Annotated in this window: 104 protein-coding genes and 1 riboswitch (2 of these 105 running past the window's edge); of the genes, 51 read left to right on the forward strand and 53 right to left on the reverse strand. The window is 52.1% G+C overall.

Features of this window, described 5'->3' with window-relative positions; translation table 11 throughout:
* From HV037_RS08920 to HV037_RS08950, 7 genes are all read right to left on the reverse strand, one after another.
* On the reverse strand, positions 1-957 hold the 5' portion of the coding sequence (locus HV037_RS08920; RefSeq protein ID WP_016153751.1) for a microcin C ABC transporter permease YejB. It extends 138 nt beyond the left edge of the window; the window shows 957 of its 1,095 coding nt (coding positions 1-957); its start codon is at positions 955-957; its stop codon lies off the left edge, out of view.
* Entirely contained in the window at positions 958-2,772 is a 1,815-nt protein-coding gene (locus HV037_RS08925) for an extracellular solute-binding protein (protein WP_019077245.1), read from the reverse strand.
* A gap of 99 nt (positions 2,773-2,871) precedes the next feature.
* Complete coding sequence (locus HV037_RS08930; protein WP_103284026.1) at positions 2,872-4,431, reverse strand: cyclic di-GMP phosphodiesterase; 1,560 nt, start codon at positions 4,429-4,431, stop codon at positions 2,872-2,874.
* Between the two features lie 173 nt (positions 4,432-4,604).
* Complete coding sequence (mepS, locus tag HV037_RS08935; RefSeq protein WP_003027474.1) at positions 4,605-5,174, reverse strand: bifunctional murein DD-endopeptidase/murein LD-carboxypeptidase; 570 nt, start codon at positions 5,172-5,174, stop codon at positions 4,605-4,607.
* Between the two features lie 413 nt (positions 5,175-5,587).
* Positions 5,588-6,301 carry a phosphatase PAP2 family protein gene (locus tag HV037_RS08940; RefSeq protein ID WP_019077242.1) on the reverse strand — a complete coding sequence of 238 codons (714 nt, stop codon included), beginning with the start codon at positions 6,299-6,301 and terminating at the stop codon, positions 5,588-5,590.
* Between the two features lie 35 nt (positions 6,302-6,336).
* Positions 6,337-7,323 (reverse strand): GTP-binding protein, encoded by a 987-nt coding sequence (locus HV037_RS08945; RefSeq protein WP_103284025.1) that lies wholly within the window; start codon positions 7,321-7,323, stop codon positions 6,337-6,339.
* Positions 7,324-7,442: 119 nt separating this feature from the next.
* On the reverse strand, positions 7,443-8,909 hold the full coding sequence (locus tag HV037_RS08950; RefSeq protein ID WP_103284024.1) for a fructuronate reductase: 1,467 nt from the start codon (positions 8,907-8,909) through the stop codon (positions 7,443-7,445).
* Positions 8,910-9,111: 202 nt separating this feature from the next.
* Between HV037_RS08950 and uxuA the strand changes: the two genes are divergently transcribed.
* Positions 9,112-10,302, forward strand: coding sequence for a mannonate dehydratase (gene uxuA / locus HV037_RS08955; RefSeq protein ID WP_016156994.1), 1,191 nt, complete (start codon positions 9,112-9,114; stop codon positions 10,300-10,302).
* A gap of 45 nt (positions 10,303-10,347) precedes the next feature.
* Here uxuA and HV037_RS08960 read toward each other — a convergent pair whose 3' ends face one another.
* Positions 10,348-11,820 carry a PLP-dependent aminotransferase family protein gene (locus HV037_RS08960; protein WP_016156993.1) on the reverse strand — a complete coding sequence of 491 codons (1,473 nt, stop codon included), beginning with the start codon at positions 11,818-11,820 and terminating at the stop codon, positions 10,348-10,350.
* A gap of 165 nt (positions 11,821-11,985) precedes the next feature.
* Here HV037_RS08960 and torC point away from each other — a divergent pair, with 165 nt between their 5' ends.
* The 3 genes from torC to torD are packed head-to-tail and all read left to right on the forward strand — an operon-like array spanning position 11,986 to position 16,249.
* Positions 11,986-13,125, forward strand: a complete 1,140-nt coding sequence (gene torC / locus HV037_RS08965) for a pentaheme c-type cytochrome TorC (RefSeq protein WP_049042001.1) — start codon at positions 11,986-11,988, stop codon at positions 13,123-13,125.
* A 3-nt stretch (positions 13,126-13,128) separates the two neighbouring features.
* A complete protein-coding gene (gene torA, locus HV037_RS08970) occupies positions 13,129-15,627 on the forward strand; it encodes a trimethylamine-N-oxide reductase TorA (protein ID WP_019077237.1) in 2,499 nt (832 codons plus the stop codon).
* Positions 15,617-16,249, forward strand: coding sequence for a molecular chaperone TorD (gene torD / locus HV037_RS08975; protein ID WP_103284023.1), 633 nt, complete (start codon positions 15,617-15,619; stop codon positions 16,247-16,249). Before torA ends, torD begins: the two co-directional genes overlap by 11 nt.
* 56 nt (positions 16,250-16,305) lie before the next feature.
* Here torD and yeiP read toward each other — a convergent pair whose 3' ends face one another.
* On the reverse strand, positions 16,306-16,878 hold the full coding sequence (gene yeiP, locus HV037_RS08980) for an elongation factor P-like protein YeiP (protein ID WP_016153740.1): 573 nt from the start codon (positions 16,876-16,878) through the stop codon (positions 16,306-16,308).
* Between the two features lie 157 nt (positions 16,879-17,035).
* On the opposite strand from yeiP, the gene HV037_RS08985 reads away from it, so the two are divergent.
* A complete protein-coding gene (locus tag HV037_RS08985; protein WP_016153739.1) occupies positions 17,036-17,290 on the forward strand; it encodes a YkgJ family cysteine cluster protein in 255 nt (84 codons plus the stop codon).
* Here the strand turns inward: HV037_RS08985 and setB are convergent.
* Complete coding sequence (gene setB, locus HV037_RS08990) at positions 17,287-18,468, reverse strand: sugar efflux transporter SetB (RefSeq protein WP_103284022.1); 1,182 nt, start codon at positions 18,466-18,468, stop codon at positions 17,287-17,289. The two genes, HV037_RS08985 and setB, sit on opposite strands and share 4 nt — an antisense overlap.
* A 368-nt stretch (positions 18,469-18,836) precedes the next feature.
* Here setB and fruB point away from each other — a divergent pair, with 368 nt between their 5' ends.
* From fruB to fruA, 3 genes are read left to right on the forward strand one after another with little or no spacing between them, the layout of a single operon-like run.
* Positions 18,837-19,967, forward strand: coding sequence for a fused PTS fructose transporter subunit IIA/HPr protein (fruB, locus tag HV037_RS08995; protein WP_016156988.1), 1,131 nt, complete (start codon positions 18,837-18,839; stop codon positions 19,965-19,967).
* Entirely contained in the window at positions 19,967-20,905 is a 939-nt protein-coding gene (gene fruK / locus HV037_RS09000; RefSeq protein ID WP_003834544.1) for a 1-phosphofructokinase, read from the forward strand. Before fruB ends, fruK begins: the two co-directional genes overlap by 1 nt.
* 16 nt (positions 20,906-20,921) lie before the next feature.
* Positions 20,922-22,610, forward strand: a complete 1,689-nt coding sequence (gene fruA, locus HV037_RS09005) for a PTS fructose transporter subunit IIBC (protein ID WP_016153736.1) — start codon at positions 20,922-20,924, stop codon at positions 22,608-22,610.
* 79 nt (positions 22,611-22,689) lie between these two features.
* Here the strand turns inward: fruA and HV037_RS09010 are convergent, their stop codons facing one another.
* Together HV037_RS09010 and HV037_RS09015 are read right to left on the reverse strand one after the other, a co-directional pair.
* Positions 22,690-23,988 carry an anaerobic C4-dicarboxylate transporter gene (locus tag HV037_RS09010; protein WP_016153735.1) on the reverse strand — a complete coding sequence of 433 codons (1,299 nt, stop codon included), beginning with the start codon at positions 23,986-23,988 and terminating at the stop codon, positions 22,690-22,692.
* Positions 23,989-24,064: 76 nt separating this feature from the next.
* Positions 24,065-24,784, reverse strand: a complete 720-nt coding sequence (locus HV037_RS09015; protein WP_016153734.1) for an amino acid racemase — start codon at positions 24,782-24,784, stop codon at positions 24,065-24,067.
* A gap of 353 nt (positions 24,785-25,137) precedes the next feature.
* Here HV037_RS09015 and hypT point away from each other — a divergent pair, with 353 nt between their 5' ends.
* From hypT to HV037_RS09035, 4 genes are all read left to right on the forward strand, one after another.
* The gene (hypT, locus tag HV037_RS09020; RefSeq protein ID WP_019077233.1) at positions 25,138-26,049 is read left to right on the forward strand and encodes a hypochlorite stress DNA-binding transcriptional regulator HypT; all 912 of its coding nucleotides are present in this window, start codon (positions 25,138-25,140) and stop codon (positions 26,047-26,049) included.
* Positions 26,050-26,352: 303 nt separating this feature from the next.
* Positions 26,353-27,294, forward strand: coding sequence for a pseudouridine kinase (locus HV037_RS09025; RefSeq protein WP_016153731.1), 942 nt, complete (start codon positions 26,353-26,355; stop codon positions 27,292-27,294).
* Positions 27,282-28,217 carry a pseudouridine-5'-phosphate glycosidase gene (locus HV037_RS09030; protein WP_016156984.1) on the forward strand — a complete coding sequence of 312 codons (936 nt, stop codon included), beginning with the start codon at positions 27,282-27,284 and terminating at the stop codon, positions 28,215-28,217. The genes HV037_RS09025 and HV037_RS09030 overlap by 13 nt, the downstream gene beginning before the upstream one ends.
* A gap of 96 nt (positions 28,218-28,313) precedes the next feature.
* Positions 28,314-29,564, forward strand: a complete 1,251-nt coding sequence (locus HV037_RS09035; RefSeq protein ID WP_103284021.1) for a NupC/NupG family nucleoside CNT transporter — start codon at positions 28,314-28,316, stop codon at positions 29,562-29,564.
* 43 nt (positions 29,565-29,607) lie between these two features.
* Here HV037_RS09035 and HV037_RS09040 read toward each other — a convergent pair whose 3' ends face one another.
* The 3 genes from HV037_RS09040 to HV037_RS09050 form a co-directional block, all read right to left on the reverse strand.
* Positions 29,608-30,696: a sugar kinase gene (locus HV037_RS09040; RefSeq protein WP_047416236.1), complete on the reverse strand. Its 1,089-nt coding sequence runs from the start codon at positions 30,694-30,696 to the stop codon at positions 29,608-29,610.
* A 2-nt stretch (positions 30,697-30,698) separates the two neighbouring features.
* Positions 30,699-31,556 (reverse strand): deoxyribonuclease IV, encoded by an 858-nt coding sequence (gene nfo, locus HV037_RS09045; protein WP_046275457.1) that lies wholly within the window; start codon positions 31,554-31,556, stop codon positions 30,699-30,701.
* A 71-nt stretch (positions 31,557-31,627) separates the two neighbouring features.
* Positions 31,628-32,677, reverse strand: coding sequence for a YeiH family protein (locus HV037_RS09050; RefSeq protein ID WP_016153726.1), 1,050 nt, complete (start codon positions 32,675-32,677; stop codon positions 31,628-31,630).
* A gap of 244 nt (positions 32,678-32,921) precedes the next feature.
* Here HV037_RS09050 and yieE point away from each other — a divergent pair, with 244 nt between their 5' ends.
* Positions 32,922-33,794 carry a DNA-binding transcriptional regulator YeiE gene (yieE, locus tag HV037_RS09055; RefSeq protein WP_016153725.1) on the forward strand — a complete coding sequence of 291 codons (873 nt, stop codon included), beginning with the start codon at positions 32,922-32,924 and terminating at the stop codon, positions 33,792-33,794.
* A gap of 203 nt (positions 33,795-33,997) precedes the next feature.
* The gene (gene lysP / locus HV037_RS09060) at positions 33,998-35,467 is read left to right on the forward strand and encodes a lysine-specific permease (protein WP_016153724.1); all 1,470 of its coding nucleotides are present in this window, start codon (positions 33,998-34,000) and stop codon (positions 35,465-35,467) included.
* Positions 35,468-35,532: 65 nt separating this feature from the next.
* On the opposite strand, the gene HV037_RS09065 is transcribed toward lysP, so the two are convergent.
* A complete protein-coding gene (locus HV037_RS09065; protein WP_016156980.1) occupies positions 35,533-37,518 on the reverse strand; it encodes a ligand-gated channel protein in 1,986 nt (661 codons plus the stop codon).
* A 347-nt stretch (positions 37,519-37,865) separates the two neighbouring features.
* Positions 37,866-38,702: an S-formylglutathione hydrolase gene (gene fghA, locus HV037_RS09070; RefSeq protein WP_181500248.1), complete on the reverse strand. Its 837-nt coding sequence runs from the start codon at positions 38,700-38,702 to the stop codon at positions 37,866-37,868.
* A 321-nt stretch (positions 38,703-39,023) separates the two neighbouring features.
* On the opposite strand from fghA, the gene folE reads away from it, so the two are divergent.
* The 6 genes from folE to mglC all read left to right on the forward strand — a co-directional run bounded on the left by folE (position 39,024) and on the right by mglC (position 45,944).
* Positions 39,024-39,692 carry a GTP cyclohydrolase I FolE gene (gene folE, locus HV037_RS09075; protein WP_003027410.1) on the forward strand — a complete coding sequence of 223 codons (669 nt, stop codon included), beginning with the start codon at positions 39,024-39,026 and terminating at the stop codon, positions 39,690-39,692.
* Between the two features lie 14 nt (positions 39,693-39,706).
* Positions 39,707-40,864 carry a DUF418 domain-containing protein YeiB gene (gene yeiB, locus HV037_RS09080; RefSeq protein ID WP_047500983.1) on the forward strand — a complete coding sequence of 386 codons (1,158 nt, stop codon included), beginning with the start codon at positions 39,707-39,709 and terminating at the stop codon, positions 40,862-40,864.
* 144 nt (positions 40,865-41,008) lie between these two features.
* Complete coding sequence (galS, locus tag HV037_RS09085) at positions 41,009-42,034, forward strand: HTH-type transcriptional regulator GalS (RefSeq protein ID WP_047359172.1); 1,026 nt, start codon at positions 41,009-41,011, stop codon at positions 42,032-42,034.
* A 293-nt stretch (positions 42,035-42,327) separates the two neighbouring features.
* Positions 42,328-43,326: a galactose/glucose ABC transporter substrate-binding protein MglB gene (gene mglB, locus HV037_RS09090; protein ID WP_016153719.1), complete on the forward strand. Its 999-nt coding sequence runs from the start codon at positions 42,328-42,330 to the stop codon at positions 43,324-43,326.
* 71 nt (positions 43,327-43,397) lie between these two features.
* Positions 43,398-44,918 (forward strand): galactose/methyl galactoside ABC transporter ATP-binding protein MglA, encoded by a 1,521-nt coding sequence (gene mglA / locus HV037_RS09095; protein WP_016153718.1) that lies wholly within the window; start codon positions 43,398-43,400, stop codon positions 44,916-44,918.
* 15 nt (positions 44,919-44,933) lie between these two features.
* On the forward strand, positions 44,934-45,944 hold the full coding sequence (mglC, locus tag HV037_RS09100) for a galactose/methyl galactoside ABC transporter permease MglC (protein ID WP_003027393.1): 1,011 nt from the start codon (positions 44,934-44,936) through the stop codon (positions 45,942-45,944).
* A gap of 57 nt (positions 45,945-46,001) precedes the next feature.
* On the opposite strand, the gene preA is transcribed toward mglC, so the two are convergent.
* The 8 genes from preA to HV037_RS09140 form a co-directional block, all read right to left on the reverse strand.
* Positions 46,002-47,237: an NAD-dependent dihydropyrimidine dehydrogenase subunit PreA gene (gene preA / locus HV037_RS09105; RefSeq protein ID WP_016156976.1), complete on the reverse strand. Its 1,236-nt coding sequence runs from the start codon at positions 47,235-47,237 to the stop codon at positions 46,002-46,004.
* Positions 47,231-48,472, reverse strand: coding sequence for an NAD(P)-dependent oxidoreductase (locus HV037_RS09110; protein WP_016156975.1), 1,242 nt, complete (start codon positions 48,470-48,472; stop codon positions 47,231-47,233). The genes preA and HV037_RS09110 overlap by 7 nt, the downstream gene beginning before the upstream one ends.
* A 232-nt stretch (positions 48,473-48,704) precedes the next feature.
* Entirely contained in the window at positions 48,705-48,944 is a 240-nt protein-coding gene (locus HV037_RS09115; RefSeq protein ID WP_016153715.1) for a DUF2542 family protein, read from the reverse strand.
* Between the two features lie 2 nt (positions 48,945-48,946).
* Positions 48,947-49,666, reverse strand: coding sequence for an outer membrane permeability protein SanA (gene sanA, locus HV037_RS09120; RefSeq protein WP_016153714.1), 720 nt, complete (start codon positions 49,664-49,666; stop codon positions 48,947-48,949).
* A gap of 181 nt (positions 49,667-49,847) precedes the next feature.
* The gene (gene cdd / locus HV037_RS09125; protein WP_016153713.1) at positions 49,848-50,732 is read right to left on the reverse strand and encodes a cytidine deaminase; all 885 of its coding nucleotides are present in this window, start codon (positions 50,730-50,732) and stop codon (positions 49,848-49,850) included.
* A 148-nt stretch (positions 50,733-50,880) separates the two neighbouring features.
* On the reverse strand, positions 50,881-51,576 hold the full coding sequence (locus HV037_RS09130) for a CidB/LrgB family autolysis modulator (protein ID WP_016156974.1): 696 nt from the start codon (positions 51,574-51,576) through the stop codon (positions 50,881-50,883).
* The gene (locus HV037_RS09135; RefSeq protein ID WP_016153711.1) at positions 51,573-51,971 is read right to left on the reverse strand and encodes a CidA/LrgA family protein; all 399 of its coding nucleotides are present in this window, start codon (positions 51,969-51,971) and stop codon (positions 51,573-51,575) included. Before HV037_RS09135 ends, HV037_RS09130 begins: the two co-directional genes overlap by 4 nt.
* 131 nt (positions 51,972-52,102) lie before the next feature.
* A complete protein-coding gene (locus HV037_RS09140; RefSeq protein ID WP_103284020.1) occupies positions 52,103-53,011 on the reverse strand; it encodes a LysR substrate-binding domain-containing protein in 909 nt (302 codons plus the stop codon).
* 126 nt (positions 53,012-53,137) lie between these two features.
* On the opposite strand from HV037_RS09140, the gene HV037_RS09145 reads away from it, so the two are divergent.
* The 6 genes from HV037_RS09145 to dusC all read left to right on the forward strand — a co-directional run bounded on the left by HV037_RS09145 (position 53,138) and on the right by dusC (position 59,135).
* A complete protein-coding gene (locus HV037_RS09145) occupies positions 53,138-54,496 on the forward strand; it encodes an aromatic acid/H+ symport family MFS transporter (protein WP_103284019.1) in 1,359 nt (452 codons plus the stop codon).
* Positions 54,497-54,507: 11 nt separating this feature from the next.
* Positions 54,508-55,545: a gentisate 1,2-dioxygenase gene (gtdA, locus tag HV037_RS09150; protein WP_016156973.1), complete on the forward strand. Its 1,038-nt coding sequence runs from the start codon at positions 54,508-54,510 to the stop codon at positions 55,543-55,545.
* A gap of 15 nt (positions 55,546-55,560) precedes the next feature.
* Positions 55,561-56,262 carry a fumarylacetoacetate hydrolase family protein gene (locus tag HV037_RS09155; protein WP_016153707.1) on the forward strand — a complete coding sequence of 234 codons (702 nt, stop codon included), beginning with the start codon at positions 55,561-55,563 and terminating at the stop codon, positions 56,260-56,262.
* 8 nt (positions 56,263-56,270) lie between these two features.
* Positions 56,271-56,915, forward strand: a complete 645-nt coding sequence (gene maiA, locus HV037_RS09160) for a maleylacetoacetate isomerase (RefSeq protein ID WP_016156972.1) — start codon at positions 56,271-56,273, stop codon at positions 56,913-56,915.
* 14 nt (positions 56,916-56,929) lie between these two features.
* On the forward strand, positions 56,930-58,123 hold the full coding sequence (locus tag HV037_RS09165) for a 3-hydroxybenzoate 6-monooxygenase (protein ID WP_016153705.1): 1,194 nt from the start codon (positions 56,930-56,932) through the stop codon (positions 58,121-58,123).
* Positions 58,124-58,184: 61 nt separating this feature from the next.
* Complete coding sequence (gene dusC, locus HV037_RS09170; RefSeq protein WP_016156971.1) at positions 58,185-59,135, forward strand: tRNA dihydrouridine(16) synthase DusC; 951 nt, start codon at positions 58,185-58,187, stop codon at positions 59,133-59,135.
* 184 nt (positions 59,136-59,319) lie between these two features.
* Here the strand turns inward: dusC and HV037_RS09175 are convergent, their stop codons facing one another.
* Complete coding sequence (locus tag HV037_RS09175) at positions 59,320-60,054, reverse strand: class I SAM-dependent methyltransferase (RefSeq protein WP_103284018.1); 735 nt, start codon at positions 60,052-60,054, stop codon at positions 59,320-59,322.
* Between the two features lie 169 nt (positions 60,055-60,223).
* Between HV037_RS09175 and mdtQ the strand changes: the two genes are divergently transcribed.
* Positions 60,224-61,663 (forward strand): multidrug resistance outer membrane protein MdtQ, encoded by a 1,440-nt coding sequence (mdtQ, locus tag HV037_RS09180; RefSeq protein WP_032931687.1) that lies wholly within the window; start codon positions 60,224-60,226, stop codon positions 61,661-61,663.
* A gap of 24 nt (positions 61,664-61,687) precedes the next feature.
* Here mdtQ and HV037_RS09185 read toward each other — a convergent pair whose 3' ends face one another.
* Positions 61,688-62,260, reverse strand: a complete 573-nt coding sequence (locus HV037_RS09185; RefSeq protein ID WP_016153701.1) for a DedA family protein — start codon at positions 62,258-62,260, stop codon at positions 61,688-61,690.
* 164 nt (positions 62,261-62,424) lie between these two features.
* Here HV037_RS09185 and HV037_RS09190 point away from each other — a divergent pair, with 164 nt between their 5' ends.
* Positions 62,425-63,012 (forward strand): Yip1 family protein, encoded by a 588-nt coding sequence (locus HV037_RS09190; protein ID WP_016153700.1) that lies wholly within the window; start codon positions 62,425-62,427, stop codon positions 63,010-63,012.
* Between the two features lie 180 nt (positions 63,013-63,192).
* Positions 63,193-64,140 (forward strand): D-alanyl-D-alanine endopeptidase, encoded by a 948-nt coding sequence (gene pbpG / locus HV037_RS09195; RefSeq protein ID WP_016153699.1) that lies wholly within the window; start codon positions 63,193-63,195, stop codon positions 64,138-64,140.
* Between the two features lie 100 nt (positions 64,141-64,240).
* On the opposite strand, the gene dld is transcribed toward pbpG, so the two are convergent.
* Complete coding sequence (dld, locus tag HV037_RS09200) at positions 64,241-65,950, reverse strand: D-lactate dehydrogenase (protein WP_016153698.1); 1,710 nt, start codon at positions 65,948-65,950, stop codon at positions 64,241-64,243.
* A 232-nt stretch (positions 65,951-66,182) separates the two neighbouring features.
* On the opposite strand from dld, the gene bglX reads away from it, so the two are divergent.
* The 5 genes from bglX to HV037_RS09225 all read left to right on the forward strand — a co-directional run bounded on the left by bglX (position 66,183) and on the right by HV037_RS09225 (position 72,453).
* Entirely contained in the window at positions 66,183-68,480 is a 2,298-nt protein-coding gene (bglX, locus tag HV037_RS09205; RefSeq protein WP_016153697.1) for a beta-glucosidase BglX, read from the forward strand.
* A gap of 218 nt (positions 68,481-68,698) precedes the next feature.
* On the forward strand, positions 68,699-69,616 hold the full coding sequence (locus HV037_RS09210) for an ABC transporter substrate-binding protein (protein WP_016156968.1): 918 nt from the start codon (positions 68,699-68,701) through the stop codon (positions 69,614-69,616).
* Positions 69,617-69,631: 15 nt separating this feature from the next.
* A complete protein-coding gene (locus HV037_RS09215) occupies positions 69,632-70,798 on the forward strand; it encodes an ABC transporter permease (RefSeq protein WP_047418345.1) in 1,167 nt (388 codons plus the stop codon).
* Positions 70,791-71,738: an ABC transporter ATP-binding protein gene (locus tag HV037_RS09220; protein ID WP_103284017.1), complete on the forward strand. Its 948-nt coding sequence runs from the start codon at positions 70,791-70,793 to the stop codon at positions 71,736-71,738. The genes HV037_RS09215 and HV037_RS09220 overlap by 8 nt, the downstream gene beginning before the upstream one ends.
* Positions 71,722-72,453, forward strand: coding sequence for an ABC transporter permease (locus tag HV037_RS09225; RefSeq protein ID WP_049269039.1), 732 nt, complete (start codon positions 71,722-71,724; stop codon positions 72,451-72,453). The genes HV037_RS09220 and HV037_RS09225 overlap by 17 nt, the downstream gene beginning before the upstream one ends.
* Here the strand turns inward: HV037_RS09225 and HV037_RS09230 are convergent.
* Positions 72,434-72,541, reverse strand: coding sequence for a protein YohO (locus tag HV037_RS09230; protein ID WP_003027354.1), 108 nt, complete (start codon positions 72,539-72,541; stop codon positions 72,434-72,436). The genes HV037_RS09225 and HV037_RS09230 overlap by 20 nt on opposite strands.
* Positions 72,542-72,615: 74 nt before the next feature.
* A complete protein-coding gene (gene mlrA, locus HV037_RS09235) occupies positions 72,616-73,347 on the reverse strand; it encodes an HTH-type transcriptional regulator MlrA (protein ID WP_016153692.1) in 732 nt (243 codons plus the stop codon).
* A gap of 225 nt (positions 73,348-73,572) precedes the next feature.
* On the opposite strand from mlrA, the gene HV037_RS09240 reads away from it, so the two are divergent.
* The 3 genes from HV037_RS09240 to HV037_RS09250 are packed head-to-tail and all read left to right on the forward strand — an operon-like array spanning position 73,573 to position 76,491.
* On the forward strand, positions 73,573-75,258 hold the full coding sequence (locus tag HV037_RS09240; RefSeq protein WP_016153691.1) for a sensor histidine kinase: 1,686 nt from the start codon (positions 73,573-73,575) through the stop codon (positions 75,256-75,258).
* Positions 75,255-75,974 (forward strand): two-component system response regulator BtsR, encoded by a 720-nt coding sequence (gene btsR, locus HV037_RS09245; RefSeq protein ID WP_016153690.1) that lies wholly within the window; start codon positions 75,255-75,257, stop codon positions 75,972-75,974. Before HV037_RS09240 ends, btsR begins: the two co-directional genes overlap by 4 nt.
* A 46-nt stretch (positions 75,975-76,020) precedes the next feature.
* The gene (locus HV037_RS09250; RefSeq protein ID WP_016156965.1) at positions 76,021-76,491 is read left to right on the forward strand and encodes a DUF1456 family protein; all 471 of its coding nucleotides are present in this window, start codon (positions 76,021-76,023) and stop codon (positions 76,489-76,491) included.
* A gap of 42 nt (positions 76,492-76,533) precedes the next feature.
* Here the strand turns inward: HV037_RS09250 and HV037_RS09255 are convergent, their stop codons facing one another.
* Positions 76,534-76,992: a YehR family lipoprotein gene (locus HV037_RS09255; RefSeq protein ID WP_016156964.1), complete on the reverse strand. Its 459-nt coding sequence runs from the start codon at positions 76,990-76,992 to the stop codon at positions 76,534-76,536.
* Positions 76,993-77,199: 207 nt separating this feature from the next.
* Positions 77,200-79,233, reverse strand: a complete 2,034-nt coding sequence (metG, locus tag HV037_RS09260; RefSeq protein ID WP_016156963.1) for a methionine--tRNA ligase — start codon at positions 79,231-79,233, stop codon at positions 77,200-77,202.
* A gap of 164 nt (positions 79,234-79,397) precedes the next feature.
* On the opposite strand from metG, the gene apbC reads away from it, so the two are divergent.
* The 6 genes from apbC (at position 79,398) to HV037_RS09290 (ending at position 86,104) form a co-directional block, all read left to right on the forward strand.
* Positions 79,398-80,507 (forward strand): iron-sulfur cluster carrier protein ApbC, encoded by a 1,110-nt coding sequence (gene apbC, locus HV037_RS09265; protein ID WP_016153686.1) that lies wholly within the window; start codon positions 79,398-79,400, stop codon positions 80,505-80,507.
* 264 nt (positions 80,508-80,771) lie between these two features.
* Positions 80,772-81,053 carry a DUF2574 family protein gene (locus tag HV037_RS09270; RefSeq protein ID WP_016153685.1) on the forward strand — a complete coding sequence of 94 codons (282 nt, stop codon included), beginning with the start codon at positions 80,772-80,774 and terminating at the stop codon, positions 81,051-81,053.
* A 272-nt stretch (positions 81,054-81,325) separates the two neighbouring features.
* The gene (yehD, locus tag HV037_RS09275) at positions 81,326-81,865 is read left to right on the forward strand and encodes a fimbrial protein YehD (protein WP_016156961.1); all 540 of its coding nucleotides are present in this window, start codon (positions 81,326-81,328) and stop codon (positions 81,863-81,865) included.
* 63 nt (positions 81,866-81,928) lie between these two features.
* Entirely contained in the window at positions 81,929-82,609 is a 681-nt protein-coding gene (locus HV037_RS09280) for a fimbrial assembly chaperone (RefSeq protein WP_075849060.1), read from the forward strand.
* 13 nt (positions 82,610-82,622) lie between these two features.
* On the forward strand, positions 82,623-85,109 hold the full coding sequence (locus tag HV037_RS09285; protein ID WP_137367507.1) for a fimbrial biogenesis outer membrane usher protein: 2,487 nt from the start codon (positions 82,623-82,625) through the stop codon (positions 85,107-85,109).
* Positions 85,110-85,120: 11 nt separating this feature from the next.
* Complete coding sequence (locus tag HV037_RS09290) at positions 85,121-86,104, forward strand: fimbrial protein (protein WP_047359144.1); 984 nt, start codon at positions 85,121-85,123, stop codon at positions 86,102-86,104.
* 53 nt (positions 86,105-86,157) lie between these two features.
* Here HV037_RS09290 and HV037_RS09295 read toward each other — a convergent pair whose 3' ends face one another.
* Positions 86,158-86,490 carry an RcnB family protein gene (locus HV037_RS09295; RefSeq protein ID WP_103284015.1) on the reverse strand — a complete coding sequence of 111 codons (333 nt, stop codon included), beginning with the start codon at positions 86,488-86,490 and terminating at the stop codon, positions 86,158-86,160.
* Between the two features lie 221 nt (positions 86,491-86,711).
* A riboswitch (TPP riboswitch) is annotated at positions 86,712-86,808 on the forward strand.
* A gap of 31 nt (positions 86,809-86,839) precedes the next feature.
* Here HV037_RS09295 and thiM point away from each other — a divergent pair.
* From thiM to HV037_RS09310, 3 genes are read left to right on the forward strand one after another with little or no spacing between them, the layout of a single operon-like run.
* A complete protein-coding gene (thiM, locus tag HV037_RS09300) occupies positions 86,840-87,628 on the forward strand; it encodes a hydroxyethylthiazole kinase (protein ID WP_103284014.1) in 789 nt (262 codons plus the stop codon).
* Positions 87,625-88,425 (forward strand): bifunctional hydroxymethylpyrimidine kinase/phosphomethylpyrimidine kinase, encoded by an 801-nt coding sequence (thiD, locus tag HV037_RS09305; RefSeq protein ID WP_103284013.1) that lies wholly within the window; start codon positions 87,625-87,627, stop codon positions 88,423-88,425. Before thiM ends, thiD begins: the two co-directional genes overlap by 4 nt.
* Before the next feature lie 41 nt (positions 88,426-88,466).
* Positions 88,467-89,213: a GntR family transcriptional regulator gene (locus tag HV037_RS09310; RefSeq protein WP_101700055.1), complete on the forward strand. Its 747-nt coding sequence runs from the start codon at positions 88,467-88,469 to the stop codon at positions 89,211-89,213.
* Here HV037_RS09310 and HV037_RS09315 read toward each other — a convergent pair.
* From HV037_RS09315 to HV037_RS09325, 3 genes are read right to left on the reverse strand one after another with little or no spacing between them, the layout of a single operon-like run.
* Complete coding sequence (locus HV037_RS09315; protein WP_080858893.1) at positions 89,187-90,152, reverse strand: PfkB family carbohydrate kinase; 966 nt, start codon at positions 90,150-90,152, stop codon at positions 89,187-89,189. The genes HV037_RS09310 and HV037_RS09315 overlap by 27 nt on opposite strands.
* Complete coding sequence (locus tag HV037_RS09320; protein WP_016156954.1) at positions 90,149-91,153, reverse strand: ADP-ribosylglycohydrolase family protein; 1,005 nt, start codon at positions 91,151-91,153, stop codon at positions 90,149-90,151. The genes HV037_RS09315 and HV037_RS09320 overlap by 4 nt, the downstream gene beginning before the upstream one ends.
* A complete protein-coding gene (locus HV037_RS09325) occupies positions 91,150-92,427 on the reverse strand; it encodes a nucleoside permease (RefSeq protein ID WP_016153674.1) in 1,278 nt (425 codons plus the stop codon). Before HV037_RS09325 ends, HV037_RS09320 begins: the two co-directional genes overlap by 4 nt.
* A gap of 252 nt (positions 92,428-92,679) precedes the next feature.
* Here HV037_RS09325 and fbaB point away from each other — a divergent pair, with 252 nt between their 5' ends.
* On the forward strand, positions 92,680-93,732 hold the full coding sequence (fbaB, locus tag HV037_RS09330; protein WP_016153672.1) for a class I fructose-bisphosphate aldolase: 1,053 nt from the start codon (positions 92,680-92,682) through the stop codon (positions 93,730-93,732).
* Positions 93,733-93,754: 22 nt separating this feature from the next.
* Here the strand turns inward: fbaB and yegS are convergent, their stop codons facing one another.
* The 7 genes from yegS to HV037_RS09365 all read right to left on the reverse strand — a co-directional run bounded on the left by yegS (position 93,755) and on the right by HV037_RS09365 (position 99,372).
* On the reverse strand, positions 93,755-94,654 hold the full coding sequence (yegS, locus tag HV037_RS09335; protein ID WP_046275436.1) for a lipid kinase YegS: 900 nt from the start codon (positions 94,652-94,654) through the stop codon (positions 93,755-93,757).
* Between the two features lie 131 nt (positions 94,655-94,785).
* Positions 94,786-95,517, reverse strand: coding sequence for an arginine ABC transporter substrate-binding protein ArtJ (gene artJ / locus HV037_RS09340; RefSeq protein WP_016153670.1), 732 nt, complete (start codon positions 95,515-95,517; stop codon positions 94,786-94,788).
* A gap of 246 nt (positions 95,518-95,763) precedes the next feature.
* Positions 95,764-96,432: an arginine ABC transporter permease ArtM gene (gene artM / locus HV037_RS09345; RefSeq protein WP_016153669.1), complete on the reverse strand. Its 669-nt coding sequence runs from the start codon at positions 96,430-96,432 to the stop codon at positions 95,764-95,766.
* Positions 96,432-97,148 (reverse strand): arginine ABC transporter permease ArtQ, encoded by a 717-nt coding sequence (gene artQ / locus HV037_RS09350; RefSeq protein ID WP_046275435.1) that lies wholly within the window; start codon positions 97,146-97,148, stop codon positions 96,432-96,434. Before artQ ends, artM begins: the two co-directional genes overlap by 1 nt.
* 6 nt (positions 97,149-97,154) lie before the next feature.
* On the reverse strand, positions 97,155-97,886 hold the full coding sequence (gene artI, locus HV037_RS09355; RefSeq protein ID WP_003027298.1) for an arginine ABC transporter substrate-binding protein ArtI: 732 nt from the start codon (positions 97,884-97,886) through the stop codon (positions 97,155-97,157).
* A 16-nt stretch (positions 97,887-97,902) separates the two neighbouring features.
* Positions 97,903-98,631, reverse strand: coding sequence for an arginine ABC transporter ATP-binding protein ArtP (gene artP, locus HV037_RS09360; RefSeq protein ID WP_016156950.1), 729 nt, complete (start codon positions 98,629-98,631; stop codon positions 97,903-97,905).
* A 225-nt stretch (positions 98,632-98,856) separates the two neighbouring features.
* Positions 98,857-99,372: a lipoprotein gene (locus tag HV037_RS09365; RefSeq protein WP_019077200.1), complete on the reverse strand. Its 516-nt coding sequence runs from the start codon at positions 99,370-99,372 to the stop codon at positions 98,857-98,859.
* 251 nt (positions 99,373-99,623) lie between these two features.
* Between HV037_RS09365 and HV037_RS09370 the strand changes: the two genes are divergently transcribed.
* Positions 99,624-99,947 carry a heavy metal-binding domain-containing protein gene (locus tag HV037_RS09370; RefSeq protein WP_001160725.1) on the forward strand — a complete coding sequence of 108 codons (324 nt, stop codon included), beginning with the start codon at positions 99,624-99,626 and terminating at the stop codon, positions 99,945-99,947.
* Positions 99,944-100,774 carry an N-acetylmuramoyl-L-alanine amidase gene (locus HV037_RS09375; protein ID WP_103284012.1) on the forward strand — a complete coding sequence of 277 codons (831 nt, stop codon included), beginning with the start codon at positions 99,944-99,946 and terminating at the stop codon, positions 100,772-100,774. The genes HV037_RS09370 and HV037_RS09375 overlap by 4 nt, the downstream gene beginning before the upstream one ends.
* Here the strand turns inward: HV037_RS09375 and HV037_RS09380 are convergent.
* From HV037_RS09380 to poxB, 4 genes are all read right to left on the reverse strand, one after another.
* Positions 100,771-101,784, reverse strand: coding sequence for an NAD(P)-dependent oxidoreductase (locus tag HV037_RS09380; protein WP_016153664.1), 1,014 nt, complete (start codon positions 101,782-101,784; stop codon positions 100,771-100,773). The two genes, HV037_RS09375 and HV037_RS09380, sit on opposite strands and share 4 nt — an antisense overlap.
* A gap of 94 nt (positions 101,785-101,878) precedes the next feature.
* A complete protein-coding gene (locus tag HV037_RS09385; RefSeq protein ID WP_016153663.1) occupies positions 101,879-103,312 on the reverse strand; it encodes an SDR family oxidoreductase in 1,434 nt (477 codons plus the stop codon).
* A 10-nt stretch (positions 103,313-103,322) separates the two neighbouring features.
* Positions 103,323-104,324, reverse strand: coding sequence for a low-specificity L-threonine aldolase (ltaE, locus tag HV037_RS09390; RefSeq protein WP_016153662.1), 1,002 nt, complete (start codon positions 104,322-104,324; stop codon positions 103,323-103,325).
* 36 nt (positions 104,325-104,360) lie between these two features.
* Entirely contained in the window at positions 104,361-106,079 is a 1,719-nt protein-coding gene (poxB, locus tag HV037_RS09395) for a ubiquinone-dependent pyruvate dehydrogenase (protein ID WP_103284011.1), read from the reverse strand.
* Between the two features lie 152 nt (positions 106,080-106,231).
* Between poxB and HV037_RS09400 the strand changes: the two genes are divergently transcribed.
* On the forward strand, positions 106,232-106,666 hold the full coding sequence (locus tag HV037_RS09400; protein ID WP_016156945.1) for a DoxX family membrane protein: 435 nt from the start codon (positions 106,232-106,234) through the stop codon (positions 106,664-106,666).
* Positions 106,667-106,738: 72 nt separating this feature from the next.
* Here HV037_RS09400 and HV037_RS09405 read toward each other — a convergent pair whose 3' ends face one another.
* From HV037_RS09405 to aqpZ, 5 genes are all read right to left on the reverse strand, one after another.
* The gene (locus HV037_RS09405) at positions 106,739-108,355 is read right to left on the reverse strand and encodes an FAD-NAD(P)-binding protein (protein ID WP_103284010.1); all 1,617 of its coding nucleotides are present in this window, start codon (positions 108,353-108,355) and stop codon (positions 106,739-106,741) included.
* A 201-nt stretch (positions 108,356-108,556) separates the two neighbouring features.
* Entirely contained in the window at positions 108,557-109,525 is a 969-nt protein-coding gene (gene hcr, locus HV037_RS09410) for an NADH oxidoreductase (RefSeq protein ID WP_016153658.1), read from the reverse strand.
* Between the two features lie 10 nt (positions 109,526-109,535).
* Positions 109,536-111,188 (reverse strand): hydroxylamine reductase, encoded by a 1,653-nt coding sequence (gene hcp / locus HV037_RS09415; protein ID WP_016153657.1) that lies wholly within the window; start codon positions 111,186-111,188, stop codon positions 109,536-109,538.
* 155 nt (positions 111,189-111,343) lie between these two features.
* A complete protein-coding gene (locus tag HV037_RS09420; protein ID WP_103284009.1) occupies positions 111,344-112,243 on the reverse strand; it encodes a lysine exporter LysO family protein in 900 nt (299 codons plus the stop codon).
* A gap of 142 nt (positions 112,244-112,385) precedes the next feature.
* Positions 112,386-113,081 (reverse strand): aquaporin Z, encoded by a 696-nt coding sequence (aqpZ, locus tag HV037_RS09425; RefSeq protein ID WP_003840208.1) that lies wholly within the window; start codon positions 113,079-113,081, stop codon positions 112,386-112,388.
* 372 nt (positions 113,082-113,453) lie between these two features.
* On the opposite strand from aqpZ, the gene HV037_RS09430 reads away from it, so the two are divergent.
* On the forward strand, positions 113,454-115,112 hold the full coding sequence (locus HV037_RS09430) for an ATP-dependent endonuclease (RefSeq protein ID WP_016153655.1): 1,659 nt from the start codon (positions 113,454-113,456) through the stop codon (positions 115,110-115,112).
* Here the strand turns inward: HV037_RS09430 and HV037_RS09435 are convergent.
* A protein-coding gene (locus tag HV037_RS09435) for a VirK/YbjX family protein (protein WP_049042464.1) crosses the window boundary here: on the reverse strand, positions 115,109-115,343 show its 3' end. It continues 716 nt past the right edge of the window; 235 of the gene's 951 nt are visible here — the last part of the coding sequence; the start codon falls outside the window, past its right edge; the stop codon is at positions 115,109-115,111. The two genes, HV037_RS09430 and HV037_RS09435, sit on opposite strands and share 4 nt — an antisense overlap.

Raw genomic sequence — 115,343 nt, forward strand, 5'->3', positions numbered from 1 at the left:
ATAACCCAGTAGTCCCAGACCGTTAAGTGAAAACATCACTTCAATCAGCAGCGAACCGGTAAAAAACATGCTGATAAACGTTGCTGGGAAGCCAGCGATTACCAGCAACATGGCATTGCGAAACACATGTTTCCACAGAATGTTTTTCTCGCTGACCCCTTTGGCGCGCGCGGTGACGACATACTGTTTGCGTACCTCATCCAGAAATGAGTTTTTGGTCAGCATGGTTAGCGCGGCAAACCCCCCAACCACCGTCGCCAGCACTGGCAGGGTAATATGCCAAAGGTAGTCGGTCACTTTCTGATACCAGGGCAGGGAATCAAAATTGGCGGAAACCAGTCCGCGAAGCGGGAACAGGTCGTAATAGCTGCCCCCGGCAAAAAAGACGATCAGTAAAATCGCAAACAAAAAGGCCGGTATGGCATAGCCAATAATAATGAATGCGCTGCTCCAGACATCAAATCGGCTGCCGTTGTGAACGGCTTTGCGGATCCCAAGCGGTATCGACACCAGATAGATAATGAGCGTACTCCATAGCCCCAGCGTGACGGAAACAGGCAGGCTATCTTTGATAAGCGTCAGCACTGAGGCGCTACGAAACAGACTGTCGCCGAAATCGAAACGAATATAGTCCCAGAGCATTTTGAAATAACGCTCATGAATGGGCTTATCGAACCCGTAACGGCGAGTGATTTCGGCGATCACTTCCGGGTCAAGACCACGGCCACCTCGGTAATTACTGTCGCTGATATTGCCGACGCCGGTTTGCGCGTGGCTGGCGCGAATGCCTTCACTACCCGCGCCGGGTAATGCCCCGCTTTGTCCGAACTCAATAGCGGCGACGGCCTGCTCAACCGGACCACCGGGGGCAATCTGCACGATAAAAAAGTTGATGGTGATGATGGCCCAAAGCGTTGGGATCACCAGTAGCAGACGTCGAATCAGATAAGCGCCCATTTATTCTCCCTGCCGTCTGGCTGCTGGCAGTTTCGCCGCTTTGTTAACGTCGTACCACCAGTTGTCGAGACCAATGGTATAAATCGGGCGAATAGCTGGATGCGAAAACTTATCCCACCAGGCGATGCGATCCTCTGCCATAAACCACATCGGCAACATGTAGTAGTTCCAGGTTAATACCCTGTCCAGTGCCCGACCGAGTGGGATTAGTTTGGCTTTATCACCCTGCGCCGCGATGATTTGGTTGATCAGTTTATCAATCACCGGGCTTTGCACGCCCGGGGCGTTATAGCTGGAGTCAATATATTCAGAGGCCCAGAGAATTTGCAGGTCCGAACTTGGCCACGGCATTGCGCGATACAATCTCGGCATCATGTCATAGTCACGACTGCGCAGCCGGTTTGTGATTTGTGAGTTATCAACCTGGCGGATGTTCATTGTAATGCCTAAGCGCTGCAGGTTGTGCTGGAACGGCAGAACCCACTGGCTGTTACTGCCCGCCGGGAGCAACAGTTCAAAGCTCAGGGGTTTACCGTTGGCGCTGTTTACGCGCTGTTGTCCCTTAAGTACCCATCCTGCCTGCTCCAGTAAGGCATCGGCTTTCAACAGGTTGTCACGATCGTAGCCATCGCCTTTTGATTTCGGCGGCTGATAAATTTGGCTGAAGACCTCAGGAGGGAGATCTTTTTTCAAGGGCGCAAGTATTACCAGTTCATCCGCATCGGGGTAATTTTTAGCGGCATACTCGGTATTCTGAAAATAGCTGTTGGTCCGGCTCCAGGCGTTATAGAACAGAGCTTTATTCATCCATTCAAAATCAAAGGCCAGGGTGATGGCTTCTCGCACCCGTCGGTCGCTGAACACCGGGCGCTGAATATTAAACGCCAGCCAACGCGTATCCTGGGCGGATTCGTTTTTTTGCTCATCTTTGATGATGTAATGATTCGCGAAATTTTTACCGGTATAACGTGTCGCCCAGTTTTTGGCATCGTTTTCAAGACGCAGGTCAAACGCTCCGGCCTTAAACGCTTCAAAGGCGACGTTGTCATCCAGATAGTAGTCGTAGCGGATGGTATCAAAGTTCCAGCGGCCACGGTTGACGGGCAGATTAGCGGCCCAATAATCTTTGACGCGAGAATAGACAATGTACTGACCCATCTTCCATTTCGTGATGCGATAAGGACCGCTGGCGAGCGGAGGCGATGATAAGGGATCGCTGAGCTTATGATCTTTCCAGTACTTCTCTGGCATCACGGGTAATGAAAACAGGCTGAGCATGTCCTCTTTACCCGGTTTGGCTAATTCAATACGTACAGTTAATGGCGCGATCGCTTTTACCGTTGTTCCCTTGTAGACCAGGCGAAATTGCGGCACGCCTTCAGTCATAAATTTGTGGAAGGTGAATGCGACATCGCTGGCGGTAATGGGGGAGCCATCGTGAAAACGCGCTCGCGGATTGATGGCGATTTCTACCCAGGAATAGTCATCAGCATAGCGTGCGCTGTCGGCGATGAGCGGATAATAGCTGCCAGGTTCATCGTCAGAGGTAGTAAACAGCGTATCGTAAAGCGTTTCGGTACGTGCTCCGGGATTACCGCGCATCGCATAGCGGTTGAAGTTATCGAACGTGCCGATGGCGGAGAGGGTGATTTGCCCGCCTTTGGGGGCCGCAGGGTTGACGTAATCAAAGTGATTAAAGTTAAACGCGTACTTCGGTTCGCCCAGTACGGCAAAAGCATAGCTTTCTTTGATGGACTGCGCCTCGGCGCTAAACCCGATGAGGGCGATAAACAGCAGCAATACGCGAGGGATCATTAAATGCGATTTCCTTTTCCTGCCACAACCCGACGGGCATCATGCCTGAAAGATAAGGGATGTGGCGGCGAGTGAGAGTATATGATTCGCATACTGCGATCACCACGTCGGCTTATTGGGCTGCGCCATCCAACGCACGAAATCAGCAAGTTTTAATGGTCGGCTAATCCAGTATCCCTGGAAAAAATGCACTCCACGATCGCGTAGCCAACGGGCTTGCTCAGGCGTTTCAACCCCTTCAGCCACCGTCAGCATATTAAGACGCTTAGAGAGTGTCAACACGGCGTCCAGAACCGGAGAGGTCAGGGTCTCTGTTCCAATGGCGTTAATAAAGCCGCGATCGATTTTCAGGTAGTCAACGGTAAAGCGTTCCAGATAAATCAGCGCGCTATGACCGGTGCCAAAATCATCAATGGCAATTTCAAAACCTGCTGAATGAAGCCATTCAAAAAGCTTTGTGGCCTCGTGTTGATTAAGCATATCCCGTTCGGTGATTTCCAGCACCATCTGGAAATGGTTTGCGGGAAGCGAGGCCTGCAGGTGATGAATGTCGTCTTTAAACGTCTCGCCGTGCAGATGCGTTGGCGCGATATTGATCCCCAATTTTGCACCAGCGGGTAACACTTTTTGCAGCATCGGTGCGTCCTGGGCTATCAACTTAAAGAGATGCTGGGTCAGCGGGACAATCATTTTCTGGGATTCGGCGTAGTGAATAAAAGCATCCGGAGGGATCTCACCCGTTGTCGGATGATTCCAGCGTAATAACACCTCTACACCTTTCACCTCCAGTGTCTGCACCTCTACCACGGGCTGGTACACCACATAAAACTGGTTATGTTTTATAGCGTTGAGGATATCTTTGCCCGGACGTAAACGGATGGTGTAGATGTAGTACCAGAGAAGAAGTGCGGCAATAATCCCCGCCATGCATCCCAACATAATCGAATACCAGATGTCGGTATAGGTCCACTCATCAGCATATAAACGAATCTGTAGCGGAATACCTTCCAGGGGCGCCTGCCGCCAGTGAGAGTGGGGCAGAGCGGAGGCATCAATAATCCGTGATGAAAATGTTGAAATCGCGTTATCACCGACGACTATGGCAATACCGTTAAAATCATCCTGTCGGGCGGTATAAAGCAGATAAGGGGCCAGATTAATATTCAGTGAGGTAAACACGCCGCTATCAGTGAACGATGGGTTCCGGTGCCAAATCATTATCGCCGGCTTGTTCGGCATCATGGGCGTACCGGGGAGTAATTCCACATCAATATTTCTGCTGATATCGAGGCTTGGGACCAGATCTAAAATCGGGGTGAACATTGCGCCCGTTGCGGAGGAGCAGAAAGCAATGCCGTTTTTGACCAGTAAAAATGCGCGAACGTTGAGGCTAAAGGCCGCGCTGGAGGTCAGTTGGGCAGCGACTTGTTGGCAACTGTTGGCGACCAGTGGCTGAAGGTCATCTGTGGTGGATTTGAGATCGGCGAAGTAGCTGCTGACATAATTCTGGATATCGGAAAGGAGCGTGTCGTACTTAATGTCTCGTTTATGCCAGGTCACGAAAAATTGCAGGGTACTCACCAGGAGCGCGACGATAAGCCCCGTTAACATACAGGAAAGCAGGATTTTCTGATTGGATGAAGAGGAGCGTTTAAACATAGTTCCTTATGTTTACCTGAGTTAACCGCTTATTCTGTATGAATATAACCTGAAATGACTCACCTTGTGAGATTTTTCTTAGTCACAAGACAAAGCAAAAAAAAAAGCACCGCCGAAGCAGTGCTTTTCAAAATGTCTCATCAGGATAGCCAAGGGATAGCTGCCAAACGAAATTAACTGCGGCTCAGGACCCGGCGAGCTTCGTTGTAACGTTTTTTCCAGTAAGGTTCGTTCATGCTGGAAATGATAACGCCGCTGCTGGTCGAGGCGTGTACAAACTGGTTGTTGCCGATATAAATACCGACGTGACGGCCAGTGGAGCCAGCACGGAACAGAACCAGATCGCCTGTGCGCAGGTTAGTGCGCGAAACGGATTTACCCGTTTCCTGTTGTTCGTAGGTTGAGCGAGGAAGCTCTAAACCAAATTGCTCGCGGAACGTACGTTGTACGAAGCTTGAACAATCAATACCTTTTTTGGTGCTGCCGCCAAGGCGGTAACGCACGCCTTTCCAGTCAGCATACTGGTCCATAATACGTGATTTAACATCGATATTACGGACCATATTTTCAAATTCATCCTGAGAGGCTTGCAGTGAAGAGTTATCTCCATTGCCCACAGCATGCGTCTCAGAATGCATATTCCTGGCGGTGTTCGTTGTGCTACATGCAGAAAGCAGAACCGCAACTGCTATCGCGGGTATGCCCCGCAAGATATATCTCAAAATCGGTTGAGATTTGACCATTTTGTTTGTTTTCCCTTGAAGTCCTTAACGATAAATATCGTTATAAAAAATGCCAAACGTGACGAGACTAATTACCATCGCACGATGAGACAATTCTTTAAGATCAAATCTGTGGCAGAACGCACAAATTTATTCCTGAAGAGAATAATTATCCCGCGAGGCAAAACGAGTTCGAGATTACCCGATCGGTCCGGTCATTGCGAGTGAATTTACGTGATTTCTTATAAGAAAAATTGATACAGAAAGTGAATAACCGGCATTGCCTAAATTAAGAACAATCGGGATAAAAAAGACGCAACCCAATCATTTTAAAGATGAATAAGATGACGGGAGAATGACAGCCAGAATGATGAAATATCGACAAGCATCATCAGGGAATCAGAGTTTTCCCTGATGATGTTAATTACTCTGCGTTATTTGTTTAAAAAATGTTTGTTTTTACCGGGCAGATAATTCGCAAACAGAGTGACTAATCGGTCGCTTAACGGTGTCATTAGCCACCAGGGAAGACCAATCAAGACGACAGTCATGGAACCGATCACGATATCGGTGAGCCAGTGAGCGCCAATCATTATGCGTGGAAAGGCAAAAACCACAGCGATAATAAGGCCGATTATTCCGGCGACTTTTCCGAAATAACGCAGCATAAATGCGGAAAAAATAAGCAGCATCATACCGTGATCGCCGGGGAAACTGTCTCTGGACGCATCTTTAGTCGGAATATGCAGCAGTTCGCTGACGCGATAAATATTATCCAGCATCAGAGTAGGGCTGGCGCGTTTAACGGGAATAAGCGCCTGGCCTAACTGATTTAATACCACTGCGGTGAGCAGCATAACCAGGCCAATAGCGACAATGCGTCGGCGACCTTCCGACGTTTCTTTCAGCCAAAAATGCAGCATCAAGGCGCCCATTGCCAGCAATGAGCAACCATCAAATGCCCGGTTATTGGTAATAGCAACAATCCACAAGAACTGCGGGCTTTCCACCAGTTTCTGGTTAAAGAAGCGGAAAACGCCCGTATCCAATGAAGACCAGATCCCATGTCCGGCAGGAAGATACCAGGACAGAAACAGCGCCAGCCCCGCAATATTGAGTAGGAGAATAAGAGGGTATCGGGTTTTCATCATCGTTTACCATTGCTATAAAAACGAAGGCAACCTTACGCGTTAGCGTCTAAACGAAGTCTCAACAATGCACTCTGTAGCGTATTCCAGTCGGTCTCAGTATCGGCGATGAGTTCAATACGGCTATCCGGTGGCGCGACGTTTTGCGTCTCAATATGCCAGTCGTCTCCCTGGCGGTTAATGCGCACCAGCCCTTCCTTTATACGCATGACACCTTTCACGCGCCCCACGGGGGCAAGACGGGACCATTCCAGCAGACCGATGGTATCGAACACCGTATCGGCGTCAAAAATCCAACCGCAGGCCTGATGGCCCTGGCCGCTGTTCAGGCTGCGCCGCCAGCGCTGCTGTGACGGCAGACTCAATGCCGCCAGTCCCTTTTTGTCTGCATGGCTATGGGCGTGCTCTGCGCTTGCAGGAAGCTCTGCCAGGTTTGGTCGGGGTAAATCCAGTAACTGCCCGTCAATTTGCCCATGGTCGGCATGAACCAACTGGCGATTACCGCCGTAGTGTTGCCACCAGGTTTGCAAGGCGTTTTCGCTTTCCGCTGTGGCGCGATCGGCTTTATTGGCAACAATGATATCTGCGGCGGCCAGCTGATCGCGGAAATTGTCATTGGCGACGCTTTTTTCATCCAGTAACAGCCGGGGGTCAAGAATACAGAGGGTCGCGCGCAGATCGATCCACGGTTCGTAAACCGGTGCGGTGAGTAAATCCAGAATTTGTTTAGGGTGTCCGAGGCCAGTAGGTTCAATCAGCAATCGATCGGGTTTTCCCTGACGCAGCAGCGTATTGAGGCCAACCTGCATCGGTAGACCGTTAACGCAGCACATACAGCCGCCGGGGATCTCTTTTAGCAATGCGCCGCTGTCGGCTAACAGGGCGCCATCAATACCTACTTCACCAAACTCATTGACCAGCACGGCCCACTTCTCTGCGGGATCCTTGTTCGCCAATAGATGAAGAATAGAGGTGGTTTTGCCACTGCCGAGAAAACCAGTGATGAGATTGGTTTTAGTCACAATTACTCCAGAATCATAAATTACCGTAATGGCATTTAACAATCCTGGCGAAAAATGGGGAAAAAGAGAAGGGGGGAGGGGACGAAGACGTGCTTCGTCCTGTTTAATGGCAGAAATCGTTAATTTTTTAACGTTTCAATGACAGCCTGATGCGCACCGTATTGGGCAATACGTTGCCAGGCCTGTTGAATGGCTGCGACAAACTGCGGATTCTGTACGAGCTCGGCGGAGAAAATCTCATGCAGAGAAAGCAGGGCGCTGACGCGTTCTGATTCAGTGCTCTGTGCCACCAGAGCGGCAATTTTCTCACTGAGCGGGTCACGAATATCAATCGTAGCGCCTGAATCATCCACACCGCTCACGTAGCGCATCCAGCCTGCGATGCCGAGCGCCAACAGCGGCCACTCGCTTTGACGTGATAAATGAACGCGTATCCCTTCCAGCATTCGCTGGGGTAATTTCTGGCTACCATCCATCGCGATTTGCCAGGTTTTGTGTTTCAGCGCCGGGTTGGCAAAGCGGTCCAGCAGGCTTAAGGCATACTGGTTTAAATCAACATCGGTAATTTGCAGCGTGGGGGCCTGTTCGGTGAGCATCAGCCGGTAAGCGGCTTCACGAAATGCGCTATCCTGCATACAGTCGCTGATGTGCTGGAATCCGGCCAGATAGCCGAGATAAGCGAGAAACGAATGGCTGCCGTTCAGCATCCGCAGTTTCATTTGTTCCCACGGCAAGACGTTTTCAACCATCTGGACACCCGCGGTTTCCCATTGCGGACGACCACATACAAAGTTGTCTTCAATCACCCACTGAATAAACGGCTCGCAGCTGATTGCGCAAGGATCGGCAACGCCAAGCTCGTGGGCGATTTCAGCCAGCGACTCTTCGGTGGCGGCGGGAACAATCCGATCCACCATCGTACCCGGGAAACTGACGTGTTCCTGGATCCAGTGCGCCAGCTCAGGAGAGCGTTTTTCCGCCATCCCCAGTACGGCATTTTTTACCACATGACCATTGTCCGGGATGTTATCGCAGGAGAGGACGGTAAACGGCTGCAGTCCACGTTCACGTCGGCGGTGCAGCGCTTCTACGATTATACCGGGGGCGGAGTGCGGTTCAGCCGGTGTCTGCAGATCGTGAATAATACGCGCATTAGAGAGATCTAACGAACCCGTCGCCGGATCGATGCAGTAGCCTTTTTCCGTGATGGTTAACGAGACAATCGCGACCTGAGGCTCGCAGAATTTTTCAATAATGGCCGCCAGCGAATCCAGCGTGGCGTTCAGGCATTCGTTAACGGCACCGATAACAATAGGCTGGTTGCCGTTAGCCCCTTTTTCTAACACGGTAAATAAATGATCCTGTTCGCGAAGCTGACGCATCAGCCGATCGCCACTGAACAGGCTGATCTCGCAAATTCCCCAGTCTCCGCCCTGCGCATTCAGCACCCTGTCGGTTAATAACGCCTGATGGGCGCGGTGAAAAGCACCGAAACCAAAATGTACAATCCGCGTTTTTAATTGTTGGCGGTCGTACTGCGGCATCATGACATTTTCCGCCAGAGGCGCTGAGGCAATAGTTTTCATTAAATACACCTGATTAACCATTAATTAACAATGGCAGTATAAAGTTATATGACAGCAAATTGAATTGGTGTGCCTCATTTATCCGGGGAATGTGAGCTGGATCAATCAATGATAGGCCATCTGTTGAACATCTACGGGATGGCTGTATGGTAGTCGTCATTCAGGTAGTTTAATTTGGTATAACAACTTGTGGGGTGAAACAATGGAACAAACCTGGCGTTGGTACGGACCTAACGATCCGGTATCGCTTGATGATGTGCGTCAGGCTGGCGCAACGGGTGTTGTGACCGCCTTGCACCACATTCCCAACGGTGAAGTGTGGCCGGTAGAAGAGATTCAACAGCGTCAGGCTATTCTGGCTGAAAAAGGGCTGACCTGGTCGGTGGTGGAAAGTATTCCTGTCCACGAAGATATCAAAACGCGTTCAGGCCAGTACCAAACGTGGATTGCCAATTATCAGCAGAGTATCCGTAATCTGGCGACCTGCGGCATCGATACCGTGTGCTATAACTTCATGCCGATCCTCGACTGGACGCGTACCGATCTCGAATATCAGCTGCCGGACGGCTCCAAAGCGCTACGTTTTGACCAGATTGCTTTTGCAGCCTTTGAACTGCATATTCTTCAGCGCCCAGGCGCCGCAGCGGATTACACCGCAGAAGAACAACGCCAGGCGCTGAATTACTTCAATGCTATGAGCGATGCCGATATCGAAAAGCTGACCCGCAATATCATTGCCGGCCTGCCCGGTGCGGAAGAGGGCTATACGCTGGATCAGTTCCGTGCGCGCCTCGCTGAATATGACGGCATCAGCAAAGACGATCTGCGCGATAATATGGCGGTATTCCTGCGGGCGATTGTGCCTGTGGCGGAAGAAGTCGGCGTGCGTCTGGCTGTTCACCCTGACGATCCGCCGCGTCCGATCCTCGGCCTGCCGCGCATTGTTTCGACTATCGAAGATATGCAGTGGCTGAAAGAAACCGTCGACAGCATCAATAACGGTTTCACCATGTGCACCGGTTCCTACGGCGTGCGCGCCGATAACGATCTGGTGAAAATGATCGAAACCTTTGGCGATCGAATCCACTTCACGCATCTGCGCTCCACCTGCCGTGAAGATAACCCGAAAACCTTCCACGAAGGTGCGCACCTGCAAGGCGATGTGGATATGGTATCGGTGGTTGCTGCCATCCTGAGCGAAGAACAGCGCCGTAAAAAGGCGGGCGATTTGCGTCCTATCCCGATGCGTCCGGATCACGGACACCAGATGCTTGACGACCTGCACAAGAAAACCAACCCAGGCTACTCCGCGATTGGTCGCCTGAAAGGGCTGGCGGAAGTTCGCGGCGTTGAACTGGCGTTAAAACAAACGCAGTTCCGCGATCTGCTGTAAGGTTAACAACAGGGATTGTGCCGCAGGCGCGATCCCTGAAATTCATCAAGGCTGCGCTAGCGCCTGCTCCAGTACCGACAGCACCTTTTTGATCTGCTGTATCTGCAATCCGCCAAACCCGAAAAACATAACAGCATCGCTGTTCTCCCTACGCCATGCGGCTCCTGAGCCATTTTCTATATCTGGCAGAGTGTCAAAGCGGATCCCTGCCAGCAGGCAGCGCTGTTGCAGCCTGGCTATCATATCTGGGTGTCTGTCAACGCGTAACGAGAGGTGCAGACCCGCCGTTGCGCCAGCGATTTTCCCTGACGGAAACAGAACAGAAAGGCCATCGCGTAACAGATTGAGGCGCGCCGCATAGTTGCAGGCCAGCTTGCTGATGTGCGAGTAAAACACCTGATTTTGCATTAATTCGGCTAAAAATTGCTGCAATAACCACTGACTGCCGTTGTTGTTGAGCGCTTTCATATTCTTTACTGCCGGGAGCAGTTCATCAGGACAAATGAGATAGCCAAGACGCGTTCCCGGCCCCAGCGTTTTGGAAAATGTCCCCATGTAGATAACCCGGTTGTGATAATCCATAGCTTTCAGGGCAGGAAGGGGGTTCTCGCCATAGGTAAAAACAGCATCGTAGTCGTCTTCAAGGATATAAGCGCCGACGCGCTGCGCCCACGTCAATAATGACTGACGGCGCTCCAGCGAAAGGACGCTTCCCATTGGATACTGGTGAGCCGGAGTCACATAGCAAAGCTGGGTTTCATATTCGGGTAATTTATCTGTTTGCAGCCCGTGGTTATCTACAGCAATTGACGTAATGTCTGCACCGTAATAATTAAACAGATGCCATGCGCCAGAATAGCAAGGGGATTCGGCCACAACGTGGCACTTTTTTTGCTGACTGACGGCATGATGAACAATAAATATTTGACTGAGCAGCGACAATCCTTCCTGAATCCCATTGGTAATGATGATGTTCTCCGCCCGGGTATTAATGCCGCGAGATAAATTAAGGTACCTGGCTAGTTGCTCACGCAGTGAAAATAATCCATTTGATGAATGATATCGGGTAAACAATTGCTCTTTAAGTACGCTTGGCGCGTTATTCCATTTTCGCCAGCTTGCCCAGGGAAAAGCATTGGGATCGGGGACGCCCATCCGGCAGTAGCACTCCCGCCCAGGCTCTGCGTAAACATCGGTAGAGACCCCGGCCGCTTTTGGTGTTACTGGCGGAGAGCCCTGGGGTACGGACACATGCGCTGGAGTTACACGTACAGGCGTGGTGAATATCACCTCATAGCCAATGCCGTGTCGGCTCTTAATTAACCCAGCCGCCATCAGCTTATCATAGGCCATCACTACCGTTATTTTGGCAATGTTCAATGCCTGAGCCTGCTCGCGAATAGAGGGGAGTTTATCTCCACACAGCAAATCACCCCGCTGAATGGCCTGTAAATAAAATTGAAATATCTGCAACTGCAGCGGAGTCCGGCTTTCTCTATCGAGAGTCAGTTTGAGCATGATAAATTCCTTATTTATAGATGGTAATTATATTACGGACTTCTGCTCTTTACTATTTGACGAACCTCATAGAGTGGATGCTGTTCCTATAATCTGCCTTCGCTGTCTCTATTTTTGATTTTTATTATCCCTTAGCGTGTCGCTATTAAAAAAATGGAGGCAAGCATGTCGTGGATAAGAAAAAACGCACTATGGTGCGCATTCGCCGGGGCGGTAGCAATGGCCCTGGCTATTTGGGGAACGTGGCAAGGCGTTCATTACACCAGTTCTACCGAGTTTTGTTTATCGTGTCACTCGATGCGCACATCTGGCGAGGAGTATAAAACCAGCGTGCATTTTCGTAATGCTTCTGGTGTGCGTGCGGAGTGTAAGGATTGTCATATTCCGCCAGGCATCGTCCCAACGCTGGTTCGTAAAACGCAAGCCTTAAACGACCTCTACCACACCTTTATCTCTCCTTCGATCGATACCCCGGAAAAATTTGCCGCAAAGCGGGCGGAGTTGGCCCAGCGAGAATGGGCGCGCATGAGCGCGAATAATTCTGCGGCGTGTAAATCCTGCCATAGCTATGAGGCGATGGATCACGGCAAGCAATCGGCAAATGCAGCGGCGCAAATGACCGCGGCGGCGGCAAAAGACAGTAACTGTATCGATTGTCACAAAGGCATTGCCCATCACAAACCCGATATGAGCAGCGGTTTTCGCGATCGTTACAAGCAGTTGCAGCGTCAGGGAGAGCAGTTACCCACGGCGACGACGCTGTATTCGTTAGGCGAAAAATCACTGACTGCGACAGCAGAGAGCCCGGCAGGTAAAGCCATGCTGTACCCGGCAACGCAAGTGCGTGTGCTGAAAAGAGAAGGAAAAAACGTTCAGATAGAGCTGACCGGCTGGCGGGAAAGCAAAGGACGTGGACGGGTGATTACCCAGTATATGGGTAAACGCGTTTTTGCTGCCGTATTAGATGCCTCGCTGATGAGCAATGTGAAGGTTGAGCAAACACAGGTTGATCCGGAGTCACATCAGGAGTGGCAGCAGGTAAGCGTGATGGCCTGGAGTTCGGCGGAGGGTTTTACCGACAATATTGACCCCCTCTGGCAATACGCCGATCAGATGTTGCAATCCACCTGTAGCGCTTGCCACAGCACGCCGCCGCCGACCCGTTATTCCGCGAATGGCTGGATCGCCGGACTGAAATCCATGTCCACCTACTACCGGCTTAATCCGGTGGAAGACCGTACGTTGTTGAAATATCTCCAGACTCACGCCAGCGATATACCTCAACCTAACAATTCAAAAGGATAATTTATGGATATTCATGATTTTAATCCGTCACGTCGACGGTTTTTAAGCGGAATGCTGGCAGTCGGTGCCGTCAGCGCTTTAGGGCCAAATCCACTGATCTCAAAGGTCTGGGCAGCGGGTGAAAACCCGGAGCAATGGATCCAGTCTGGCTCGCACTTTGGCGCTTTTGAAGCCAAAGTCGTGAACGGTGAATGGGTCGATACCCGCCCCTTCAAACATGACAAATACCCCTGCGATATGCTCAATGCCGTTCGGGAGGTGGTCTACAACCCATCGCGTGTGCGCTACCCGATGGTGCGGCTGGACTGGCTGCGCAAGCGTGAAAAGTCAGATCGCAACCAGCGCGGCGATAATCGCTTTGTCCGTGTGAGCTGGGATCAGGCGTTGGATCTGGTTTATGAAGAGCTTGAACGAGTACAAAAGACCTACGGATCTTCTGGTGTCTTTACCGGGCTGGCGGACTGGCAAATTGTTGGCAAATTTCATAAGGCCGGCGGCGCGATGGATCGGGGACTCGGCTTACACGGTAGCTATGTAACGACCGTCGGCGACTACTCGGCAGCCGCAGCGCAGGTGATTTTGCCGCATGTGATTGGTTCGCTGGAAGTTTATGAGCAGCAAACGTCACTCCCGCTGGTTATCGAAAATACCCAAACCATCGTGCTGTGGGGCTGCGATCCTATCAAGAATCTGCAGATCGAGTTCCTGGTTCCCGATCACGATGCGTTTGGCTATTGGCAGCAGATTAAAGAAGCGGTTGCGCAGGGTAAGATGCGCGTTATCAGCGTTGATCCGGTGCGTAGCAAGTCGCAAAACTATCTTGGCTGTGAGCAGCTGGCGCTGCGACCGCAAACGGATGTCGCGTTATTGCTGGCGCTGGCGCATACCCTGTACGAAGAAAAACTGTATGACGTGGCGTTCATTAACGATTATACCGTGGGCTTTGAACAGTTCTTGCCGTATCTGCTTGGGGAAAGCGACAAGCAGCCGAAAAACGCCGAATGGGCGGCGGAAATATGCGGCCTGACGGCGGAGCACATCCGCGACTTCGCCCGCCTGCTGGTCAAAGGCCGGACACAGTTTATGGGCGGCTGGTGCGTGCAGCGTATGCACCATGGCGAGCAGTATCCGTGGATGCTGGTGGTGCTGGCCAGCATGGTTGGCCAAATTGGCTTGCCGGGCGGCGGAGTAGGGTTTGGCTGGCACTATAACGGCGGCGGGACGGTCACTTCTGCCGGTCCAGTCCTGTCCGGCCTCGGGAGCATCAACAATCCCCCGGCCGCGAAATACAAAGCGGATTTCCGCGGCGCTTCAGAGCATATTCCTACCTCGCGAATGATCGATTGTCTGCTGGCGCCAGGCAAAAAGATCGCTTTCAACGGTGAAACATTAACTTTCCCTGATATCAAAATGGCGATTTTCAGCGCCGCCAATCCGTTCCATGCGCAGCAGGATCGTAACCGCATGATCGAAGCGTGGAAGAAGCTGGAAACCGTGGTCGTTCTGGATCATCAGTGGACAGCATCCTGTCGTTTTGCCGATATCGTCCTGCCTGTGACCACGCGCTTTGAGCGTAATGACATTGAGCAGTTCGGTACACACTCGAATAAAGGGCTGATGGCGATACATCAGGTGGTTAAACCGCAGTTTGAAGCGCGACATGACTTTGATGTCTTTGCCGGTCTGTGCAAACGCTTTGGTCAGGAAGAGACATACCGCGAAAAGCGGGATGAAATGCAGTGGATAAAAGCCATTTATGATGAGGGCGCGAAAACGGGAGCGTCCCTTGGCGTGAGTATGCCGAACTTCGAGAGCTTCTGGCAGGGCGAAGGATACATTGAATATCCTGCCGGGAAGCCGTGGGTGCGTCACGGAGAATTTCGCGAACAGCCGGATATCAACCCGTTAGGAACACCCTCTGGTCTGATTGAAATTTACAGCAAAACCATCGCGGGCTTTGCCTACGAGGACTGCCCGGGGCATCCGGTGTGGATGGAACCCTTTGAGCGTACCCATGGCAGCAAAACAGATAAATATCCGCTGCATCTGCAGTCCTGCCATCCGGATAAACGTCTGCACTCTCAGCTGTGCTCAAGCGAGGCGTTTCGCAACACCTATGCAGTGGCAGGAAGAGAGCCGCTGTACATGAGCCAGTCGGATGCCCGCGCACGTGGCCTGAAAGCCGGGGATATTGCGCGCGTGTTTAACGCCAGAGGTCAGGTGCTGGCCGGGGTGGTGATCAGTCCGGATTACGCGCCTGGCGTCGTCCGGATTCATGAAGGCGCGTGGTATTCGCCGCAGGAAGGTGGGAAAGCGGGTACACTATGCACTTATGGCGATCCGAATGTGCTGAGTGCGGATATCGGTACATCACAACTGGCGCAGGGGCCTTCGGCGCATACGGTGCTGGTCGAGGTGGAGCGATACCAGGAGAATGCCCCGCAGGTCACGGGCTTCGGCGGGCCGGAGGTTGTGAAAGAGGAGGGGGCAAGTGCAGCATAATCATATTCATCGACAGCGGGCGGCGGTGTACCAGTGGTTTTCGCAACTGCTGTTCCGCGAGCTGGACGAGGAGCAACTCATCCGCCTGGAAAGTGGGGAAAGCCGAAAGTGGCTGGCGTCGTTGACGGCTATCCCAGGGCTGTCCGTTGATGTCAAAAACCTGGAACGTAGTCTCGTTCGGGCGCTGCGCCGGGAAAACCGACAGCTGGAGCTGGCGGCGGACTATGCCTCGTTGTTTTTGCTGGCACCTCCTGGCGGTGTTTCACCTTATGCGGGGCATTATCCGCATACGACCGCGCCTGAAGAACGCAAGGAAATGAATGTGCTGTTAGTCGAGTATGGGCTGACACCGCAGGACAACGAGCCTGCCGACCATATTGCTGTACAGCTGGCACTGATGGCGAGAATGGTTACCAAAAAGGAGACGTTATCGGCGCAATATTACTTTTTGCATCATCACATTATGTGCTGGGCACCCCTGCTACGGGAAAGTTGTTTACACCGGGACGAAGAGGGGGTTTATCCTCAGGCGGTTAACGTCATAACGCATTTTATGCGTGAGGATGAGCTGTATCTGGAATCTCTGTTGATGGATGATTTTTACCTCAGCAGCCAGGGCTGAAAAGAACAAAGGGACAGCAAATGCTGTCCCTTTTCACCGCTGTCGCAGCAGAAAAATTAGTCTGCGCGGCCCATGTAGCGACGTTCTTCGATATGAATACGGATTTTTTCACCTGCACTCAGATATTCAGGAACCAGGATAACCAGACCGGTGCTCATGGTCGCTGGTTTGTTACGCGCACTTGCTGACGCGCCTTTAATGCCTGGTGCCGTTTCAACGATTTCCAGGTCTACCGTTTGCGGCAGTTCAAGCGCCAGCAGCTGGCCGTCCCAGGTCAGTACCTGCATATCCGGCATTCCGCCTTCCGGGATGAACAGCAATTCTTCTTCGATCTGGTCTTTGGTGAAGGTATACGGGGTATAGTCTTCTTTATCCATGAAGACGTATTCGTTGCCATCTACATAGGAGAAATCAACGCCACGACGGCTCAGGGTGACGGTATCAACGATGTCATCACCTTTGAAGCGCTCTTCAACTTTCAGACCGGTACGAACATCAGAAAAACGCATTTTGTACAGCGTGGCGGCGCCACGTGCGGTTGGTGATTGAATATCAATATCTTTTACAATCAGCAGTTTGCCGTTGTAATTCAGTACCATACCTTTTTTAATTTCGTTCGCTCTTGGCATCGAAAAAATCCTGTAATGAGGAGTGTCTAAAATATCGCGTAAAACTACTCGCGCCGGGGCATTCAGGCAAGCGGAATTGATGCTTTTGCTGGTGCAAAAAAGGTGTTACTGTGCGCTTCCTGCACAATCCGATGGTTTACGATAAAGAGAGTACTGTATGGAATGCCGTCCGGATTGTGGTGCATGTTGCACCGCGCCTTCAATTTCCAGTCCCATCCCCGGCATGCCTGATGGCAAGCCCGCTAATACACCATGCGTTCAGTTGGATGAATCCCTGCGCTGTAAAATTTTTGCTTCGCCTCTGCGGCCAAAAGTGTGCGCCGGTTTACAGCCCAGTGCGGAAATGTGCGGACAGACGACACACCAGGCTATGGTCTATCTCATTGAGCTCGAGGCGCTGACCGCACCTTAAACGTCTTTGATGCGCGTCAGACACGCGACGGTGGCGACGATCATCACCAGCGCAAACCAGAATACCGCGTGATAGTTCCAGATTTCAGCGGCAATACCCGCCAACGATCCGGCAATAATCCAGCCCACGCGAATGGTATTTGTATAGAGAGTTGTGGCTGAACCCGCTTGTCCCGGCATCAGATCCTGGAAATAGAGCATGCCAATCCCGCCGAGGATGCCGATGTAAATCGCGTTCAGCAGCTGTAAGCCAAGCAATATCGCCGGAGAGTGGGCCAACAGCATGCCGGCATAAAAGAAAAATCCGGCGATAACGGCGATTCTCATCAACAGGCGTTTGCCCAGACGCTTCGCGAAGTATCCGGCAATCAACATGGTTGGGATTTCCAGCCCCGCGGCAGTTCCCATCATGATGCCCGCCAGCTTTTCCGGCAGATGCAGCTCGTTGATAATAAACAACGGCATATTAATGATATAGAGACTGTTGGTCCCCCACATTAATGTGCAGATAACAAACAGTAGCAGCGTGTCGCGTCGATTGCGGCGCGGGGCTTCTACCGCGCCTGTCGCGAGAGGCACGTTTTTACTCATCGAGGGTAAGAACAGCCAGACCATTACGCCGCAGACAACAAACGCCACCGCCGCGCTGAGGTACATCACCGTAAAGCTAAACCCCATGGCGAGAGCGTAGGCCAGCGGCGGGCCAATCACCCAGGCCAGCGAAACCTGCGCACGTAATATCGAGCTGAACATGACGGCTTCCCGACCCGTACGGTCGGCGTGCTCGCGGGCGAGAGCAAACATTTGCGGGTTGGCGGTCGAACCGAAGCTGCTGAGGAATACCCCGACAAACAGCAGAATAAAATAGTTACGGTTCCAGGCGAACAGCACGCAGGCCAGCATCCCCAGCACGCAGCAAAACACAATCAGGTTTTTGCGATCGCCTTTTTTATCCGAACGTCCGGCCAGAAACTGACTCACCAAAATGCCGATTACGGCGCTACCAGTAAAAAAGAACCCGACCATGCCGGGACGGGCATGGACTTCATCCGTCAGAAAAAGGCTGAGCGTTGGCGTCTGCAACGCACCGGCGATACCCGTCAGAAATGCGACAAGCAGGAACGCCGAAGACGTTAAATCAAACGCCTTGGGTGTGGCGGCTACGGGGGTGTTGTGCATGTTTTGATATCAATAATGTGAAGAGACGCGGAGTTTACGCTGCTTGTCAGAAAATAAACAGGGAGCCAAATCAAAATCGGCATCAAAAATCAAAATAGCATTTCAGTCAGAGAACGCAGCTTGCTGACGCTGCTGAATCTGACAAGCTGACGCCGTTTTTGCGTCAGCAATTTTTTCTCCTCCGCGGAGAAAATGTGCGTTATCTCTAAATTCAGCAAGTAATTTGTCAACTTTACTTGTGTGCTGAAGAAAAAAGAGCAAGACTTCTTGAAACGTTTCAGCGTCATCTTGCCATAACTGATGGAGTCAGGTGACGCCTTTTTTCTCATGTTAGCTGAATCGTTTCAAATCAGCGGGAGAGGAGAACCATGTTCCAGTTATCTGTTCAGGATATTCACCCGGGCGAACAGGCCGGGAATAAAGAAGAGGCTATTCGCCAGGTTGCCGCTGCCTTAGTGCTGGCAGGTAACGTAGCGGAAGGCTACGTCGATGGCATGCTGGCGCGTGAACAACAGACGTCCACGTTCCTCGGCAACGGTATTGCTATTCCTCACGGTACGACGGACACGCGCGATCGGGTGCTGAAAACCGGCGTGCAGGTGTTTCAGTTTCCGCAGGGCGTGATCTGGGGTGAAGGGCAGGTTGCTTATGTGGCAATCGGCATCGCCGCCAGCTCTGATGAGCACCTCGGTTTACTGCGTCAGCTGACGCATGTGCTGAGCGATGACTCCGTCGCTGAACAGCTGAAATCTGCGACCACGGCGGAAGAGTTGCGCGCGTTGCTGATGGGGGAAAAGCAAAGCGAACAGCTGAAGCTTGATAACGAAACGCTGTCGCTGGACGTCGTTGCCAACTCGCTGGTCACGCTGCAGGCGCTCAACGCCGCACGGCTGAAAGAGGTCGGCGCGGTTGACGCCACCTTTGTGGCCAGAGCCATTAATGAGCAACCGATGAATCTCGGTCAGGGGATCTGGCTGAATGACTGTGCTGAAGGCAATGTGCGCAGCGCCGTTGCGGTCAGCCGCGCAGCAACAGCGTTCGATGTACAAGGTGAAGCGGCAGCCCTGCTGGTGACCGTCGCCATGAATGACGAACAACCGGTTGCGGTGCTGAAGCGCCTTGGCGATCTGCTGCTGAATAATAAAGCTGACCGTTTGTTGAAAGCCGATGCGGCAACGGTGCTGGCGCTGCTGACCAGCGATGATGCCTTAACTGATGATGTACTGAGCGCCGAATTTATTGTGCGCAATGAGCATGGTTTACACGCCCGCCCGGGCACCATGCTGGTGAATACGATTAAACAATTTAACAGTGAAATTACCGTGACAAATCTTGATGGAACCGGCAAGCCGGCGAATGGACGCAGTCTGATGAAAGTTGTGGCATTAGGCGTGAAGAAAGGACATCACCTGCGCTTTACCGCCCAGGGTGAAGATGCTGAACAGGCGCTGAAAGCGATTGGCGAAGCCATCGCGGCGGGTCTTGGGGAGGGCGCGTAATGAGCAGACGTGTTGCTACTATCACCCTTAACCCAGCCTACGATCTGGTGGGTTTCTGCCCGGAAATTGAACGCGGTGAAGTGAACCTGGTTAAAACGACCGGTCTGCATGCGGCAGGGAAAGGGATTAACGTCGCTAAGGTTCTGAAAGATTTAGGTATCGATGTAACGGTGGGTGGTTTCCTCGGTAAAGACAACCAGGATGGTTTTCAGCAGTTGTTCAGCGAGCTGGGTATCGCCAACCGTTTTCAGGTTGTACAGGGGCGTACCCGTATCAACGTCAAGCTGACCGAAAAAGACGGCGAAGTGTCCGATTTCAATTTCTCCGGCTTTGAAGTCACCCCGGCTGACTGGGAACGCTTTGTGAATGACTCGCTGAGCTGGCTGGGCCAGTTCGACATGGTGTGCGTCAGCGGCAGTTTGCCGACCGGCGTTAGCCCGGAAGCATTCACCGACTGGATGACGCGCCTGCGCAGTCAGTGTCCTTGCATTATCTTTGATAGTAGTCGTGAAGCACTGGTCGCCGGTCTGAAAGCGGCACCATGGCTGGTGAAACCAAACCGTCGTGAACTGGAAATCTGGGCAGGCCGTAAGCTGCCAGAAATGAAAGATGTGATTGAAGCTGCACATGCGTTGCGCGAGCAGGGTATTGCTCACGTGGTGATTTCACTTGGCGCGGAAGGTGCGCTGTGGGTTAACGCTTCGGGTGAGTGGATTGCTAAACCGCCGTCAGTCGAGGTGGTAAGCACCGTAGGCGCGGGTGATTCAATGGTTGGTGGCCTGATTTACGGCCTGCTGATGCGTGAATCCAGTGAACACACCCTGCGTCTGGCAACCGCTGTTGCCGCCCTGGCGGTAAGCCAAAGCAATGTTGGCATTACCGATCGTCCTCAGTTGGCCGCAATGATGGCGCGTGTCGACTTAAAACCGTTTAACTGACAGCAGGAGAGGCATAATGAAAACGCTGCTGATTATTGACGCTAATCTCGGCCAGGCTCGCGCTTATATGGCGAAAACCCTGCTTGGAGCGGCGGCGCAGAAAGCACATCTGGAAATTATTGATAATCCTAATGATGCCGAACTGGCAATTGTTCTGGGCGACACGCTTCCTGCCGACAGTTCGCTGAACGGCAAAAAAGTCTGGCTGGGCGATATTGGTCGTGCGGTTGCGCATCCTGAACTTTTCCTCAGTGAAGCGAAAGGCCACGCAAAACCTTATAGCGCTCCGGTTGCGACAGCGTCCGTGGCCAGTAGTGGTCCAAAACGCGTGGTGGCGGTGACGGCTTGTCCAACTGGCGTTGCCCATACGTTTATGGCCGCTGAAGCTATTGAAACAGAAGCGAAAAAACGTGGCTGGTGGGTGAAGGTTGAAACCCGTGGGTCTGTTGGCGCAGGCAATGCCATTACGCCGGAAGAGGTGGCTCAGGCGGATCTGGTGATTGTGGCGGCTGACATTGAAGTTGATCTGGCGAAGTTTGCCGGAAAACCAATGTACCGTACTTCTACTGGCCTTGCGCTGAAGAAAACGAAGCAGGAGCTGGATAAAGCGCTGGAAGAAGCAACGCCGTACCAGCCAGCCGGCAAAGCGCAGTCTGCAACCACTGAAGGTAAGAAAGAGAGCGCTGGCGCGTATCGTCACCTGCTGACGGGCGTATCCTACATGCTGCCGATGGTGGTTGCTGGCGGTCTGTGTATTGCACTCTCATTCGCTTTTGGTATCGAAGCGTTCAAGGAGCAGGGTACGCTGGCGGCGGCGCTGATGCAGATTGGCGGTGGTTCAGCTTTCGCGCTGATGGTGCCGGTTCTGGCGGGCTACATCGCGTTTTCCATCGCTGACCGTCCGGGTCTGACGCCTGGTCTTATCGGCGGTATGCTGGCGGTGAGCACCGGTTCCGGCTTTATTGGCGGAATTATTGCCGGTTTCCTTGCCGGTTATGTGGCGAAGCTCATCAGCACGAAGCTGAAACTCCCGCAGAGTATGGAAGCGCTGAAACCGATCCTGATCATTCCGCTGCTCTCAAGCCTGGTGGTTGGTCTGGCCATGATCTACCTGATCGGTAAACCAGTGGCGGGCATTCTGGAAGGTCTGACCCACTGGCTGCAAACCATGGGAACCGCGAACGCGGTGCTGCTTGGAGCGATTCTGGGCGGCATGATGTGTACCGATATGGGCGGTCCGGTTAACAAAGCGGCGTATGCTTTCGGTGTGGGCCTGCTTAGTACGCAAACCTATGCGCCGATGGCGGCGATTATGGCGGCGGGTATGGTGCCTCCGCTGGCCCTGGGCCTGGCAACGCTGGTGGCGCGTCGTAAGTTCGACAAAGCGCAGCAGGAAGGCGGTAAAGCTGCGCTGGTATTGGGCCTGTGCTTTATTACCGAAGGGGCTATCCCATTCGCTGCCCGTGACCCGATGCGCGTTCTGCCTTGCTGTATCGTTGGCGGCGCGATTACCGGGGCTATCTCGATGGCGGTGGGGGCTAAGCTGATGGCGCCGCACGGCGGTCTGTTCGTGCTGTTAATCCCTGGCGCAATCACTCCGGTGGTTGGATACCTGCTGGCCATTATTGCCGGTACGCTGGTAGCCGGTCTCTCCTACGCGGTGCTGAAACGCCCGGAAGCAGAGGTTGTGGCAAAGGCGGCCTGATTTAACGCTGACATCCGGGGCAGAGATTTCTCTGCCCCTTTTTTTATCCATTAAATCTGCCCGGCAGTGTTAAACCGGTTCAGGCAATCATTGGCGCGATGATAAAACCAAAGGCAACGCCAGCAATGATCCCGCCAAGCCCTGGCAACATAAACGGATGGTTTAAGACATACTTACCCACGCGCGTTGTCCCGGTGGTGTCGAACTCCATTGCCGCCAGCGAAGTTGGATAAGTTGGCAGAACAAACACGCCGGTCACTGCGACATAGGAAGCCAGAATGGCCCATGTGGGTACGCCGAGCGCGACGGCAAGAGGGATAATCAGCGGCGTGGTGGCTCCCTGCGAATAGAGAAGCGCGCAGGTACCAAACAGCACCAGCGCCAACAGCATCGGATAAGCCCGTAGGATATCGCCCGCGATATCCTTTATCCCCGTTAAGTGGGCATCAATGAAAGTTGTGCCCAGCGTAACAATCCCCAGAATCACAGCCAACGAACTCATACCCGCGCGAAACGTGGATGTCAGGACAATCGCGTCTGTTGATGTTTTGCATAGCACCACCATCAGACACGCGGCAGCTAGCATGCAGATAATGATAATATCCCGGGTATTCATTGCGTTACCTGCATCGAATCCAGGGCGCAATTGAGGGCATGCGGCAAGAATAACGATGACCACCGTTGCCAGCATAAACAGGGCGACTGACAGTCTGGCACCTGGCGTTGTGCTGTTTTGCCCTGCATATTTACGCACCAGTCCTTTTTGCAGGCGTTCCAGATAGACTTCATCATCCTGTAACTCACATCCCTGACGTGAGGCGATAAAAGCGGCGACCATCGCGGCGACAAATGAGGCAGGCAGACATACCGCCATAACCTGAATAAAGCTGATACCGTTGCCTTCCATAATAGTCAGCATAGCGGCCATTGCAGCACTGATCGGCGAACCGGATATCGCCACCTGAGAAGCGACTACGGAGCCTGCGAGCGTACGGGAAGGGCGAATACCTGACTCTTTGGCAACTTCGGCAATCACTGGCAGAGTAGAAAAGACGATGAACCCTGTTCCCGCCATAATCGTCATCGACCAGGTGATAATCGGCGCAATAATATTGATATATTTAGGGTTACGGCGCATAAAATTACCGGCAATGCGAACCAGATAATCCATGCCTCCGGCGGCCTGTAGCGCCGATGCCGCCACCACCACCGTCATAATAATGAGAATAACGTCAACGGGTGGCGAACCAATTTGCAGCCCAAATCCCAGCGTTAAAATAGCCAGCCCCAGCCCGCCGCATAAACCAATACCAATTCCGCCAAGGCGGATACCGAAAAATATTGCGCCCAACACTACGATAATTTCTAGCCAAATCATAATGGCCTCCGCCAGAGAGTAATTTGTAATTAAAATGGATTTTTATTTAATGCAACAATTAAACAGGTATGGACATTCATTGTGCCAAAAGGTGATTTTTACCCACGCGTTTCTCGTACCATTTAATACCGGCACGAACCAACGAACCGGTTGAATCAATATATTTCTCAGGTGACTTGTTGACTGCTTCGGCAAGAATGACAGGAACTTCAGTACATCCGAGCACGATGACTTGTGCCCCGCGTGAGAAGAGTGCTTCAGCCTGTTCATTCATCAGCGTTTGCGCCCGCTTAGCATCACCAGCTTTTAAGCAATAGATGCTTTCCATCACTTTTTCCTGACTGGATGAGTCAGGGCTGATGCAGGTTAACCCAAGAGATTCTATGCCTTTTTGATAGAGGCCCATGTATAAAGTGGCGTTGGTGGCGAGTAATCCGATTTGCGATTTCCCGCAGTTTTTAACCTCATTGATGGTCGTTTCAACGATACTGAGCAGCTCTGTATGGCAGCACGCTTTTAATTCATTAAACCAAAAGTGGGCGGTGTTACAGGGGATCACAATACACTCGGCGCCAGCATCTTCGAGTTTATGCATATAATCGCGCATTGCCGGAAGTGGGGAATGGCCATGATGCATTAACGCGTCGGTTCTGTCAGGAATGTCAGGAATAGATGAAATAATTAAGGGGATATGTTCCTGGTCACGTTGCGCAGCGGTAAAAGTGACGAATTTATTAAACAGATCGACCGTTGCAGCAGGTCCCATACCACCAAGCACGCCAATTAAACCTTTCACGATATATACCTCAATTCACCGATAATTAATATTCAGAGCCGGGTTGTGCCTGCTGATAATGTTTAACAGCAGTGAGACGTGAGGAGAAATGCAATAATGTATGGTTCAATGCAAAAACCGCATGACTGTGGTTTATTGTGTAACCTCAGCAGGCCGGTATTCGGCCAGAGGCTCCGCGTTACACGGCGGACAAGCGGTCGTAACCGATAGGGAGAGAAGTATGTTAATGTTAAAAATGAAGCCTTGATGCAAAAAACGAATCACCAGGCGCTAATGATGAATGTCATCTCCGGAACTATTCAGGCATGATGCTTTAAGGCTAAAAAGCATATTTAAATATCCGCGTGATAAGCATGAAAAATATTGAGACAAAATGGTTATATGACTTTCTGACGTTGGAGGCATGCCGTCATTTTTCCCAGGCGGCTGAGGAGCGTAATATATCCCAACCGGCATTTAGTCGGCGGATCAAGGCGCTCGAATCTGCCGTGGGTGTGCTGCTTTTTGATCGCACAACGAGCCCACTGCAACTCACGGAGGAGGGCAAGCTATTTCATTCGCAAACCCGTAGTTTGTTGCAACAGCTGGAATGTAATCTGGATGAGCTAAGCGGCCACAATTTACTGGGTGTACCCAATATCAAAATAGCGGCGGCACATTCTCTGTCGCTGACGATGTTGCCCAGATTGGTGCACTCAATGGCGGCCTGGGGGGAGGAGTTTGTCTATCACGTTGAAGCTATTGATGTTGTTCAGGCGGTGAATACTCTGCGCGAGGGGAAAAGCGATTTTATTATCTCCTTTCGGGATGAAGACTTAATGCAGTCACCTTTCTGCGGCTTGAAGGTTTTTGAGTCTGAACTGTACCCCGTGTGTGCTGCTGATGCGCAGGGTAAGGCGTTGTTTGATATCTATCAGTCGCAGGCGCCAATTCTGAACTATACCAGCACATCCTACATGGGAAGATTGGTAAACCGTCATCTGGCGGAAGTAGGCGGCATTTCAGCCCGTACGCTGTTTATGTCTTCAATGAGTGAGTTATTAAAAAATATGGCATTGGATGGGCATGGTATCGCCTGGCTGCCGGCGTGGACAATCGTAAACGAACTGCGCGAAAAGCGGCTGGTTTGTCTGCAGACGCCGGAGCTGATGGTGCCTATTCAGGCTTATATTTACCGAATGGATACCCGGTTGAATAAAACGGCTGAGCACTTCTGGCGGATTTTGTACAACCATATGCCAGAGGACCTTGTTTCGCTCAGTTGATACGAACCGGATCGCCTGTCGCATCTGAAAAATCTCCGGTTATGCCGGAGTTAAACTCTTTAGACTGCTTGAATTGTGTACTACCTCTCATTTTCTCTTTCCTTTACAGACTGTATCTATAAAAAATTGTGATTCTGTTCATATCTATTGAGTTTAGATCTTGAATATGGATTTACTTTGTCCAAAACACGCTTACTATGAACATATGTTTGATAGTGAACATGTGCTCTAATAACCTAATGTGTGGCGTTGGTTATTTTTAACGAACTCATTTGTGGCAAGTTAATTGCCAGGGGACGTGCTATGCGTGAAAAGGAATACATAGTAACTATTGGCTCGGCCAATATGGATGTTGCTGGGTATTCGCATGCTTCTCTAAATTATGCGGATTCGAATCCAGGAAAGATAAAATTCACCCCCGGCGGAGTTGGACGTAACATTGCACATAATCTCGCGCTGCTGGGGAAAAATTCATGGTTACTGACGGCGGTTGGTAATGATTTTTATGGACAATCGTTATTGGCGCAAACCAATCAATCCGGAGTTCATGTTGATAAGTGTCTTATCGTTCCCGGAGAGAATACGTCCAGTTATTTATCATTGCTTGATAATACCGGTGAAATGTTGGTTGCCATTAATGATATGAGCATTACCGAACATATTTCAGCAGATTTTTTATCACAGCATCATGATTTTATTCGGCAGGCGAAAGTCATCGTCGCCGATTGCAATATCAGCGAAGATGCCCTGGCATGGGTGCTGGAAAATGCCGGAGAGGTTCCGGTGTTTGTTGACCCGGTATCGGCATGGAAATGCGTCAAAATTCGCGAGCGGCTTGGACAAATTCACACTCTTAAACCCAACCGGCTTGAAGCCGAAACGCTAAGCGGTATTGCGCTTTCCGGGCGTGATGACGTGGGTAAAGTCGCCGCCTGGTTTCATGATCGCGGCTTAAATAGGCTGGTGCTCAGCATGGGCGGTGACGGTGTTTATTACAGTGATATTGCGGGGAGCCGTGGTTGGTCACTGCCGATTAAAACTCACGTCATTAATGTTACCGGGGCTGGCGATGCAATGATGGCTGGACTGGCGTCCTGCTGGGTAGACGGCATGCCCTTTATTGATTCGGTTCGATTTGCGCAGGGTTGTTCATCAATGGCGTTAGCCTGTGAATATACCAATAACCCTGATTTGTCTGTTGCGAATGTAAGCTCATTAGTGGAGAACACAGAATGTCTGAATTAACTCTTTCCTCTGAATTATTACAAATATCTCCAGAAGTACAGGAAGCATTAAACAGTAAGAAGCCGATTGTTGCACTTGAATCAACCATTATTTCTCATGGTATGCCATTTCCGCAGAATGCCCAGACAGCGATTGAAGTAGAAGAAACTATTCGTAAACACGGTGCGGTTCCTGCGACCATTGCCATTATTGGCGGAATAATGAAAGTTGGTTTAAGCAAAGATGAAATTGAGCTGCTTGGGCGAGAAGGTCATAGCGTTACGAAAGTAAGTCGTCGTGATTTGCCTTTTGTGGTCGCGGCAGGAAAAAATGGTGCAACGACTGTTGCCTCAACCATGATTATTGCCGCCCTGGCGGGAATTAAAGTATTTGCGACAGGGGGAATAGGTGGGGTTCATCGTGGTGCTGAACATACCTTTGATATTTCCGCGGATCTGCAAGAACTGGCGCATACCAATGTCACGGTAATTTGTGCCGGGGCGAAATCTATTCTTGATCTCGGCTTAACTACTGAATATTTAGAAACCTTTGGTGTGCCGTTAATTGGGTATCAAACCAACGCGTTGCCAGCATTTTTCTGCCGTACCAGTCCGTTTGAGGTCAGCATCCGTCTGGACAGTGCGCAAGAGATTGCCCGTGCCATGGCGGTGAAATGGCAAACGGGTCTCGACGGCGGTCTGGTTGTTGCGAACCCCATCCCAGAGCAGTTTGCGATGGCCGAAGAGAAAATTAATGCGGCAATCGATCGGGCGGTAAAAGAAGCGGAAGATCAGGGCGTCGTGGGCAAAGAGAGTACGCCGTTCCTGTTAGCGCGGGTTGCAGAGCTGACCGGTGGTGACAGCCTGAAATCAAATATTCAGCTGGTGTTCAACAATGCGGTACTGGCCTGTGAAATTGCGAAGGAGTATCAGCGCCTCGTCTGACAGAATTTCCCGGGCAGAATGCGGTCGCCCGCGAATATCAAACCTACCAAAACCTGGCGATAACGCCGGGTTTCCTGGCATGAAGGGAATTTCATTATGGATATAATGAGAAGTGTTGTGGGTATGGTGGTATTACTGGCCATCGCGTTTCTGCTGTCAGTAAATAAAAAACGTATAAGTCTGCGCACGGTCGGGGCTGCACTGGTACTGCAAATCGCAATCGGCGGCGTTATGCTGTACTTCCCGCCGGGAAAATGGCTGGTTGAACAGGCTGCGCTCGGTGTCCACAAGGTGATGTCATACAGTGACGCGGGAAGCGCATTTATCTTTGGCTCCCTGGTTGGGCCAAAAATGGATGTGCTGTTTGACGGAGCCGGGTTTATCTTTGCTTTTCGGGTGCTACCGGCCATCATTTTTGTGACCGCACTGATCAGTCTTCTCTACTACATTGGCGTGATGGGGCTGTTGATCCGCATCCTCGGCGGTATTTTCCAGAAAGCGCTGAACATCAGTAAGATCGAGTCATTTGTCGCCGTAACGACGATTTTTCTCGGGCAAAACGAGATCCCGGCGATCGTGAAGCCGTTTATTGACCGCCTGAATCGCAATGAGCTGTTTACCGCTATTTGTAGTGGGATGGCCTCGATTGCTGGCTCAATGATGATCGGTTACGCCGGAATGGGCGTTCCGATTGACTATTTGCTGGCGGCATCGTTGATGGCAATTCCTGGCGGTATTTTGTTCGCGCGTATGCTTAGTCCGGCAACTGAAGAATCTCGTGTCACCTTTGAGAACCTGTCATTTACTGAAACGCCACCGAAAAGCATCATCGAAGCAGCGGCGAGCGGAGCGATGACCGGGCTGAAAATTGCTGCTGGCGTGGCGACGGTCGTAATGGCATTTGTCGCCATTATCGCGCTGATTAACGGCATTATTGGCGGAATTGGTGGGTGGTTTGGCTTTGGTCACGCCACTCTGGAAGGGATCTTTGGCTATGCGCTAGCCCCGCTGGCGTGGATTATGGGTGTGGACTGGGGCGATGCGACGCTGGCAGGCAGCCTGATTGGGCAGAAGCTGGCGATTAACGAGTTTGTCGCTTATCTCAACTTCTCGCCATATCTGCAAACGGGTGGAACACTGGATGTGAAGACCATTGCGATTATCTCGTTTGCGCTGTGCGGTTTCGCTAACTTTGGTTCGATTGGCGTTGTCGTCGGGGCATTTTCGGCGATAGCGCCACAGCGAGCCCCGGAAATCGCGCAGCTTGGCATGCGCGCGCTGGCAGCAGCAACGTTGTCAAACCTGATGAGCGCCACTATAGCCGGTTTCTTTATCGGGCTGGCATAGCGAAAATAATGCCGGATACGCGTAGCGCCATCCGGCATTACATTTAAGCAGTTTGCAGCAAATACAAGGCGTTATCTGCTGAGAGGGTTGGGTTGTTGATGCTGACGCTGGCTCGCGATAATGCCGCGCAGGCCATGGCAAAGTGAGCGCTTTCACGAAATTCACTACCTTCCAGAAAGCTGTACAGCAATCCCGCCATAAAAGCATCGTCGGCGCCAAAACTGTCTACAACCGTATGCTCAGGAGGCGTCAGTAAAAACTGTTCTCCGTCCTTTTCGCTGCAAAAAACGGATTCATCTTCCAGGCAAACAAAGATTCGTTTTACCCCTTGCTGATGGAGACTATTAACGGCCAGTACGCGATCGGCATCTGAATGAATAGGTTGACCCCACAAAATCGCCAGCTCTTTCTGCGTTGGTTTTAGCGTATGAATACGCGTAAACCAGGTCTTCATTTTTGCCGCTTTGAACTCTGAAACGGTGTCAATGAATACCGGAATATCATCAGCAATAGTAAAGACCCACTCAATGGCTTCGGCAGTCAGATTGCAATCTGCCAGTACGACACCGGAATGGCGGATCAAATCTCGCGAACTGTTCAGTAACTGCGGCGTCAATTGTTGCAGGATATGGGTATCGTTAATTGCCAGTACGGTCTCTTCCTGCTGATTAGCGATCGACAGGTAAGTTGAGGTGTTATGTCCATGCAGGCGTATGCAACTGGAAACGTTAACACCGGCCTGACGCGTTTGTTCCAGCAATGTTTCGCCATAGAAATCACTGCCAACAGCGGAAATTAAGTGGACGTCACGGCCCAGCAGCGCCAGGTTGTGGGCGATGTTACGTCCCACGCCGCCTGCCGAGCAGTGAATGCTACCAGGGTTAGAGGCAGCCTGAGGATAGTGGATGTCAGCAACACCACGAATATCCATATTGATCGCCCCGACAACCACGCAATAATCCTGTTCGGTAAGGATATAACCTTTACCTTTGATCATGCCTTTACGCATCAAATCCATAATATGCGCAGCAACGCGTGAACGGCTGATCTGCAAAATATCGGCGATTTCATTCTGCTGAATCAACGGATTGCGACGCAGGATCTTAAGGATCTGCTTTTCCCTGTCGTTCATGATTATGCCACCGCTTTTTCTGTCTGCTGGGCTTTCAGCCAGGCAATCTCTTCTGCCCAGATATCCGGATTAATCGTTTCCAGCACCAGCGGAATGCCGTCAAAACGATTGTCCTGCATGATCCAACGGAAGGCATCGTGGCCAATATTGCCTTCACCTAAGCTGTGGTGACGGTCAACGCGACTGCCAAATGCGCTCTTGGCGTCGTTCAGGTGCATACCGCGTAGGTACCTGAAGCCGACAATACGTTCAAATTCCGCAAACGTCTTTTCGCATTCCTCGACGGAGCGCAAATCGTAACCGGCCGCGAAGGCATGGCAGGTATCAATACAGACGCCGACGCGGGACTTATCTTCGACGCCGTCGATAATGGCGGCAAGGTGCTCAAACTTAAATCCAAGGTTGCTGCCTTGTCCGGCGGTATTTTCGATAACTGCCGTAACGCCCTGGGTCTGAGCAAGGGCGATGTTGATGGATTCGGCAATGCGCGCCAGACACTCATCTTCCGGGATCTGCATCAAATGGCTGCCCGGGTGAAAGTTCAGCAAGGATAAGCCCAGCAGTTCACAGCGCTGCATTTCATCTATAAACGCATCACGTGATTTTTCCAGCGCATCGCTAACCGGATGACCGAGGTTAATCAGGTAACTGTCGTGAGGCAGGATCTGGGCGGCAGTATAGTGATACTTCTCGCAGGCAGATTTAAAATCATCAATGATTTCGGTGGTCAGCGGCGCGGCACGCCACTGGCGCTGATTTTTGGTGAACAGGGCGAATGCGGTCGCTTCGATTTCTGCGGCTCGAATAGCGGCGTTAGCCAGACCGCCAGCGGCGCTTACGTGCGCTCCGATATATTTCATAAATTTAACCCGCCATACTCAAATACAAAAAGGGAGAGTATAGCGGGTTAATAGAGGTGAGTCGTGATCGTTTATGCCATCAGCGCGTGGATAGCGACGTTAATCGCACCGCCACCCACAATCAGCCAGACAAACAGCAGCAGGGCCATCAGTAACGGTTTGGCACCGGCTTTTTTCAGCGCGCTAACGTGCGTGGTCAACCCCAGGGCCGCCATCGCCATTGCCAGCAAAATGGTGTCCAGCGTTACCAGCATGTTCACTACTGACTGTGGCAGCAGGTGGAACGAGTTAAAAATTGCGACCACAATGAACAGGATGGCAAACCATGGAATGGTTATTTTGCTCTTCTCACCGCCCGTGGCCGGAGACAGTTGTTTAACGCGTGCGGCCAGGAGGATAAGGAACGGTGCCAGCATCATGACGCGCAGCATTTTGGCAATAACCGCGGCGTTTTCCGCATCCGGGCTAATGGCGTGCCCGGCAGCCACAACCTGTGCAACTTCATGCATGGTGGAGCCAATGTAAATGCCGTAGGTTTCTGGGCTAAACCAGTGTGAAAGCAACGGATACATCGCCGGATACAGGAAGATAGCGATAGTACCGAAGATAACCACGGTGGCGACAGCGACGGTCACTTTACTGGCTTCTGCTTTCACCACTGGTTCGGTTGCCAGCACGGCGGCGGCACCACAAATGCTGCTACCCGCGCCAATCAGCCAGCTGGTGTGACGGTCCAGACCAAATACTTTCTGCCCCAGGAAACAGGCAATCATAAAGGTACTGCTTAGCGTTAACACATCAATCACGATACCGCTGACGCCGACGTCAGCAATTTGCGCGAAGGTGAGGCGGAAACCGTAGAGGATAATCCCCAGACGTAATAAATGTTGTTTCGCGAACAGCACGCCGCCGTCACAGCTTTTCCAGATGTGCGGATAGACGGTGTTGCCGAGAATCATCCCCAATAAGATGGCTAAGGTGAGGGCGCTGAACCCGGCACCTGCGACGGCGGGAATGGATCCTCCCCATAAGGCGACCCCAGTGATAACTGCACTCAGGGCAAGCCCCGGAATAAAATGCCACGCTGTACGACGATGAGTCTGTAAGGTGAGTTCTGTCATATCCTTCTCCTTTATCTGGGTAAAAGAGTAAGGCGAAGTGGTTTAAAAATAAAATTGATTATATATTTATAATTAATCTATATAAGTGGTATACCCGTCATACTTCAAGTTGCATGTGCGTTGGCTGCGCTCGTTCACCCCAGTCACGTACTTAAGTACGCTCCCGGGGATGCTCTCTCTTGCCGCCTTCCTGCAACTCGAATTATTTAGGGTATAAGTAACGGCTATCCGGTGGAAAACGACTATGCATATCACCCTGCGACAACTTGAAGTGTTTGCTGAGGTACTAAAAAGCGGCTCAACAACCCAGGCATCTGTCATGCTGGCATTGTCGCAGTCGGCGGTGAGTGCGGCGCTTACCGATCTGGAAGGGCAACTTGGCGTGCAACTGTTTGACCGTGTCGGCAAACGGCTGGTGGTTAACGAACACGGACGCTTGCTTTATCCGCGCGCGCTGGCGTTACTTGAGCAAACGACCGAAATCGAACAGCTTTTTCGCAAAGATAATGGCGCCATTCGGGTCTATGCCAGTAGCACCATCGGTAATTATATTCTGCCCGCCATGATCGCTCGTTATCGCCAGGACTTCCCCGATTTGCCGCTGGAACTTAGCGTGGGCAACAGCCAGGACGTGATCAATGCGGTGCTGGATTTTCGGGTAGACATCGGGCTGATTGAAGGGCCGTGTCACAGTACGGAAATCATCTCTGAACCGTGGCTGGAGGACGAACTGGTGGTGTTTGCCGCACCGTCGTCACCGCTCACAAAGGGGCCCGTTACGCTGGAACAGCTGGCTGCTTCGCCGTGGATCCTGCGTGAGCGAGGATCGGGTACGCGTGAACTGGTGGATTACCTGCTGTTGTCTCATCTGCCAAGATTTCAGATGGCGATGGAGTTGGGGAACTCCGAGGCCATTAAGCATGCGGTGCGCCATGGTCTCGGGATCAGCTGTTTGTCGCGTCGGGTCATTGCGGAGCAGTTACAGGCAGGGACGCTGAGCGAAGTTACCGTGCCACTGCCGCGTTTAGTGCGCACTCTCTGGCGCGTTCATCACCGGCAAAAACATATCTCCAATGCCATTACGCGTTTTTTATATTACAGCGACCAGGTTGAGTAGGGCGAATAGCGCGCTAACTCTCGTCAGGCCACCCTATCCATAATGGCTGTTACGTCTTAACCGCCTTGTGCCGCCCGTTTTCTGCTTTACTTATAATCCGCGGCCAGTCATGAAGGTCTCTTATAACAGCGCATTTGTGCCGGAAGAATGCCATTTCGTCTGCTACAATCGCGCCTCATTTTTTGGATGGATAGCATTTTCACATGGTTTCCGAAACTAAAACCACAGAAGCGCCCACGCTACGTCGTGAACTGAAGGCGCGTCACCTGACGATGATTGCCATTGGAGGCTCCATCGGTACAGGTCTTTTCGTTGCATCTGGTGCAACTATTTCTGCGGCGGGTCCTGGCGGCGCGTTGTTCTCTTATATCCTGATCGGTCTGATGGTGTACTTCCTGATGACCAGCCTCGGTGAACTGGCTGCCTATATGCCAGTTTCCGGCTCGTTCTCCACTTACGGTCAAAACTACGTAGAAGAAGGCTTTGGCTTCGCGCTGGGCTGGAACTACTGGTACAACTGGGCGGTAACGATTGCCGTTGACCTGGTGGCCGCACAGTTGGTGATGAGCTGGTGGTTCCCGGACACGCCGGGCTGGATCTGGAGCGCACTGTTCCTCGGCGTTATCTTCCTGCTGAACTACATTTCCGTTCGCGGATTTGGTGAAGCGGAATACTGGTTCTCGCTGATCAAAGTTACCACTGTAATTATCTTCATCGTGGTTGGCGTGATGATGATTTTCGGTATCTTCAAAGGCACTCAGCCGGTGGGCTGGAGCAACTGGACGACCGGTGATGCTCCGTTTGCCGGGGGTTTTGCCGCTATGATTGGCGTGGCGATGATCGTCGGCTTCTCCTTCCAGGGAACAGAGCTGATCGGTATCGCGGCAGGCGAATCTGAAGATCCTGAAAAGAACATTCCACGTGCGGTGCGTCAGGTGTTTTGGCGAATCCTGCTGTTCTATGTGTTCGCGATTTTGATTATCAGCCTGATTATCCCGTACACCGATCCGAGCCTGCTGCGCAACGATGTGAAAGACATCAGCGTTAGCCCGTTCACGTTGGTATTCCAGCATGCGGGTCTGCTGTCAGCCGCAGCAGTAATGAACGCGGTTATCCTGACGGCGGTACTGTCAGCGGGTAACTCCGGGATGTATGCCTCCACGCGTATGCTTTACACCCTGGCATGCGACGGTAAAGCGCCGCGTATTTTCGGCAAACTGTCTCGTGGCGGCGTACCGCGTAACGCGCTGTATGCGACGACCGTGGTGGCGGGGCTGTGTTTCCTGACCTCGATGTTTGGTAACCAGACCGTGTACCTCTGGCTGCTGAACACCTCCGGGATGACGGGCTTTATCGCCTGGCTGGGGATCGCGATTAGCCACTATCGCTTCCGTCGCGGTTATGTGTTGCAGGGTCACGATGTTAAGGATCTGCCGTACCGTTCTGGCTTCTTCCCGCTGGGTCCGATCTTCGCCTTTGTGCTGTGCCTGATTATCACTCTGGGCCAGAACTACGAAGCGTTCCTGAAAGATAGCATTGACTGGGGCGGCGTGATGGCAACCTATATCGGTATCCCGCTGTTCCTGATTATCTGGTTTGGCTATAAGCTGGCGAAAGGAACTCATTTTGTTCGCTACAGCGAAATGAAATTCCCGGATCGCGTGAAGAAATAACAGTATAAAAAGCATAACAAAAACCCCGGCATGATGAGTGCCGGGGTTTTTTTATTGCGCCAGACTTAGAAGCTGTAAGTCAGGCCAACCGTGTAACGACGACCATCGAGAACAGTGTCGTAGGTATCGTAATCGATTTGCTTATCCAGCACGTTATACACGCCAGCGGTCATCAGCAGATCTTTGTTAGCATAGTAGCGCAAACCAACATCGACCTGAGTATAGGACGGGGTGCCCTGCGCCATGGAGGTACGGCTCAGGTATTCAGACGTTTTCCCGCGCAGATTCAGACGGCTCCAGAAACCGAGATCCTGCGTGGCCTGCCAGTCCAGCGTGGTGTTGAACATATGCTTTGGCATTTTGTTCAATGGCTGACCGGAGAACTGACCGCTTTTCTGTTCAGATTCCGTGTAAGTGTAATTCGCCGTCCAGTTGATGTCGGAAGTCATCTTCCAGCCGAAAGTGGATTCTACGCCGCGCATATTGGCTTTATCGACGTTAACGCGATCGCTGACGAAGTCATAGTGGGTATTGCCGATGGTACAGGCCGGATCGGAGCTGCTGTTACAGCGGCGCACTTCGGTGATTTTGTCTTTGAAGTCAGTATTGAACAGCGTGACGCCCGCGTTGAGATCGTTGCCGTTATCCCACAGTAAACCGATCTCTTCGCTGAGGCTTTTCTCCGGCTTCAGGTCCGGGTTGCCGACAATGATGCCGTTCAGTCTACCGCCGCCGGTGACCTGTCCCCAACTGGCAGACGACTGGCGCAGGTCCGGTGCGCGATAGCCCGCTGAAACGCCGCCTTTTAAGGTCCATTGATCGCTCAGATGCCATACGCCATAACCGCGCGGCGTCCAGTTGTCGCCGTAGTTTTCATCTTTATCCATACGCAGACCGCCAGTCAGCGTGAAGGTATCGGTAACGGCCCACTCATCTTCAGCAAACAGCGCCCAGCTCCAGCGGGTCAGTTTGTTCAGTCCATCAGCAGCTTGCAGCTGGTTGCCGTTATCACTCAGTTTTTCATAACGGTATTGCCCGCCCAACGTCAGGGTGTGCGCCCCAAGGAAGACCTGGTTCTGGTTATTGAAAATCGTGTTGTAGGACTTCATCTGGCGACCTGGGTTTTCGGTCTCTTCCTGCTGGACATAGCTGGTGGAGTTGAAGTCGTCGTAATAACCGCTGTGGGTTAGTGAATACGTTGTGTGCACATACTTGTTTTCGCTTTTACTGTTGGGCTTGCAGCTTCCGTTGCGGCAGCTTTCCTCGGCCATGGATTTGCCTGGCGTACTGTCGCGATCCTGCAGTTCACGTGCGTAATCGAAGTCGATGTCATTTTTATCATCTGGCGTAAAGTTCAGGGTTAAGCCCCCGTTACGCATACGCTGTTCATTGTAGCCATTGAGGATTTTGTCCTCTGCCCGATGAGAGAATAACCCGGTCACTTTCGCGCCGAGTAATCCGTCAATCAGGGGCCCAGACGCATAGGCGTTGGTCTGATAAATATCGCCGGAGTCTCTGTCTTCCTGGAAAGTGGCATCGCCGTGCAGAGAGCCGGTCCAGGCTTTGGTATTCGACACTTTCTTGGTGATGACGTTAATGACGCCGCCCATCGCATCGGAGCCGTACAGAGATGACATTGGGCCACGGATTACCTCGATACGCTCGATGGATTCCAGTGGCGGCAGCCAACCTTGCTCAATACCTGAGTTGTCGCTGTTAGGACGTGTGCCGCGTGTGCTGATGCGTTTACCGTTGACCAGGAAGAGCGTGTATTGCGAAGCCATACCACGAATACTGATATCGCTGCTGCTACCCCCGCCGGTGACGACGACGCCAGGGACATCTTTTAGCGCATCGGTAACATCGCGATAGGCTTTGTCCTCAATCTGCTGCTTGGTAATAACAGATATCGAAGCGGGGGCGTCCTGAATTTTCTGCTCGAAGCCGGTGGCGGTAACCACCACGGTGTCTTGTTCAGCGGCATGCCCGAGTGATGGGAGACTGGCGACGCATACTGCGGCAGCTACAGCCTTAACGTGAGGTATAGTCATTTGTATCATTCCATTTAAATGAATTTACCCGGCATACTTCAAGTTGCAGATGCGTGGCTACGCGCGTTCATACAACTCGAATTATTTAGGGTAACGATCAGCGCGTCATGTGAAAGGCCATGACAATTGTATGTATTTGTCTTTTAAGGACTCTTTTCAGTAAAGAAGCGAATGGATTGTACAAAAGTATGAATGTTTGTAAACACAAATGATAATCGAAATCATTTGTGTTTGATCTTGTTTTGAGGGTAATGCTTTTAAATCAATAGGATAGTGGAGAAAGAAAAAAGGAGAAAAAGTGAAGGAATGATGGAGAAATGAAGAGGGCTGGCGCCCTCACTCAGGCGTTACTTCAACAAATACTGGGCGTGGAAGCGCAGGTGATCCTCAATAAACGACGCAATAAAGTAATAGCTATGGTCGTAACCTGGCTGGATGCGTAGCGTCATTGGCCATGCGGTTTGACGGGCCGTTTCGGCTAGTACCGCGGGTTGCAGCTGATCGGCGAGAAACTGATCGCTGTCTCCCTGATCAATAAGCGTCGGAATCGCGTCTGCGGGCTTGCTGGCCAACATTAACTCGCAGCTGTCCCACGCGGCCCACTGTGATTTATCTTCACCCAGATACGCGCTAAAAGCCTTCTCCCCCCACGGAACGCGGCAAGGATTTACGATCGGTGCAAAGGCGGAAATGCTGGTGTATTTCCCGGGATTTTTCAGCGCCATAATCAATGCGCCGTGACCCCCCATGGAGTGTCCACTGATGGCGCAGCGATCGCTGACGTTAAACTGCGATTGAATCAGTGCCGGCAGCTCATCACGCAGATAGTCATACATGCGAAAATGCGTTGCCCACGGCTGTTGGGTGGCATTGAGGTAAAATCCCGCCCCCTGGCCTAAATCGTAGCCATCATCATTGGCAACCTGCTCGCCGCGCGGACTGGTGTCCGGCATCACCAGTACAATGCCAAGCTCAGCCGCGATGCGTTGTGCGCCGGCTTTAGTCGTGAAGTTTTCATCATTGCATGTCAGACCCGACAGCCAGTACAGCACCGGAGGCGTGGTGTTATCGCGCGGGGGAGGAAGAAAAATACTGAAGGTCATGGTGCAATTTAACGTGGCGGAGTCGTGACGCCAGCGTTGCTGCCAGCCTTCAAAACAGCGGTGCTCTTCAAGCATTTCCATGCGGGGCTCCTTGTTGTGTTGAACCTGAATATGTTTGCGAACTCACCATAATACAGATTATTCATGGCACTGTGAGCAACTTTCACTTCCGCATTGAGCAAACATACTTCATCATCTATATAACTTTACATTAACACTCGACGTCGCCGGGTAGAACGACAAGTGAAATCGCTACGCTGAAAGGCTGTACCAATTTCAATAATTATCGCGGTGAATACTGGATTATGTGCGCCGCCTCACGCACAATGTTCTGGCTGTGACACAGCCTAAAAACTTTGCCCCATGCAGGGCAGAGGCGCCCCACCTGCAGGAGAAGAAGAAATGTCATCACTCAGTAAAGAAGCGGCCCTGGTTCATGAAGCGCTGGTCGCGCGTGGTCTTGAAACGCCACTACGCCCGCCCGTGCAAGAGATGGATAACGAAACGCGCAAACGTCTTATTTCGGGCCATATGACCGAGATTATGCAGTTGCTCAATCTCGATTTGAGCGATGACAGTTTGATGGAAACTCCGCATCGCATTGCGAAAATGTATGTCGATGAGATTTTCTCCGGCCTCGACTACGCCAACTTCCCGAAAATTACCGTCATTGAAAACAAAATGAAGGTGGACGAGATGGTCACGGTTCGCGATATCACGCTGACCAGCACCTGCGAACACCACTTTGTTACTATCGATGGCAAAGCGACGGTGGCGTATATCCCGAAAGATTCGGTTATTGGTCTGTCGAAGATTAACCGCATTGTGCAGTTTTTCGCACAGCGTCCGCAGGTACAGGAACGTCTCACCCAGCAAATTCTCACCGCGCTGCAAACGCTGCTCGGGACGAATAATGTGGCGGTGTCGATTGATGCGGTACATTACTGTGTGAAAGCGCGTGGCATTCGCGATGCGACCAGTGCGACCACGACCACTTCTCTTGGCGGATTGTTTAAGTCCAGCCAGAACACGCGTCAGGAATTCCTGCGCGCAGTACGTCATCACAACTGATTAGGGCAGGGACCATGGAGCGTAATGTCACGCTGGATTTTATTCGTGGCGTCGCCATTCTTGGTATCCTGCTTCTCAATATTAGCGCCTTTGGCTTGCCAAAGGCGGCATACCTCAATCCCGCGTGGTATGGCAACATCACCTTATCCGACGCCTGGACCTGGGCGCTGCTCGATCTCTTTGCGCAGGTAAAATTCCTCACGCTGTTTGCGCTGCTGTTCGGTGCCGGTCTGCAAATGCTGCTCCCGCGCGGTAAACGCTGGATCCAGTCGCGGCTTACGCTGCTGGTTCTATTGGGTTTTATTCACGGTTTACTCTTCTGGGATGGCGATATCCTGCTGGCATATGGCTTAATCGGCCTGATTTGTTGGCGGTTAATCCGTGATGCGCCGTCGGTAAAAAGCTTATTTAACACCGGCGTACTGCTTTATCTGGTGGGCGTTGGCGTATTGCTGCTGCTGGGGGTAATCTCCGGGAGTGAAACCAGTCGTGCCTGGACGCCGGATGCCTCAGCGTTGCTGTATGAAAAATACTGGAAAATAAACGGTGGAATGGAAGCCGTCAGCAATCGCGTGGATATGATGTCCAATAGCTTGCTGGCGCTGGGCGCACAGTACGGCTGGCAACTGGCGGGGATGATGCTGCTCGGCGCGGCATTGATGCGCAGCGGTTGGTTAAAAGGGCAGTACAGCTTACAGCATTACCGACGCACCGGTGTACTGCTGGTCATTCTCGGGATGGCGATTAACCTGCCTGCTATCGTCGCTCAGTGGCATCTGGACTGGGCATATCGCTGGTGTGCCTTCTTGCTACAAGCCCCGCGAGAGCTGGGCGCGCCGTTGCAAACCATCGGTTACGCCGCGCTGATGTTCGGCTTCTGGCCGCAGCTTAGCCGCTTAAAATGGGTCATTGCCATCGCCTGTGTGGGGCGCATGGCATTAACTAACTATCTGTTACAAACCTTAATCTGCACCACGCTGTTTTACCAGGTCGGCTTATTTATGAAATTTGACCGACTGGAGCTGCTGTATTTCGTCATTCCGGTTTGGGCCGTTAACCTACTTTTCTCCGTCATATGGCTACGTTTTTACCGCCAGGGCCCGGTGGAATGGCTGTGGCGTCAATTAACCCTGCGTGCTGCGGGGACATCATTGCCGCGTACATCCAGATAACGATCTGGATCACATTCATTAACAAAACGGATGTAAGCGCTTTCATTCCTGTGACATCTCTCACGCAGTGCGTTTCATTGTGCTGACAGAATACCCAGCCTGGGGTGTCTGCGGGCAACCGCAATCTAAAACAGGGCAGTGAATATGATCACCATACGTGATGTGGCACGACAGTCTGGCGTTTCTGTAGCGACCGTTTCCCGCGTACTGAACAACAGTGCGCTGGTGAGTCCCGATACGCGTGAAGCGGTAATGAAGGCAGTTACTCTGCTGGGCTATCGACCTAATGCCAACGCGCAAGCGCTGGCGACGCAGGTGAGCGACACGATTGGGGTTGTGGTCATGGATGTATCAGACGCCTTTTTTGGCGCGCTGGTAAAAGCCGTGGATATGGTTGCCCAGCAGCATCAGAAGTATGTCCTGATTGGCAACAGCTATCATGAGGCTGAAAAAGAACGTCATGCCATTGAGGTGTTGATTCGTCAGCGCTGTAACGCACTGATTGTACACTCGAAAGCACTGAGCGATCGGGAACTCGCCGAGTTTATGGATCAAATCCCCGGTATGGTGCTGATCAACCGTCTGGTGCCGGGGTACGCCCACCGCTGCGTCTGCCTGGATAACATCAGCGGTGCCAAAATGGCGACCCGAATGCTGCTGAATAATGGTCATCAACGCATCGGTTATCTGGCGTCAAGCCATCGCATTGAAGATGACACCATGCGCAAAGAAGGGTGGTTAACAGCCCTGAAAGAGCAGGGGATTGTTGCGGCAGAAAGTTGGGTCGGCACCGGTTCGCCCGATATGCAAGGCGGAGAGTCTGCGATGGTAGAACTGCTGGGACGTAACTTACAACTGACGGCGGTTTTCGCCTATAACGACAATATGGCTGCCGGCGCGCTGACCGCGCTAAAAGACAACGGCATCGCTATTCCATTACACCTTTCTATCATTGGCTTTGATGATATTCCTATCGCGCGTTACACCGATCCGCAACTGACCACCGTACGCTATCCCATTGCCTCAATGGCAAAAATGGCGACGGAGCTTGCGCTACAGGGGGCTGCAGGCACGTTAGACCTGGAGGCGACGCATTGCTTTATGCCGACGCTGGTGCGTCGCCATTCAGTGGCGCTACGGCAGAATGCGGCACCGATCACTAACTCATAACGTTGCGCGATGTAACCGCTTTCAATATGTGAGTAAATTCACAGTATATTAACAATGCGATAGCTATGATGACACTGTTTGTTGCGCTGTAACTACTATGTAACGGTGAATAATCACTTTCACCGAGGTAAAGGTGCCTTAAACAAAAATTAAAGCCTGTTTTTGGAGCGTTGCCAGACACGGAAGAAATATTTTTTAAAAGTGAGCTTCGGCGTTCAGTAACACTTCAGTAACGTTCTGCCTGCCGAGCATTTATCTCAAGTACTACCCTGCATAATAAAACCGGAGATACCATGAATAAGAAGGTGTTGACCCTGTCTGCTGTAATGGCAAGCATGTTATTCGGCGCGGCTGCGCACGCTGCTGATACCCGCATTGGTGTGACTATCTATAAGTATGACGATAACTTTATGTCTGTAGTACGTAAGGCTATTGAAAAAGATGCCAAAGCGGCGCCAGATGTACAGCTGCTGATGAATGACTCGCAGAACGACCAGTCCAAACAAAACGACCAGATCGACGTGCTGCTGGCAAAAGGCGTTAAGGCACTGGCGATTAACCTGGTTGACCCGGCAGCGGCAGGCACGGTCATTGAAAAGGCACGCGGGCAGAACGTACCGATCGTGTTCTTTAACAAAGAACCTTCTCGTAAGGCGCTGGACAGCTATGACAAAGCGTTTTACGTCGGTACCGACTCTAAAGAGTCCGGTATTATTCAGGGTGATTTGATCGCCAAACACTGGGCAGCGAACCCGAACTGGGACCTGAACAAAGACGGCAAAATTCAGTTTGTTCTGCTGAAAGGCGAACCGGGACACCCGGACGCTGAAGCACGTACCACTTACGTGATTAAAGAGCTGAACGATAAAGGCATTAAAACTGAGCAACTGCAGTTAGATACTGCAATGTGGGATACCGCTCAGGCAAAAGATAAAATGGATGCGTGGATGTCAGGTCCGAACGCCAACAAAATCGAAGTGGTTATCGCAAACAACGATGCGATGGCAATGGGCGCAGTTGAAGCGCTGAAAGCGCACAACAAAACCAGCGTACCGGTATTTGGTGTGGATGCGCTGCCTGAAGCGCTGGCTCTGGTGAAATCTGGCGCAATGGCTGGTACCGTGCTGAACGACGCCAACAACCAGGCGAAAGCCACCTTCGATCTGGCGAAAAACCTGGCTGACGGCAAAGGTGCGGCAGATGGCACTAACTGGAAAATTGAGAACAAAATTGTTCGCGTTCCGTATGTAGGTGTCGATAAAGATAATCTGGCAGAGTTTACCAATAAGTAAATACTCCGTCTTTGGGCGCAATGTCATTGCGCCCTTAATAACGCACTCTGCAAGGCCAACAAGGTATAATTATGGTCAGCACACATACTCAGTCGTCAGGCGAATACTTGTTGGAAATGACCGGCATCAACAAGTCCTTCCCCGGCGTTAAGGCTCTTGATAATGTCAATTTAAAAGTCCGCCCACATTCCATTCATGCCTTAATGGGGGAGAATGGCGCGGGGAAATCAACATTATTGAAATGTCTTTTCGGTATCTATCAAAAAGATTCCGGTAGTATTTTATTTCAGGGTAAAGAAATCGATTTTCATTCTGCTAAAGAAGCGCTTGAGAATGGTATTTCGATGGTACACCAGGAATTAAACCTGGTATTACAACGTTCTGTGATGGATAACATGTGGCTGGGACGCTATCCCACCAAAGGCATGTTTGTCGATCAGGACAAAATGTACCGCGATACCAAAGCGATATTTGATGAACTGGATATTGATATCGATCCGCGTGCGCGCGTTGGTACATTATCCGTTTCTCAAATGCAGATGATTGAAATTGCGAAAGCGTTCTCCTATGACGCAAAAATCGTCATCATGGATGAGCCAACGTCATCGTTAACCGAGAAAGAAGTTAATCATCTGTTTACCATTATCCGTAAGCTGAAAGAGCGTGGATGCGGTATTGTTTATATTTCTCACAAGATGGAAGAAATCTTCCAGCTATGCGATGAAATTACCGTGCTGCGTGATGGCCAGTGGATTGCGACCCAGCCGCTGGAAGGGCTGGATATGGATAAGATCATCTCCATGATGGTCGGCCGTTCACTGAACCAACGTTTTCCGGATAAAGAAAACAAACCCGGTGAAGTCATTCTGCAAGTACGTAACCTGACCTCGCTGCGTCAGCCGTCGATTCGTGATATCTCGTTTGATTTGCACAAAGGGGAAATTCTCGGGATTGCCGGGCTGGTCGGCGCAAAACGTACCGATATCGTTGAAACGCTTTTTGGTATTCGAGAGAAATCATCGGGTACGATTACGCTACACGGCAAAAAAATTAATAACCATAGCGCAAATGAGGCCATTAATCATGGTTTTGCGCTGGTCACGGAAGAGCGCCGCTCAACCGGTATTTACGCGTATCTGGATATTGGTTTTAACTCGTTAATCTCCAATATCCAAAACTATAAAAATAAAGTTGGTCTGCTGGATAATTCCCGCATGAAGAGTGATACCCAGTGGGTAATTGACTCAATGAGGGTGAAAACGCCGGGCCATCGAACACAAATCGGTTCACTGTCCGGTGGTAATCAGCAAAAGGTGGTTATTGGTCGCTGGTTATTAACGCAGCCAGAAATCCTGATGTTAGATGAACCCACGCGTGGTATCGATGTCGGCGCGAAATTTGAAATTTATCAGCTGATTGCTGAACTCGCGAAAAAGGATAAGGGGATTATTATTATTTCCTCTGAAATGCCGGAGCTGCTAGGTATTACCGATCGTATTCTGGTGATGAGCAATGGTCTCGTTGCCGGAATTGTTGACACTAAAACAACAACGCAAAACGAAATCCTCCGTCTTGCGTCTTTGCACCTTTAAGATTAGGGGCTCCTCATGAGTGCGTTAAATAAGAAAAGTTTTCTTACTTATCTGAAAGAAGGCGGAATTTACGTTGTTCTTTTAGTTTTGCTGGCGATTATTATTTTCCAGGATCCCACTTTCTTAAGCTTACTGAACCTGAGTAATATTCTGACGCAATCCTCGGTGCGTATTATTATCGCATTGGGCGTGGCCGGGCTGATTGTTACCCAAGGGACAGACCTGTCGGCGGGACGTCAGGTTGGCCTGGCGGCAGTCGTGGCGGCAACCTTGCTACAGTCGATGGAGAACGCCAACAAGGTGTTCCCGGAAATGGCTACAATGCCAATCATCGTAGTCGTGCTGATTGTTTGCGTGATTGGCGCCATTATCGGTCTGGTGAACGGTATTATCATTGCTTATCTGAATGTGACGCCGTTTATTACCACCCTGGGTACGATGATCATCGTTTACGGGATCAACTCCCTGTACTACGACTTTGTCGGCGCATCGCCAATTTCTGGCTTTGACAGCGGATTCTCCACCTTCGCACAGGGCTTTATTGCGCTGGGTAGTTTCCGCCTCTCCTACATTACCTTCTATGCGCTGATTGCGGTGGCGTTTGTCTGGGTGCTGTGGAACAAGACCCGCTTCGGTAAAAACATTTTCGCCATCGGCGGAAACCCTGAAGCCGCAAAAGTGTCCGGGGTCAACGTTGCGCTGAACCTGCTGATCATCTATGCGTTGTCTGGCGTGTTTTATGCCTTCGGTGGTTTGCTCGAAGCCGGGCGTATCGGCTCGGCGACTAACAACCTCGGCTTTATGTATGAGCTGGATGCGATTGCGGCGTGCGTGGTTGGCGGCGTGTCGTTCAGCGGCGGGGTAGGGACCGTGTTTGGCGTGGTGACCGGTGTGATTATCTTCACCGTCATCAACTACGGTCTGACCTACATTGGCGTGAACCCTTACTGGCAGTACATTATCAAGGGCGGCATTATCATCTTCGCGGTTGCGCTGGACTCACTGAAGTACGCGCGTAAGAAGTAATCGTATACCGCAAAAAGCCCGGTGCAGCGTAATCTGTACCGGGCTTTTTTGTCAGCGTTACAACGTTAACGCATGCTCTTTCTCACCGGGTTTAAATTTCACTTCACCCAGCTCAATACAGGCTACCGGACAAACGTGACCACACAACAGGCATCCCACACATTTTTCTGTGTTGCAATGCGGTGTGCGGGTTTCCTCATTCCATTCCATCGCCTGATGTCCGCCGTCATAACAGGAGATGTAGCAGCGGCCACAGCCAACGCATTTATCAAGATGGATGTACGGGTAGACGATGTAGCTACGGTCAAGATCCTCCGCGGGGATGATATTGGCATTGGCAAGACCAACCATCTCCTCCAGTGAGTCAAACCCTTGATCGGCGAGGTAATGTGACAGCCCGCTGGCCATGTCCTCCACAATCCGGTAGCCGTACTGCATGATCCCGGTGGTCACCTGCAGCGTGGCCGCGCCTAACAGTAAAAACTCGGCGGCATCTTCCCAGGTCTCAATTCCCCCGATGCCGCTAATCGGGAAATCGCGCAGTTCAGGGTGCATGCGCAGTTGTTGGATAAATCGCAAAGCAATAGGTTTAACGGCCTTGCCGGAGTAGCCGGAAATACTGGATTTACCGTTGACGACCGGCATCCCGATTTTTCGGTTCAGATCGATATTCGTGATGGATTTAACCGTATTGATGGTCGCGATACCGTCGGCACCTCCGTGTTTTGCTGCCAGAGCCACCTCACACATATCACCAATGTTCGGTGTCATTTTCGCCAGCATCGGCAGGGACGAGCCGCGTTTAACGGCCCGACAATACTTTTCAACCAGCTCAGGGCTTTGCCCTACATCGCTACCCATGGCATGTGAGGTCATTTGCGGGCACGAGAAGTTACACTCGATCATGTCTGCACCCGCGTCTTCAACCAGGCGGGCCAGTTCCTGCCATTGCTGCTCATTTTCCCCCATAATCGACGCAATCAGGACTTTGTCCGGGTAGTCCTGTTTCAGTCGGCGAATTGCGGCCAGATTCTCCTCCAACGGATGCTCGGCAATTTGTTCCATGTTTTTGAAGCCAATAAAGCCGGTATCTTCTTTGGTGAGATGGTCAAAACGTGGGGAGACTTCATTAGCAATAAAGAACCCGATCGTTTTAAAAACAATGCCACCCCAGCCGCTATCATAGGCTTTGGCGCACATTTCATAACAGTTGCCCACCGGAGAGGAAGAGAGGCAGAACGGGTTGGGGAATTTGACGCCGCAAAAAGTAATAGAAAGATCTTTCGTTAACATGAGCAAGCTCCCTCTAAATAGTGATGAATGGCCTGAGCGGCTTCTTTTCCCGTTTTCACGGCGTAAACAACGGTTTTATCGCCTTTAACAATATCGCCCGCAGCAAACAGAGCCGGATCGGCGGTTTGATAATTGTGCGTATCGATAAGATTGCGCTGTGGTTTTAACGCGGCGAAATTATCAAGCTGAGCATGTTGGCCGACGGCGAGAATAATCTGTTCGGCTTCAAGCGTGAGTTCTCCAGGCTGACGTACGTGCTTAAAGGTGACTCGATTTCCGCTAACCGCCACGGGCGTGAAGCCGTCAATTATCGACACCCCTAAAGCCTGTGTGCTGCTGAATTCTTTGTCGCTGGCCGGGAAGTCGGCGAGTTCTTCACGCGCGACACAGGTGACTGACGGGCAGCCCAGCAGCTTCAACGTACTGGCGACATCCATCGCCACGTCGCCACCTCCGATGATTAATGCACTTTGTGCGACGGTAATATCGCCGTTGGATTGGCGGGCTCGTTGCAGAAAATCGACGGCGATTTCGACGTGATTCGCCCTCTCAAACAGAGGTAATGTTGAACCGTAAGACATCCCTACGGTAACCAGTACGGCGCGGTATTCTGCTTTGAGTTGCTCAACGGAAAGGGCATTGCCGACTTCACAATTGCACTTGATGGTCACGCCCATTTCAACGATACGGGCAATTTCAAGATCCAAAACTGCCTGCGGCAGACGAAACTCAGGAATGCCATAACGCAACCAGCCACCTGGCTGGGCCTGTTTTTCGAAGATTGTGACATCATAACCAAGATTACTTAGCGTTACGCTGGCCTGTAACCCTGCCGGACCCGCCCCGATGATAGCTACCTTGCCGAGCGTTTTTGTTGCCGGCTGATAGATTTTCATTGCGGTCTGCTGTTCAAAATCGGTAATAAAGCGTTGCAGACGTGCAATATCGATAGGTTTATCAATTCCTGAGCGCGTACATCCGCGCTGGCATAATTTTTCGGTTGGGCAAACCCGGGCGCACACCGCACCGAGCGCATTATTTTCGCGGATAGTTTCGGCAGCGCCTTTAAAATTACGAAAATAAATAGAGCGAATAAATTTCCCTGGGTCTGTTTGCGCCGGGCAATCATGACTACAGGGGGCGTCGTGACATAATAAACAGCGGGAAGCCTCTTTTATTGCTAATAATGGGGTAAAAGCAGGCGTGAGCTCATCCAGATAATTTTGTTGTGGCATATTTTCTTCCTTAATGCTTGAGTAAATTAAGGCAAACCGTTAATAACAAAATATAAAAAGTGAAGGCTATTCTTAAGGCTAAGCACTGCAGGAAGAGTATTCTGTGAAAGGATTCACAAATAGAAGATAGTCTGAGGGAAATGCTGGCGGGCAGCATTAATCCCTTACATTGAAATGGTAACTATTATCAAAATATTAGCTATTCTCAAATGCTAATATAAAGGAAAATTCTTTAGCGATAAAAGACTAAGTAAATAACCATCCCGAAGGATAAACATCCGCACCCGGCATAAACCAGCACATAAGACCAAAATTGCAGGGGCTCTTGATTGCGATAAGCGTAAACCGGTTCGCGCGCATTCTTTTTAATTTTATCTACTGCCCCAGAGCGCCAGCCTTTCCATGCTTCGCGAAAACAAAATACGGGAATGAGCAGAAAGGCCAACACGACGAAAAGGGTTTGTACATCCATGCTTATTTTCCTTGTTTCTTTTGTAATTCGAGTAGTTGTTCAGGCGTGACCGCCGGATATCCCTGTGCATCGTCCGGTACCTGATGCATGGTAGGGATGGGCACCAGCGGACCTAAAAAGCGGGGTTCACGTTTGAAAATATAGAGATCGGCCAGTGCGCCAAAGCGGGCGCCAAATTCACGTACCCGCACGGTGAGCATATCTTTTGGTGAGGGCACCGCATAGCACTGGGCCTGGATGCCCATATGCAGCGCAATAAACAAGGCGCGCTCACAGTGGAATCGCTGAGTAATAATGATGAAATCGTTGGTATCGAACACCTTGCGGGTTCGTACAATTGAATCGAGCGTCCGGAACCCGGCGTAATCAAGCACGATGTCAGCGGGATCGACACCTGCGGCAATCAGATCTTTACGCATCGTCATGGGTTCGTTGTAGCTTTGCTGCGCGTTGTCGCCGCTCAGCAGCAGATAGTTTACCTTTCCGCTGTTATAGGCGTTCAATGCGCCCTGAATGCGGTAGCGGTAATACTGGTTGATGACGCCGGTGCGATAGTATTTCGCCGTGCCCAGGACCACACCGACCTGGCGGTAGGGTAAATCCTGCAATTCGTCGTAGATGTAGGGAGCGGTCTTCCAGCTCATCCACCTGTCGAGCCCAAGCACAGTCAAAAGCAACAAGCCTACCAGGACTAACAGGCTGTAAAACACGCGCTTTAACATGCAGAAAACTCGTTATTTGGATGGAATTTCAATCAGGCTACTGTACCGGAAGACGTAGCGCAAGAAACAGCAATCTGATTGAGGGGATTTTCAGCAAAACGGCCCTGTTGGATGGTAGCAACAGCAAATCTGGCCGACAACCTGGAGCGATTGCAGGCCAGATAAGCGTAGCGCCAGGCAATTAACCGAGCAGCACGCGCTCAATATTATTGCAGCCCAGCGCTTTCAGGGTAGCGGAGGTCGCATCCCACTGAATCAACGGCGCATCGGCTTTTTCAGCCAGCACAGCACGCTGGATATCCGGGTAGTCATAACCGTTAAGGTTCAACAGGTTTAACGCGCCTTGCAGCGGCGGCAGGGTCGGGTTGAAGGCGGCATTTTCCGCATAGCTACCGCTAAAAATTCGACCATCTTTACATTCCAGCGCCACGCCGCTTGGGGAGTTGCTGTACGGCATATGACATCTGTTGGCGGCGGTGATAGCCGCTTGGGTCAACGCATCGCCCTGCAGCGCGAAGCCGTGATCCTGATCGTCCATCAGCAGCGTTTTAATCTCCAGATCTTTCGGTCCGAAGGCATCTGGCAGGTAATCGCGCAGCACGTGTGGCGCACGTCCCGGCAGATGAATACGTAAATCCAGTCCGCTGTTCAGTTCGTTCATAAACTGGCGACAGTGGCCGCACGGCGTGTAGTTGACGGTGATGGCGGCGAGCCCTTTTTCACCGCGCAGCCAGGCATGGCTAATGGCGCTTTGCTCGGCATGAACGGTTTGCTGCATGGTCGCCCCCAGGAACTCCATGTTCCCACCGAAGTACCAGGTGCCGCTGATGCCGCGAGAAATTGCCCCAACGTTGAAGTTGGACAGCGGAGTACGCGCGCAGGCCGCAGCCAGCGGCAGTAGAGCGAATGCCAGCGCGTCTTCGTCCAGTCCCGATTCGCGTTTCAGCAAAGAGACCTGCTCAGCAGTCAGCATGGCGGGGAAATGCGCATCCGCCAGAACAGGCGCCAGGGCTGATTGCAAGTTATCCGCGAGTTGGGCAAAAGCAGTTTGAAAACGTGGATGCATGGCGATGCCTCATAACAATGTAATGGAATCGTAGTTTACGGGCCTGTTACGGCTTTATATGTGATCCAAATCTCATTGTGTATGCAACTTATGAAACTTAAATTAAAAATGTGCAACGCATCGCAAATAATTAGCCAAAAATTGAAGGTTAACCGACCAGGGCCAGAATAATCGGGAACAGGAATGGGGCGACCAACGAGGTGATAATGCCGCAAATAACCAGCGCCAGAGAGCTAAACGCGCCTTCCTGATAGTCCAGCTCTGCACAGCGTGCGGTACCCAGGGCGTGCGACGCGGTACCCATAGCCAGTCCACGTGCGGCTTTGGTGCGAATACGCATCGCATTGAGCAAAGTATGACCAAACACAGCCCCGAGGATACCAACAAAAATGACGCACACGGCGCTGATGGCCGGAATACCACCAATACTGCCTCCCACTGCCATAGCGATAGGCGTGGTTACCGATTTCGGCATGATTGACGCAGCAATTTGCGGCGATGCGCCCATCAACAAGGCGATTGTTGTACCTGTGACCATCGCCACAAGGCTCCCCGCAAAGCAGATGGCAATAATTGATTTCCAGCGAGCGCGAATCTGGTGCAGCTGTTCGTATAACGGATAGGCCAGCGCGACCACGGCAGGTTGCAGTAAATCGTTCAGCACCTCACTGCCTTTGAAATAGTGATCGTAGGGAATTCCGGTCAGCATCAGAATGGGAATGATCACCACCATGGCGACCAGTAGCGGGTTCAATAGCGGCATTTTAAATCGTGCAGCCAGCTTACGTGCGCCAAAAAATACCGCCAGCGTAAGGGGTAACGACCACCAGATATACGACATCATTCTTTAGACCCTTTTTGCCCAACGATTTTGCGCTCACCGTGCACAATGTGAGAACTCCAGCTCACCACCAGGAAAACGACCAGCGTACTGATGGTACAGGACACCACCACCGGACCAAATTGCGCACGGAGCAGATCAAAGTACTGCATGATCCCCACGCCAATCGGGACAAACAACAGGGCCATATAGCGAATCAGCACATAGCAGCCGGGGTTAACCCATTTTGCCGGTAGCACCTGCAAAGCCAGTAAGACAAACAGAATCAGCATGCCGATAATGCTGCCCGGAATGGTGATGGGGAGTAGCGATGCGAGAAAAATACCTGCATAGAGGCAGGCATAAATCAGGACGAATGCGCGCAAATATTGCCAGATAATGTTCAGTGCTTTGCTCATAGTTGAAACCCTTGACGAGACTGATTCATCATACAATTAAACTTCAAAACGTGCTACCGATCACATCATGAATTCTAAGCATAGAAGAAATAGATATCTGGAACATCGGGCGATGGCCCTAACTGTTCACGTTAAACCTGTGCCAGGTAATACAGAAAACGATTCAGGGCGGTCGTGGGCGTTTCATTGTTGCGCCAGAACACGCCTACGCTGCCTTTTTGTTCAATCTTCGGCAGATTCAGGATAGCCAGCTGTCCCTGGGCGGCATAACGCTGCGCCAGGCGTAGAGAAAGAATAGAGATCATGTCGCTACTTTGCAGCAGGTTGGTGCTGACGTTTATCGACGCCGACTCAATGATGTTTTCCGGTAGCATGACGCCGTTATCTACCAGCGCGTTGTCAATGCTTATCCGGATGGGCGTTCCCGTCGGCCAGACAATCCAGCGCCAGTTAGCCAGATCATGCCAGGTGAGCAGGGGATATTTTGCCAGTGGATGGTCGGGGCGCGCGACGAAACAGACCGGCTCGGTATACAGCACCTGGTAATTGAGCGGCAACTGAAGCGCCCGGCCACCGACGCGTCCGACCACCACATCCACCGAACCCGCGAGCAGATCGTGCAGCAGCGGGGTCATCACCTTCTCTTCAATATTAAGATGCAAGGTCGGCAGCTCTGTGAGCAAACCCAGTATCGCCTGTGAAACGCAGTCCGTCGCCACCGGCGAGCAGCCAATCTTCAGACTCCCTACCAGGCCTCCCTGCTTAAAACGGGCGATTTCATACTGTGAACGTTCCATATCATTGATCAGGCGTTGGGCATGCTGCAGTAGCAGCCTGCCACCTTCTGAAGGGCGTAAGCCTTTGCTATGACGTTCAAAGAGTGTGATACCCATCTCATCTTCGAGCTGTGATAACCATTTTGACAACGCTGGCTGGGTGATATTCATCATTCGGGCGACGTGAGTCAAATTCCCCTGTTCGCCCAGCGCAATAAGCGTTTGCAGGTGGTGTAACTTAAGTTTCTGCGCCCAGTTAGCCATTTGCTATAACCTCCAGGTTATGCCTCTGCATGAAAAGCCATTGTACATTTCATCTCCAAACATACAAAGTCGCAACATACCTAAAACAAAACAGACATCTACTCTACCTGCACTGAGGCATTCACTATGACTCAACAACGTGAGCTACAAACACTGATCGATTCCGCCCCCGTCGGTAAGACCCAGTGGCGCGTTATCATTTGCTGTTTTTTGGTCGTCATGCTCGACGGTTTTGATACCGCAGCTATTGGTTTTATCGCGCCCGACATTCGCACCCACTGGCAACTGACGGCCGGAGATCTGGCGCCGTTGTTTGGCGCAGGCCTGCTGGGTCTGACCGCTGGCGCACTGCTCTGCGGTCCGCTATCGGATCGTTTTGGACGCAAACGGGTGATTGAACTCTGCGTGGCGCTGTTCGGCGCACTGAGCCTGATCTCGGCTTTTTCCCCCGATCTGCAAACGCTGGTTATTTTGCGCTTCCTTACCGGGTTAGGCCTGGGCGGCGCGATGCCAAATACTATCACTATGACCTCAGAATACCTGCCAGCGCGTCGGCGTGGCGCACTGGTCACCATGATGTTCTGCGGTTTTACCCTGGGCTCGGCGATGGGCGGGATTGTCAGCGCACAGCTGGTGCCGGTTATTGGCTGGCACGGCATCCTGGTGCTGGGAGGCGTGCTACCGCTGATGCTGTTTGTGGCTCTGCTGTTTGCGCTGCCGGAATCCCCGCGCTGGCAGGTTCGTCGTCAGTTGCCGCAAAACGTGATTGCCAGAACCGTCAGCGCCATCACCCGGGAACGTTATGACAATACCCAATTTTATCTCAACGAGGGCGCCGCGATTGCCAAAGGCAGCATTCGCCAGCTGTTCGTCGGGCAACAGTTGCCCATTACCCTGATGTTATGGGTGGTGTTCTTTATGAGCCTGCTGATTATTTATCTGCTCTCCAGCTGGATGCCAACGCTGCTTAACCATCGCGGAATTGACCTGCAGCATGCCTCATGGGTGACCGCCGCCTTTCAGATTGGCGGTACGCTCGGTGCGCTGGTGCTGGGAGTGCTGATGGATAAATACAATCCTTTTCGCGTGCTGGCAGTGAGCTATGCGTTGGGTGCGGTGTGTATTGTCATGATTGGCCTGAGCGAGAACGGCCTGTGGCTGATGGCGCTGGCCATTTTTGGCACCGGCATCGGCATCAGCGGTTCGCAGGTGGGCCTGAATGCTTTAACCGCCACGCTTTATCCGACGCAGAGCCGGGCCACGGGCGTCAGCTGGTCTAATGCGATTGGCCGCTGCGGCGCGATTGTCGGCTCGCTCTCCGGCGGCGTGATGATGGCGATGAATTTCTCATTCGATAACCTGTTTTTCATTATTGCCGTTCCGGCGGCCATCAGCGCGGTGATGCTTATGCTGCTGACGGTTGTTATCCGCCAGTCGGCCTCTGTCCCTGACGCGTTGTCACGCGTAGGCATCGTGAACAAATAAGGAGAATCTCTATGTCAGAACTTAATCAGGATGTTAAGAACAGCCGTCAGCAGTTTTACCAGCATATTTCCGGGCAGAATCTGACCCCTCTGTGGGAGTCTCTGCACCGCCTGGTACCGCCAACGCCGAACGCACATTGTGCTCCTGCGTACTGGAACTATCAGGAGATCCGCCCGTTGCTGCTGGAAAGCGGCGATCTGATTGGCGCGAAAGAGGCGATTCGTCGCGTACTGGTGCTGGAAAACCCCATGCTGCGCGGACAGTCTTCAATCACCCCAACGCTGTACGCCGGATTGCAGTTAATCATGCCGGGCGAGGTTGCCCCGAGTCACCGGCATAATCAGTCTGCGCTGCGCTTTATTGTCGAAGGGACAGGGGCATTTACTGCGGTGGATGGCGAGCGCACCCAAATGCATGAAGGCGATTTTATTCTGACGCCACAGTGGCGCTGGCACGACCACGGCAACCCAGGCAGTGAACCGGTGGTGTGGCTGGACGGTCTGGATCTGCCACTGGTGAATCTGCTGGGTTGCGGCTTTGCGGAAGATTACCCGGAGGATCAGCAACCAGTCACGCGCAAGGAAGGGGATTACTTACCACGCTACGCGGCCAATATGCTGCCGCTGCGTCATCAGAAGGGTAACTCATCGCCAATTTTCAACTATCGCTACGATCGCAGCCGTGAAGCGCTGCATGACCTGACCCGCATGGGCGACGCCGATGAGTGGGACGGTTACAAGATGCGTTACGTCAACCCGGTAACCGGTGGTTATCCCATGCCTTCAATGGGGACCTTTTTACAACTGTTGCCGAAGGGCTTTTCCTCGCGGATGGCGCGTACCACCGACAGCACTATCTATCACGTGGTGGAAGGAAGCGGGCAGGTCACCATCGGCACCGAGACTTTAAATTTTTCGCCAAAAGATATCTTCGTGGTGCCAACCTGGCACGGCGTGTCATTCCAGGCCCACGAAGATGCCGTCTTATTTAGTTTTTCGGACAGACCGGTTCAGGAAGCGCTGGGGTTGTTCCGTGAAGCACGTTATTAATTTGGGAGAGAGAAAATGACGCAATACGTATTCGAACCACAAGCGCCTGTTACCGTTCCGGTCGTTGGCAGTAATGAACAGTTTCCCGTGCGTCGCGTTTACTGCGTGGGCCGCAACTATGCCGCTCATGCGCGTGAAATGGGTTTTGATCCGGATCGCGAACCGCCGTTCTTCTTCTGTAAACCTGCCGATGCGGTGGTTCCGGTGGCGGCCGGTCAAACCCTCGAGCTGCCATACCCGTCGCAGACCGATAACTATCACTATGAGATAGAGCTGGTGGTGGCGATCGGTAAAAAGGGCAGCGATATACCGCTGGAAAAAGCGCACGAATATATCTGGGGCTATGCCACTGGTCTGGATATGACCCGCCGCGACAGGCAGATGGAGATGCGCCAGATGGGGCGTCCGTGGGAAATCGGCAAAGCATTTGATCTCTCAGCCCCCATCGCGCCGCTGCATAAAGCCAGCGAAAGTGCGGATGTTAACAACGCGCCTATCTGGTTGCAGGTCAACGGCGACGATCATCAGCGTAGCGATATTCGCCACCTCATCTGGTCCGTTAATGAAACGATTAGCTATCTGTCCGGCTTTTTCGAACTACAGCCGGGTGATTTGATCTACACAGGCACGCCAGAGGGCGTGGGCGCAGTGGTGAAAGGAGATGTGATCACCGGCAATGTAGACGGTTTAACCCCCATCGCTGTGAAGATTGTCTGAGGTGGATGATGAAGCTGTACAGTTTCTTTAACAGCTCCGCGTCATATCGCGTACGCATTGCGCTGGCGCTGAAGGGGCTTGATTACCAGACGGTGGGCGTCAACATTCGCATCGGTCAGCAGAACGAGCTGGCCTACCGGCGGATGAACCCGGTAGGGCTTGTACCGACGCTGGTCACTGATGAGGGAGAATCACTCGGGCAGTCGCTGGCGATAACCGACTGGCTGGATGGTCACTTTCCGCAGTCGCCGCTGCTGCCAGCCGACTTCCCGACGCGCAGCCGGGTGCTGGAAATTGTTTATGCCATCGCTTGTGATATCCATCCCGTGAATAACATGCGGGTACTGCGCTACCTGAGCGAAGAGCTAAAGGTCAGTGAAGAGGATAAAAAACGCTGGTATGCGCACTGGATCCAGCAAGGGTTAAGCGCGGTTGAACAGATGCTGCGCCAGAGTCACTCGGGGACGTTCTGCGTGGGGAATGCGCCGACGCTGGCGGATTGCTGTCTGATCCCGCAGTGGGCGAACGCGTTACGTATGGGCTGTGATCTGAGCGGTTATCCGCGCTGTAAGGCGGTATATGATGCCTGTACCCAGCTTCCGGCGTTTATCGCCGCCGCACCCGAGAATCAACAAGACAAAATTCCAGCCTGATAAGGAGAACGACAATGGCTAAAGTGACACGCGCAATTATCGTGGGTGGCGGGATTGGCGGCGCGGCGACCGCGCTATCGCTGGCCCGTCAAGGCATTAAAGTGATGTTGCTGGAGAAAGCGCACGAGATTGGTGAGATTGGTGCGGGCATTCAGCTCGGGCCGAACGCGTTTTCTGCTCTGGACAGCCTTGGCGTGGGTGACGTCGCTCGTCAGCGCGCCGTTTTTACCGATCACATCACCATGATGGATGCGGTAAACGCGAAAGAGGTTGTACATATTGAAACCGGGCAGGCGTTCCGCGATCACTTTGGCGGTCCTTATGCGGTTATCCATCGGGTTGATATTCATGCTTCTGTCTGGGAAGCGGCACTGGTTCATCCCAACGTTGAGTATCGCACTTCAACTAACGTGGTTGATATTCGCCAGACAGAAGATGATGTGACGGTATTTGATGAGCACGGTAACAGCTGGACAGCGGATATTTTGGTGGGCTGTGACGGTGTGAAGTCGGTTGTGCGTCAGTCTCTGATTGGCGATGCGCCACGCGTGACCGGGCACGTGGTCTATCGCGCGGTGATTGATTGCGATGATATGCCGGAAGATTTGCGCATTAACGCGCCGGTGCTATGGGCCGGACCGCACTGCCACCTGGTGCACTATCCACTGCGCGGCGGCAAGCAGTATAACCTGGTGGTGACCTTCCACAGTCGTCAGCAGGAGGAGTGGGGGGTAAAGGATGGCAGTAAAGAGGAAGTGCTCTCCTATTTTGCCGGTATTCATGCGCGTCCGCGTCAGATGCTGGATAAGCCGACCTCATGGCGTCGTTGGTCCACCGCTGACCGCGAACCGGTAGAGAAATGGGGGACCGACCGCATTACGCTGGTGGGTGATGCTGCGCATCCGGTGGCACAATATATGGCGCAGGGCGCCTGTATGGCGCTTGAAGATGCTGTCACTCTCGGTAAGGCGTTACAGCAGTGTGACGGCGATGCGGCTGATGCCTTTGCCTTGTATGAGTCGGTGCGTATTCCGCGTACTGCGCGCATCGTCTGGTCGACGCGCGAAATGGGACGTGTGTACCACGCCGCAGGCGTCGAGCGCCAGGTGCGTAATCTGCTGTGGAAAGGCAAATCTCAGGCGGAATTTTATCGTGGTATGGAATGGCTGTACGGCTGGAAAGAAGATAACTGCCTGTTGCCGCGCTGAGCCTCTTTAATCTCCCGAACGGAGGCGCTACCATAGCGCCTCTTTTTTTGCGGGTGACGATATGCGTGTTTTACTGGCGCCGATGGAAGGCGTGCTCGACTCACTGGTGCGCGAGCTGCTGACTGAAGTGAATGATTACGATCTGTGCATCACCGAGTTTGTGCGCGTGGTAGATCAGCTCCTGCCGGCAAAAGTATTCCATCGGCTCTGCCCGGAACTGCATAACAATAGCCGGACGCCATCCGGCACGCGGGTGCGCATACAGTTGCTGGGGCAGTATCCGCAGTGGCTGGCGGAGAACGCGGCGCGCGCGGTAGAACTGGGCTCGTTTGGTGTCGATCTGAACTGTGGCTGCCCGTCGAAGCTGGTCAACGGCAGCGGCGGTGGCGCAACGTTATTAAAAGATCCTGAACTCATCTACCGGGGCGCAAAAGCCATGCGCGAGGCGGTTCCGGATCATCTCCCCGTGACGGTGAAAGTGCGTCTGGGTTGGGACAACAGCGACAGGCAGTTTGAAATTGCTGATGCCGTTCAGCAGGCGGGCGCCAGCGAGCTGGCGGTGCATGGCCGAACCAAGGAACAGGGCTATAAGGCCGAACATATCAACTGGCGGGCGATCGGTGAGATCCGCCAGCGGCTTACCATTCCGGTTATCGCGAATGGCGAAATCTGGGACTGGCAAAGCGCCCAGGACTGTATGGCTATCAGCGGATGCGATGCGGTGATGATTGGCCGTGGGGCATTAAATATTCCGAACCTGAGTCGTGTGGTGAAGTACAACGAGCCGCGTATGCCGTGGCCTGATGTCGTGATGCTGTTGCAAAAATATACTCGTCTTGAAAAGCAGGGTGATACCGGGCTGTATCACGTGGCGCGGATTAAACAATGGTTAGGGTATTTGCGTAAAGAATACTCAGAGGCAACCGCGCTGTTTCAGGAAATCCGCGCATTAAACAATTCACCGGATATCGCGCGCGCGATTCAGGCCATTGATATCGCTAAATTGCATTAACACATTAATCGGCCACCGGAGTGGCCTTTGTTTCAAAAAATCATCTTAAACACGCCAGTTACCACCAATAACCCAATCAGAAAAATAACTAAAATAATCCACAGTAAGATTTTCATCAGCGTTCCTTTTTTGGTGAGTTCAGGTTAAGTATAGGAAAGCCTCTGAAAATCTTCCTGTAATGACCTTACTCCGGTTTACTTGCGCTGAGCAGAAACACCATTGGCCGCTCTTTTTCTTCATCCAGCGCCGGGTTTTCAGCAATCTGTTCAGCGGACGGTCCCCATTCATCGACACAAACGATTTCGAATCCGGCGGCTATCAGCGCATTAATCCAGGTCGCCAGCTTACGGTGCTGTTTTTTGACACCCTCCGCGAACCAGTTACTGATGCGTGTGCCTTCCTGCTGATAATGATTGACCGGCCAGGACTGTTGCCCGGTTTTATCTTTTATCCAACCTTGATTAAGCGGTGCAGTATAAATGGGATGCTCGGCAGAGAATACCAACATGCCTCCCGGTGTTAACGACTGGTAAATCGTTACGAATAATCGCGCGATATCGCGCAAATAGTGCAGGGCAAGTGAGCTATAAACCAGGTCAAAGGAATTTGGCGACAGGCAAAGCGTCTCGAGATCTTCACGGCGATAAACGATGCCATTACCCTGCGTCATGCTGTGCGCCTGAGTTAACATCTTTTGTGAAATATCCAGTCCCACTACGCTGGCCGCCTGGTTATCGCGCGCGTAGCGGCAAAACCAGCCATATCCGCAACCCAAATCGAGGATATTTTTTCCCTGTAGAGCGGGGAGCATCGCTTGTATTGTCGGCCATTCTGGCGCACCGTCGAGCCCTTTTACTGAACGGTCCAGCGTGGCATATCCGGCAAAGAACTCGGGATCGTCATAGATATTCTGTGACATAATGTCTCCATCCATAAATTATTAAAATTAATTAATCTAAATTATTTGTTGGGTGTATATTTTTCCGATTATATATTTTTATTGCCAAAGGTGTATTGCCACGCGTAACTAAAAAAGGAAACGCGACAAGTCGTAATCTCAGCACATCTTTTCTTACCTGTGTCTCTCCATGAATCGTAATTCTGCTTTTGTCACGACGGCATTGTTGCCGCTTTTTATTTTGATGTCAGGTTGCGCGCCGATGCATGATGACCGCCAGTCTCTGTCACAGCAGACCCCCGCTGCGAATGTCGATACCACATTGCCTGCGGCGTTAAAAAATGGCTGGCCGGACAGCCAATGGTGGAAGGCATACCATGACCCCCAGCTTAATGCGCTGATTGACAGCACGTTACGCAACTCCCCTGATATGCAGGTCGCGGAACAGCGCATTCAACTGGCGGAGGCGCAGGCTAAGGCTGTGGAGGCGCAGGATGGCCCGGAGATCGATTTCTCAGCAGATGTAGAGCGTCAGAGAATGTCAGCCGAAGGGCTGATGGGTCCGTTTGCCATTACCGATCCGGCCGCCGGGACGACCGGGCCGTGGTACACCAACGGCACCTTGGGTTTAACTGCTGGCTGGAATCTGGATCTGTGGGGTAAAAATCGGGCCGAAGTGACGGCACGTATTGGGGCCGTTAAGGCGCGTGAAGCCGAGCGCGAGCAAACGCGACAGGTGCTGGCGAGTGGTGTGGCTCGTCTTTACTGGGAATGGCAAACGCAGGCCGGGCTGAAAACCGTGTTGACGCAAATCGAAACCGAGCAGCAGAACGTCATTAACGTTGATCGTCAACTGTATCAAAATGGTCTTACTTCTTCGGTGGAAGGCGTTGAAACCGATATCGATTCCAGCAAAACAGAGCAGCAGCTGAACGATGTCAGCGGTAAAATGAAGGTGATTGAAGCGCGGTTGAGCGCGCTGACCAACTCGCAGTCCACAGCCCTGAAACTCCATTCGACCCCGCTGCCCGCGGTGGAAAGCCAGCTCCCGTCCCAGCTAGGTTATTCGCTGCTGGCCCGCCGACCGGATTTGCAGGCGGCGCACTGGTACATTGAGTCATCGCTGAGCAGCATTGATGCGGCGAAAGCGGCGTTTTATCCCGATGTAAATCTGATGGCATTTTTACAACAGGATGCGTTACATCTGAGCGACTTGTTTCGCCATTCCGCGCAGCAAATGGGCGTAACGGCCGGGCTGACGCTACCTATCTTTGATAGCGGCAGGCTGAACGCGAATCTCGACATTACTCAAGCGCAAAGCAACCTGACGGTGGCGAATTACAACAAAGCCGTGGTGGATGCGGTGAATGACGTGGCGCGTGCAGCATCGCAGGTAGAAACCCTGGCGCAGAAGAATCAGCATCAGCAGCAGATTGAGCATGATGCACTGCGCGTAGTGGGTCTGGCGCAGGCGCGCTTCAATGCCGGAATTATTGCGGGCTCCCGGGTCAGTGAGGCAAAGATCCCGGCATTACGTGAACGGTGCAACGCTCTGCTTTTACAAGGACAATGGCTGGATGCCTCAATCCAGTTGAACCGTGCGCTGGGGGGCGGCTACCACGCTTCGTAACGCACCCGCCCGGTAGACATCGCGCTATCGGGCCGTACTTTTGCTGCTGCGTTTTTTTAACCACCACCGAACGCCTGGCACCAGCACAATCACCAGAGCCAGCCATATCCAGTGCTTAATATGCTGGTCGAGATTGTGTAGCCACGGCGCAATGACTTCTCCCCCCACGTAACCCAGAGTGGTAAATATCAGCGCCCACGCCAGCGCCCCCAGAATATTCAACGGCAGGAAAATTTTAGGCGGCAAATGGCTTGCGCCAATCAGCAACGGGCCGATCACGCGAAAACCATACATAAAACGGGTGCCAATTACGAACAGATAAGGACGGCGCTGGATCATTTTCTGCGCCCGGCGGATTTTGTCGCGATGTTTTGAGAAACGACGCAAAATTTTTCCACCGTAACGACGCCCAAGCAGATACAGCAATTGATCGCCAATCATCCCGCCCAGGGCCACAGAGATAACCACCAGAGGAAATTTAAGTAATCCCTGATGTGCCGCCACGCCGCCCAGCAGGGTAATGGTTTCACCTTCGGCCAAACTGCCAATGACCAATGCGGCGTAACCGTAATGTGCAATAAGACTGTTTATATCCATATGTCTGGATGACCTCCCGACGTTAAGCATACACCCTGTGAATCATCGTGGGGTTTAAAAGCGCTGAATTAGCGGTTCGTCATTTTTGTTGTTGTACAAAAATTAATCCAAAGCTGAATTATACTTGAACTGTTGAGGTCCGGAGCTGACAAGAAGGGGGCGGTATGAACCATGTCTGGGGGCTGTTTTCCCATCCCGATCGTGAAATGCATGTGATCAACAGCGAAAACGAAAGCGTTTCGCATCACTACACCCACCATGTACTGCTGATGGCGGCAATCCCGGTTGTTTGTGCGTTCATCGGTACCACACAAATCGGCTGGGATTTTGGCGATGGCAATATCCTGAAATTATCCCTGTTGACTGGATTTGCAATGGCGATTCTGTTTTACGGGGTGATGCTGGCGGGCGTTGCCGTCATGGGCCGGGTTATCTGGTGGATGGCGCGTAACTACCCGCAGCGTCCGTCGCTGGCGCATTGTATGGTCTTTGCCGGATATGTCGCGACGCCGCTTTTTTTAAGCGGGCTGGTCGCACTTTATCCGCTGGTCTGGCTGTGCGCATTAGTCGGGACTCTCGCGCTGTTTTACACCGGCTATTTACTTTATCTCGGCATTCCAACGTTCCTGAATATCACTCGTGAGGAAGGGTTGAGTTTTTCCAGTTCGACGCTGGCGATCGGTGTGCTGGTACTGGAAGTTCTGCTGGCTATTACGGTAATCCTGTGGGGTTACGGCTATCGGTTATTCTGACGGATAAACCTGTCTCCGCTGCGTTGTTGACGTAAAAGTCAGCAACGCAGCATTTCGAGACGATTCTCCTGTGGCAGCAAACCTGCCGGATCGCTATGATGCCTGAGCTAGCTTGAGATAATACTTAATCTCTGGCGGTGTGCGTTGTGACGTGCGTGAACCATTATCAGAAATCTCATCATGCTGAAATTCCGAGTTTCATTATTAAGCCTTGCCCTGGTGCTGGCCGTTCCTTTTGCACCCCAAGCCGTGGCGAAAACGGCAACTACCGCAGCGGCTTCTCAACCTGAGATAGCGTCCGGTAGCGCGATGATCGTTGATCTGAATACCAACAAAGTTATCTATTCGAACCACCCGGACCTTGTGCGTCCGATTGCGTCGATTACCAAATTAATGACGGCGATGGTGGTGCTTGATGCACGACTGCCGCTGAATGAAAAGCTGAAAGTCGATATTAGCCAGACGCCGGAGATGAAAGGCATTTACTCTCGCGTACGACTGAACAGCGAAATCAGCCGTAAAGACATGTTACTGCTGGCGCTGATGTCATCAGAAAACCGCGCGGCGGCGAGCCTGGCGCATCATTACCCGGGCGGATACAACGCGTTTATCAAAGCCATGAATGCCAAAGCGAAAGCGCTCGGCATGACTCAGACACGCTTTGTGGAACCCACTGGCTTGTCGATTCACAATGTCTCGACCGCCCGTGACTTAACCAAGCTGCTGATCGCCAGCAAACAGTATCCGCTGATCGGCCAGCTAAGTACCACGCGTGAAGATATGGCGACGTTTGCCAACCCTGCGTATACGCTGCCGTTTCGTAACACCAACCATCTGGTATACCGCGATAACTGGAATATTCAGTTAACGAAAACCGGGTTTACCAATGCGGCAGGTCACTGTCTGGTGATGCGCACAGTGATTAACAACAAGCCGGTGGCGCTGGTGGTGATGGATGCCTTTGGCAAATATACTCACTTTGCCGATGCCAGCCGTTTACGTACCTGGATTGAAACGGGCAAGGTGATGCCGGTTCCGGCGGCGGCGCTGAGCTATAAAAAGCAAAAAGCTGCGCAGATGGCGGCGGCAGGTTCGGCGAAGGGCGAGCAAACCGCACAGAACGATTAAATAAGATGTCTTATCCGGCCTACGCATAGCGAATATAGCAGTAGGCCGGGCAAGCGAAGCGCCCCGGCAACATGCCCGGTAGCGCTTATCTTTTTCAGGTTTACGATTCTTTCCAGAACTTCTGCTTACTCGTTTTCCCAATACCCGGATTCATACTGTTGGTGGGGTCATTCTCACGGTAAAAACGGGTCAAGGTTTCCGGCGCCTGATACAGATGCCCGACGTTATGCTCTGCCGGATACTGCGCCCCACGCTCGCGCAGGAGTTCCAGCATCTGCTCTTTGAGCGCATGCGCATCCACGCCTTTTTTCACGATGTAATCCTGATGGAAAACGTAACACATAAAGTGACCGTAATAGAGTTTGTGCACCAGTTGACTGTCGATCTCTGGAGGCAGATGCTCGTACCATTCGGTGTCGTTACGGCGCAGCGCGATATCCAGCGCCAGAATATCTTCCACCTCATCCGCATGCACGGCCTGATAACGAATAGCCGCGCCAGCCGCCGCAAAGCGATGCAAGAACGCCTTGCTGCCTTCTTCCGCCGTACAGGCAAAGAAGTCGCCTTCAGCGGTTTTGAAATACTCGCTTAGCCAGTTTTGGGCTTCAGCCACGCCGCCACCGGCCATTTTTAACAGCAGGTGATGCTCGTACTTATCGCGCCAGCTTTTCATGCGCGCCGGTAAGTGGCTGGGGAACAAATGACCAAATTTCTGCATTGCCCGGTCGGTGAAGTGAGGACGGAAAATTTTCACTTTTTCCAGCATCGCATCGGTGCGGCCTTTCAGGGTGAAGAAGAACGGCATTTTGTCGGTGCCGAGCTTGTCGATCATCAGAAACGTATCTTTGCCGTATTGCTCAGCGATGTCGTAAATATCGCGGTGCATATATTCACCGGCGACCGGCAGATGCTCGAATTTTGCCAGAATATGACGGCGGATCTCCGTCAGCACCTCTGGCTGGTTGGTGCCGATGTAAAAGACCTGCTGGTTTTTTTCGGCTTCGAAGGTGTCCAGACGCACGGCAAAGACCGCGAGCTTGCCTGCACAACCGGACGATTCAAACAAGCGATCCGGGTCGGCGTTATAGCGTGCGGGCGTGTCCGCGTCGATATCTCTGACACGGGTAACGTAGTCGTGATCGTGCGCGTGACGCCCGTCGTGGCGAACATCGTCATCTCTAATACGCTCGTCATCCAGTTTGCTCAGGATCTGCTCCGGGGTCTGGCCCAGCTCAATACCCAGATGGTTAACCAGCTGTAATTTTCCCTGTTCGTCAATACGCGCAAACAGCGACATCTCCGTGTATGCCGGGCCGCGCTGTACCAGCGAGCCGCCGGAGTTGTTGCAAATGCCACCGATAACCGAAGCGCCGATACAGGAAGATCCGATTACCGAATGCGGCTCACGGCCAAACGGTTTGAGCGCTTTTTCCAGCGAATAGAGCGTGGTTCCTGGATAGGCCAGCACCTGTTCACCTTTGCCGATGACGTGCAACTTATCAAGACGCAGGGTGCTGATAATGACAATCTCGCGGTCGTAATCATTACCGCTCGGCGTAGACCCTTCGGTCAGGCCGGTGTTAGCGGCCTGCATCAGGATAATTTTATCCGCGGCGACGCAGGCGCTCAAAACGCGCCACAGTTCTAAAAGCGACCCGGGGAACACGACGGCAAGCGCATCGCCCTGGCCGGAGCGGAATCCCTTGCGATAGCGGGCGGTTTTAGCAGGTTCTGTCAGCAGGTGTGAATGACCCACCAGACGGGTCAGTTCATTCAGGAAAGCTTTATTATCTGTTGTAATGGAAGACATTCTCCACTCCTTGTGGTGGGACTCAATATCAGGAACAAGCATAGCGCTTTGTATGACAATACGCTTTCACATTCATATTGTCTCTGGTTCGTCTTTTACTGATTCGCGCTGGTTTCGAAAATTAGGAGAATAACCTTAGCTTTCTTTATCGCTCCCGTTTAGTCTTACGGCAAACTGCGGTTTTTGTTATATTTTCGCTGCCTCGTCGGGAAAAAATAAAGAGAGAATCAACATGAAATGGCTATGTTCTGTAGGTGTCGCGGTGAGTCTGGCATTGCAACCAGCGTTGGCGGACACTCTGTTTGGTAACCATCCACTGACGCCAGAGGCGCGGGATGCCTTCGTTACCGATTTACTTAAGCAGATGACCGTGGATGAGAAAATTGGGCAACTGCGTTTGATAAGCGTCGGGCCTGATAACCCGAAAGAAGCCATCCGCGAGATGATCAAAGACGGGCAGGTTGGGGCAATTTTTAACACCGTCACGCGCCAGGATATCCGCAAAATGCAGGATCAGGTGATGGATCTCAGCCGCCTGAAAATCCCTCTCTTTTTTGCCTACGACGTATTGCACGGTCAGCGTACCGTATTCCCGATAAGCCTCGGTCTGGCATCCTCCTTTAATCTTGATGCGGTCAGAACCGTTGGTCGAGTGTCTGCGTATGAAGCCGCCGATGATGGTCTGAATATGACCTGGGCGCCGATGGTCGATGTCTCGCGCGATCCGCGCTGGGGCCGCGCCTCGGAAGGGTTTGGCGAAGATACGTATTTGACCGCCACGATGGGCAAAACCATGGTGGAAGCGATGCAGGGTAAAAGCCCGGCCGATCGCTATTCGGTGATGACCAGCGTCAAGCACTATGCCGCCTATGGCGCGGTTGAAGGCGGCAAGGAATACAACACCGTCGATATGAGCCCGCAGCGTTTGTTCAACGACTATATGCCACCGTACAAAGCCGGACTGGACGCCGGTAGCGGTGCGGTGATGGTGGGGCTTAATTCGCTGAACGGCACGCCGGCGACTTCGGATGCATGGCTGTTAAAAGACGTGCTGCGCGATGAGTGGGGCTTTAAGGGCATTACCGTTTCCGATCACGGCGCGATTAAGGAACTGATTAAGCACGGCACTGCCGCCGATCCTGAAGATGCGGTGCGTGTGGCGATCAAGTCCGGCATCAACATGAGCATGAGCGATGAGTATTACAGCAAATACCTGCCGGGGTTGATTAAGTCAGGTAAGGTGACGATGGCGGAGCTGGACGACGCTGCGCGTCATGTGCTGAACGTGAAATATGATATGGGCCTGTTTAACGATCCGTACAGCCATCTGGGGGCCAAAGAATCTGACCCGCAGGACACCAACGCGGAAAGCCGTTTGCACCGCAAAGAGGCGCGTGAAGTGGCGCGTGAAAGCCTGGTGCTGCTGAAAAACCGTCTGGAAACATTGCCGCTGAAAAAATCCGCCACCGTAGCGGTTGTCGGTCCGCTGGCCGACAGCAAGCGTGATGTGATGGGGAGTTGGTCTGCTGCCGGGGTTGCCGATCAGTCGGTAACGGTGCTGACGGGGATTAAAAATGCCATCGGCGAGCAGGGCAAAGTGGTATACGCCAAAGGGGCGAACATCACCAACGACAAAGGCATTGTCGACTTCCTCAACCAGTATGAAGAGGCGGTGAAGGTTGACCCGCGTTCGCCGCAGGCGATGATTGATGAAGCGGTTAACGCCGCGAAGCAGTCTGACGTAGTCGTCGCGGTAGTTGGTGAAGCGCAGGGTATGGCGCATGAAGCCTCCAGCCGCACCGATATCACCATTCCGCAGAGTCAGCGTGACCTGATTACCGCGCTGAAAGCCACGGGCAAACCGCTGGTTCTGGTACTGATGAACGGTCGTCCGCTGGCGCTGGTTAAGGAAGATCAACAGGCCGATGCGATCCTCGAAACCTGGTTTGCCGGGACGGAAGGCGGTAACGCCATCGCCGATGTGCTGTTTGGCGATTACAACCCGTCAGGCAAGTTGCCGATGTCTTTCCCGCGCTCTGTCGGACAGATCCCGGTCTATTACAGCCATCTTAATACCGGTCGCCCGTATAATGCCGATAAGCCGAATAAGTACACGTCGCGCTACTTTGACGAAGCGAACGGTCCGTTGTATCCCTTTGGCTATGGCCTGAGCTACACCACATTCACGGTTTCTGATGTGAAACTCTCTTCTCCGACGATGAAGCGTGACGGGACCGTGACGGCCAGCGTGCAGGTGACCAACACCGGCAAACGCGAAGGTGCGACGGTGATTCAGATGTATTTGCAGGATGTTACCGCTTCAATGAGTCGTCCGGTAAAACAGCTGAAAGGTTTTGAGAAGGTGAATCTTAAGCCGGGTGAAACCCAAACCGTTAGCTTCCCAATTGATGTTGAAGCGCTGAAATTCTGGAACCAGCGTATGCAATACGATGCCGAACCGGGCAAGTTCAACGTCTTTATCGGCGTGGATTCTGCCAGAGTGAAGCAGGGCGAATTTGAACTGCTGTAATTGATATCATGCCTGATAGCGTGACGCTTATCAGGCCTGCGAAATCGTACCATCCGGTAAACTCACTTTGGGTTTGCCGGATTTTTTTTATTGTATTATCGCCTTACCGCGAGTAACTCTCAGTGTTACTACCCAATTGCCAGGTTAAGGCTTGATTTTTCGACTATGCTTTTTCCTCAAGTCTCTGAAAAGGGCCGTAAAAGAATGAGGAGTGCAGCATGATAATTTCAAAAGTTTGGGTGGGTTCGCTGGCGTTATTAGCCGCGATCAGCTTGCCCTTACAGGCCGCGTCACCCGTCACGGTCGGTTCAAAAATAGATACCGAAGGGGCGCTGCTCGGCAACATTATTTTGCAGGTGCTCGAAAGTCACGGCGTGAAAACCGTTAATAAAGTACAGCTGGGTACCACTCCGGTGGTGCGTGGGGCAATCACCTCTGGTGAACTGGATATTTATCCGGAATATACCGGCAATGGCGCATTCTTTTTTAAAGATGAGAATGATCCTGCATGGAAAAATGCGCAGGCCGGTTATGACAAAGTGAAAAAGCTGGACGCAGAGCAAAATAAGCTGATCTGGCTAACGCCTGCGCCCGCCAACAACACCTGGACCATTGCGGTTCGCCAGGATGTCGCGCAAAAGAATAAGCTTGAGTCCCTTGCCGATTTAGGCCGTTACCTGAAAGACGGGGGGACGTTCAAACTTGCCGCCTCTGCGGAATTTATCGAACGGGCTGACGCGCTGCCTGCCTTTGAAAAAACCTATGGTTTCAAACTGAATCAGAATCAGCTGTTGTCGCTGGCGGGGGGGGATACCGCGGTGACGATTAAAGCAGCGGCGCAGCAGACCTCTGGGGTCAATGCAGCGATGGCCTACGGTACCGACGGTCCGGTTGCGGCGCTCGGTCTGCAAACATTAAGCGATCCGCAAGGGGTCCAGCCCATTTATGCGCCAGCGCCCGTTGTGCGTGAATCGGTGCTGAAGGACTACCCGCAAATGGCAGAATGGCTACAACCGGTATTTGCCAGCCTGGATGAAAAAACGCTGCAACGGCTGAATGCCAGTATCGCCGTGGAGGGGCTGGATGCGAAAAAAGTCGCAGCAGACTACCTGAAGCAAAAAGGATGGGTGAAGTAACGGAGTTTGCAGCAGGTGGGTGTTTTGTCGAATATTTCAGTAAATCGGGTGCTGTTGCTGCTGGTGTTTCTTACCATCGCGGCGGCAGCGCTTCCTTTCATCAGCTATGCTCCCAATCGCCTGGTTTCCGGTGAAGGGCGTCAACTCTGGGATATCCAACCCGACATGGCATGGGGATTAGCGGCGGCCTGTGTGCTGCTGTTTCTTCTGTGCTTTGTACCGGGAAAATCCGGCAATATATTGACGCTTATCGTTAGCCAACTGTTGGTGATTGCGGTGCTGGTCATCGCCGGCACAACGGCAACGTATTTGGCCCAGACGGGTAGTCCTCTGGCCAGAACCAGCCTGGGCAGTGGGTTCTGGTTAGGGCTGGGAGTGATGCTGCTGGCAGCCAGTGACGCCATTCGTCGCATCACCGAACGGGCGTCGTGGCGTTGGTTATTGCACGCACAAATATTCATTTTGCCGCTGGTGTTACTGCTCTCCGGTACGTTTAACGATCTTTCTCTGCTTAAAGAATATGCCAACCGCCAGGATGTCTTTAACGACGCGCTGGCGCAGCATCTGACGATTCTGTTCGCTACCGTGGTGCCCGCGCTGCTCATTGGCGTGCCGCTGGGCGTCTGGTGTACTTTTTCTGTCTCCCGTCAGGGGCCGGTATTCGCGGTACTGAACATCATCCAGACTATTCCCTCCGTCGCGCTGTTTGGCCTGTTAATTGCGCCGCTTGCCGGACTGGTGAAGCACTTTCCCTTGCTGGGTTCACTTGGCGTAGCGGGAACCGGTCTGACGCCTGCGCTTATTGCGTTGGTGCTGTATGCGCTCTTACCGCTGGTTCGCGGCGTAGTGGCTGGATTGAATCAGGTTCCACGCGATGTACTTGAAAGCGCCCGGGCGATGGGGATGAGCGCGCGTCAGCGGTTTATCTCGGTGCAGTTTCCACTGGCGCTGCCGGTCTTCTTGCGCAGTTTGCGAGTGGTGATGGTCCAGACGGTGGGAATGGCGGTGATAGCCGCGCTGATTGGTGCAGGGGGATTTGGCGCGCTGGTCTTTCAGGGATTGCTCAGTAGCGCCGTTGATTTAGTGCTGTTGGGCGTGATCCCGGTCGTTGTGCTGGCTGTGTTGATTGATGCGCTGTTTGATTTAGGGATCGCGCTGCTAAAGGTATCGAATAATGATTGAATTTCGCCATGTCAGTAAAACCTATGGCCAGCAAAAAGCCGTCGACGACCTGAACCTGCAGTTAGGAGAAGGCAGCTTTTCGGTATTAATTGGCACGTCAGGTTCGGGCAAGTCTACCACGCTAAAGATGATCAACCGGCTGGTTGAACATGACAGCGGGCAGATCCGTTTCGCCGGGGAGGAGATCCGCAGCCTGCCGGTGCTGGAGTTACGACGGCGCATGGGGTACGCGATTCAGTCTATTGGTTTGTTTCCCCACTGGACCGTCGCGCAGAATATTGCCACCGTACCGCAGCTGCAAAAGTGGTCACGTTCACGTATTGATGACCGAACAGATGAACTAATGGCGCTACTGGGCCTCGAGGCGAGTTTGCGTCACCGTTATCCGCATCAGCTCTCCGGTGGACAACAGCAGCGGGTTGGGGTTGCGCGTGCGTTGGCCGCAGATCCGCAGGTGCTACTGATGGATGAGCCTTTTGGCGCGCTGGACCCGGTCACCCGCGGCGCGCTGCAGCAGGAGATGACGCGTATCCACCGTTTATTGGGACGTACCATTGTGCTGGTGACGCATGATATCGACGAGGCGCTGAGACTGGCGGAGCATCTGATTTTGATGGATGCGGGAAAAGTTGTGAAGCAAGGCACGCCGCTGTCGATACTCACTGCGCCAGCGAATGATTTCGTGCAAACTTTTTTTGGCCGCAGTGAACTGGGCGTAAGGCTGTTGTCGCTGCGTACGGTAGGGGATTTTATCCGTCGCGGTGAACACTCAGACGGCGAGCCGCTGGTGGATGAGATGACGCTACGTGATGCATTGTCGGTGTTCGTGGCGCGTGGCTGCGATGTCTTGCCGGTCGTGACGCCGCAGGGGTTACCCTGCGGGACGCTTCATTTTCGCGATTTGCTTTCGGAGACGCCGACCCGTGAAACGTCTTGCTGATCCATTGCTATGGCTTGTTGCGCTGTTTCTGATCCTGTTGGTGGGGTTGCCCCACAGTCAGGTCCTGTTTAGCTCGCTATTTCCGGCGCTGCCGCGTCCCGTGTATCAGCAGGAAAGTTTTACGGCGCTGGCGTTGAGCCATTTTGCGTTGGTGGGGATTTCAAGCCTTATTGCCGTCATCATTGGCACCGGAGCGGGAATAGCGGTAACCCGGCCCTGGGGCGCGGAATTCAGGCCGATGGTGGAAACGATTGCCGCCGTGGGGCAGACATTTCCTCCGGTCGCCGTGCTGGCGATCGCCGTACCGGTGATGGGGTTTGGGCTTGAACCCGCGATTATCGCGCTGATTTTGTATGGCGTGTTACCAATCTTGCAGGCAACTCTGGCAGGACTCGGCGGAATTTCTCCCAGCGTGATGGATATCGCCAGCGGAATGGGCATGAGTCAGGGCCAGCGGCTGCGGAAAGTGGAGTTGCCGCTGGCGGCACCGGTTATTCTGGCGGGAATTCGCACGTCGGTGATTATTAATATCGGCACCGCTACGATAGCCTCAACCGTCGGGGCCAACACATTGGGCACGCCGATTATCATCGGGCTGAGCGGGTTCAATACCGCCTATGTGATTCAGGGGGCGCTGCTGGTCGCGCTGGCTGCGGTGATCGTTGACCGCGGGTTTGAGCGATTAGCGAGCCACCTTACCCGGCACGTAAAATGAATGTGTAGCCTGCCAGCATGACGCCGCCGATACCGCCGATGGCCATCAGCAGGAAGAGGGTGATGACACCGATTTTAGCTGCGCTCATTATGCACTCCTTATGTGAATCTAAGGATTGTACACGTTTGTTAACAGAATATTAAGAGCCGATCCTGGTTGGCTTTAAATACCGAGCGGATAAATATCGTGACCTAACGCGCGCCATTCGTTCAGTTGTTGCTGCTGAGCGGGCGTTTGGCTTTCACCGCACCAGACCAGTAAGGTTCGGCCTTCAAACAATTCCGGTCGCAATTGGTTTAGCGAGTGGGCGAGGACGTCAACGCGCCATCCCTGCTGGCTGGCAACCCAACCCTCCAGCCATAAGCGGGTGGTATCATGAATGTTCCAGCCGACAACCAGGGCATCTTTACCCTGTTTCTTGCGCGCCGAGGCCAGACAAATCGCGATGTAGTTGATGAGGACACCGTCGAGGATCCCCAGTAACGCCTGCAGGATCGGCTGCTGACATTGCAGGCGGCGGCGTAACGGAATGAACAAATGGGTGTTGAGCGTTTGTGCGGGATAATCCTGACCGCGCTCTTTGATCCACATCCTGAGGCTATGCAGATTATTACTTTGCAAATAGCTCAACAGCGTCTCTTGCTGTTCGCGCCAGCCGTTATGCACATCAATGTTCTCGTTACTGAGCAACATTTTTACCTTACTGACCTGAACGCCGTTATTTATCCAGCGTTTTATCTCACGGATCCGGTCGATATCCGCGTCGTTAAACAGGCGATGCCCGCCGTCTGTTCGCTGCGGTTTCAGTAATCCGTAACGCCTCTGCCACGCGCGTAAAGTGACAGGGTTGATATCACAAAGCAAAGCCACTTCACCTATTGTGTAAAGCGCCATCGTCGTCTCACTTATGCTCGCGAGGTCCCAGTTTTACTTTAGACGCTCTTTTGCGAACCAGGTAGTTTTGTCTGTTTTTTGATCAACAAATGGGTGAATTTGTAGTCATGCTCGCGCTTTCGAGTGATCGTTCTCACAAATTCCTTTTTTTTTGCAACACTTCAAAGAAAGTTACGCGCAGCCCATGTATGTTACGCGCTTTTAAGTGATGTGTGGTTGGCAGGTATGTACGAGTTTAATCTGGTGTTGCTGCTGCTTCAGCAGATGTGTGTGTTTCTCGTTATCGCGTGGCTCATGAGCAAAACGCGTTTGTTTATCCCGCTGATGCAGGTCACGATCCGGCTCCCGCACAAGCTGCTTTGCTACGTTACCTTTTCCATTTTCTGCATTTTGGGCACCTATTTCGGGCTGCACATTGATGATTCTATTGCTAATACCCGTGCTATCGGCGCGGTGATGGGTGGGCTGCTTGGCGGCCCGGTGGTCGGCGGTTTGGTCGGTCTAACCGGTGGCTTACATCGCTATTCAATGGGCGGAATGACTGCGCTCAGTTGCATGATTTCGACCATTGTCGAAGGTTTGCTCGGCGGGCTGGTGCACAGCGTGCTCACCCGTCGTGGCCGTACCGATAAAGTCTTTAGCCCACTGACCGCGGGTGCCATTACTTTTGTCGCCGAACTGGTGCAGATGCTGATCATCTTGTTAATCGCCCGGCCGTTTGACGATGCGTTTCGGCTGGTCAGTAATATCGCCGCGCCGATGATGGTGACGAATACCGTGGGTGCAGCCTTATTTATGCGTATTTTGCTCGATAAACGGGCGATGTTTGAAAAATATACCTCTGCTTTTTCCGCCACTGCGCTCAAAGTTGCCGCCTCAACGGAGGGTATTTTGCGCCAGGGGTTTAACGAGGTTAACAGCATGAAGGTCGCTCAGGTGCTGTATGAAGAGCTGGATATCGGTGCTGTGGCAATTACCGACCGCGAGAAGCTGCTGGCATTTACCGGCATTGGTGACGATCACCATCTACCCGGAAAACCTATTTCGTCGTCGTACACCCAACGGGCGATAGAAACCGGAGAGGTGGTGTATGCCGATGGGAATGAAGTCCCTTACCGCTGTTCTTTGCACCCGCAATGCAAATTAGGCTCGACGCTGGTGATCCCTTTGCGGGGGGAAAACCAGCGGGTGATGGGGACCATCAAACTGTATGAAGCCAAAAACCGCCTCTTTAGCTCGATCAACCGCACGCTGGGGGAAGGGATCGCTCAACTGCTTTCTGCGCAGATTCTGGCCGGGCAGTATGAGCGGCAAAAAGCGATGCTTACGCAGTCGGAAATCAAACTCCTGCATGCACAGGTGAACCCCCATTTTTTGTTTAATGCGCTCAACACCATCAAAGCCGTGATCCGACGTGATAGCGAGCAGGCCAGCCAACTGGTGCAGTATCTGTCGACGTTCTTTCGCAAAAACTTAAAACGTCCGTCGGAGATTGTGACGCTGGCTGATGAAATTGAGCACGTTAATGCCTATCTGCAAATTGAAAAGGCGCGATTTCAGTCGCGCCTGCAGGTGACTTTAACGGTGCCAGATGCGCTTTCGTATCAGCAATTACCTGCCTTTACCCTACAACCTATTGTGGAGAATGCCATTAAGCACGGTACCTCTCAGCTACTGGATACCGGCGAAGTGTCGATTACCGCCCGCCGCGAAGGGCAGTATCTGATGCTGGATATTGAAGATAACGCCGGGTTGTATCAGCCAACGTCTGAGGCCAGCGGATTGGGTATGAATCTGGTTGATAAACGACTGCGCGAGCGGTTTGGCGACGATTTTGGCATCAGCGTAGCGTGTGAACCTGACCGCTTTACCCGAATCACTTTACGACTTCCTCTGGAGGAACTGGCATGATCAAAGTGCTGATTGTCGATGACGAACCGTTAGCGCGGGAGAATCTGCGGATCCTGTTGCAGGCGCAAAGCGACATCGAGATCGTCGGCGAATGTTCGAATGCGGTGGAAGCCATCGGCGCGGTACATAAACTGCGTCCGGATGTCCTGTTCCTTGATATTCAGATGCCGCGTATCAGCGGTCTGGAAATGGTTGGCATGCTTGATCCTGAGCATCGTCCGTATATTGTTTTCCTTACTGCCTTTGATGAATATGCGGTGAAAGCTTTTGAAGAACACGCGTTTGATTATCTTCTCAAACCGATTGAAGAGGCGCGACTGGAAAAAACGCTGAGCCGTTTGCGTCAGGAGCGCACGAAGCAGGATGTATCGCTACTGCCGGAGAATCAGCAGGCGCTGAAGTTTATTCCGTGCAGCGGCCACAGCCGAATCTATCTGCTGCAAATGGATGACGTGGCGTTTATCAGCAGCCGCATGAGCGGCGTGTATGTGACCAGCAGCGATGGTAAAGAAGGTTTCACCGAACTGACGCTCAGAACGCTGGAAAGCCGTACACCTTTGCTGCGCTGCCATCGGCAATATCTGGTGAATATGGCGCAATTGCGGGAGATCCGTCTGGAAGAAAACGGTCAGGCCGAACTGATTTTACGCAACGGGCTGACAGTTCCGGTAAGTCGCCGTTATCTTAAAAGCCTAAAAGAGGCGATTGGACTGTAAAACTGATACACTGCGCGCCATTGCATCACCGACAGTTGAAGGCTCTATGCTAAGTAACGATATTCTTCGTAGCCTGCGCTACACCCTGAAAGCGAACAATAACGACATGGTGCGTATTCTTGCGCTTGCTGACATGGAATCCACCTCCGCAGGTTTTGATACCTGGATGACAAAAGAAGATGAAGCCGGGTTTATTCGCTGCCCGGATATCATTCTCTCCGGATTTTTAAACGGTCTGATTTATCATCTGCGTGGTAAAGACGAGTCTGCGCCGGAACTGGCGCTTGAGCGTCGTGTTAACAACAACACGGTGCTGAAAAAGCTGCGTATCGCCTTTTCGCTGAAAACCGATGATATTCTTGCCATTATGACCGAGCAGAAGTTTCGTGTGTCGATGCCTGAAATTACCGCCATGATGCGCGCGCCGGATCATAAGAACTATCGCGAATGCGGCGATCAGTTTCTGCGTTACTTCCTGCGGGGTTTGACGTCGCGAGTGCACAAAACGAAAGCGTAAAACGACGCTGGCGACCGCGATGAATATCGGGTCGCCAGGGTGTTATTTCACTTCTTTAAAACCCGCCGATTCCATTACCGTTTGCATTTGCTTCATGCTGATATTTTTATCGGCTTTCTCAGAAAGCTTCATCCCGGAAATTGCCTGCAACGCTTTTATATCGACTTTTTCCATATCAATAGTGACATTTTCCTGTGCGTAGGTATCTGTATAGGTGAGCTTTTCTTCTACGCCTGCAATATTTTGATATTTGGCGCTTAACGCATCGAATACTTTTGCGGCTTCCTCTTTATTGCTGGCGCCGACAGACGCATAGCTGATTTTACTTTCGGAGCTTTGTTTCAGAACTTTGTCACCTTTATAGGTGTAAGAGACGGTGATATCCGAACCGTTAAGATTGGCATTGAATGTTTTCGTTTCTTCTTTATCACCACAACCCGCCAGGGAAAAAACCACAACCGATGCCACGGCGAGAGAAACTAATTTTTGTAACGCTGTCATGTAAAACTCCATTTTATGAATATCGAATGCTAAATAATAACGCCAATGAATATGAGGGCCGGGCGGCCTTAATAGCAGAGCAGTATAGAATAAATCTAATAGCGATGGCTAAGCAGTCCGAAAATGGAGTGGGGGAGTGTGTTTAAGATTAAAGGTAAATCACTCAGCAAAAAAAGCGCTGCAGTTGCAGCGCTCGAGATGTCTGATTTATTTCACCTGTTGGCCAGGTTTTGCGCCTTCGTCCGGGCTTAACAGGAAGATATCTTTCCCGCCAGGACCTGCCGCCATGACCATCCCTTCAGAAATGCCGAAGCGCATCTTACGAGGTGCCAGGTTAGCAACCATAATGGTCTGACGTCCAACCAGGGTCTGCGGATCCGGATAGGCAGAACGAATACCAGAGAAGACGTTACGCTTCTCGCCACCGAGATCCAGCGTCAGACGCAGCAGTTTGTCAGAACCTTCCACAAACTCGGCGTTTTCAATCAATGCCACGCGCAGGTCAACTTTGGCGAAATCGTCAAAGGTAATGGTTTCCTGAATCGGGTCATCCGCCAGCGGGCCGGTTACCGGTGCGGCAGCGGCCTTCACTTCTTCTTTCGACGCTTCCACCAGCGCTTCAACTTGTTTCATGTCGATGCGATTGTAGAGCGCCTTAAAGGTGTTGACCTTGTGACCGAGCAGCGGTTGCTTAATGGCATCCCAGCTCAGCTCGCTGTTCAGGAAAGCTTCTACACGTTCAGCAAGCGTTGGCAGAACCGGTTTCAGGTAAGTCATCAGGACGCGGAACAGGTTGATACCCATGGAGCAGATCGCCTGCAGGTCGGCATCGCGGCCTTCCTGTTTAGCAACGACCCACGGAGCCTGTTCGTCAACGTAGCGGTTTGCCACATCGGCCAGCGCCATGATTTCACGGATAGCTTTACCAAATTCACGGCTTTCCCATGCTTCGCCAATCACCGCAGCAGCGTCAGTGAAGGTTTTATACAACGCCGGGTCGGCCAGTTCAGCCGCCAGTACGCCGTCAAAACGCTTGCTGATAAAGCCTGCGTTACGTGATGCCAGGTTGACTACTTTGTTGACGATATCGGCGTTTACACGCTGAACGAAGTCCTCCAGGTTCAGGTCGATGTCATCAATGCGTGAAGAAAGCTTCGCTGTGTAGTAGTAGCGCAGGCTGTCGGCGTCAAAGTGCTTCAGCCAGGTGCTGGCCTTAATGAAGGTACCGCGAGATTTGGACATCTTCGCACCGTTTACCGTCACATAACCGTGTACGAACAGGTTGGTCGGCTTACGGAAGTTGCTGCCTTCCAGCATCGCCGGCCAGAACAGGCTATGGAAGTAGACGATGTCTTTACCGATGAAGTGATACAACTCAGCGTCGGAATCTTTCTTCCAATACTCATCAAAACTGGTCGTGTCGCCGCGCTTATCGCACAGGTTTTTGAACGAACCCATATAGCCAATTGGTGCATCCAGCCAGACATAGAAGTACTTGCCTGGCGCATCCGGGATTTCAAAACCGAAGTATGGGGCATCGCGGGAAATATCCCACTGCTGCAGGCCGGATTCGAACCATTCCTGCATTTTGTTGGCGACCTGCTCCTGCAACGCGCCGCTGCGTGTCCAGGCCTGTAGCATCTCGCTGAATGACGGCAGGTCAAAGAAGAAGTGTTCGGAGTCGCGCATTACCGGCGTCGCGCCAGAAACGACGGATTTCGGCTCGATAAGTTCGGTCGGGCTGTAGGTTGCGCCGCAGACTTCACAGTTATCGCCGTACTGATCCGGAGATTTACATTTCGGGCAGGTGCCTTTAACGAAACGGTCCGGCAGGAACATGCCTTTTTCCGGATCGTAAAGCTGGGAGATAGTACGGTTCTTAATAAAACCGTTCTCCTTCAGGCGCGTATAAATCAGCTCAGACAGCTCACGGTTCTCTTCGCTGTGCGTAGAGTGGTAGTTGTCATAGCTGATGTCAAAACCCGCAAAATCAGTCTGATGCTCCTGACTCATTTCACCGATCATCTGCTCTGGCGTGATCCCAAGCTGCTGTGCTTTCAGCATGATTGGCGTACCGTGTGCGTCGTCCGCGCAGATGAAGTTAACCTGGTGGCCGCGCATTCGCTGGTAACGGACCCAGACATCAGCCTGGATGTGCTCCAGCATATGGCCGAGGTGGATAGAGCCGTTGGCGTACGGCAGCGCGCACGTTACCAGAATTTTCTTCGCGACTTGAGTCATAGTGGGCAATTACTTCTTTTGTAGTGAAAAGGGCTTTGATAGTACCAAAATGGTAATTACTGCGCCAAGCGATAAGGGCATTTATCCGTAAATGAATAATTGTTGCGGTTGGAGTAAACTACCTGGTGACTATTGTATTTTCAGAACAACAAAAAGGAGTCGGGATGAACGCACAATCCCAGGCCAAATCACCAGAGACCCTGCGCGCGATGGTTGCCGGGACGCTGGCGAATTTTCAGCATTCAACCCTGAAGCATAATCTGACGACGCTTAAAGCGTTGCACCACGTCGCCTGGATGGATGACACGTTGCACGTTGAGCTGGTCATGCCGTTTGTCTGGCAGAGCGCGTTTGAGGACTTAAAAGAGCAATGTAGCGCCGATCTGCTGCGTATTACTGGTGCGAAAGCGATCGACTGGAAACTGTCGCATAACATTGCGACGCTGAAACGCGTGAAAAACCAGCCGGGCATTAATGGTGTAAAAAACATCATCGCCGTCAGTTCGGGTAAAGGTGGTGTGGGTAAATCCTCAACTGCCGTGAACCTGGCGCTGGCGCTGGCTGCGGAAGGGGCGAAGGTAGGGATTCTGGACGCCGATATTTATGGCCCGTCAATCCCGACGATGCTCGGTGCGGAGAACCAGCGTCCAACCTCTCCAGACGGTACCCATATGGCGCCGATCATGTCTCACGGCCTGGCGACAAACTCTATTGGTTATCTGGTTACTGACGATAATGCGATGGTGTGGCGTGGCCCGATGGCCAGCAAAGCCCTGCTGCAGATGCTGCAAGAAACCTTATGGCCGGATCTTGATTACCTGGTACTGGATATGCCGCCGGGTACGGGTGATATCCAGTTGACGCTGGCGCAAAACATTCCGGTCACGGGGGCTGTTGTGGTGACCACTCCGCAGGACATCGCGCTGATCGATGCGAAAAAAGGCATCGTGATGTTCGAAAAAGTCGAAGTGCCAGTGCTGGGTATTGTTGAGAATATGAGTATGCATATTTGCAGCAACTGCGGTCATCACGAGCCAATCTTCGGCACCGGTGGCGCGCAGAAACTGGCTGAGCAGTATCACACCCAACTGCTGGGACAGATGCCGCTGCATATTTCTCTGCGTGAAGACCTGGATCGTGGTACGCCGACGGTCATCAGCCGTCCTGACAGCGAATTTACCGCCATTTACCGCGACCTTGCAGGACGTGTCGCTGCCCAGCTCTACTGGCAAGGGGAAGTGATCCCGGGTGAAATTGCCTTCCGCGCGGTGTAATTAATAGCGTTACAAATATTCACTGTATCAATAATGCATTGATGCAGTGAATATATTGGATGAAAAATCTCACTCAATTATTTATCCGGACTGTATAATTCATGTCTTTTTCTGAATAAACACCCTCAATGCATCATTTAAATTGATCAAATTGGTCGAATTAATCTACAATCTCAATTGGTCTTAGCGAGGCAGTTAATCCATAATCTACTGGAAAGACGGCTTGTGTGCTGTTTCCCAACCGATACAGGAATAATGAACGTAATGAAAAAAAATTTATTCTTGGGAGTTATTACTTTGGCTTATGGAATGAGCGCTTCTGCTTTCGCCACAGATACTGCCACCCTGAATATCAATGGTCGGGTAACTGAACCCACCTGTAGCGCTGATGTTGTAAATAACGAAGTGCAGCAACGCTGTGGCAATGCCATTTCCTTTTCAAACGTCAGAGCGGGTGTTTCAAATCCAACAAAAGGTGCGGTAACTGAAATTGTTACTATCACCGGTGACGCTACACGACAAATTGTGATGACGCGTTACGATTAAACGTCTTTTATCAGCCATACATTATTATTGTGAATAATACGTGGCTGATCATTTTTCTGAAGAATTCCATTCCGACAGTTAATCTCGTAAATTTATTAATTTAAAAGAATAAAAAAATCGACTGATTTGTTTCTATTATATTGCGCTTTGCAATTTGTTTTAAATCAATAAAACAACGCGTTTACATTGCGGTAACGTTTCTGGTGTGCGAATTTAATTTCACGGGTTAAGTCCTCTTAACCAATAGAAGTTAATTCATTAAGGAATATACGATGAAACGTTCAATTATTTCCGCTGCTGTTCTGTCCGCTGTAGTTATGAGCGCTGGGGCTTTTGCTGCTGATTCTGATCAGGGTGAACTGATTATTACTGGTAAGGTAGTAGGGACCACCTGTAAATTTACAGGGGATACCACTGCGACCATTGGTATGAACCAAATTGGTGCTGACAGATTAAATGCCTTAAGTGCTGGTGGTGTTTATGAAGGATACTCAAATAAAACCACCGTGCCATTGACGGTTGAATGTACAGGAAGTAAAGCACCAAAAATTACTTTCTCCAGTTCTCAATTTGACAGCAATAATAAATATATTACACGAAATACCGCAGCAAATAATGGTGCTGGCTTCACCGTTTACTATGGTGATGATTTTACTAAACAGGTTAACCCCGATACAGGTATTGAGTTAACTAAAACTGCGGACAATAAATATACTCTGAACTTTAGCGCACGCTACGCGAAAATTGGTTCTGCCGATGTCTCCGCTGGTGATGTGGCCTCTTCGCTGACGATGACTGTTGTTACTGATTAAGATGACTATCCTGTTTGTCGGCGGCTCCGGCCGCCGATTATTTCCGCAGTAAGGATAATTATAATGAAAAAAATACTCGTGTTTTTACTGGCCGGTACAGTAATGCCTGCGTGGGGCGGCATATACATTTACGGCACCCGTGTCATTTATCCGGCGCAGAAAAAAGAAATTACCGTGCAATTAATGAATGAAGGCAGTCGCAGCTCGCTGGTTCAATCCTGGATAGATGACGGAGATACCAGTCTGCCACCCGAAAAAATCCACGTGCCATTTGTAATGAGCCCTCCGGTGGCAAAGGTCAGCGGAGGCTCTGGTCAACAACTGAAAATTAAGCAATTGGCAAATACGCTACCGGAAGATCGTGAAAGTCTTTTTTTCCTGAATGTGTTAGATATTCCTCCTAATTCTGCGGAATCAGAAGGCAAGAACATGATTAAATTTGCTATGCAGAATCGCATCAAATTTATATATCGCCCGCAGGGTATCGCCGGTGTAGATGAAAAAAGCTTTTCTCGCTTAAGCGTCAGAGATATTAGCGGTGGCATTAATATCAAAAATAATTCTGCTAACTGGATTACTATTCCTGAACTAGTGGGTAATTCAAAAATAAACAGCGAGACAGTATTACTTGCTCCGTGGTCAGATAAAAAGGTCATCACCACTGCTGTCGTTAATCATTACAAGGTTACTCTTATTGATGATCACGGAAACTACTTAAGTAAAAAAATAAAGACGGAAAGATAGTCAAGGATTGATTATGTCAAAGATAAATTCTATTACACTGTCAATCCTGTCGGTGTTGGCCGCTTCATCCGTATGGGCTGAAGAAGACACGTTTGATACCCACTTTATGATCGGCGGTTTGAATGGTGAGAAAATCTCTCGCTATCAAATTGATGGCGATAAGCCAATGCCCGGTATATATGAAATGGATGTTTATCTTAATAATAAGTGGCGTGGTCGGTACGATATTGATATTAAATACGATCCCGAACTGACATGTCTGTCCTGGGCACAATTGCAGCAAATTGGTATTCGCACCGGGAATATTAAAACGGATAAACAAGAAGGCTGCGTGCCGCTGCGTGCAGCAGTGCAGGGCGGCAGTGTTAGTTATGACATTGGGGAGTTTATTCTAAATTTAAGCGTACCTCAGGCGTATGTGGTTGAATATGAACCAGGATATATGCCGCCTGAAACCTGGGACCGTGGGGTAAACGCTTTTTATACCTCTTATTACGCCAGCCAGTATTACAGTAATTATAAACACGGTGGTGATGATAAAAGCAGCTATGTGAACCTGAATAGCGGGTTGAACCTGCTGGGGTGGCAGTTGCATTCAAGTGACAACTATACGAAAGGTAACGAGGGCAACGGCAAATGGAAGAGCAACACGTTATATGTGGAACGTGGTGTGCCGTCGATTCTTGGTACATTGCGCGCTGGTGACATGTATACCGGGGCAGATATTTTTGATGCCGTACGTTTTCGTGGTGTGCGTATCTGGCGCGATATGCAAATGTTACCAAACTCAAAACAGAATTTTACCCCTGTAGTTCGTGGGATTGCTCAGAGCAACGCCCTGGTAACCATCGAACAAAATGGTTTTGTTATTTACCAGAAAGAAGTGCCACCAGGCCCATTTGCTATTGATGATCTACAACTCGCTGGTGGCGGTTCGGATTTAGATGTCAGTGTGAAAGAGGCTAACGGTTCGATATCTCATTATCTGGTGCCTTTTTCATCTGTGCCAAATATGCTGCAGTCTGGCGTATCGAAATATGATTTCGCTGCAGGGCGTAGCCATATTGAAGGGGCTGGCAATCAGTATGATTTCCTGCAAGGGAGTTATCAGTATGGTCTGAACAATCTGCTAACAGTCTATGGCGGTACAATGCTGTCGCAAAACTATTCTTCATTTGTGCTTGGGACTGGCTGGAATACCCCCATTGGCGCAGTATCGGTAGACGCCACGCGATCGCATAGCGAGCAGGATAATGGTGATGTTTTTGATGGTCAGAGCTATCAGGTTGCATGGAACAAATATGTCACGCAGACCGGTACGCAGTTTGCACTGGCAGCTTATCGTTATTCCTCGCGGGATTATCGTACCTTTAATGACTACGTGTGGGCGAATAATAAAAATAACTATAATCGCGATAAAAACGATGTTTATGACATTGCGGACTACTATCAAAACGACTTTGGCCGCAAGAACAGTTTTTCACTGAATATAAATCAAGCGTTACCCGAAAACTGGGGATCCCTGGCGGTCAGTGGCCTGTGGCGCGACTATTGGCAACGCAGTGGAAACGGCAAAGATTATCAGCTTAGCTACTCTAACGCCTGGCAGCGAGTTAGCTATACCGTTGCCGTGAGTCAAACGTACGATGAGGACAACCACGAGGATAAGCGTTTTAACCTGTATATCTCCATCCCGTTCTCGTGGGGGGACGGTATTTCCACTCCTCGACGCGATCTGTTCGTCTCTAATTCCACGACGTTTGATAATGACGGCTTTCAGTCGAATAACACCAGCTTAAGCGGGGTGACGGGTCATCGCGATCAATTCAGCTATGGTGCCAACCTCAGTCAGCAACGACAGGGGAACGAGACAACGGCGGGCGTTAGCATGGTCTGGCGCGCGCCAGTGGCGACTGTAGGCAGTAGTTACAGCCAATCGAATAAGTATCAACAGGCCAGCGGCAATATTCAGGGGGGGATCGTGGTGTGGTCTGAGGGCGTGGCTCTGACTCCCCGGCTTTCAGATACATTCGCCATTGTTAAAGCGCCTGGGTTACAGGGTGCGGCTGTGCAAGGGCATCGTTACCTAACAACCAACAGTAAAGGTTACGCGGTTTACGACAGTCTGACGCCGTACCGTGAAAATATGCTGATGCTGGATCTTTCCGACACTAATAGCGATGTGGCATTACTGGGCAATCGAAAAGGTACAGTACCTTATCGCGGTGCGGTCGTGATGACGGAGTTTGAAACCGATCGGCGCAAACCCTGGTACTTCCTTGCCGAGCGTCCGGACGGCTCTCCGTTATCTTTCGGTTATGAAGTGGAAGATGATATCGGTAATAATGTTGGCCTGGTGGGGCAGGGTAGTCGGTTATTTATTCGCACCAACGACATTCCCGCGTCGGTACATGTTGCAGTTAATAAACAGCAGGGACAGTTCTGTACAATTACCTTCGATAGGGTGATTGATGAGAATAAAGTCTATATTTGCCGATAAGGATGCAAGATATGAAAGGATACGTATTTTTGATATTTTTGCTGCTGTCATCCTTTGGCGCTGATGCCGGGTGTACATTTCAGACGAAAAATGGCGGGTTAGCGACAATTAATCTGGATATGACATCTGGAACGGCAATAAATCAAATTAATCTCAGTTCCAGTGGCAACATAGTGTGTACAGCCAACAGTGATAGCTTATATTATACAACACCGCTTAAGGATTACATTGTTGCAATTCAGGGGGGCAGCGGCAAGAAGGTTTTAATTAATATCAATCTGACCAGCAATGATTTTCCAGTAAGTGTTGGTAAGAAAACGGTTAGTGCCGGCGAAGTGCTGGATACCAAAAGTTTCACCATCTCAGCAAGATATGTAAATTCAGGGACTATTAAGCAGACAGTATCCGGTGATGCGTTTAGTCTGAGCGACCCGGCAGTAAGTATTACCTCTGATAATTCTTGTACTTCAAACTGGCTAGCTTATCTTTATTGCTGGGTTACCGGACGTTTATCGAGTAATTCAGCTTTTACACAGAATTTAAGCTTTACAGTAACGCATCAACCCACCACGTGTCAGTTTTCATTACCCCGATACGAAATTAAAATGCCAGATACCACATTGAATGAGATGCTCACGGTTAATAATACCAAATCGGGTTCCACAAATCTGGTATTGAATTGCGAAAGTATATATAACGTTACTACCAATCCCGTCACTTTTAAAGTGGTGCGCGGTGACTGGGATGAAAGCGGGAAAATACTAAAAAACACGATAGCGAATGGCGCCAAAGGGGTGGGGTTCCAGATATATAATGGCACCGCGACTTCTCCTCTAAAACAGGGGGATAATCTGATGAACAGAATGACCAAACTGGAAGCAATCAGTAATCAGTACACTTTCCCTATCACTGCGAAATATGTTCGCGTGACAGGGGAATCATTACTGCCTGGTGAAATACAAAGTAAAGTGATATTTGCAGTATCTTATGACTAATTGATTTGCGGGTATTTCACGTACTTTCTTGCTGAAAGTACGTGTTTTTTCTATTAACGATGATAAAAAATCTCGCCGTCGTAGGCTTTAATGATCTTACCGTCAGCATCGTTGATCAGCACGTACGCACCACCCATGTAGGTCCAGTGGGTACTGGCGGTAGGTGCTGGCAGGTTGCGTTGGTTCCATTGCTTAATCGCATATTCGTCAGTACGGTACAGCGGTGGGACCGTGTCACCAGGTTTAAAATGGGTAAAATCGGCGATGAAACCGCTCAACTCATACTTATCAATTCCGGTGGGAGCAGCTGTTGCGGCCGGCGCGGCCCAGACGACGCTGCTTGCAAGCAGGAGTGCACCCAGCAACATTTTATTCTTCATACCCATCCTCTTTACCTGTTCGGGTCATCAACATCAGTCGTGTATCATTCCTGGCTTATAGGGCATCTGACAAGAACTTTTTTGTGATCACGCCAGTCATTTCGTAAAAAGTGTAAATGAATGTACAGATTAGCTGCAACCTTACCCCGTAATTTCGTGGAGGGCCATGGTGCTGCGCTAATTTACATCATCAAGCGTAGGCAGTATTCTGTTACCGAAACTTGTGTTTCAACGACTCGGGGTGCCCCATCGCTGATGGGCTGAGAAATACCCGTACCACCTGATCTGGATAATGCCAGCGTAGGGAAGTCTGACACTGCTCGTGTCCCTTCTTCGCGCGGGCAGGAGCTGAACCATGCAGCCTGACCTGCACAGCCGCGCACTCGCGGCTCACACCTTACACCAATTTAGAACGCTTTCCCCTCTCACACACTGCATGACCAACGAGGTCGTGCAAAGCTTTACGGCCAATACGCTGCTGGCGCTGGGCGCATCACCTGCAATGGTAATCGAGCCTGAGGAAGCCAGTCAGTTCGCGGCTATTGCCAGTGCATTACTGGTTAACGTCGGCACCTTAACTCGGGAACGGGCTACGGCGATGCGCGCCGCAGTTGAGCGGGCACAACTTGCTAAAACCCCGTGGACGCTCGATCCCGTTGCCGTGGGGGCGCTGGAGTTTCGTCGTCGCTTCTGTCTGGATTTGTTGGCGCTACAGCCTGCAGCTATCCGCGGCAACGCTTCGGAAATACTGGCTCTGGCGGGTATGAACGGCGGGGGACGCGGCGTGGATACGACCGATACGGCAGCCGCTGCGCTTCCCGCAGCGCAGGCACTGGCTCGTCAGGTTGGGACCATTGTCGTGGTTACCGGCGAAATTGACTATGTCACCGATGGTCAGCGTACCGTCTGCGTGAACGGGGGTGACCCGTTGATGACGCGCGTGGTGGGCACCGGATGCGCGCTGTCGGCGGTCGTTGCGGCCAGTTGCGCCCTGCACGGTGACCGGCTTGCTAACGTCGCCTCCGCCTGTAGCTGGATGAAACAGGCCGGACAAATAGCCACTCAGCAATCAACCGGACCGGGCAGTTTTGTCCCGGCATTTATCGACGCCCTCTATAACCTCAACGCGCAGGAGCAACTATGAAACGGATTAACGCATTAACCATTGCCGGAACCGATCCTAGCGGTGGCGCAGGTATTCAGGCCGATTTAAAAACGTTCTCGGCGCTTGGCGCTTACGGCTGCTCGGTTATCACGGCGTTGGTGGCGCAAAATACGCGCGGGGTGCAGTCGGTGTATCGCATTGAACCTGACTTTGTCGCCGCACAACTGGATTCGGTGTTCAGTGATGTGCGTATCGACACCACGAAAATCGGTATGCTGGCGGAAACGGATATTGTTGAAGCGGTCGCCGAACGCTTGCGTCGCCATCGGGTGCAAAATGTCGTGCTGGATACCGTGATGCTGGCGAAAAGCGGCGATCCGTTGCTGTCTCCTTCGGCGGTTGAAACGCTGCGTACCCATTTGCTGCCGCAGGTTTCGATTATCACCCCAAATTTACCCGAAGCTGCGGCGCTGCTTGGGGGTACCCATGCGCAGACTGAGCAGGAGATGTTAGAGCAGGGAAGGGCGCTACGGGCGCTGGGTTGTGAGGCGGTGTTGATGAAAGGCGGTCATCTGGAGGATGCGCAAAGCCCCGACTGGCTCTTTACCCGTGATGGCGAACAGCGTTTTACCGCGCCAAGGGTGATGACCAAAAATACCCACGGTACTGGCTGTACGCTATCGGCGGCGCTGGCGGCGCTGCGTCCGCGCCATGACAACTGGGCACAGACAGTGCAGGAAGCTAAGTTGTGGCTTTCAGCGGCATTGGCGCAGGCCGACACCCTGGAAGTCGGTGAGGGAATTGGTCCGGTGCATCATTTCCACGCATGGTGGTAATGAGTATACTGGCTGCAGAAACGGCTGCAGGAAAAAGATAAATGGAACAAGCGCATACCCAGCTTATCGCGCAACTGAATGAACGTATTTCCGCGGCAGATAACACGCCGCTGTATATGAAATTTGCGCAAACGGTGAAAAACGCTGTGCGTAGCGGGATTCTGGAGCATGGAAACATCCTGCCCGGCGAGCGCGATCTCAGCCAATTGACTGGCGTTTCGCGAATTACGGTTCGTAAGGCGATGCAAGCCCTGGAAGAAGAAGGCGTCGTGACGCGCGCCCGCGGTTACGGGACGCAGATCAACAACATCTTCGAGTATTCGCTAAAAGAAGCGCGTGGTTTTTCACAGCAGGTGGTGTTGCGCGGTAAAAAACCAGATACGCTGTGGGTTAACAAGCGGATTGTGCCTTGCCCGGAAGAGGTAGCGCAGCAGCTGGCTGTTGCTATGGGGAGTGACGTCTTCTTGCTCAAGCGCATTCGCTACGTAGATGAAGATGCGGTTTCTATTGAAGAGTCATGGGTTCCTGCCCATCTAATTCATGACGTGGATGCCATTGGCGTTTCACTGTATGACTATTTTCGCAGCCAGCATATTTTCCCGCAGCGCACTCGCTCACGTGTCAGTGCCCGCATGCCTGACGCAGAGTTCCAGGCGCACATTCAAATGGACAGCAAAGTGCCGGTGCTGGTGATCAAGCAGGTAGCGCTTGACCAGCAGCAACGGCCCATTGAATACAGCATCAGCTATTGTCGAAGCGATCTATACGTGTTTGTGTGCGAGGAGTAACGCCTCGCGCGTAGGGGCGCAATCGCCCCCGCGATGCCCTACCACCCAGGACGCCACGGCGTTTCCAAGCAGTACCGCGTCAGCCAGCGACCAGCCAGACGCCAGTCCCGCCAGCATGCCGCCAGCGTGGCTGTCACCAGCGCCAATGGTATCAACGACCGCTGTCGCAAATGCCGGTACGCAACCGGAAGTTTGGGTGCTGAAATACCACGCACCGTCTTTATCGTGGCGTACCACCACCGGTGTGGCAAAACGTTGCACCCATTGTGCGCCAAAACCTTCTATATCCTGGCTTAATGCAAACCGCTCGGCGGCAATTTCCGCCTCCTGCCGATTGAGCGATACCAGTGGACGGCAGGCCATAATTCTTGCCAGTAAGGGCTCGGGAATGTCGCCGATGCGTGGGCCAAAATCGATAAATGGCGTCACTTCCTCCAGCCCTTCCAGCCAATGCACCAGCAACTCACCACACGGAGAGGCTAACTGATAGCCCGAGAGATAAACCAGGCTGTGACGTGGGATCTCCAGCTGTGCCAGCCAGTCAGCGTTCCACTGATTTTCGACGCCACTAAAGGACATAAAGGTACGTTCGCCATCCGGCTCGACCAGAGCGAGACACCAGCCGTTATCGCCTGCGGCGTTATCGATCAGGCTGTGCAGTCCCTCTTTTGCCATCCGGTTGCGGATAATATCGGCCCACACCCCCTGACCCAGCGGTAAAGCATTACTGGCGTCGATACCTAACCGCTTGAGTGCTACGGCGATATTGAGCGCGCAGCCGCCAACGTTCACCCCTTGCTGTTTGAGTTCAATGTCACATCCGCGCCAGGGAAGGGCATACGCATCGGCAATGACATCAATCACCGCCGCACCCACCACCGTAACGGGTCGCTGTGTGCGTAACTGCGGGAGAAGTTGTTGCAGACGCGTGGTGCTCATAGTGCCTCCCGCTGCTCGCGCAGTCGCATCAATCCACTGGCGTAGCGGATAAAGTCCAGCTGATTTACCGCATCGAGCTCATGTTTCAATGCCGGATTAATCGCACTTACGCCGTGGAGCGCGCCACAAATGGCGGTTGCCATCGCCCCGATGGTGTCGGTATCGCCCCCGAGGTTCGCGCACAGAATGGCGCAGCGGTTAGGATCGGTCTGCGCCAGCTCAACCATAGCGATGGCGCAAGGCACGGATTCAATGGTACTGGTTCCGGCCCCTACAACCTGATACAACTGCTCGCAGGCAGATTCAATGCCGTCAGCGTTACGGACAATTTTCAGCGCCAGTTCAAGGCGTGCACAGAGCGATGCGCTAAAGGTAGTGATCCTTTTTTGCTGCGCATGCCGGGCAATGGCTGGCAGCGCGTCGACAATCTCTGACCATTTTCCGCCATCGATAGCGCGTGATACCGCCCACGCGACCACCACTGCGCCAGCAATAGCCAAATCCGATTTATGTGTCGGGCTGGAGGCTAATGCCACATCATCGATAAAGGCATCGAGATCGCGCGCGGGGAGCAGGCATCCCAGCGGTGAAACGCGCATTGCCGCTCCGTTGGTAACGCCGTTATTTTCCAGTTCGGCGACAGGTTTGCCGTCGCGAATGGCTTTTAGCGCAATTTTTGAGGTCGGGCCGAGCACGTTTTTATTAAAAGCATCAAAACGTTCGGCCCAGGCCAGAATATTGCGGCCAATAACGTCGGGTACAATCTCTCCGTCGCACTCAAGCAGGGCATCAGCCAGACACAGCGCCATGGAGGTGTCATCAGTGAACTCCGCCTGGTTAAAATAGCAGGCGGCATTATTCTCCGCAGGGCCGGGCAAAAAACGGTCGATCCAACCGAAATGGGCTTTAACCCGGGTTCTTGGCCACAGTTCCGACGGCATACCCATCGCATCCCCTAACGCCTGCCCATAAAGAGCACCGAGAATACGTTCTGCTTTCATTTTACTTCCCCTTGTTTCAACGCTACATCGCGATCGTCCACCTTAATGGCGGTGATTTCTTTATCTGACTCGCGAAAGAAAATCATAAACATTACGGCAATGACGGCGATCATGACCGCGCCAAATCCCCACATGCCAGCCCAGTTAAAGGTAAGACCATTCACCGGTTCCTGATAAGCAAACATTTTTTCCATCATTACGCCGCCCAGACGATAACCGAGCAGGCTACCGAATCCCTGACAGCAGAGGGTGATAAGCCCTTGCGCCGCGGTGCGCATATGTACGGGCGCTTTTTTATCGACATAAATGTAGGCTGTGACGTAGTAGAAGTCGTAACTGACGCCGTGCAGCAGAATGCCGAGAAACAGCAGAGCGTAAGTGAAATATTCTTCCGCGCCGCCGTAAACGAAAAATCCGTAGCGGATAGCCGCAGTAATAAGACCAAGCAGCAATACCTTTTTAATGCCAAAGCGTTTGGTGAAAAACGGTAGCGCCAGCATAAAGAAGATTTCAGAGAACTGGCCCAGCGTCATCCAGCCGGTGGCGTTTTTCATCCCGACTTCTGTCAGATAACCGTTGGCGAAGATGTAATAGAACGCCAGCGGCATCGCGAACAGAAAGGAGCAAAAGAAAAAGACGAGGAAGTTCTTATCCCGCAGCAGGATCAGCGCATCCAGACCCAGCATGACCTTGAAATCCATTTTGCCGGTACTTTTCGGCGGCGTATCCGGTAAAAAGAACGCAAAGACGCCCAACAGAGCCGAGCTTCCGGCAGTGATAAGCAGAGGAATATTGGTAGGGGAGATGTCACTATAGCCAAGCATTTGCGGTAAGAAACCGCAGGCCAAACCAGAGGCGATCCAGCCAATGGTCCCCATCACACGGATGCGCGGGAAATCACGCTCAACATCACTGACGTTGGCAAAAGCGATACTGTTGGTCAGCGCAATCGTCGGCATATAGGTCAACGAATAGGCCAGTAACAGCGGGAAAAATCCGCTGAAGGTGGTTTGCTGGGCGGCGAAGTACATCAAAATAGCGCCGACGAACATCAGCACCGCCAGCACTTTTTGCGCGGAGAAAAAACGGTCAGTGACAGAACCGACCAGGATGGGCGACAGGATCGCAGCAATCGCGGTACAGGCGTAGGACCAGCCGATCTCCCCGGCGCTAAAGCCACTTTTACTCAGCCACAGCCACAGCGGTACAAACCAGGCGCCCCAGATAAACCACTCTACAAACATCATGAACGACAGCTTAACTGTAGTTTTCATCTTTAAATCCTTCATGACAGGTAAGGTACGCACTGATAGTACCATTCGATAATACCTTTAAAATACCTTTGAGGTCTAAATTTGACCGCCTTAACATTATTTCTTCCTGAATCGAGCCAGCAGAAGTTGCTGAAAAGTGCGCTAAAGATGGAAAAAAAACGCAGTCGGTACCAGGCTTATTGCTGCCCGCAACAAAGCGGGTCAGGACAATCCACATTCCGGTTTCAAATCGGAACTTACGGGAGCATAGCTATGACTGATATTGCGCAGTTGCTTGGCAAAGATGCCGACAACCTTTTACAGCATCGTTGTATGACCATTCCTTCTGACCAACTTTACCTGCCTGGACATGATTACGTCGATCGCGTGATGGTGGATAACAACCGTCCGCCAGCGGTGCTGCGTAATATGCAAACGCTGTATAACACGGGCCGACTGGCCGGGACAGGTTATCTGTCGATTCTACCGGTGGATCAGGGCGTGGAACACTCCGCGGGGGCATCGTTCGCGGCTAACCCGCTGTACTTTGATCCGAAGAATATTGTGGAACTGGCTATCGAAGCAGGGTGTAACTGCGTGGCATCGACCTATGGCGTGCTGGCTTCCGTCTCCCGTCGCTACGCGCACCGCATTCCGTTTCTTGTAAAAATTAACCACAACGAAACGCTGAGCTACCCCAATACGTTTGACCAGACGCTGTATGCCAGCGTAGAACAGGCATTCAATATGGGCGCGGTTGCGGTAGGGGCAACCATCTATTTCGGTTCAGAGGAGTCCCGTCGCCAGATTGAAGAGATTTCTGCGGCGTTCGAGCGTGCTCATGAACTGGGCATGGTCACCGTGCTGTGGGCGTATCTGCGTAACTCCGCGTTTAAAAAAGATGGCGTGGATTACCATGTTTCCGCCGATCTCACCGGGCAGGCTAACCATCTGGCAGCCACTATCGGGGCGGATATCGTTAAGCAGAAAATGGCGGAAAATAACGGCGGGTATAAAGCAGTCAACTTTGGCTACACCGACGATCGCGTTTACAGCAAGCTGACCAGCGACAACCCAATCGATCTGGTGCGTTATCAGCTGGCGAACTGCTATATGGGGCGCGCCGGATTAATTAACTCTGGCGGTGCGGCTGGCGGCGAAACCGATCTGAGCGATGCGGTACGTACGGCGGTGATTAACAAACGTGCTGGCGGCATGGGGCTGATTCTTGGACGAAAAGCATTCAAGAAAACCATGGCTGACGGCGTTAAGCTGATTAACGCCGTGCAGGATGTTTATCTGGACAGCAAAGTCACCATTGCCTGATTCCAGTTGGGGGGGCGTCGTGTTAACGCAGTAGCGGACAACCCGGCGGCAGTCTGCAACGTAGCGCTGCGGGCAGGATTTCAATATGAAATTCTTGTCCGCTAAGCGGTTCGCCATCGAGATTAAACGTAATTTCGTGCGGGGCGCGGATATCAAACCACGATGATGCGCCTTCGATGATGTTAGGGTTGTCTTCGGATTGCGTTAACGCCGAAAGCAGCCCTGGCAGCAGCTCTTCGCCGGTAAAAATACGCAGTTGCAGCAGACCATCGTTGATCAGCGCCGTCGGGCAAAGCTGTTGCCCACCACCGGCCTGACGACCATTACCGATACCAATGACCAGCGCCTTACCCTGCCAGTGAAAATCTTCCCCACGAATGTCGCAGATGTCGGGTTTGAGCGTATCCATGCGCATTAATCCGTGAATAAAGTACGATACGCCACCTAATGCGGCCTTGAGTTTTTCTGGCGTCTCGCTGGTGATGCGTGTGCCGAAGCCGCCGGTCGCCATATTGATAAAACAGGTTTTATCATTGACCTGAACCATATCGATATCAGTCGCATTTCCGGCGATAGCCAGTTTTAACGCCTTATCAAGGGCGTCGGGTATGCCTACGCTGGTTGCAAAATCATTCGCCGTTCCCAACGGTAAAATACCTAGCGCCGGGATATTGCCGCCCTGCGACTGGATCAGCGCCGTCGAGACTTCGTTAATTGTGCCGTCGCCGCCGCCGGCAATCACCGTTGCAACACCTAACTGGCGAGCTTCATCAACGTAGCGTTGGGCGTCGCCTTTTTCCCAGGTAACGCGAACATGGATTTCCACGCCTTCATCGCGTAGCTCTGCAATGACATCACGCAGGGGGAGATTATCAGCACTTTTTCCGTTGAGGATCAGTAAACTGGCAGGGAACGCTATCATCCGTTTGCCTCACTTTTTTTCGTTTTAACAAGTGTACGCCAGGAATGGGTTTATGGCGTAAGAACTGACTGAAAGCGAAGGCGAAGAGATAAAAAAAGCCGCAGAATGCGGCTTTTCAGATTGGGCGGACGTTACTGTGGGAACCACTGATCGCTGATTTTTTGGTACGTGCCGTCAGCTTTGATTGCGGCCAGCGCGCTATTCAGTTTTTCCAGCAGGGCTTTGTTATCTGGGCGAACCGCAATGCCAAGACCAGTACCGAAGTATTGTGGGTCGGTCACTTTGTCAGTGGCTACACCTAACTGCGGGTTGGTTTTCAGCCACTCGTTAACCACGGCGGTATCGCCAAATACGCCATCAATACGACCATTTTTCAGGTCGATAATCGCATTCTGATAGCTGTCGTAGGCCACGGTTTTCACTTCAGGGTGTTTGTCCTGCAGGTATTTCTGGTGCGTGGTGCCGTTTTCCATGCCAATGCGTTTCCCTTTCAGGTCGGCAAAGGTTTTATAGGTGTCTTTTTTCGCAATCACCAGCGCGGAGTTTGCATAGTAAGGCTGAGTAAATGCCACCTGCTTGCTACGCTCAGGCGTGATGTCCATTCCGGAAATCACCGCATCATATTTTTTGAATTTCAGCGCGGGAATCAAGCTATCAAAAGCATGATTGGTGAAAGTACAGTCAGCCTGCATTTGTTTGCACAGTGCCGTTGCCAGGTCGATGTCAAAACCGACAATTTTATTGCTTGCATCCAGTGACTCAAATGGCGGATAAGTTGCTGATACACCGAAACTAATTTTATCAGCAGCTGAGGCGCCAGCGGCGAAAGTAGCAAGTAATGCGGCCAGTACTAACTTTTTCATGGTGGAACTCCCGTCTGTCAATCTTATGATTATTTACCGTGTCTGCGGCGTGAATTAACAATGCCATTTAATGAATTTATATGCAATAAAAATGATTAACTATTTTTTCTGGTATAAAAAAAGACGGACAATTTAGGTTGTTGTCCGTCTTTTTTATTTTGGCTTTATGCATATTCACCGGAGAGTGTACAACGGAAGATGAATCGTAGCCTGATAAGCGTAGCGCCATCAGACATAAAAACCGATTTAATTCCGGTGTTCAAACGCCAGCGCTTTACGTTCGATCAAGCGCATCATCAGCGTCAGCAAACCGTTGACGATCAGGTAAATCACACCCGCCGCGCCGAAAACCATGACGTCATAAGTGCGACCGTACAGCAGCTGACTATAGCCCATGACTTCCATCAGCGTGATGGTGTATGCCAGTGAGGTACTTTTAAACACCAGCACCACTTCGTTGGAATACGAGGAGAGGGCGCGTTTAAAGGCGTACGGCAACAGAATCGCCAGCGTATCCTTCTTACTCATCCCCAACGCTCCACAGGACTGCCACTGGCCTTCCGGGATTGCGCGGATAGCACCGTAGAACAGTTGAGTGGTATAAGCCGCACTGTTTAACGATAGCGCAATTAAGGCGCACAGCCACGGTTCAGAGAGCAGGTGCCACAGTACCGGATACTCCTGTAGCGTCGGGAACTGCCCTGGCCCGTAGTAGATCAGGAAGATTTGCACCAGCAGCGGAGTACCGGTAAACAACGTGATATAGGCGCGAACCAACCAGACCACAATCGGCGTTTTTAGCGTCAGTATGACGGTGAAAACCAGCGCCAGCACCAGAGCAACCACGATGGAGGCTACCGTCAGCGTCAGGCTGGTATGCAACCCTTTTAACAATTCAGGTAAATACTCAAGCATCAGCCTGGCCTCCGCTCAAATCGTGTCGCGCGCAGGTCAATGCGTTTAAGAATGTACTGACTCACCAGCGTAATCACCAGGTAAATAGCCGCCGCCACAATGTACCAGGTAAACGGCTCCTGGGTACGGGTGGCAATGCTCTTGGTTTGCAGCATCAGATCGTTCACGCTGATAAGGCTGACCAGCGCGGTATCTTTCAGCAACACCAGCCACTGGTTACCCAGTCCCGGCAGAGCGTGGCGCCACATCTGCGGCATCACCAGGCGGAAGAAGATCGCGGCTTTAGACAAACCCAACGCCTGACCTGATTCCCATTGTCCGAGTGGTACGGCCTTCAGCGCGCCACGCAGCGTTTGCGACGCGTAAGCCGCATACAGCAATGACAGCGCAATCACACCGCACAGGAACGGGCTGACGTCGAAGTTTTCGATCTGCATCTGAACCGGGATTTGTACAACCCCGAGATTGATCGTAAAGCCATCGGCCAGCGTCAGCAGCAGTTGTGAAGAGCCGAAATAGATGAACAGAACCACCAGAATTTCCGGCAGACCACGCAGGATGGTGACCAGAGCTGAGCCCGTCCATGCTACCGGACGCCATTTTACTGACTCCCAGACGGCAAAAAACATGGCGAGCGCGAGGCCAATAATCAGCGCACAAACGGCAAGGCCGACGGTCATCCCGGCGGCGCTTGCTAAAGGAAAAAATTCATTCATCAAGTATTACTTCTGGAACCATTTGTTGTAGATGGTCTCGTAAGTCCCATCTTTCTTCACTTTTTCCAGCGCAGCGTTAAATTTCTGCTGCAGCTCGGTATTGCCCTGGCGCACAGCGATGCCCAGACCCGTACCGAAGTAATCTTTATCCGTCACTTTGTCGCCAACAGCGGCCAGCTTTGGATTGTCTTTCAGCCATTCGGTCACCACTGCGGTATCACCAAATACGCCGTCAATACGACCATTTTGCAGATCGAGTTTGGCATTCTGGTAGCTGTCATACGGTACGGTGGTCACTTCCGGATGTTTATCCATGATGAATTTCTGGTGCGTAGTACCGTTTTGTACACCGACTTTTTTGCCTTTCAACTGGTCAATGCTGGTGTATTTACCCTGTTGACCAACAAACAGGGCAGAGTTGTCGTAATACGGGGTGGTGAACAGAACCTGTTTTTCACGCTCTGGCGTGATGTCCATACCGGCCATCACCGCGTCAAAACGACGGAATTTCAGGCTCGGGATCAGGCTGTCGAAGGCCTGATTGGTGAAGGTACAGGTCGCGTCAATCTCTTTACACAGCGCATTCGCCAGATCAACGTCAAACCCTACGATTTTGTTATTCGCATCAATAGATTCAAACGGAGGATAAGACGCTTCGGTGGCGAAACGAATGGTTTGGGCTGCGGTAGCGGAAAGGCTAAAACCTGCGATTAGCGCGGCAATCAGAACTTTTTTCATTGTATTGTCCCGAATCTTAGTGAGAGAGATAGTTTTTAAACGCTTCGGTTTGCGGGTTGGCAAAGCAGCTCGCATCCCCAAACTCGACGATATGACCGTTTTCCATATACACCACACGGCTGGCCGTTTTACGTGCAACTTCCACTTCGTGGGTGACGATCACCTGAGTAATGTTGGTTTCCGCCAGTTCACGAATGATGCTGACGATTTGGGCAGTAATTTCCGGATCAAGCGCTGCAGTAGGTTCATCAAACAGCAGCACCTGCGGCTCCATCATCAACGCGCGGGCAATGGCCACACGCTGTTGCTGGCCGCCGGAGAGATGCAGTGGGTAGCGATCGCTGTACGGCTTCAGGCGCAGACGTTCCAGCAATTTTTCGGCGCGTGCCAGCGCTTGATCTTTTGTCAGACCCAGTACGCGGCAGGGCGCTTCAATCAGATTCTGCACAACCGTGAGATGCGGCCAAAGGTTGTATTGCTGGAAGACCATGCCCACGTTCTGACGCAGCTCCCGAATGGCTTTGTCTGACGGGGTCTTCGTGAAGTCGAAACGGTTACCCGCAATAGAGAGCGTGCCCGAGCGCGGCATCTCAAGCAGGTTGAGTACGCGCAGCAGCGAGCTTTTCCCGGCTCCACTTGGGCCAAGTAACACCAGTGTTTCACCCTGAGGGCAATCCAGCGTGATATCGAACAGCGCCTGATGTGCGCCGTAGAAGCAGTTAATGCCGTTTAATTGAATACTCATTGACACTCGATACTGGCAGTCTGATAGCTATTGAAGCCGCAGATACTACCTTTGACAGAATAGTTATGCAATATTTATGCGTTAAAAGTTAAATGCAAACCGCATTCTTATCTAAACATAGCACAAAATAGCGGGGCCACCAGTGGGCAAGAATAATTGTCGGCATTCTATGCAGAATGCCAGACAATTTATGGGGGTTATGATTCAGGCGGGTGAATGGGGCGGTTAGCGGTTTTCGACAGACTGGCGCAGCGTCCCGGCTGGCGCGTGTACGCTGCCGCCCAGATAGCGGACATCGTCAATTACCCAGCACTGGCCTTCGCGGATCATCAGCACTTCATCACGCCAGCTTTGGTCACCCTGTTTAAGTTCTACGCGCAGCGGAATGTTGCGTGCATCACTATTCGGAATGGTCGATGCGCTGGCGACGCTGGCACTGTCCGGTAACGTGGCGCGACTAGAGAACGGATCGCTGTTAAACAGATCGCGATGCGCGTTATCACGGCTGGCATCGTTCAGCAGTTTCGCCAGGTTGTCGCTGAGGTACGGACGAAGGGGAGTAATGTCATTGTTTCGGTGCTGAATACGGTAATCATAGAATTGTTGAGCCACGCTGTCTGGCCCGCCTTCTACGCAAGAGCCGCTACGCGTGCCGTTATCTTTGTAGGCCGGCGTTACGGTAGTACAGGCGCTGAGAAGTAGTGCACATGGAACCAGCAGAGAGAGTTTCGAGTAGCGCATAATGATTTCCTTATTAGCTTTCTACTATTAGTGTTCTACGTTGATTTACATGTCATACTTCAAGTTGCTTGTGCGTTGGCTACGTGCGTTCACCCCAGTCACATAGTTATCTATGCTCCTGGAGATTCACTCTCTTGCCGCCTTCCAGCAACTCGAATTATTTTGTGTAAAGAATATATCCTTTCAATGATAGTGGATCGGTTCGATAATGCTTTTGAGATCGTGCTCTTAGCGCAAAAAGGAGATTTATCATGCAGTTTTCGACTACCCCTACGCTGGAAGGGCAAAGCATCGTGGAATACTGCGGTGTTGTGACTGGCGAAGCCATTTTAGGCGCGAATATCTTCCGCGATTTCTTCGCCGGCATTCGCGATATCGTCGGCGGTCGCTCCGGCGCGTATGAAAAAGAACTGCGTAAAGCGCGTGAGATTGCTTTTCAGGAGCTTGGTGAACAGGCAAAAGCGCTCGGTGCTGATGCGGTAGTCGGTATCGATATCGATTACGAAACCGTAGGCAAAGACGGTAGCATGTTGATGGTGAGCGTCAGCGGCACCGCGGTGAAAACTCGCCGATGAAGCGTCTGCTGTCTCTGCTGGCATTAACGCTGCTGCTGGTAGGATGTGCTGGCGAAAAAGGGATTGTCGACAAAGACGGGTATCAGTTAGATACCCGTCGTCAGGCGCAGGCTGCTTACCCGCGCATTAAAGTGCTGGTTATCCATTACACGGCCGATGATTTCGACTCTTCTCTGGCTACGCTGACCGATAAAAACGTCAGCTCGCACTATCTGATCCCGGCAGTGCCGCCGCTCTACCACGGCAAACCGCGTATCTGGCAACTGGTGCCGGAAAAAGATCTGGCCTGGCATGCGGGGATTAGCTTTTGGCGCGGCGCTACGCGAATTAACGATACCTCGATCGGCATTGAGCTGGAAAACCGCGGCTGGCAAAAATCGGCGGGCAGCAAGTATTTTGCGCCGTTTGAACCCGCGCAAATTCAGGCGCTAATCCCTTTGGCGAAAGATATTATTGCCCGTTATGACATAAAACCGCAGAACGTGGTGGCCCATGCGGATGTCGCACCGCAGCGCAAGGACGATCCAGGTCCGCTGTTTCCATGGGAAGAACTGGCTGCGCAAGGAATTGGCGCGTGGCCGGATGCTCAGCGGGTGGCGTTTTATCTTGCCGGGCGAGCGCCCGATACACCGGTAGAAACCTCATCATTGCTCGATCTGCTGTCGCGCTATGGTTATGAGGTAAAACCTGAAATGACGCCGCCTGAACAGCGGCGGGTGATTATGGCCTTCCAGATGCACTTCCGCCCGACGTTGTGGAACGGCGTGGCGGATGCAGAAACTCAGGCGATTGCCGAAGCGTTACTGGAGAAATACGGGCAGGGTTAACGCGGCAGCTTGCCGTGGTCACGCAGCCAGGCCGCGGTACGCTCAATCCCTTCATCCAGCGTCACAACGGGCTGATAACCTAATTCTTCCTGAGCGCGGGTGGTATCCAGCGTAAAGTCAAAATTCAGCTTCGAGACGCCGTAATGCGTAAGCTTTGGCTCTTTCGCCGATTTATTGCCTAACCGCTCCATGCTGCGGGCAATCATGTCCAGCATCGGGTAGGGTACGGAGCGGATACGGCAATCAATATTCAGCTCGTCGATGAGTTTCTGCACAATACTGCGCAGGGTGCGATGCTCGCCGTTGGTAATGTTGTACGCGCGACCCGACGGCAGATTATCGCAGGCTTGCTGACTTGCCAGCCACATCGCGTGCACCGCATTCTCGTAGTAGGTCATATCCACCAGCGCACTTCCGCCGTGCGGCAACAGAATGCTGCCGTAGTGGTACATCATATGGGCCAGGCGTGGGATAAAGACTTTATCGTGTGGTCCGAACAAGCTTTGCGGACGCAATACCGTAAAACGGGTCTGCGGGTTGGCCTGTGTCAGCAACGCAATCACATCTTCGCCAGCCGCTTTACTGCGGGCGAATTCATTGGCGAAGCGTTGGGGGCGGAAGTCCTCTTTGATATCGCGATGGTGGTGATAATCAAAATAGAGCGACGGTGATGAGATATGAATGAAGTTACGAACGCCCCAGGCCACGGCCCACTCGCCCAGACGGCGGGTTGCGCGAACGTTGGCCAGATCGAAGGCTTCCTGAGTTCCCCATGGTGAGGTAAAACTGGAGCAGTGCCACAGCGTATCGATACCGGCGAGCATCACTTTTGCCTGCGAAGAGACCAGCTCGGTCAAATCGGCATGCACAAACTCTGCGCCCATTTTCTCCAGCAGCTTGCCCATCGCTTCGTTGCGACCGGTAGCTCTGACGCTGACGCCTTTGCTGCATAAAAACTCAACCGCGTTTCGGCCTAAGCCGCTGGTGGCTCCGGTAACCAGTACCTTCATATCAATCCACTGTGTTTAAAAAACGTCGTGCGCATTCTTCCGTGAATTTCGTCTGTATGCAATGGGAAACATGAAAGAATACAGGCTCTTTTTATCATGAGTCTGTGATTTGTTCTGCAAGTTTAGCAATACGCTTCGCCATCCCTCTGAAAATGAACAGATGCGCCGGGATCATCAGCAGCCAATAGAAGAGGCCTGGCATGCCGTGCGGATGCCACCAGGCGCGGACATCAATGCGTCGCTGGTCGCCTTTATCTTCCAGCGTGAAGCTCAGACGACCCAATCCTGGTGCTTTCATCCCAAACAGCAGCGTCAGCTGTTTTTCTGGCTCAACGATGATCACTTTCCAGCTATCAACGGTATCGCCAACCTGCAACAGAGAGTGTTGCGGTCTGCCTTTCGCCAGCTTATGGCCGACCAGCAGGTCCAACGCCGCGCGCGTTTTCCATAAAATATTACCGAAGAAATAGCCTTCTTTGCCGCCGAGGCGATTCACCACCTGCCACAGTGCCTGCCGACTGGCGGAGGTTTCAACGCTAAAGCCAGCTTGTTTAGCGAAATAGCCATATTCGGGGCGCCAGCGGGCAAATGCCTGCGCGTCGTAACCCCAGTCGCTGGAATTAACCAGCTTCTCTTCTTCTTTCAACGTGCTGCGCACCGCGTCATCAAAGGCAATCAGCTTTTGCGGGATCAGCGTGCGTAATTCGGTGTCATCGGCCAGCAGGTCGTGTTTTAACCCCTGTATCAGCGCTTTGGCCGTGGTCGGCGGCACTGACGTTATGACGTTCAAAAACCAGACCGAAATCCAGCGGGTAGGAAAGGGGACAGGGATGAGCAGGCGATGTTTACCGCTGACCGCCATAAAATGCTCGAACTGCTCCTGATAGCTCAATACCTGCGGCCCGGCGGCTTCGAGTACGCGGTGTTGGCGTGTAGGATGGTCCAACAACGCCACCAGGTAGTACATTAAATTCTCCAGTGCGATAGGCGTGGTACGCGAGCGCACCCAGCGCGGAGGGGTGAGTACCGGCAGGTTGTAGACCATGTCGCGCATCACTTCAAAGGCGGCAGAACCTGCCCCTACGATAATACCCGCGCGCAATTCGGTCATCGGCACGCCTGATTCGCGCAGGGTGTCCGCGGTTATCTGTCGCGCACGCAGATGATCGGATTGTTCATGGCGGGGAGCCTGTAATGAGCTCAGGAAAATAAGCTGTTTGACTGGCGTATCACGTAGCGCATCGCGCACGTTCATTGCTACCTGGCGCTCATGGGCGATAAAATCACCGCCTTCTCCCATGCCATGGACCAGGTAATAGACCGTATCAACGCCGGTCAGCAGCGGTGTTAGGTTATCTGGCCAATTCAAATCGACCTTATGGCAACTGACGTTGGCCAACTGCTGCTTTTCCAGCCGCTCGATGCGGCGTGCCGCAGCCAGCACCTGATGCCCTTGCTGACTGAGCGCCTGTACCAGATGCTGACCAATGTAGCCACTGGCGCCAAGAACCAAAATCCGTTGCGGCACGCCCATCTCCTTAGCGGGTTAAAAAAGCGCGCCAGTGGGCGACGACTTCAGCAAGCTGTTCACGCGATACGTCCAGATGCATCACCAGACGCACAATCGGCGAGGCGTTAATCAGCACGCCTTGCGCTTTCATGTACTCGCCCAGTGCCGCAGCGTGTTCTTCGCCAACGCGGACAAACAGCATGTTGGTGTCGTGGCGCATGACGTCCGCTCCTGCTTCGCGCAGTTGTTCCGCCATCCAGGCGGCGTTGTCATGGTCTTCTTGTAAACGCGACACGTTATTTTTCAGCGCATACAGTCCGGCCGCCGCCAGAATACCGGCCTGACGCATTCCGCCACCGGTCATTTTACGCCAGCGAATGGCGCGCTTGATGTACTCGTGGCTGCCGACCAGCAGTGAGCCTACCGGCGTTCCTAAACCTTTGGAGAGACAAATGGTGAACGAATCGCAGTATTGCGTGACATCTTTTAACTCACAGCCATAGGCGACGATGGCGTTAAAAATACGCGCGCCGTCGACATGCAGCGCAAGATTGCGCTCACGGGTGAATTCCCAGGCCTCTTTCAGATACTCGCGTGGTAGCACTTTGCCGTTGTGGGTGTTTTCCAGGCTGAGCAGACGCGTGCGGGCAAAATGGATATCGTCCGCTTTGATTTTTGCCGCCACTTTGTCCAGCGGCAAAGAGCCATCCGGCATGGCGTCGATAGGTTGCGGTTGAATGCTGCCGAGTACCGCTGCGCCACCCGCTTCGTAGAGATAGTTATGCGCGCCCTGACCGGCGATATACTCTTCCCCGCGCTGACAATGGCTGAGGAGAGCCACCAGGTTCGCCTGAGTGCCTGTGGGTAAGAAAATTGCGGCTTCTTTGCCAGCAAGCTCGGCTGCGTATTGCTGGAGGGCATTAACGGTAGGGTCATCACCGTAGACGTCGTCCCCGACCGGGGCGGCCATCATCTCTTCGAGCATGGCGCGACTTGGTCGGGTGACGGTATCACTGCGTAAATCAATCACGGGCATTCCTTTTTAAGTGAGGTAATGCCCTCTGTTTTACCTGAGCCAGTTAGTTTTCGCCAGTTCGATCACTTCATCACCGCGCCCGCTGATGATTGCGCGCAGCATATACAGGCTAAAACCTTTAGCTTGTTCGAGTTTGATCTGCGGCGGGATCGCCAGTTCTTCTTTCGCGACGACCACATCGACCAGCACCGGACCGTCAATCGACATCGCCCTTTGCAGCGCTTCATCAACCTCTGAGGATTTCTCCACGCGAATGCCCGTGATGCCGCAAGCCTCGGCAATCCGTGCGAAATTTGTATCGTGCAGTTCGGTACCGTCGGTCAGATAACCGCCAGCTTTCATCTCCATCGCCACAAACCCCAAGACGCTGTTGTTGAAGACAATAATCTTCACCGGCAGCTTCATTTGCACAACCGACAGAAAGTCGCCCATCAGCATGCTAAAACCGCCGTCACCGCACATTGCGACAACCTGACGTCCCGGTTCGGTCGCTTGCGCGCCGAGCGCCTGGGGCATGGCATTGGCCATCGACCCGTGGTTAAACGAACCGATCAGACGGCGTTTACCGTTCATTTTCAGATAACGTGCCGCCCACACCGTTGGCGTGCCAACGTCGCAGGTGAAGATGGCGTCGTCAGCGGCAAAATGGCTGATCTGCTGCGCCAGATACTGCGGATGAATGGCTTTATCGCTGGGTTTGGCTAAATCATCCAGCCCTTTACGCGCCTCACGATAGTGTTCCAGCGCTTTATCCAGGAACTGCCGATCGGTTTTTTCCTCCACCAGCTGCAGCAGGGTGCGGAGTGTGGATTTAATATCGCCTACCAGCGCCATATCAACTTTACTGTGCGCGCCAATGCTTGCCGGATTGATATCGATCTGAATAATCTTGGCGTCGGTGGGGTAGAACGGGCGATAGGGGAACTGGGTACCGAGCAGGATCAGCGTGTCGGCATTCATCATGGTATGGAAGCCGGATGAAAAGCCGATCAGCCCGGTCATGCCCACGTCGTAAGGGTTGTCGTACTCCACATGCTCTTTACCACGCAGGGCGTGCACAATCGGCGCTTTTATTTTAGCAGCAAACTCAACCAGTTCTTTATGCGCACCGGCGCAGCCGCTGCCGCACATCAGGGCGATATTGCTGGAGTAGCGTAGCAGTTGCGCTAGTTTTCTGAGCTCTTCTTCTTCCGGAGTGACCACCGGGAGCGGCGCATGATACCAGTGAGTGCTGGCGCTTTCTGGTGCTGGCTTCAGCGCAACGTCGCCGGGTAATACCACCACGGAGACGCCGCGGTTGAGCACCGCTTTACGCATGGCAATTGCCAGCACCTGTGGGATCTGTTCAGGGCTGGAAACCAGCTCGCAATAGTGGCTACATTCGCGAAACAACTCTTGCGGGTGGGTCTCCTGAAAATAACCGCTGCCTATCTCACTGGATGGAATGTGTGCAGCAATTGCCAGCACCGGGACGTGGTTGCGGTGGCAATCAAACAGGCCGTTAATCAGGTGCAGGTTGCCTGGTCCACACGAGCCTGCGCAGACGGCCAGTTCTCCCGTCAACTGCGCTTCAGCGCCCGCGGCGAAGGCCGCAACCTCTTCGTGACGTGTTGGCATCCAGTCAATCGTTCCCATACGATTCAGACTGTCACTAAGGCCATTTAGCGAGTCACCCGTCACACCCCAAATGCGTTTAACGCCAGCTTGTTCGAGTGTTTTAGCAATAAAAGCGGCAACCGTTTGTTTCATGGTTTTCCTTCTCCTTTAATGTGATACCGGTTACAAGTTTAGATGAAGATAATAGTTATGCTTATCATTACCTCTTATTTCCGGCAGGTTTCATTAAGCCTGTATTAAGCGTAGTTTGTTATTGGACATGGTGAAACAAGGAATAAATTCAAATGGTTATAAAACTATTAAATACAGTTAACCGGGTACTGACTCATGAAGATTTTGGCAAGTTTTTGTTACGTATTGCCGTGGGGGGATTAATGCTGTTTCATGGGCTGCATAAACTGTTCGCGGGTATTGATGGCATCAGTGGCATGCTGATAGCGAAAGGTTTCCCTGGCTTTATTGCGTATGGCGTTCTGCTGGGAGAGGTTGTGGCACCGTGCCTGATTATTCTTGGGATCCTGACGCGTCCGGCGGCGTTGGGGCTGGCGTTTACGATGGTGGTGGCATGGCTGATGGTCGGGATGGGTGAAACCTGGTCACTGGATAAAACCGGCGCATGGGCAATTGAAAGTCTGGTGTATTTCTTTATCGGCGCTCTGGCCGTGGCATTTTTGGGGGCGGGGCGTTTCTCCGTTGCCGGAAACTCGGCCTGGCGATAGTTTGCCATCCGAGAATCAATACAGAGGCGGGAATGCGTTAACCTATCTCCGCCTCGCCATTAAATCTGGCCGCTAATCCATGTCGTCACTGCTCCACAGTTTGTGCCGACGTCTCAGTGCACGTTGCGTCAATGCCTTTGCCATCGCGGCGCCTATTTCAGCGCTAACCACCAGCCCCTGAATAAAGGGACGGTCGTGCATCAACCACGGCAGTCCGCCAAAGGCGATGCGGTTGCGGGCGTTTTCCGGCGCTTGCAGCGTGTAATCTTCGCCGATATCCGGGATCTCATCGCCACAGGCCAGCAGTTGATCGCGTAGCGTTGGGAACGGAATATCTTTGCTCTGCAATGCCCGTTGTCCTCGGGCGTCAATAAATACATCAAATTCACTGCGCTGACCGTGGTGGTAAATGACCGTCCTTTCCTGCTCATTTGTACGCTCATAATCCTTGCCGAGTGCGAGGATCTCAATCAGCCCGGCATCGTGCAGAGCCAGCAATCGGCGGATAGATTCAGACGGGATTGCTGCATAGTTATCAATAAAGACGCGCGCCAGTCCGCGCCTGAAACGTTTTTCGTCGCGAGCATCAAGATGAGGAACGATCTCTTCAATAACCTCGTGTAGGCGCAATAAGGTATAGCGCCAGGCGACGGTATGTTGTTCCTGCTTGTTGCGTTCAACCTCCACCAGGTTACGCCTCGCCCAGTCAAAAGGGTCATGCTTGAGCCTGTCGGCAAAATAGACCTCGGGGAATGTGTCGGCGTTAAGCGTTGCAAGTGCTACCTGTTGGCACCACCCTGGGGCCGCGTCTTGCAGTTGTTGCACAATAAGCCGGAAGATGCGGTCCAGTAATCCGTTTTGGCCCTCGGCAATGGCGTTTTCAATCGCTTCTTGCGTCGCGATATTCAGCGGTTCATAGGGAAGAGGGCAGTAAAAATCCGCTTCAGGCAGCACACCGCTGCGCGACATCAGGGTCAGCTTCAGGTTTTGGCTGTCGGGTTTACGCGTGAACTGCAGTGAACGGTCGGTATTGGTGGTGAAGGTACCATGCTGACTGACCACGGCCATCGCCGCGTCGATAGCGCTTAGCGAGGTGCCCAGAATACCCACACTGCAAGCGCTAATCTGCGCCTCCATCAGGCCGGTCCACGGACTGGGGAAAAACTTGCGTGCCTGAGCATCAGTTTCTGGCCACAGATGACCGCTGGCGATAGCGGCGAAATCCACTTCGACGGGCTGTGACGCGTGATTGATCCACAGGGAGACCCCAGTCGGGTTTGCTTGCAGGTCGGTGACTTTACTTGATTCATATACGCGAATTGTGAACCCGGAGCTTTGCGCTTTATCGACGATGGCTAAAAAACGATCGCGATAATAGTCGCCGAGGATCACGCGGGGCAAAAATTGCCGCTCATGCAACGATGTACGTTCAAGCCGAAACTGCGCAAGGTATTCATCGCTTTGATTCTGTAGCCACGTCAGATAACTGATATAAATCGGCGGGATCTCAATGCTGGCTATATTGGCCAGCATGTGGTCTGCGTTGTTGTCGCTGTTATAAGGCATGCCTACGCCAGCTTCCTCAGCTTGCTCATAAAGCTGTATCTCCAGCGGTTCACCGCGCTCAACGAGGGCATGAAACGTATAAATTCCGGTGGGACCTACGCCGACGATGGCCACTTTTTTCATGGGGATCCTTTGTAGAAAGTTCGACGTGGTAGTCGGGGTTTTGCTTAACCTGTGCCAGGTAAGTGTGGTCGATAATTCGCAGGAGGTGGACGGTATTTTGCCTGGGAGGGTGAAAAAATCGGAATTTTGCAGTGTCTGACAGCATAAAAACAGGCCACCCGATATAACCGGGTAGCCTTTTGCACATCAGATATCGGCCAATTACGCCAGCACTAAATCACCCTGCGGATGACAGGAGCAAGCCAGCACATAACCTTCAGCAATTTCTGCGTCGGTCAGCGTCATGGTGCTGCTGACCGTGTAGTTACCGTCAACCACTTTGGTTTTGCAGCAGCCGCAAACGCCCGCACGGCATGCGGCGACAACCGGCACTTTATTGCTTTCCAGCGCTTCCAGCAGCGTACTGCCTACCGGCGCATAAAACTCTTTTGCCGGCTGCAGTTTGGTGAACTTCAGACCGCTGGTGGCGGCTTCAGCTACCGGGGTGAAGAACTGCTCTTTAAAGAAGCGTGTCACGCCCAGCGCGTTGACTTCTTTCTCGACCAGATCCATATACGGCGCCGGGCCGCAGGTCATCACGGTGCGCGAAGCCAGGTCCGGTACGCTTTGCAGCAGTTCGGTGGTCAGTCGGCCGGAAACAAAACCGTCAGTGGCATTGTTTTCAGCAACTAAGGTCACCGGGTACTCGCGCCATTCGTCGGCAAAAATGACATCTTGCGGTGAACGGACGTTAAAGATCACCTGCACATCTGCCTGTGGGCGGTATTTTGCCAACCAGCGACGCATTGACATGATTGGCGTGACGCCACAGCCAGCGGCCAGCATCAGGAACCTGTCTTCCGCTTTATCTTCACAGGTGAATTCACCCATTGCATCGGACAGCCAGATATAGTCGCCGCGCTTCACGTCGCGGGTTAACCACTGTGAGCCTGCGCCATCGTCAATCCGGCGGATGGTCAGCGTGATGTATTCGCTAACGCCCGGCGTTGAAGAGAGGGTGTAAGCACGCAGCGTGTCCGCTGAATTACGTACGCTGACCAGTGCATACTGCCCGGCGCGGTACGGATAATAGTCGTGGCACAGCAACGAAATTGTCCATACATCCGGCGTTTCCTGATGGATGTGATGAACCTGCATCCGCCATGGGCACTGATGAGTTGGCATTGTCATTCTTTACTCCTTACGCGCTCAGCAGTTGCTTCATGTCTTCTTCAACGGTGGTCACGGAACGCAGACCGAACTTCTCGTTGAGAACGGCCAGCAGGTCCGGCGTGAAGAAGCCAGGCGCAGTCGGGCCAGTGACGATGTTTTTCACGCCCAGAGACAGCAGGGTCAGCAGAATGACAATCGCTTTCTGTTCGAACCAGGAGAGCACCAGAGACAGCGGCAGATCGTTCACGCCACAGCCCAGTTTCTCAGCCAGGGTTACCGCCAGGATGATGGCAGAGTATGCATCGTTACACTGACCTGCATCGACCAGACGCGGCAGGCCTTCGATATCACCGAACTCCAGTTTGTTGAAACGGTATTTACCGCACGCCAGGGTCAGGATCAGGCAGTCGTCCGGCACGCTGGTGGCGAAGTCGGTGAAGTAGTTACGTTCGCCACGCGCGCCATCACAACCGCCAACCAGGAAGATGTGACGCAGTTTTTCGCGGCTTACCAGGTCGATCAGGGTATCAGCCGCGCCCAGCAGAGTCTGACGACCGAAACCAACGGTGATCAGGTGCGGAATTTCGCTGTACGGGAAGCCCGCCATCTGCTGAGCCTGAGCGATTACCGGAGCGAAGTTGTCGCCTTCGAGGTGGCTTACACCCGGCCAACCGACGATGCTACGAGTCCAGATACGGTCATCGTAGGCACCAACAGTTGGGTCGATGATGCAGTTAGAGGTCATTACGATTGGGCCCGGGAAGCGGGCAAATTCAACCTGCTGATTCTGCCAGCCGCTGCCGTAGTTACCGATCAGGTGTTTGAACTTACGCAGTTCCGGGTAGCCGTGCGCCGGCAGCATTTCACCGTGGGTATAGACGTTAACGCCGGTACCTTCGGTCTGCTCCAGCAGGTTGTACAGATCTTTCAGGTCGTGACCGGAGATCAGGATGCACTTACCTTCGGTTGCTTTGACGTTGACCTGAGTTGGCGTCGGGTGGCCGTATTTAGTGGTTTCGCCAGCATCCAGAATGCTCATCACTTTGAAGTTCATCTGGCCGATTTCCATTGAGCACTCCAGCAGAGCGTTCATATCGGAAGGCCAGGTTCCCAGCCATGCCATGATTTTGTGGTACTGAGCGTAGATGTCGTTGTCGTACTGACCGAGAACGTGCGCGTGCTCCATGTAAGCTGCCGCACCTTTCAGGCCGTACAGGCACAGCAGACGCAGGCCGAGAATGTTCTCGCCGATGGCTGCTTTGTCTTTGTTCGGGGTAAATTCAGCGGCCTGACGTTGCAGGTCGCCCAGATCGTCGCTGACCAGTTGCAGATCGGCCATCGGGTTAGCGACCGCTGCGTTCGCGTCGATGTTCAGGCATTGCGCTTTCAGGGCGTCGCGCATGGCGATAGCTTCACGGGCATAGCCAACAATACGCGGAGAATCGAAGTTAACGTTGGTCAGCGTGGAGAAGAATGCACGCGGCGCAAAGTTATCAACCTCATGGTCGATGATGCCGTATTCACGTGCCTTAACAGCCCATGCAGACAGACCTTGTAGGGAAGCAATCAGTAGATCCTGCAAATCGGAGGTTTCAGCCGTTTTACCGCACATACCCTGCGCGTAAGAGCAGCCGTTTCCTGCCGGAGTACGGATGGTTTGTTCACATTGCACACAAAACATGGTCACACCTTTTAAAGTTATATTTAATATACATGTTTAAGGTTATGCCTGTGCGCGAAGGGATAAAAGGGATTTCTGCTACAACTTGCAGGGAGATTGATTTAGCGCAATTTTGGCGGTAGATGACTACCGCCAGAGAGGTATTTGTCCTGACTTCAGGCGGAGAAAAACGCCATCAGCAAAGGCACTAACAGACTCAGAATAAAGCCGTGGACGATGGCTGCCGGAACCATCTCCAGACCGCCGCTGCGTTGTAGCACCGGTAAGGTGAAATCCATTGATGTCGCGCCACATAGCCCCAGCGCGGTTGAGCGGCTGCGGCCCACCATTCCAGGAATCAACATAATGGCAATCAATTCGCGGGCCAGGTCATTAAAGAAGGCGGCGCTACCAATCACCGGCCCGAACGATTCGGTTAACAGAATACCGGACAGGGAGTACCAGCCAAAACCAGACGCCATCGCCAGCGCGGTTTTCAGCGGCAGGCCGAGGAGCAACGCATTGATAACCCCCGCTAGCATCGAACTGGCGACGACGACCACCGCAACAATCATCCCCCGGCGATTCAGCACAATTTGCTTTAAGGTCATACCGCTGTTGCGCAGTTGAATCCCGACCAGGAACAGTAAAAAGATTAACGTATATTCGCTGGCTTCGGTGGCGTGCTGCAGAATAGGAAGACCGGTGAGGCCGAGCAGAAAACCCACGACGACGACGCCACAAAGCTGAAGCGACTCAAGCGCCATCGCAATTCGCGAGGGTAGCTTTTCTTGCTTGTGGTTATGTCGCCAGGGCAGCGAACGCTCCAGCCAGAACAGCGCCGCGATATTACACAGCAAAATGATCGTCACGCTGACCGCAGAATAATGAAGAATGGCTAACAGGTTGCTGGCGAGATTATCCAGAAACGCCAGGCTGATACCCATAAAAAAGAGAATAAGGTAGACGATCCAGCTCAACAGGCGATTGATGAGTTTTAATGCAGCCCTGTGCCGAAGCGGAATAAGGTAGCCCACAATAAGGGGAACCAGAATGATTAACAGCCCTGAAAACATGAAAACCAGATCCTTGCTGAGAGTAAGACGAAATGCGCCAGCACACACTACTCAATGCAAAGAAGGGAGTAAAGTTGCAAATAAAAGGAAATATAGCGGGGAAAAAAAGACCTGACTTGCGCCAGGCCTTTTTTGTTATCGATTAATCGCGTTTTTCCAGCAGAGTGCGGTAAATAAGACCGCCGAGGACCCCACCGATAATCGGCATAACCCAGAAGAACCACAATTGCTGTAATGCCCAGCCGCCCTGGAAGATGGCTACAGCGGTACTACGTGCCGGGTTAACGGAGGTGTTGGTAACCGGAATACTGATCAAGTGGATCAGGGTTAACGCCAGACCAATCGCAATGGGTGCAAAACCTGCCGGAGCATGTTTATCGGTCGCACCGTGGATCACTAATAAGAAACCAGCGGTCAAAATAATTTCAATTACGACGGCAGACAGCATTGAATAGCCGCCAGGTGAATGTTCACCAAAGCCGTTCGAGGCAAAACCACTGGCAGTTGCGTCAAAACCAGCTTTACCGCTGGCAATAAGATACAGTGCCGCTGCTGCAACAATACCGCCCACAACCTGAGCGATAACATAACCAATAACGTCTTTTGCCGGGAAGCGACCGCCCGCCCATAAACCGAAGGTCACCGCCGGGTTAAAGTGTCCGCCGGAAATATGACCTACGGCGAATGCCATGGTTAATACGGTCAAACCAAACGCCAGCGCGACACCGGCAAATCCAATACCCAACTCCGGGAATGCTGCGGCCAGAACTGCGCTACCGCACCCACCAAAGACGAGCCAAAACGTACCGAAGAATTCGGCTGCTAATTTCCTGAACATAACCACCTCAATTAAAAGTTCCGGGTTCGTGTTCCTTACCCGGTAATTCATCGCTAAAAGGGACGATGATGAAAGAGCCGGTATTTTAGAAAAAAACATCATCCCTTCGCCAGTTAAATTGATGAAAAAATTTGATTTAAGGCAATATGTTGTGATTCCTTTTTGAATATTGGATGAATGAAGCATAGTTCAATTAGCAAAACGGCGATGATTGAGTTCTGAAATAATATTCTGGAGAAAACATAAGAAGAATATTCTTATATTTTTTGATTTCTGCGACTAACCTCCTGATCATATCGGGTGTCCTGAGCGCCCGCTTGCCGTTATACTCCTGATAACTTGAAGGAAAAAGTTAGCATTTCCGGAGGCTATATGATTCTCGAACGCGTTGAGATTGTTGGATTTCGTGGTATTAACCGTCTGTCGTTGATGCTGGAGCAAAGCAACGTGCTGATTGGGGAGAACGCGTGGGGTAAGTCCAGTCTGCTGGATGCTTTAACCCTGTTGCTGTCGCCGGAAACTGATTTGTACCACTTTGACCGCGAAGATTTCTGGTTCCCGCCGGGTGATATACAAGGCCGGGAACATCATCTGCATATCATCCTGACGTTTCGTGAGTCTCAACCAGGTCGCCACCGCGTGCGCAGGTATCGTCCTCTGGAAGCCAGCTGGACGCTGTGTCAGGATGGCTATCACCGCATTTTCTATCGGCTGGAAGGTGAATGTGCGGACGACGGTAGCGTTCTGACGTTACGCAGTTTTCTGGATGGCGAGGGCCATCAGCTTCCCCTCGACGACATTAACGATCAGGCGCGGCACCTCGTGCGTTTGATGCCAGTACTGCGCCTGCGCGACGCGCGTTTTATGCGACGGATCCGTAACGGTACGGTGCCGGATTCGGCGGATGTCGAAGTGACCGCGCGGCAACTGGATTTTCTGGCACGTGAACTGGCTACCCGACCGCAAAACCTGACAGATGGGCAGATACGTCAGGGGTTATCGGCCATGGTACAGCTATTGGAACACTATTTTTCTGAGCAAGGTTCCAGTCAGTCCCGCTATCGTCTGATGCGTCGACGTTCCAATAACGAACAACGTAGCTGGCGCTATCTGGATATTATCAACCGTATGATTGATAGACCGGGCGGACGCACGCACCGCGTGATCTTGTTGGGATTGTTTTCGACGCTGTTACAGGCCAAAGGTACGCTGAGGCTGGATAAAGACGCCCGGCCGTTACTGTTGGTAGAAGATCCTGAAACGCGTTTACATCCGATTATGCTGTCGGTTGCCTGGCACCTGCTGAATTTGCTTCCGCTGCAACGGGTGGCGACCACCAACTCAGGTGAGTTACTGTCCCTCACCCCCGTGGAACATGTTGTCCGCCTGGTGCGTGAGTCTTCCCGCGTCGCCGCCTGGCGGCTTGGGCCAGGTGGGATCAGCGCAGAAGATGGTCGGCGTATTGCCTTTCATATTCGTTTTAACCGTGCATCGTCGTTGTTTGCCCGCTGTTGGCTGCTGGTGGAAGGCGAAACGGAAACCTGGGTCATTAACGAACTGGCCCGCCAGTGTGGGCACCACTTTGATGCGGAAGGTATCAAAGTCATTGAATTTGCCCAGTCCGGCCTTAAGCCGCTGGTTAAGTTCGCCCGCCGGATGGGTATCGAGTGGCATGTGCTGGTTGATGGTGATGAAGCCGGGAAAAAGTATGCCGCTACGGTGCGGAGTTTGTTGAATAACGACAGAGAAGAAGAGCGCGATCATTTAACCATGCTTCCCGCGCTGGACATGGAACACTTTATGTATCGCCAGGGGTTCGCTGACGTATTCCACAGGGTGGCGCAAATCCCCGAAAACGTGCCCATGAATATGCGCAAAATTATCTCGAAGGCGATTCACCGGTCGTCAAAACCAGATTTAGCCATTGAGGTGGCGATGGAAGCCGGGCGGCGCGGCGTTGACGCGGTGCCAACGCTGCTGCGAAAAATGTTTTCCCGCGTGCTGTGGTTGGCACGCGGCAGAGCGGATTAGCGGCGAAACATCGACGACAGCTGCGAGTGGATGCTGTCCAGTAGCTGGTAGCGACGGCGGTATTCCGCGCGTTTTTTGCTGGCAATGTCCGCTTCGCTTTTTCGCGCCATTGTGCGTGGGATATGGTAATAGCCGTGACTGTCGCACTCACCGCCAACCGACTCCCAAAATGCGTTGTAGTCGGAAAGTATCACCTTGTTTTTATCGTGGTAACGCGGGCTGCGAAAGATA

The sequence above is a fragment of the Citrobacter sp. RHBSTW-00017 genome (assembly GCF_013797615.1).
GTDB lineage: Bacteria > Pseudomonadota > Gammaproteobacteria > Enterobacterales > Enterobacteriaceae > Citrobacter > Citrobacter braakii.

What these genes read in the sequence shown, in the direction of transcription:
- HV037_RS08925 (WP_019077245.1), bottom strand. Translation starts at nt 2,772, where the DNA reads ATGATCCCTCGCGTATTGCTGCTGTTTATCGCCCTCATCGGGTTTAGC.
- HV037_RS08930 (WP_103284026.1), bottom strand. Translation starts at nt 4,431, where the DNA reads ATGTTTAAACGCTCCTCTTCATCCAATCAGAAAATCCTGCTTTCCTGT.
- mepS (WP_003027474.1), bottom strand. Translation starts at nt 5,174, where the DNA reads ATGGTCAAATCTCAACCGATTTTGAGATATATCTTGCGGGGCATACCC.
- HV037_RS08940 (WP_019077242.1), bottom strand. Translation starts at nt 6,301, where the DNA reads ATGAAAACCCGATACCCTCTTATTCTCCTACTCAATATTGCGGGGCTG.
- HV037_RS08950 (WP_103284024.1), bottom strand. Translation starts at nt 8,909, where the DNA reads ATGAAAACTATTGCCTCAGCGCCTCTGGCGGAAAATGTCATGATGCCG.
- uxuA (WP_016156994.1), top strand. Translation starts at nt 9,112, where the DNA reads ATGGAACAAACCTGGCGTTGGTACGGACCTAACGATCCGGTATCGCTT.
- HV037_RS08960 (WP_016156993.1), bottom strand. Translation starts at nt 11,820, where the DNA reads ATGCTCAAACTGACTCTCGATAGAGAAAGCCGGACTCCGCTGCAGTTG.
- torC (WP_049042001.1), top strand. Translation starts at nt 11,986, where the DNA reads ATGTCGTGGATAAGAAAAAACGCACTATGGTGCGCATTCGCCGGGGCG.
- torA (WP_019077237.1), top strand. Translation starts at nt 13,129, where the DNA reads ATGGATATTCATGATTTTAATCCGTCACGTCGACGGTTTTTAAGCGGA.
- yeiP (WP_016153740.1), bottom strand. Translation starts at nt 16,878, where the DNA reads ATGCCAAGAGCGAACGAAATTAAAAAAGGTATGGTACTGAATTACAAC.
- HV037_RS08985 (WP_016153739.1), top strand. Translation starts at nt 17,036, where the DNA reads ATGGAATGCCGTCCGGATTGTGGTGCATGTTGCACCGCGCCTTCAATT.
- setB (WP_103284022.1), bottom strand. Translation starts at nt 18,468, where the DNA reads ATGCACAACACCCCCGTAGCCGCCACACCCAAGGCGTTTGATTTAACG.
- fruB (WP_016156988.1), top strand. Translation starts at nt 18,837, where the DNA reads ATGTTCCAGTTATCTGTTCAGGATATTCACCCGGGCGAACAGGCCGGG.
- fruK (WP_003834544.1), top strand. Translation starts at nt 19,967, where the DNA reads ATGAGCAGACGTGTTGCTACTATCACCCTTAACCCAGCCTACGATCTG.
- fruA (WP_016153736.1), top strand. Translation starts at nt 20,922, where the DNA reads ATGAAAACGCTGCTGATTATTGACGCTAATCTCGGCCAGGCTCGCGCT.
- HV037_RS09010 (WP_016153735.1), bottom strand. Translation starts at nt 23,988, where the DNA reads ATGATTTGGCTAGAAATTATCGTAGTGTTGGGCGCAATATTTTTCGGT.
- hypT (WP_019077233.1), top strand. Translation starts at nt 25,138, where the DNA reads ATGAAAAATATTGAGACAAAATGGTTATATGACTTTCTGACGTTGGAG.
- HV037_RS09025 (WP_016153731.1), top strand. Translation starts at nt 26,353, where the DNA reads ATGCGTGAAAAGGAATACATAGTAACTATTGGCTCGGCCAATATGGAT.
- HV037_RS09030 (WP_016156984.1), top strand. Translation starts at nt 27,282, where the DNA reads ATGTCTGAATTAACTCTTTCCTCTGAATTATTACAAATATCTCCAGAA.
- HV037_RS09035 (WP_103284021.1), top strand. Translation starts at nt 28,314, where the DNA reads ATGGATATAATGAGAAGTGTTGTGGGTATGGTGGTATTACTGGCCATC.
- HV037_RS09040 (WP_047416236.1), bottom strand. Translation starts at nt 30,696, where the DNA reads ATGAACGACAGGGAAAAGCAGATCCTTAAGATCCTGCGTCGCAATCCG.
- nfo (WP_046275457.1), bottom strand. Translation starts at nt 31,556, where the DNA reads ATGAAATATATCGGAGCGCACGTAAGCGCCGCTGGCGGTCTGGCTAAC.
- HV037_RS09050 (WP_016153726.1), bottom strand. Translation starts at nt 32,677, where the DNA reads ATGACAGAACTCACCTTACAGACTCATCGTCGTACAGCGTGGCATTTT.
- yieE (WP_016153725.1), top strand. Translation starts at nt 32,922, where the DNA reads ATGCATATCACCCTGCGACAACTTGAAGTGTTTGCTGAGGTACTAAAA.
- lysP (WP_016153724.1), top strand. Translation starts at nt 33,998, where the DNA reads ATGGTTTCCGAAACTAAAACCACAGAAGCGCCCACGCTACGTCGTGAA.
- HV037_RS09065 (WP_016156980.1), bottom strand. Translation starts at nt 37,518, where the DNA reads ATGACTATACCTCACGTTAAGGCTGTAGCTGCCGCAGTATGCGTCGCC.
- fghA (WP_181500248.1), bottom strand. Translation starts at nt 38,702, where the DNA reads ATGGAAATGCTTGAAGAGCACCGCTGTTTTGAAGGCTGGCAGCAACGC.
- folE (WP_003027410.1), top strand. Translation starts at nt 39,024, where the DNA reads ATGTCATCACTCAGTAAAGAAGCGGCCCTGGTTCATGAAGCGCTGGTC.
- yeiB (WP_047500983.1), top strand. Translation starts at nt 39,707, where the DNA reads ATGGAGCGTAATGTCACGCTGGATTTTATTCGTGGCGTCGCCATTCTT.
- galS (WP_047359172.1), top strand. Translation starts at nt 41,009, where the DNA reads ATGATCACCATACGTGATGTGGCACGACAGTCTGGCGTTTCTGTAGCG.
- mglB (WP_016153719.1), top strand. Translation starts at nt 42,328, where the DNA reads ATGAATAAGAAGGTGTTGACCCTGTCTGCTGTAATGGCAAGCATGTTA.
- mglA (WP_016153718.1), top strand. Translation starts at nt 43,398, where the DNA reads ATGGTCAGCACACATACTCAGTCGTCAGGCGAATACTTGTTGGAAATG.
- mglC (WP_003027393.1), top strand. Translation starts at nt 44,934, where the DNA reads ATGAGTGCGTTAAATAAGAAAAGTTTTCTTACTTATCTGAAAGAAGGC.
- preA (WP_016156976.1), bottom strand. Translation starts at nt 47,237, where the DNA reads ATGTTAACGAAAGATCTTTCTATTACTTTTTGCGGCGTCAAATTCCCC.
- HV037_RS09110 (WP_016156975.1), bottom strand. Translation starts at nt 48,472, where the DNA reads ATGCCACAACAAAATTATCTGGATGAGCTCACGCCTGCTTTTACCCCA.
- HV037_RS09115 (WP_016153715.1), bottom strand. Translation starts at nt 48,944, where the DNA reads ATGGATGTACAAACCCTTTTCGTCGTGTTGGCCTTTCTGCTCATTCCC.
- sanA (WP_016153714.1), bottom strand. Translation starts at nt 49,666, where the DNA reads ATGTTAAAGCGCGTGTTTTACAGCCTGTTAGTCCTGGTAGGCTTGTTG.
- cdd (WP_016153713.1), bottom strand. Translation starts at nt 50,732, where the DNA reads ATGCATCCACGTTTTCAAACTGCTTTTGCCCAACTCGCGGATAACTTG.
- HV037_RS09130 (WP_016156974.1), bottom strand. Translation starts at nt 51,576, where the DNA reads ATGATGTCGTATATCTGGTGGTCGTTACCCCTTACGCTGGCGGTATTT.
- HV037_RS09135 (WP_016153711.1), bottom strand. Translation starts at nt 51,971, where the DNA reads ATGAGCAAAGCACTGAACATTATCTGGCAATATTTGCGCGCATTCGTC.
- HV037_RS09140 (WP_103284020.1), bottom strand. Translation starts at nt 53,011, where the DNA reads ATGGCTAACTGGGCGCAGAAACTTAAGTTACACCACCTGCAAACGCTT.
- HV037_RS09145 (WP_103284019.1), top strand. Translation starts at nt 53,138, where the DNA reads ATGACTCAACAACGTGAGCTACAAACACTGATCGATTCCGCCCCCGTC.
- gtdA (WP_016156973.1), top strand. Translation starts at nt 54,508, where the DNA reads ATGTCAGAACTTAATCAGGATGTTAAGAACAGCCGTCAGCAGTTTTAC.
- HV037_RS09155 (WP_016153707.1), top strand. Translation starts at nt 55,561, where the DNA reads ATGACGCAATACGTATTCGAACCACAAGCGCCTGTTACCGTTCCGGTC.
- maiA (WP_016156972.1), top strand. Translation starts at nt 56,271, where the DNA reads ATGAAGCTGTACAGTTTCTTTAACAGCTCCGCGTCATATCGCGTACGC.
- HV037_RS09165 (WP_016153705.1), top strand. Translation starts at nt 56,930, where the DNA reads ATGGCTAAAGTGACACGCGCAATTATCGTGGGTGGCGGGATTGGCGGC.
- dusC (WP_016156971.1), top strand. Translation starts at nt 58,185, where the DNA reads ATGCGTGTTTTACTGGCGCCGATGGAAGGCGTGCTCGACTCACTGGTG.
- HV037_RS09175 (WP_103284018.1), bottom strand. Translation starts at nt 60,054, where the DNA reads ATGTCACAGAATATCTATGACGATCCCGAGTTCTTTGCCGGATATGCC.
- mdtQ (WP_032931687.1), top strand. Translation starts at nt 60,224, where the DNA reads ATGAATCGTAATTCTGCTTTTGTCACGACGGCATTGTTGCCGCTTTTT.
- HV037_RS09185 (WP_016153701.1), bottom strand. Translation starts at nt 62,260, where the DNA reads ATGGATATAAACAGTCTTATTGCACATTACGGTTACGCCGCATTGGTC.
- HV037_RS09190 (WP_016153700.1), top strand. Translation starts at nt 62,425, where the DNA reads ATGAACCATGTCTGGGGGCTGTTTTCCCATCCCGATCGTGAAATGCAT.
- pbpG (WP_016153699.1), top strand. Translation starts at nt 63,193, where the DNA reads ATGCTGAAATTCCGAGTTTCATTATTAAGCCTTGCCCTGGTGCTGGCC.
- dld (WP_016153698.1), bottom strand. Translation starts at nt 65,950, where the DNA reads ATGTCTTCCATTACAACAGATAATAAAGCTTTCCTGAATGAACTGACC.
- bglX (WP_016153697.1), top strand. Translation starts at nt 66,183, where the DNA reads ATGAAATGGCTATGTTCTGTAGGTGTCGCGGTGAGTCTGGCATTGCAA.
- HV037_RS09210 (WP_016156968.1), top strand. Translation starts at nt 68,699, where the DNA reads ATGATAATTTCAAAAGTTTGGGTGGGTTCGCTGGCGTTATTAGCCGCG.
- HV037_RS09220 (WP_103284017.1), top strand. Translation starts at nt 70,791, where the DNA reads ATGATTGAATTTCGCCATGTCAGTAAAACCTATGGCCAGCAAAAAGCC.
- HV037_RS09230 (WP_003027354.1), bottom strand. Translation starts at nt 72,541, where the DNA reads ATGAGCGCAGCTAAAATCGGTGTCATCACCCTCTTCCTGCTGATGGCC.
- mlrA (WP_016153692.1), bottom strand. Translation starts at nt 73,347, where the DNA reads ATGGCGCTTTACACAATAGGTGAAGTGGCTTTGCTTTGTGATATCAAC.
- HV037_RS09240 (WP_016153691.1), top strand. Translation starts at nt 73,573, where the DNA reads ATGTACGAGTTTAATCTGGTGTTGCTGCTGCTTCAGCAGATGTGTGTG.
- btsR (WP_016153690.1), top strand. Translation starts at nt 75,255, where the DNA reads ATGATCAAAGTGCTGATTGTCGATGACGAACCGTTAGCGCGGGAGAAT.
- HV037_RS09250 (WP_016156965.1), top strand. Translation starts at nt 76,021, where the DNA reads ATGCTAAGTAACGATATTCTTCGTAGCCTGCGCTACACCCTGAAAGCG.
- HV037_RS09255 (WP_016156964.1), bottom strand. Translation starts at nt 76,992, where the DNA reads ATGACAGCGTTACAAAAATTAGTTTCTCTCGCCGTGGCATCGGTTGTG.
- metG (WP_016156963.1), bottom strand. Translation starts at nt 79,233, where the DNA reads ATGACTCAAGTCGCGAAGAAAATTCTGGTAACGTGCGCGCTGCCGTAC.
- apbC (WP_016153686.1), top strand. Translation starts at nt 79,398, where the DNA reads ATGAACGCACAATCCCAGGCCAAATCACCAGAGACCCTGCGCGCGATG.
- HV037_RS09270 (WP_016153685.1), top strand. Translation starts at nt 80,772, where the DNA reads ATGAAAAAAAATTTATTCTTGGGAGTTATTACTTTGGCTTATGGAATG.
- yehD (WP_016156961.1), top strand. Translation starts at nt 81,326, where the DNA reads ATGAAACGTTCAATTATTTCCGCTGCTGTTCTGTCCGCTGTAGTTATG.
- HV037_RS09280 (WP_075849060.1), top strand. Translation starts at nt 81,929, where the DNA reads ATGAAAAAAATACTCGTGTTTTTACTGGCCGGTACAGTAATGCCTGCG.
- HV037_RS09285 (WP_137367507.1), top strand. Translation starts at nt 82,623, where the DNA reads ATGTCAAAGATAAATTCTATTACACTGTCAATCCTGTCGGTGTTGGCC.
- HV037_RS09290 (WP_047359144.1), top strand. Translation starts at nt 85,121, where the DNA reads ATGAAAGGATACGTATTTTTGATATTTTTGCTGCTGTCATCCTTTGGC.
- HV037_RS09295 (WP_103284015.1), bottom strand. Translation starts at nt 86,490, where the DNA reads ATGGGTATGAAGAATAAAATGTTGCTGGGTGCACTCCTGCTTGCAAGC.
- thiM (WP_103284014.1), top strand. Translation starts at nt 86,840, where the DNA reads ATGCAGCCTGACCTGCACAGCCGCGCACTCGCGGCTCACACCTTACAC.
- thiD (WP_103284013.1), top strand. Translation starts at nt 87,625, where the DNA reads ATGAAACGGATTAACGCATTAACCATTGCCGGAACCGATCCTAGCGGT.
- HV037_RS09310 (WP_101700055.1), top strand. Translation starts at nt 88,467, where the DNA reads ATGGAACAAGCGCATACCCAGCTTATCGCGCAACTGAATGAACGTATT.
- HV037_RS09315 (WP_080858893.1), bottom strand. Translation starts at nt 90,152, where the DNA reads ATGAGCACCACGCGTCTGCAACAACTTCTCCCGCAGTTACGCACACAG.
- HV037_RS09320 (WP_016156954.1), bottom strand. Translation starts at nt 91,153, where the DNA reads ATGAAAGCAGAACGTATTCTCGGTGCTCTTTATGGGCAGGCGTTAGGG.
- HV037_RS09325 (WP_016153674.1), bottom strand. Translation starts at nt 92,427, where the DNA reads ATGAAAACTACAGTTAAGCTGTCGTTCATGATGTTTGTAGAGTGGTTT.
- fbaB (WP_016153672.1), top strand. Translation starts at nt 92,680, where the DNA reads ATGACTGATATTGCGCAGTTGCTTGGCAAAGATGCCGACAACCTTTTA.
- yegS (WP_046275436.1), bottom strand. Translation starts at nt 94,654, where the DNA reads ATGATAGCGTTCCCTGCCAGTTTACTGATCCTCAACGGAAAAAGTGCT.
- artJ (WP_016153670.1), bottom strand. Translation starts at nt 95,517, where the DNA reads ATGAAAAAGTTAGTACTGGCCGCATTACTTGCTACTTTCGCCGCTGGC.
- artM (WP_016153669.1), bottom strand. Translation starts at nt 96,432, where the DNA reads ATGCTTGAGTATTTACCTGAATTGTTAAAAGGGTTGCATACCAGCCTG.
- artQ (WP_046275435.1), bottom strand. Translation starts at nt 97,148, where the DNA reads ATGAATGAATTTTTTCCTTTAGCAAGCGCCGCCGGGATGACCGTCGGC.
- artI (WP_003027298.1), bottom strand. Translation starts at nt 97,886, where the DNA reads ATGAAAAAAGTTCTGATTGCCGCGCTAATCGCAGGTTTTAGCCTTTCC.
- artP (WP_016156950.1), bottom strand. Translation starts at nt 98,631, where the DNA reads ATGAGTATTCAATTAAACGGCATTAACTGCTTCTACGGCGCACATCAG.
- HV037_RS09365 (WP_019077200.1), bottom strand. Translation starts at nt 99,372, where the DNA reads ATGCGCTACTCGAAACTCTCTCTGCTGGTTCCATGTGCACTACTTCTC.
- HV037_RS09370 (WP_001160725.1), top strand. Translation starts at nt 99,624, where the DNA reads ATGCAGTTTTCGACTACCCCTACGCTGGAAGGGCAAAGCATCGTGGAA.
- HV037_RS09375 (WP_103284012.1), top strand. Translation starts at nt 99,944, where the DNA reads ATGAAGCGTCTGCTGTCTCTGCTGGCATTAACGCTGCTGCTGGTAGGA.
- HV037_RS09380 (WP_016153664.1), bottom strand. Translation starts at nt 101,784, where the DNA reads ATGAAGGTACTGGTTACCGGAGCCACCAGCGGCTTAGGCCGAAACGCG.
- poxB (WP_103284011.1), bottom strand. Translation starts at nt 106,079, where the DNA reads ATGAAACAAACGGTTGCCGCTTTTATTGCTAAAACACTCGAACAAGCT.
- HV037_RS09400 (WP_016156945.1), top strand. Translation starts at nt 106,232, where the DNA reads ATGGTTATAAAACTATTAAATACAGTTAACCGGGTACTGACTCATGAA.
- HV037_RS09405 (WP_103284010.1), bottom strand. Translation starts at nt 108,355, where the DNA reads ATGAAAAAAGTGGCCATCGTCGGCGTAGGTCCCACCGGAATTTATACG.
- hcr (WP_016153658.1), bottom strand. Translation starts at nt 109,525, where the DNA reads ATGACAATGCCAACTCATCAGTGCCCATGGCGGATGCAGGTTCATCAC.
- hcp (WP_016153657.1), bottom strand. Translation starts at nt 111,188, where the DNA reads ATGTTTTGTGTGCAATGTGAACAAACCATCCGTACTCCGGCAGGAAAC.
- HV037_RS09420 (WP_103284009.1), bottom strand. Translation starts at nt 112,243, where the DNA reads ATGTTTTCAGGGCTGTTAATCATTCTGGTTCCCCTTATTGTGGGCTAC.
- aqpZ (WP_003840208.1), bottom strand. Translation starts at nt 113,081, where the DNA reads ATGTTCAGGAAATTAGCAGCCGAATTCTTCGGTACGTTTTGGCTCGTC.
- HV037_RS09430 (WP_016153655.1), top strand. Translation starts at nt 113,454, where the DNA reads ATGATTCTCGAACGCGTTGAGATTGTTGGATTTCGTGGTATTAACCGT.